We start from the raw sequence: 115,343 nt of genomic DNA, 5'->3' as shown, positions 1-115,343 counted from the left end.
CGCAAACAAAAATTCTTCAAGTGAAAAAGAAGGAAAAGAAGGCGGAACGCTAAACGTCGCGTCTCAAAGTGAGCCAGCAACGCTAGATGCTCAAATTACTGGGGACTCAGATGTGAAAGACGCAACGCGCAGTATCTGCGAAGGACTAATGATTTTAGACGATAAAGGAAATCCTAAGCCTGACTTAGCGTCTAAAGTAGATATTAGCGATGATAAAAAAACATACACGTTCCAATTAAGAAAAGGGGTTAAATTCCATAATGGTAAAGAAATGACTGCAGATGACGTTGTCGCTTCTATTAACCGCTGGATTAAGCTATCATCCCTTGGAAAAACAAACTTCTCTGGTGCTGAAATGACCAAAACCGGTGATTATACGGTAGAACTTCATTTACCATCACCAAATGTTAACACGCTTTCTTTATTAGCTGATCCAATCCCTGCAGCAGCTATTTTACCAAAAGAAGTCGTTGACAATGCATCTGATGAAGGGATCAAAGACTACATAGGAACAGGTCCATATAAAGTAAAAGAATGGAAGAAAAATCAATATCTTTTATTAGAGAAATTTAAAGATTATTCTTCGAAAGGCCGCGAAGTTAAGAAAACTCCTCACGTCGATGAAATTAAGATTAGTTTCGTAAGCGATGAGTCAACTAGGATTTCTGGTATTACAACCGGACAATTTGACGTTGCGCTATCTGTATCAAGTGATAATGCCAAACAAGTTGAAGGCAGCCAAAATGCAAAAGTAGAAACATCACCAGGCGGATTTATGGGACTTTTCTACAACGCAGATAAAGGCGTCTTTAAAGACATCAATGCACGAAAAGCAGTTAACGCAGCTCTTAACTCAAAGGATATCTTAGACAGTTCTTACGGAAGCTCAGATTATTACAAGCTTTCTTCATCCATTGTGAACAAAGAGTATCCAAATTACTACAGTACAGCTGGAAAAGAAGAATACAACCAGCATGATAAGAAAAAGGCAAAAGAATATTTAAAGAAATCTGGTTATAACGGAGAAGAAATTCGCTTAATGGCGTCTCGTGATTACCAAGATCAATACAATACAGCTGTTGTGGTTCAACAAGAATTAAAAGACATCGGTATGAATGTAAAACTCGAAGTATACGACTGGGCGACGTTCAGCGATAAAATGAGTGATACAAGCCAATGGGACATCTATCCTGTTGACTGGAACGCTCGTTCTACCATCTTCCAAGGATTCTGGACTACAAAAGGTACATCAGTTGAAAAATCAATGGACTACTTAAACAAAATTAAAGCTGCTCCTTCTGTTAAAGAAGCTCGCGGTGACATTGATGCGATTCAACAATACGTATGGGACGAGCTTCCGTTTACGCTTATTGGTCATAAAGTGAACATCAATGCCGTTTCTAACAACGCAAACGGCTATGAGTATAATTTAGGTCCAATTTTCTACAATATGAGTTTAACAAAATAATATCTTATTAACCTAATAAACAGAGAGCTTATGGCTCTCTGTTTTAGAAAGGAGTTTACGATGGGAGCTTATACACTTAAGAGACTTTTTGCACTAATTCCTGTTTTATTCATTGTATCTATTGTTGTCTTCTTAATTACGCGCTTAACGCCTGGGAGTCCCGCAGCAATCATTTTAGGACAAGGCGCAAGTCCGGAACAAATTGCAGCGCTGAGCAAAGAAATGGGATTGGATGAGCCTGTTATTAATCAATACTTTATCTGGCTATCTAACATTTTTCACGGAGATTTTGGCTATTCTTACTTTTTAAATAAACCTGTGCTCGGGGCAATTTGGGATAATGTAGGTCCTACGGTTTCTCTAGCTATACTCGCGCAAATTTTTGGTGTGGCATTTGCTTTACTATTTGGTATATATGCAGCTAAACATAAAGGAACGATTCGTGATGAAAGCATTATGGGAGCCAGCCTTTTAGGTATTTCCATTCCTAGCTTTCTTCTCGGTTCATTCCTTATTTTGCTTTTTGCGGTACAGCTTCGAATTTTTCCTGTTTCAGGATACGTTCCGTTAAACGCTGGATTATTTGAGTATTTAAAGTACTTAGTTTTACCAACGATTACGCTTGGAGCGATTCAAGCTGCATTAATTACGCGTATGACGCGTTCATCTTTACTCGATACCATTTCTGAGAACTTTGTTAAAACGGCAAAAGCAAAAGGATTAAATGAACGCACAATTATGCTCAAGCATACGCTGCGCGTGAGTTTTTTACCGATTTTAACAGTTATTGGAGAATCATTTGCGGGACTTGTGACCGGAGCGGCGGTAACAGAATCATTATTTAACATTCCAGGGCTAGGTCAGCTGATTGTTTCATCAATTGAACGCCGGGATTACGCGCTTATTCAAGGAGCCGTACTTTTAATTACGGTTGCTTATGTGGTCATCAATTTAGTTGTTGATTTGCTGTATGCCGTGATCGATCCGCGTGTACGCAATTCTTATCATGATTAAAGGAGGGTGATGAATGTGAACGCACAACAAAATACAGAGACCATTTCAGTAACTGCAAAGAAAAAAAGAAACCCAGCGGTAGCGCGCTTTTTCTCAAATCGTTTGCTAGTAAGAGGAGCGATACTTATTTTATTATCTATTTTGATTGCTGTTTTTGCTCCGCTCATTTCTCCTTTTGGCAGCTTACAAATCGATCCTGCAAATCGATTAGCACCGCCGTCAAGCACGCACTGGTTTGGAACGGATAACTTTGGACGAGATGTATTTAGCCGGACAATGTACGGCGTCAGAATATCATTAATGATTGGAGCCGCAGTAACGATTATTGCTACTGTACTTGGTTTAATCGTTGGACTTCTATCTTCTTATTATAAAATTCTTGATTATATTTTAATGAGAATTTGTGACGGCTTGTTTGCTTTTCCATCTATTTTGCTAGCAATTGCCATTATGTCTGCTTTAGGACCTAAAACAAGCAACGTTATTATCGCACTGAGCCTTGTATTTATCCCTTCGATTGCGAGAATTGTTCGTTCAGCTGCGCTTGTTGTAAAAGAAAAAACGTTTATTGAAGCGCTAAAAGCTCAAGGAGCAAGCTCACTTCGAATCATTTGTTTTCATATGGCGCCAAACGTCTTATCGCCTTTAATCGTACAAGTAACATACGTGTTTGCCGTAACGATTTTAACTGAGGCTTCGCTAAGCTTTTTAGGAGCAGGGATTCCTGCGCCGACACCGAGCTTAGGAAATATGCTGTATGACGGAAAGCTTGCGATTTACAACGCATGGTGGATGACCGTGTTTCCGGGTGTATTCATCATTTTAATTGTACTTGGCCTTAATTTATTTGGTGACGGTCTGCGCGATTGGTTAAATCCGAAAAACGTAATGCTGAAGAAAAGGAGGAAAAAACGTTGAGTAACGCCCTTTTAAAATTAGAAGACTTACAAGTAACTTTTACAACGTATAGCGGAGAAGTAACGGCTGTTGACAATGTATCTCTTCAATTAAATAAAGGAGAAGTATTAGGGATTGTCGGTGAATCAGGATCTGGAAAAAGCGTAACGTCCGAATCTATTCTTCAGCTATTAGATGAAGACCTAACAAGCTACGATGGCAAGATTTTGTTTGAAGGAAAAAACTTATTAGAGATGTCTTCAAAGCAAATTCAAAAGCTAAGAGGAAACGAAATCTCAATGATTTTCCAAGATCCAATGTCGTCATTAAATCCCGTTATGCCCATTGGAAAACAAATTGCTGAAGTGATTCGTCTGCATCAGAAAGTCTCCAAAAAAGAAGCGCAAAAGAAAGTCGTAGAGCTTTTGAGACTAACAGGCATTCCGTCTCCAGAACAGCGAGCAAAAGAGTATCCGCATGAAATTTCAGGTGGAATGAGGCAGCGCATTATGATTGCGATGGCTTTAGCCTGTGAGCCAAAGCTTCTTATTGCCGATGAGCCAACAACAGCTTTAGACGTAACCATTCAAGCGCAAATTCTTGACCTCATGATGGATTTAAAAGAAAAACTCAACATGGGAGTGCTTTTCATCACTCATGATTTAGGCGTTGTCGCTAATATTTGTACAAAAGTAGCCGTAATGTATTTAGGACAAGTGATGGAAGAAACGGACGTTAAAACGCTGTTTTCAAAGCCGCTTCATCCTTATACAATGGGCTTAATTAAGTCGGTTCCTCACTTAGATGGCGACAGAACACAAGAGCTTTCGTCCATTCCCGGAACGGTGCCGCCGCTTTCAAACGTGCCAGACGGCTGTCGTTTTGCACCAAGATGCCCGTTTGCAACGGAAATATGCCATAAAGAAGTACCTGTTTTAGAGCATGCCGATGATACACATCGCGTTCGATGCTGGCACTATGAAAAAATTCAAGAGGGAGAGGTTGCGTATGTCTAGTGAAGCAAAGCAGCAAAGTGTGAAGCCCTTGCTTGAAGTTCGCAACCTGCAAAAATATTATCCGGTTCGTTCTGCCTTAGGGAAAGCGAAAGGCCAAATCAAAGCAGTTCAAGATGTATCTTTTGATATTTATGAAGGCGAAACGTACGGATTAGTAGGCGAATCTGGCTGCGGGAAAAGTACAGCGGGGCGCACGCTTTTAAAATTAGTAGAACCAACGGGCGGAGAAGCACAGTTTAATGGAGAAAGTATTTTCGAATCTAAAGCATCACGCTTACGAACGATTCGTAAAGATTTACAAATGATTTTCCAAGATCCGCATACTTCCCTTAACCCAAGGAAAAAGATTGGAGCTTCCATTCAAGAAACATTAACAATTCATAATTTAGGCGCCAAAAGCGAACGAAAGCAGCTTGTCATTGAATTATTAAAAAAGCTTGGGTTTAACGAAGAAGATTACAACCGCTATCCGCACGAATTTTCAGGCGGCCAGCGTCAGCGCATAGGGATTGCGCGTTCGTTGATTTTAAACCCGAAGCTTATCATTTGTGATGAGCCGGTTTCAGCACTGGACGTATCTATTCAAGCACAAATCTTAAACTTGCTGCGCAGCTTGCAAAGAGAAATGAAGCTTTCATATCTCTTTATCTCCCACGATTTAAGCGTTGTAAGACATATTGCAGACCGCGTTGGCGTAATGTATTTAGGCAGATTAGTAGAAGAAGGGCCAACAGATGAGATTTTTTCAAATCCTCGTCATCCTTATACAAAACTTCTTTTATCCTCTGTTCCGGCGATTCATGAACATGAAAAACGCGAAAAAATTGAGGTTAAAGGTGAAATTCCTTCTCCTCTTAATCCACCTTCAGGCTGTGCGTTTCATAAAAGATGCCCATTCGCATTTGACCGCTGCATGAAAGAAACACCTGAAGATACAGTGATTGATAGCAAGCATAAAGTAAAATGTCATCTATATAGTTAAGGTGAAAATCTGTAGCGATAGAGAAAACAAACATATTGATGCAGTAGCATAATTGAATGAATAGAAATGAAAAAGTCACTAGTACATCTAGTGGCTTTTTTATTTGAAAACATCGGGTTCCAAGGGTAGTGAAAAGTCATTATTTAGCATATTAGATTCATTTTTATATAAAAAACGAATATTTTAATGATAATATAGTTCTATAAATATACATAAAAAGGGGTTTTTAGATGAAAAAGGGATCTTTTGTTTTAGGAATTTCACTACTGTTATGTGTAGGTAGCTTAACCGGGTGTAGTTTTTCAGATGAAAAGGAAGCCGCTACAAGCACTCAAGAAACCAAGGAGAACGCAACAAAGAAAAACGTAGAAGCAAAAGAAGAAAGTAACGAAGCAATCAAGAAAAAAGAGCCTCAAGACAATGCTACAGAAGAGTCGGATAAAAAAACAAATAAAGTCACAGAAAAAGAGAAAGACTCCTCAAAACCAGGGGATAAGCAGAAAGAAGATTCTACGCAAGCAGCAGATAAAACTGAATCAGCGCCTAGTCAAGTTGACTGGGGTAGCACGTGGAGCAGAAATATTGATACAGACCCTGCTGGAATAGATATTACTAATTTAAAAGGCGACACGTTTAAGTTCAAATTAAACGCAAATCATTTTGACAACCCAGAAGATGTTAGTACAGGAATTGTGAGTGCAGGGGATGTGGAAGGAACTGCAAAGATTAAAGGAAATGTCGCTACTCAAATAACGGATGATATAGACGGTGGTTGTATGATTACGATGACTAACTATACAAGTTATATAAAAGTTGATTATCAGCCAAGCTGTACCAGTTCTGGTGGAGGAATAGGCGTTTACTATGATGGAAAATATCAAAAAGGAAGTATGTCGGAAACACCTCAGATAAAAGCAAAAAGAACAGATGATGCTGAGGATTCACAAGAAAATCCACAAGGTAGCGAAAAATCTGCTGCTGAAGAAGCACCAGCCGAGGATACGCAAACATTACTGACTCACGAACAAGCGGAGGAGTTAGTTAGAAAACAACAAGGTTATTCTATTAATGATCCGGTACACATTGTTGTTTATGACCACGATGATGAGGATGGAAATTATGTTATCCACGATCTTGAAGATGTAAAAGACGACCCTAATACACCTTACAGCGAAGCACACGAAGCTACCTATGGATGGTACTCAGTAAATCCTAAGACAGGTGAAATTATTGATTTACTTAATGATGCATATTAAACAAGAAGTTTTGCCTATTGGCTTGTTTTTTGTGTTAAAGAAGGAAGGTCTATGTTGCCTCTAACTATTTAATTACGGCATTTATTCTACAAGTTATTCCTTAGATAAAGCCTTTGTTTTCTTTTAGAAAAGAAATTTTTGTGACATAGGGGCGGGTGATATTAAAAAAAGTTTAGTGCCTTACGACCAATGATTGTATCACGATAAGATAGATGATTGGCCCTTTTTAACCTACCTATCCTAATATATGGAGATATGAAAACAAAACGTGTTATGATGGTATCGGTGATAATTATGGGTAAAAAAGCAGACAAAACGAACGTAATGCGAATTTTAGATCAGAAAAAAATTGAGTACAATTATTATTCTTATGAAACTAAAAATCTGAGTGGGGTACAGGTAGCTACTTCGCTCGGAGAGGATCTTGCTAAAGTCTTCAAGACACTTGTGACCGTAGGGAAATCAAAAGAACATTATGTCTTCATGGTACCGGTTGAAAAGGAGCTTGATTTAAAGAAAGCGGCAAAAGCAGCTGGTGAAAAGTCCTTAGAAATGATTCCTCAAAAAGAGCTGTTACCTCTTACAGGATATGTTCACGGCGGGTGTTCTCCTATCGGAATGAAAAAGCAGTTCACAACCTTCATCGACTCTACGGCAGAAGACTGTGAAACGATTTACTTTTCAGGCGGGCGTGTAGGTCATCAGATACAGTTACCACTAAGTGACTTATCAAAAGTAATTCGTATACGTCCGGCAGACATCACAAAAGATAGTTGAAATGTAGTTCCCTTGAGCGAAACGCACTTAGACATAAGCGTTTCGCTTTTTTAGTTGCTTTAATTACTGTTGGAATAACGAAAAAAGTAAAAATATAGAAAAAATGATATTATATAGATAATGCATGGGGGTTTTATAAAAAAACTAGGAGGAAGACAGAAATGATTAAATCAATTATTGGTGGGTTCATTTTATCTTTTATTCTTTTAGTAGCATGTACAATAGCTAACGTAAATTCAGAAACAGTACTTTTCACCGCTTTCATTATATTAGTGGGGCTAGCTCTTATCATATCTGGAGCAGCTGTAAGCGGTGATCGAATGAGAGCTAACCTTTCCACAGAATCAAAAACAGACAAGAAGTGGAGAATTACAAACTCTATAAACCTTATGTTAGCTGCCGCTCCAGTTCTCGGGGTATTTCTTCTCATTCATTACTTTGTATAGTTTATTCTTCGACATGTAAGAGCAAGCCGCAAGGTCCTAAAAAACAAACTAATTATTCATAAGATAATAGCGAAAAGAGGTGCTAGGATGAAAGAAATCACTTTAACTATGGTGAACCCAACAATAAAAAAGCTGTTATCTTATGCAACTTTAGAAGAGAAGGTTGATGGAGAGTATAAAAAATACACTTGTTTGCCAAGTCGGAAATTATATAGTATTGAAGTAAATGGAGAAACAGTTAACTGTATAGGAGTTGAATTTCTTAACGCCAAGGAAGCTGTTGTAAAACATATAGCTGTTTTACCAAAAGAGAGAGGGAAAGGAATAGGAAGCAGCATGATTAGCTTTCTTTGTAAGAACTATGATATACATTCTATTTTTGCTGAGACAGATAAAGAGGCAGTAAACTTTTATTCTAATTTTGGCTTCCAAATAACAAGTTTAGGTGAAAAATATCTCGGAGTGGAACGCTTTTTGTGTGAATTTAAAATCAAATGAGCCAAATTAAGGTTGCCAATGTAACAAAATTATAGAACATCTATGGCTGTATATATATTAGAGGATAAGATTAAAATTCGATAATTATCTTAAATTTAGGTTAGAGCTTAGTACAAGTTATGTTTATTCTACATATTATGTAAATGTAAGCAGCTTACAATCTCAAGTTGAAAAGAGTATTTTCTTAACCATGTTCTTACTTAAAGAACGTGGTTTTTTTCTGTTTCACATATAAATTAGAAAACCAAACTTTGTAAAATTTTTGTATAAATAATTAGAAAATATTATATTTTCTAATAAATCAATAGTACAATATATAAATAGAAGGGAGGATTAACACTACATATGTAATAGACAGCAGCCGCTTTTAAAACCGCTTATTTTATTATCTATAGATGATATTGAAATGAATGATCCAACCTTTTTTAAGCGCTCTCATTATATAAGTAATGGGTTGAACAGGTTTTATAGAAAGCAATACAGTCTAGCTGTTAAAAAAATTTGCTGGTAAATTACTTGCTACTTCATGTTACAGGAGAACCAACATTAAACACTCAAAGAAAAGAGGGATCAATCATGGCTCATACCAGTGAAGCTGCAAACAACAGGCGTGTTACAAGTAATATTTTCAAAGGATCTGTTGGGAATTTAATTGAATGGTACGATTGGTACGTTTACTCTGCTTTTGCCGTCTATTTTTCATCGCAATTCTTCCCGGAAGGTGATTCAACAAGTCAGCTGCTTAACACAGCGGCAATCTTTGCTGTCGGTTTCTTAATGCGTCCAATCGGTAGTTTATTAATGGGACGCTATGCGGATCGATATGGTCGTCGGGCTGCGCTTACCTTATCTATTACTATTATGGCGAGCGGTTCCTTTATTATCGCCTGTACTCCTAACTATGGCACCATAGGATTATTATCTCCTATTATTCTAGTATTAGCGCGTTTGCTGCAAGGAATCTCCTTAGGAGGAGAATACGGAACGTCTGCAACTTACCTTTCTGAAATGGCAAGCAGCGGGCGAAGAGGATTTTATTCTAGCTTTCAGTATGTGACGCTTGTTACTGGCCAGCTGGTGGCATTAGGTGTTCAAATTATTCTGCAAAACGTTCTTAGTGAAGCAGATATGATTTCATGGGGCTGGCGTATTCCCTTTGTCATTGGAGCCATCGGAGCGCTAAGCGTTTTATGGCTGCGCCGTACAATGGATGAGTCAGAGCAATTTTCTAAAATGGACTCTGAAAGCCGTGAAAATGCCGGAACTATTAAAGCACTTATGAAGCATCCTAAAGCAGTGTTGACCGTTATTGGCTTAACATTAGGAGGAACGGTCGCTTTTTATACGTATACGACGTATTTGCAAAAATTTATGGTAAACAGTGTAGGGCTAGATAAAGGAGTCGTAAGCTGGATTAACTTCTGTGCGCTGCTTGTATTTGTTGTTATTCAGCCAATAGCAGGTATGCTATCGGATAAAATTGGACGCAGACCTCTGTTAATGAGCTTTGGTATTTTAGGAACATTGCTGACAGTACCGCTGTTTCTTTTTATGAAACAAGCTCACAGCCCAGTCATGGCTTTTTTATTAATGACAGTTGGACTTATCATTGTAACAGGTTATACATCGATTAACGCTATTGTAAAAGCTGAGCTTTTCCCAACAGAAATTCGAGCTCTTGGTGTAGGATTACCGTATGGACTTACAGTTGCCATATTTGGAGGCACAGCAGAATTTATCGCCCTATGGCTAAAAAGTATTGGCCATGAATCAATTTTCTTTTTCTATGTAGCAGGGTGTATTGCCATCAGCTTTCTTGTTTATTGGCGTATGGGAGAATCCTCTAAAGATTCATATATAGAATCTGAGCTCAAGAAAGAGGACAAAGGAGACAATGTACCGCCAAATAATATCAGTTTTTAATTTTGGTTAAATAAATAATCGTTTGATAACATAAAAAAGGACGGGCTTTTATAGCCAGTCCTTTTCTAGTATTCCGCGCGTATACATGTATTAAACGTACTAAGTGACTGTTCTTACTATAGAATTCTTTTTTCTATAGTTTTGCATTATGAATTTTGTACATTATTTGGTGATAATAAGTCCTCGTATAATCTCATTCCAGTAAGGTTTAAAACCAGGCTTTACTTTAGGCATTGTGAAAACTCCCTTTAAAATTTTCCTGATTGGATAGTTGTGATATTAAGTTTAATAAAACTAATTAAAGTTGTTATCCGACGTAGAGCGTAACTTACCTTATAAATTGGTACGACTAAAGAATGAAGAAAAAAAATTAGAGACATATAAAAGATCAGCGTCACAATAAAAGGATTATTTTGTGATATAACGAAATAAAGAGTATATACATCAGAAATAGAGAGAGGGTAAACTTCATGAATATTTTATATTCCTTTTTTACGAACCCAGTTTTAACTGCTTCTACGTTTTTAATAGAATTACAGAGCGTGTTCTTTCAACCTATTTGGAAAGAGTATAATTATGATGATTATTTTACCTACAAGGTGTATGTTCCAAGTACATATACTGGGTTAAGTAAAGTACCATTAATCGTTATGCTTCATGGATGCCAACAAGATGCAGATGATTTTGCGACAGGTACGGAGATGAATAAGCTAGCGGAAGAAAAAGGCTTTATTGTTCTCTATCCTCAAATGAATTACTTTGCTAATTCCAACGGGTGCTGGAATTGGTTTTATGAGTATAACCAGTTTCGCGGTAATGGAGAGCCAGACATAATAAAAGATATGATTGATCACATAACCGCTAAATATGCTGTTGATCCTGCTAATATTTACCTTGCTGGTATGTCAGCTGGAGGCTTTATGGCAAATGTGATGGCTATTGCTTATCCTGATGTATTCAAAGCAGTAGGCATTCATTCAGCAGGAAGTAATGCGTATGCCGTAGACCTCATCACAGCTGGAGAAGTCATGCTATACGGCTCTTTAAATCCTGAGCTTGACGGTGATGAAGCTTATAAAAAAATGGGACCTTATGCACGGCCTGTTCCCATCATTACGTTTCATGGTCAATCAGATACAACAGTCAATCCAATTAATGCGTCTACATTCATTCAGCAGTGGATTTATACATATAAGAATTTCGGTATCGACCTACATGAAAATGCAGCTTCTTATACTTCAAGGGAAAACGAAAATCATTATAGTTACATAACGTATGACTACGTAGATACAGAAAATAAAATCTGGATGAAAAAAATTATGGTAGAGGATATGGGGCATGCATGGTCAGGAGGAAATGACAATGGATCGGATACTGATTCAAAAGGTCCTAATGCTTCAAAAATGATGTGGGATTTTTTTGAAGCCCATAATGATTAAATAGAGGACGAAAGAGAGATCACAATATGCTACTAAATAACGTTAGCCTTTCATTTTTTTGAAACAAATAATCGTCTACCAACAGTAAAAAAGGATCTTATCGAAAGATCCTTTTTCTGTTATCCACCAGCATTTTTTAACAAGTAGCTTCAAACCGATTTAACAATACATCGAGATCCTGACTGATTTTAATCGTATTACTACTTGTAAACCCTTCTTCTAGGGCGATCATCATCATCATTTTTCGTATAAATTCTATCTTTATCAGCAGTAGTCTACATTTGAAACACATTAAGTTTCCTCCACTTGCCACGTCATTTTAAAGGCTTAAATTGTTGAATGATTTATGTAAAAATGGTTCCAATCTAAAAATAGAACCTAAAAAATATAGTAACAAATAGATAGTGTCGAAGTCTGTCGTATTTTGAATTCAGATATTTTCATTTAAAAAGAATTAGCTCTTAAACGTTTTGCTGGAAGCTATGCTTTGTCTTAATTGTGATTCTTCCACCGGGTGTAAATAACTCACAGAGCCACAGAGCTTATCCTGTTTTTATAGGCATAATCCGATTACATTTAGGCATGTTAACATAAGATTAGACTTATTTAAGTTAGTCAACTTTAAGCCAAAACATATCTTTTTTTCGTTTATTAGTTTCTGCTTAACTATTTATGGCTATCAGGCACTGACAAATAAAGATAAATGATAGGTGAGGGGCGTTTCTAACCGCTATAGACTTTGTAAAAAGCACAACAAAAAAGCGTCTATTAAGACGCTTTATATATAATACACATACTGCTCTTCTTTATTAACATTTGTTGTGTCATGGATGATTTCTTCCGGGATATTGGACGTCCGATTAGTAAAAAGCATAAACAAAGCAATAATTGATGCCGCAAAACCTAAAGTAACAATCACAATAAATCCCTCCCTTTAGAATATATATTCTACTTTTATCTTCATTTTCCTATATTTATTATATACCCTTATTTTATTTTCTCAACACATAGAACAAAAAGAGTAGGGCACATCTCCTCAATATCTCCCTCAAAATAAATATAATCAAGGGAGCTTAAAACTCCTATTTTCCCTAAAAAAGTAGGAAGCCATAAATTTTTTTCGTATGGAGGACATAAATCATTAACATTATTAATCGTTGAGATAACTTTTTTGTATTGTACGAATGAAAGAAATTTATATATATTAAAAATACAAAATATTCATTTAATTATATGATGCTTTGATTTTGAGTCGAAAAGAGAAAAGCTGCTGTTTTAAAGACAACAAGTTTAAGGAAGTTACAAGCGATATAAAAAGGTATAGAAATGGATGCACCTAGAATTCTTTTTGCTCAGATATTCACAGAGTTTTCATTGGTAAAAAAGACTGAAAATTTTGATAATAATTTTACTTTTATTAAGGGGGACTTTTTATGACAACAACGGTATTAAATGTATCAACTTATTCTTTTTATCTTAACGGTGAGTGGAAAGAAAGCAAATCGGGGCAGACAATTGACATTGTTTCTCCATACCGTCATGACGTGATTGGAAAAGTGCAGGCTATCACAAAAGAAGAGGTCGATGAAGCAGTACATGCCGCGCAAAAAGCTCAGAAAGGGTGGGCAGAAATTTCTCTCCAAGAACGTGCCAAGTATTTATACAACTGGGCGGATGAGCTGGTAAGAATGCAGAGTGAAATTGCCGAAATTATTATGAAGGAAGTTGGAAAAAGCTTAAAAGATGCAAGGAATGAAGTAGTGCGCACAGCAGATTTCATTCGCTATACAGTTGAAGAAGCCCTTCATATGAACGGAGAAAGCATGAAGGGAGATAGTTTTCCTGGCGGTTCTAAGTCTAAAGTTGCCATTGTTGAACGCGTGCCTTTAGGGGTGATCCTCGCAATTCCTCCTTTTAATTATCCGGTAAATTTAGCAGCTGCTAAACTGGCGCCTGCGCTTATTTCAGGAAATGCCGTTATCTTCAAACCCGCAACGCAAGGAGCGATCAGCGGTATTAAGATGATTGAAGCTCTTCATCAAGAAGGTATTCCACAAGGTCTTGTAAACGTCGTAACGGGCCGCGGATCTGTTATTGGGGATTATTTGGTTGAACATAAAGGCATTAACATGATTTCATTTACCGGGGGAACAAATACGGGTACTCAATTAGCTAAAAAGGCAGGCATGATTCCTCTTGTATTAGAACTTGGAGGAAAAGACCCGGGTATTGTATGTGAAGACGCAGATTTACAAGAAGCAGCAAAACATATTATAAGCGGAGCATTTTCTTATTCCGGTCAGCGCTGTACAGCTATTAAACGTGTACTTGTGCATGAAAAAGTGGCAAACGAGCTCGTAAATATTTTAAAAGAAGAAGTACATAAACTATCAGTCGGTTCTCCTGAAGATGGATGTACGATCGTTCCATTAATTGATAGCAAAGCAGCGGACTTTATTCAGATTTTAATTGCAGATGCACTAGGAAAAGGTGCAACAGTTGTGACTGGAAACAAGCGTGAAGGAAACCTTATCTATCCTACGCTTTTAGATGACGTGAATGATACTATGCGCGTGGCATGGGAAGAACCATTCGGTCCTGTGTTACCAATTATCCGCGTCGCTTCTGATCAAGAAGCCGTTGATATAGCAAACGAATCAGAATTTGGCTTACAAGCAAGCGTTTTTACAAAAGATATTAATAAAGCCTTCTCAATTGCAAATAAAATTGAAGTAGGATCCGTTCAAATCAACGGACGCACGGAACGCGGTCCTGATCATTTTCCTTTTATCGGCATAAAAGGATCCGGTATGGGTGCTCAAGGCATTCGTAAAAGTATTGAATCCATGACTCGTGAAAAAGTAACGGTATTAAATCTTCAATGATTTTGAATTCCAAGAGCTCTTCAAATCAAGCCAGTAGAGTGTAGAGAATCTCATGGGAAAAAGCCTGTGCTCCAAAAAACACAGGCTTTTAAACGTTTTATTTACCTATCACTCGATTCCATCTTTGTAGTTCTTATGCCAGTTTTTATCACCTTTATGTTCGATATCCTCAACGGTTTTTTCAAGCTCTGACATAATGAGTGTTTTCACTTGATAAATGGTATCAAAAAAAGCTTTCTCTTCATCCGGATTCGGCTTTATTTTGGCTGCTGCCGAAATATCAACATATCTGCGATGTTCAGTTGTTAATTTATCAAGCGCATCAAAAATATGAGAGGTCAGAACAGCAACCTCCTTATGATTATCAGGCAGCTTTTCTTTTAATGTTTCAATTCTCTTATCCATGTTAAAGTCCCCCTATAACGTGTTGTATTTATGTAACTTTCCCACTAATAAAAATGAATAACCTTAAATAGCAAAAAATCATGGGAATTAGCACGTGAAACAAAAGTATACTACAGGATATCATGTTAAAGTGAAAAAATGGTGAAACGAATGAGTATATTTTTCCAGAAAGGGTATGTAATAAAAGGCGTTTTTTTGGAAAAGGTAATTACCTTAAGAAACATTGAGGCACGCAATCAACATAAAAGTTCATCTATTTTTAAGGAACAATGACCTTTTTTGACTATTTTTTATGTTTTTATGACTTTTTTTGAATGAATTTGATTGTTTTTGATGTTTTTTCGAATAATCTGATATATAATGAAAGCGTAAACAGTAAAACATGTCGGTTGGTTAAGAAAAACATCCACAAAAATGGGATTCGTTATTACATAAAATCAGACCTCTGTTTTTATAAAAATAAATAGAATTTGAGAAAAGGAGAATGAGGATGGACATATTGGATGCAAAAGTAGTGAATACAAAGTACGGTTTAGAAACATATCTGGATGTATCAGAAAGCGTAGAAATAAAAGAAATTCATATGCCGAGTTCAGAGAACCAATCTCATAAAATTAAATTTGGAATCAAGTATTTTCTTTTAAGAGAAGGAAAGTATTACGATAGCCAAAAAGGTTATTTTTGGCTTTGTATGAATCACGATTTTAGCAGCCTTATGCTGAGTGAAACGGAAACAGAGAGTTTGTTTGCAGTTAAAAGTGAAGAAGAAAGAGAAGCAACAAAAACGCTATTAGCAGAATGGTTTATCCAAACGAATGCGTACAAAGAAGTCATCAACGAATGTATCCATCAGATTAAAACGGAGAATATTCGTACAGAGGAAGACATCGAAGACCGAGTAGACGCTATACAATTTTTAGAAAAATTAAAGGTATTAACTGCAAAAGAGATTGAAAACGCTTCTATAGAAAATCTATATGCCCTGCAGCAAATTGGCTAGGCTATAGTTCGCGCAAGTTGAAATGCAGATTGATGTATAACAATAAGGAGGAATAGTGAGATGAAATTTTTTATTGATACAGCAAACCTTGAGGATATTAAAAAAGCATACAAAGTAGGTGTTCTAGCTGGTGTGACAACCAATCCATCTTTAGTAGCAAAAGAAGGCGTAAGATTTGAAGACCGCATTGAAGAAATTCTTCAAATGGTACCGGAAGTTGAATCCGTTTCCGCTGAGGTAACGCCTGACGCACTTTCTGCTGAAGACATGATTGCTCAAGCTGAAGAACTGATTAAAATTAACGACGGAGATAAAAACATTACGATTAAGCTGCCTATGACATTAGCTGGCTTGGAAGCGACGCGCTACCTTGCTAAAAAAGGCGTAAAAACAAATGTAACCCTGATCTTTACAGTAAACCAAGCGCTTTTAGCAGCTCGTGCTGGAGCGACGTATGTTTCTCCATTTTTAGGACGTCTTGATGATATTTCAGAAGACGGAGTACAGCTGGTATCTAAAATTGCTGAGTTATTCCGCGTTCAAAACATCGACTCTCAAATTATTGCGGCATCTGTAAGACATCCGGATCATGTAACGCGTGTAGCACTTGCAGGAGCCCATATTGCCACAATTCCATACGCTGTTATTGAGCAATTAGCAAAACATCCGTTAACTGACCAAGGAATGGAAAAATTTGCAGCAGATTGGGAAAAAGCAGTTAAAGCTTAACAAAAAGTTATATCAATAAAAAAAGCTTGGGGTAAGCATAGCTTATTCCAAGCTTTTTATCGTTTAACTAGCTAGTTTCTTTTTACGTAAACGCTCTAAGCGTCGCTGCACGCTATTTCTCGAACGCCCGAGCAGCTGCCCAATTTCTCGCTGATTGCGCTTTTCCTGATAAAACATACGCCACAATCTCGCATCTTCTTCTGCTGTCCACTTTTTATGCTCGTATTTAGGGCGTTTTACATAGTCTAGTTTTCTTTGTTCATTCACCCACGCCGGTTCTGGAATAAGCGTATTTTTAGGTATTTTAAAAAAGTTAAGGCACGATTTATTTTGTTCAGCCCACTTCCAAAAAGATTGAATGTCAATTCCCATAAATTTTCTGGTCTTGGCGATGATCATTTTATACGGTAGTTTCTCTTTATGAATCCACTTATAAATTGTATGAACATCTACTTCAAGGCAGGCTGCTAGTTCACACGCTGTAATGTGTCCTACGTGTGCTTTCGCTCCATACACTTCTAAACGGTTCAACCTCGATTCTAACGCTTGCACACTTCGCTGTAATTTAGCTGATATGTGTGAAAGAGGTTTTATCCCGTAATACCTTAGCAAATATTCGTCTTCTTGTACTGTCCATCTTCGCATCGCCGTTTTTCGTGTTAGTCCCAAAACTTTTATGCGCGTAGCAATAGAAGAAGGACTTCTGCCTAAGGAGTGTGCCATTTCACGGTTATTCATGATATCGATGTTCTCCTGCAAAAAAGCATCTTGTTCAAGCGTCCATTTTTTACGCAAAGCTGTATCCGAAGCACGAAGATTTAATCGAGTAAGTCGTTTATTAACCGATTCCTTGCTTCTATATAAATACTTACCCATCTCTTGAAGCGTCATCACGCCGTAATGTTCGATGAGAAACCTATCTTCTTCTTTTGTCCATCGCTTTTGATTTTTACTCACTGTTGTCTCACTCCAATTCACACGGAAAGCTCAAGATGAAAAGTTGCTAGCAATCTATTTTACGAATGAGCAGTGCCTATTCAGACTGATACTCACTGCGTTTTAGCCTATATATATTTTATCATATTTCTAGAGAAAAACCAAACGTACGTTCTCTTTTTATTTTAGTCATCATAAAAGGAATTAGAAAAATAGTTGGCTCCTTTAATAGAAGCGAATTATGGTAAAATTGACTATAATCTCTAAAGGATTTACATAACTGACAGCTCAGCTTCATTAGGTCGAGAAAGGGGAATTGATATGAATTTTAATTTAAAAGAAGCGATTGAAATACTTGGGCATACACCACAAACGCTCGAAAAACTTTTGTCTGGTCTATCTGCAGGGTGGCTGCAATGCAATGAAGGAGAAGGAACGTGGAATACCTCCGAAGTCATAGAACATTTAATAGAAGCAGAAAAAAACAATTGGATACCAAGGCTAGAATTTATCCTTCAAAAAGGTAAAGAGGGAGCTTTTCCTCCGTTTGACCGCTATGCCCATTTAAACAAGGAATCTGCTAGTTCTATTGAAGAGAAGCTTCTTGAATTCAAAAAGGTAAGAATACAGAATTTACATCAACTAAAGCTCCTAGTTAAGCACGAAAAACATCTGGAAGTGAGAGGAGAACACCCGGAGTTTGGGGAAGTAAAAGTGAGAGAGCTGCTCTCGACTTGGGTTGCTCATGACTTAACGCATATTGCGCAAATTGTTAGAGTAATGGCAGAACGATATAGAGAAGATGTAGGACCTTGGGGAGAATACTTAGGAATACTGAAGAAATAGCAGTGACATACAGTGGCCAGCCTTTATCATTCAAGCTTGAATTAAGAAATGTACACGATTACAATAAAATGAGAATAATGAAGATTCAGGAAGGATTGCAGAGGGAACTATAACAACATATCCGATGTTTATAACATGTAGGGTCCGTTAAGCAATTTACGAATAAAAAGAGGATTGGACTGATTAAAAGTGAAAGTGAACTCAGAGAAATTTGGCGAACTAAACAATCAAGCTGTACATGCTTATACCTTATTAAATGATGAAGGGCTTAAAATCACCTGCCTTGACTATGGATGTGTAATATCAAATATTGAAATGCCGGATTCTGAAGGGAAGATTGAAAGTGTTGTATTGGGATTTGATTCAATAGAAGAATACCAAAAGTATTCTCCTTATTTCGGAGCTGTGGTCGGACGCGTAGCAGGGCGTATAGGTGGAGCAGCTTTTGAGCTTAATAATGAAACCTATCGTCTAGAGAAAAATGAAGGAAACAACCACTTGCATGGCGGATCAGAAGGATTTAGTCACAAAATATGGAATGCCAAAATAATTGAAGCAAGTGATCATGTAGGTGTTGAATTTACATATGTAAGTAAAGACGGAGAAGAAGGGTATCCCGGCAACCTTGAAGTGAAAGTTATGTATACATTAACGAATAAAAATGAGTTCCATATTTCTTATGAAGGAACAACAGATCAAGACACTCTTATCAATCTAACAAACCATACGTATTTCAATTTAAGCGGAAATCTAAAAGAAACGGTCTTGGATCATGTTTTGAAGTTGAAAAGTAACGAATTCTTAGAGTTGAATGATGATCTTTTACCTACTGGAGAAGTGTTAAACGTCACAGATACTCCATTTGATTTTAGAGAAGGACATAGTCTCAAGGAAGGTGTGGACTCTACACATCCGCAAAATATATTAGTGGGTAAAGGATTCGATCATCCATTTCTTTTAGAAGCAGAAGCTGAAAATCAGATGTCATTATTTGATCCTGCAAGCGGCCGCAAAATAGAAGTCAAAACGGATCAGCCTTCAGTTGTTCTCTATACTGGAAATCATCTAGACGAAGAATTTGAAATTAGAGGCGTTCACTCAGAGAAATACCTCGGTGTTTGCCTAGAAACACAAGGTTTACCAGACGCTATTCATCATCAGCATTTTCCTTCTTGTGTATTAAAGCCAGGTGAGAAGTATGAAGCGCATACTCACTATACATTTATAACTGATCGCAGCCTGTAACAAAACGGGATGACAAAGACAAAAAGGGTTACAAACGAGCCTCTGCCGATTGTAATCCTTTTTTTTAGTGTTACTTTTTCTGTTGGCTTTTTGCACGATTAGCGTCAAGCTCAGCCGCATATTCTTCTTGAGACTTTCCTTGCTTTTGACTCTCAGACTGAATCTTTTTAAATTTGTTATCGTTTAAATTTGGCATGTTAGCACCTCCTTGCAGACAGGGTTATTTTGTACAAGCATTAAGGGTTTATATGCTGAAAGGTTTTAATGAACTTGGTTAGAAATTTCGCTTAATGCTGCACCGGCCTCATCAACATATACGTTCACTGTCGCAAGGTCGCCGATTGCACAGATTCCAACCATATTATTATTCTCCACTACAATAATGCGGCGAATTTGATGGTCAGCCATCATACGTGCACACTCGTGAATATCCGTATCCGGAGAACACGTAATTACATCTTTAGTCATACAATCATGGCAATGCACAGTGCTGCAATCTTTTCCATCCGCCACGCAGTTTAATACGATATCACGGTCTGTGATCATTCCCATTACTCGATTTTCTTGACACACCGGCACAGAACCACAATTAATATCACGCATTAATTTTGCAGCTGCTGTTACTGGATCGTGCGGTGCACAAGCTTGCACATCTTTAGTCATAACTTCACGTACTGTAGTCATTTTTAATTCCTCCTTTTAAACATTCACCTCCGTATTTTCTCCATGCACATGCAGAATATGAGAATCAATAATTTCCTAAAAGCAAAAAAGTACAGGATTAAAATAAAGAAAGGAAAAAATCTTGTAATAAAAGGAGAATAAAAGAACTAAAGCAGTGTAACAAGCACATAAAAAAGAGCCTATTACACAAACTAAAGAGGAAATTATCTAGCTTACATTTTCATAACGGCAGGAGTTGGGTACATAATGAAAGGAAAGTTAACGCTTTTGGCAGTACTTTTATTGCCTTGGCTGTCTATAGTAAAAGTTGATAAATTTGTTTTTAAACGATACCTACCTGTTTTAACGTTTAGTTCATTGGTTATTGCTTTTATCAGTGAGTTATCTAAAAGCTTTACTTGGTGGAAAGTAAGAAAACCTCTTTTTCCTAAACTTGCAAGCGATATATCTTTTATCTTTGGACCATTTTTTGTAGCTAATTTTTGGGTGTTCAAGCTGACCTATGGAAGTTTCAAAAAATATTTGCTGATTAACGTTCTATTTGATTATCTATTTGCTTATCCTTTGACGAGTCTGGCAGAAAAACTAAAGGTATACAAAATGGTCAACATGACGCGTTTTCAACTTTTTGTCATCTCGATTGCGACTGCTCTTATTAATTATTTTTATCAGCATTTTATAGAAGATGTATTAAGGCAGAGAAGGCAATAGCTGATATTTCGTTAACCAGCTCATCGCCACTTAAATTTCGGCACTGTCTGCTTTAAATCATATTAACGGCCTCCTAAACTTGGTACATAAATAATTAAACGAGATAATAAAGGAAAAGAGAAACATGAGAGAAGATAGACTTCTTTCATGTTTCTCTACTTTGTCATGCACATAACCTTTATCTGTACACCGTCATCGGCAAATACGTTAAAGATTGACCGGTAGCTGAAGCTGTTAAATTCGATTCTAATTCAAAATCTTCAAATGGTTCGATATGAGAAAAGGCCTCTAAAAAGGCTTCTAATATGATTGTCATTTCAAGTCGAGCAAGAGGGGCGCCCAAGCAAAAATGAGGTCCGTTCCCAAACGTTAAGTGTTTTTTATTAGTTTGGCGATGAATGTCTACAGAAAAAGGGTTTTTAAACATATTCTCATCCATATTACATGCGCTCATCCACGCAATAACAACATCTCCTTTTTTTAGCTTAACGCCTAATAAATCGTTATCTTGTTTAACCGCCCGATCTCGTCTGGAGATGTGAAACCTATATCGAAGCATTTCTTCTACTGCTTTTGGAGCTAATTCTCTATTGTTTCTCAGCTCGCTGTATAACGACTCGTCGTCATATAAAAAAGAATAAAACATATTTGCAATGGCGTGACTTGTGGTTTCAACTCCTGCACCTAAAAGCAGCATGGTAGCGTGTACAATTTCTTCATCTGTGAATGTTTCACCATCAACTTCGGCTTGAATTAAGTCTGAGATAATATCATCAGAAAGGTTGGAGCGCTTTTCAATGACAATCGGGTAGAGGTATTGAAAATATTCAGCTCCTGCACGCTGCTTTTCTTGTTCAATCTCTTCTAATCTTTCTTGGTCATAAGGCTGAAACAGAATATCTACCCATTTTTTGAACTGATATCGGTCTTTTACCGGTACGCCGAATAGATCTGCTATAACTAAACTAGGAAAAGGAGAAGATAAATCGTCAACAATATTAATAGTTGAATTCTTTTGTATCGCTTCTACAAGGTCTGCTGCAATTTGTTTGATTCGCGGTTCCCAGTTCTTTAAACTGCGAGGAGTAAAGGCTGCAGCAAGCAAAGATCGCGCTTTCCGGTGGTCAGGAGGATCTAAGTTTGTAAGATTGGTAATTGGAGATGTGCTTTTTTTCTTACTATTATCTCCAACAAAAATAGTGGTTCTTTGCCCATCACTTGAAAAAAATTCGTAGTTGCTCAAGACTTGTTTAACATGGTCGTATTGGAATACATTCCATGTGTTTGTTTCTTCATGAAAATAAACAGGGTAGTTGTTCAGCATTTCTTTATACCAGTGGATAGGGAAAAACTCTTCTGCACGTGATTGGAATTTTGGGATTTCTGTAACGGGAATGACTTCTTTGTTCATATGATCTTATTCCTCCTTCAGAATAGGTATAAATTTGGAATCTACTAGCTACATAGCGCTTAGTAGTTGTTACTTGCTAGATATAAATAATTACTTTGTTGAATAAATGTATAAAAATGTACTAATAGTATATAATTATTTTTAGTTGTTTATCAAGGAAAAAGGATAAAATTCACGTAGGAAAAGGCAGATAAGTTATACTAAATAAAAAGTAAATTGTAAACAGAGGAGTAGCAGCAATGAATCAAAAACAGCTCGATATTTTAGGGCATACGCACCAGCTTTTTATGGAAAAAGGATACGTAGACACTTCGGTACAAGATATATTAGAAAGAAGCGGTATTTCAAAAGGAACATTTTATAAATATTTTTCATCTAAAAGCGAACTACTTCTCTCATTACTTTCGTCTTTGCAAGAATCACTTATTCTACAAAGAGAAAAAGTAGCTATTGAATATAAAGGAGATAACCAGAAGGTATTTGAAGAACAGATAATTTTTATGCTGAACTTTGCAGAACAAAACAAAATTCCTGAAATGATTGAAAGTACACTCGTTTTAAATGAAGTCAAAACATTTCAATATATAGAGGAGTTAAAAGCAGCAACATTCAACTGGATATATGAACGCTTTCAGGAGATTTTCCCGTCTAAGACTTCTCCTTATTTATTTGATGGAGCCGTGCTGTTAGAAGGAATGCTTAACAATATATTTAAAATGAATAAAGCACTAAACTATCCATTGCCTATCGAACAAATCGTCACTTATTGTATGAAGCGTACAGAGGAAATCGTAATCAAAGTAGCAGAACAAAAAGAACAGTTATTTAATCCTTCCGTTTACTCTGCGGTATTTAATGAGAAAACAGAAAGTCATTTTTCGACTGAGCTTACGCGCGTAACCGCGAAGTTAAAACGGGTGATTGAAAATAAACTAACAAATGAAGAGGAACAAAAGAAGAGTCTGGAATTTGTGACGTTTATATCTGATGAATTACTGCAAAATGATACGGAGCCTCGCACATTTATTATTCAGAGTTCTCTTTTATCGCTAGAGAAAATCAATACTCTCGCACAGACCAAAGAGTTACAGGAATATAAAGAAGTCATAACTACTCTGACAAGACATGCTTCATAATTTGAAAAGCAGGTAAATTAACCCAAAAGGCAAGACTCTCCGTAGTTTAGAAAAGAGCAGGTTGCCAATAACATATAAACAGCCAGTTGCCGTTATGATAGGTGACTGGCTGCATGGGATGGAAAAGGTGGCGGAGACAGACATAACACTCTTATTAGAAGAGGGTAATTCTTTCCCTTTTATAGAAAATCAATTAATCGAAAATAGCTGCTTCATTCTTAAGATCAAACGTGATATAGTTTGCTAACCTTTGCGTTCACTTAACTAACTTATAGGGGTAACACTTAAAAAAGAATCAATAACGATAGAAACCGCTCCTAAAGCAGGTGCATTTTTCCCTAACGAAGAAGGCAATAGTTCACATTTATTGTCTAAATGAGAATGGACTCTAGAAGAAACTTCGTTTTTAATCGTATTTAAAACAATGGGATGAGATTCAATTATATGATTTCTCAAGATAACAGCTTCTACATCAAATGTATTAAGAATATTGGTTAATCCAATTCCGATATAAAAGCCAAAGTTTTGAAGTGCATTTAACATTTCTACATCATTTTTATTTGCGCGTTCCACAATCTCTTTTCGAGAAATATTCTTTTCTTCTTTAGAGAGCGAAGCCAGTAACGCTTTTTCAGAAGCATATAATTCCCAACAGCCCCGATTTCCACAGCTACATTTGGGGCCATTAAAATCTATCGTCATATGACCCATTTCCCCAGAAAAACCCTGAACACCTTTATACAATTCGTTATTAATAACAAGTCCAGTTCCAATTCCGACATTAATACTGATGTAAACGATGTTTTCATAGTTTTTTGTCATACCAAATACTTTTTCACCGTATGCTCCTGCATTAGCTTCATTTTCAACAAAAACCGGAACATTAAACTCACTCTCAATTAAAAACTGCAAATCTTTGATATTCCAATTTAAGTTAGGCATAAAAATAATTTGCTGATGACGATCTACAAGACCTGGAACACAAATCCCTATTCCCACTAGACCATAAGGGGACTCAGGCATATGGGTTACAAAACCATGGATAAGTGCAAATAAAATCTCTTTTACTTCACTAGCAGAAGAACTAGACAAGTCAGAAGTCTTCTCAAGAATAATATTTCCTTCTAAGTCGGTTAGAATTCCGTTAAGATAGTCGACTCCTATATCGATACCGATCGAGTAGCCTGCATTCTTATTAAAAACAAGCATTACAGGTCTTCTGCCGCCTCTGGATTGCCCTGCCCCAATTTCAAAAATAAAATCTTTTTCAAGCAGTGTATTTACTTGAGAGGAGACAGTAGACTTGTTTAATCCTGTAATCTCAGAGAGAGTTGCCCTGGAGATAGGGGAGTTCTTTAAAATTTCATCTAATATTAATTTTTGATTCATTTTTTTTACTAAAGCTTGATCTGCAATTTGAATAATAACCACTCCTTTGTTTATCTATCGAACTAAGTTGGTGTTTTTTGAAGCTTGAATTAGATATTTAAAAGTATCATATCTAATATTATAACTAAATTTTCTAAAAAAAACATTGAAATAAACATTTATTTTGTATATGATGAAATAAAGTTAGTTTATTGGGTAAACAAACTAACCGAATTAAGATAGTGAATGGATAAGCTTGTTCACTTAAATCAAAGGGGGAAATGACAAATGGTCCAAACTAGTACTAATAAAATTAATTATTTTGAAAGCGCAAACAAAGTTTTATACGAAGGTAAAGATTCTAAAAATCCTTTAGCTTTTAAATACTATAATCCTGAAGAAGTAGTAGGCGGTAAAACAATGAAAGATCAGCTGCGTTTTTCTATTGCTTACTGGCACACGTTTACGGCAGATGGTACGGATCCTTTTGGCGCAGCTACTATGCAAAGATCTTGGGATAGATATGATGGAATGGATTTAGCAAAAGCTAGAGTTGAGGCAGCTTTTCAACTTTTTGAAACATTAAATGTTCCATTCTTTGCATTTCATGATCGAGACATTGCTCCTGAGGGCAGTACGTTGCAAGAAACAAATAAAAATCTTGATGTTATCGTCACTATGATCAAAGAATATATGCAAACAAGTAACGTAAAGCTATTATGGAACACAGCGAATATGTTTACAAATCCCCGGTTCGTTCATGGTGCAGCTACTTCTTGTAATGCAGATGTATTTGCTTATGCGGCGGCTCAAGTAAAAAAGGGGCTTGAAACAGCAAAAGAACTAGGCGCAGAAAATTATGTATTCTGGGGCGGCCGTGAGGGATATGAAACACTGCTTAACACAAATTTACAGTTAGAGTTAGATAACTTAGCTAGATTTATGCATATGGCTGTAGATTACGCAACCGAAATTGGATATACGGGGCAGTTTTTAATTGAACCTAAACCTAAAGAGCCTACGACACATCAGTATGATACCGATGCAGCAACAACTATTTCATTTTTAAGACAATACGGATTAGATAAATACTTCAAACTTAATCTAGAAGCTAACCACGCAACGTTAGCTGGGCATACATTTGAACACGAATTACGAGTAGCTAGAGTACAAGGCTTCTTAGGATCGGTGGATGCAAACCAAGGTGACCCTCTTTTAGGTTGGGATACAGATGAATTCCCAACGGATTTATATTCTACAACACTAGCAATGTATGAAATCCTGCAAAATGGAGGGCTGGGAAGCGGAGGATTAAACTTTGATGCCAAAGTACGCAGAGGTTCTTTTGAACAAGACGATTTACTCTATGCTCATGTAGCAGGAATGGATGCGTTTGCTCGAGGATTGAAAGTAGCACATAAATTAGTAGAAGATCGTGTTTTCGAAAACGTTATCAACGAGCGCTACAGCAGCTTTAAAGAGGGAATTGGGCTTGAGATTGTGGAAGGAAAAGCGAACTTCCATACACTGGAGCAGTACGCGTTTAAAAATCCGAATATTGTGAATAAATCAGGAAGACAAGAACGATTAAAGGCCATTTTAAATCAATATATTTTGGAAGTTTAAAGGACAAACGAGAGTAGAAACAATTCTACTCTCGTTTATAAACGCGGAGGTATCAAGATGAAATATGTAATTGGAATTGATCTAGGAACAAGTGCGGTAAAAACGGTTTTAGTTGATACAAAAGGCGAGATTTGCGCTGTGGTTTCTAAAAATTATCCTCTCCTTCATGAAAAAACAGGGTATAGCGAACAGAATCCTGAAGAATGGGTGCAGCAGACGGCTAGTGCTTTAAATGAATTAATTGCTAACGCCAATATAAAACCCGAAGATATAGAAGGAATTAGTTATTCTGGACAGATGCATGGCCTTGTGCTGCTGGATGAAAACTATAACCTATTACGTAACGCCATTTTGTGGAATGACACAAGAACAACAGAACAATGTCATCATCTCTATAAAGTGATTGGAGAAAAACGTCTTTTAGAAATAACAAAAAACCAGGCTTTAGAAGGATTTACTCTTCCTAAGTTATTGTGGGTAAAAGAGTATGAACCGGATATATTTGAAAAAACAGCTGTATTTATGCTGCCCAAAGACTATTTGCGTTTTAAGATGACCGGCTTTATTCATAGTGAATATTCAGATGCTGCCGGTACATTATTATTAAACATCAGCAAGAAAAAATGGGATAGTGAGCTTTGCCAATTAGTAGGAGTCAATATTAACCTTTGTCCGCCACTAGTCGAATCTAGTGAATGCATAGGCAATATTAGTGAATTATTCTCTCAAAAAACGGGGTTAGCTACTTCAACAAAAGTATTTGCAGGTGGAGCTGATAATGCTTGCGGAGCAATTGGCGCCGGCATTTTATCGCCAGGGGAAACACTATGTAGCATTGGGACATCGGGTGTTGTTCTTTCTTATGAGGAACGAAGCGATAGAGACTTTAATGGAAAAGTCCATTATTTTAATCATGGAAAAGAAAATGCCTTTTATACGATGGGTGTTACGCTATCTGCGGGTCACAGTTTAAGCTGGTTTAAGGAAAATTTCGCAGAAAACGACACGTTTGAAGAATTGTTGGCTGACCTAAAAAATGTACCAATCGGATCAAACGGCCTTTTATTTACCCCTTACTTAGTTGGGGAACGTACACCGCATGCAGATGCTACGATTCGGGGAAGTTTTATAGGAATGGACGCTTCTCATAAAAAGAGAGACTTTACGCGAGCAGTTATTGAAGGTATTACGTTTTCATTAAGTGAATCAATGGAAATCTTTCGAGAAAGCGGAAAGGAAATTACGTCTATTGTATCAATTGGGGGAGGAGCAAAAAATGATCATTGGCTTCAAATTCAAGCAGACGTTTTTAATGCAAAAATCGTAAAGTTGTCTACTGAACAAGGCCCAGCGTTAGGAGCAGCCATGCTAGCAGCTTATGGCTGTGGCTGGTATAACTCATTGGAAGAGTGTGCAAACGTATTTATCACCTCGTCGAAAACATATTATCCTAACGTAGAACATGTACAAGTCTATAAACAGCTTTATGAATTATATAAAGAAGTCTACCTTCAAACAAACGACTTAAGTAAAAAGCTAGGCGAATTTAAAAGGAAGTAATAAGTTGCAAAATATGCAACCTTACTTTAAAAAGGAGCTTCATATGAAAGTAGCTTGTATCAATTAATTATGGTTGTATATCGATATACCTGACACAAAAGGAAGTATAGAAAATGCTGTAGTAAGATTTGATTCACTAGAAAAATACGTACATTGGAGGGGAGGATAAGAGCAGTTAGTCGAATAGACGACGAAAATTTCTTTTGTGTTCCAAAAATTTGAAAACGCATTCAAATAAATGCGAACTCAGTTAGAAATAGAACTTCTACTGTTACTCTTAACTAACTGCTTTTAACAACGCATGAAACAAAATCGAAACTCATTATATATTTTTTCTATTACTTTAGTTGCCGCTATCGGAGGGTTACTGTTTGGATATGATACAGCTGTAATATCTGGAGCTGAAGAATCATTAAAGGTGTATCTTATTGACAGCTTAGGGTTAGGATCTTTAGCACACGGTGTTACTGTATCAAGTGCTTTAATAGGATGTATTATTGGAGGATTGGTATCTGGTTATTTTGCGACGAAACTAGGACGCAAACAATCACTTATACTAGCAGCTATTCTTTTTATAGTCTCAGCGTTGGGCGCTTCTTACCCTGAGTTTTTATTTTTCACAAAAGGGGAACCGACACTCTCTTTGTTACTAGCTTTTAACTTCTACCGCATTATAGGTGGGATTGGTGTTGGCTTAGCATCAGCCATTTGTCCCATCTATATAGGAGAAATTGCACCGGCAGATATTCGCGGCAGATTGGTATCATTCAATCAATTTATGATTATTTTTGGAATGTTAGTCGTTTACTTCGTGAATTGGGGTATTGCAAATGGGGAAACCTTAGAATGGATTAATGATGTAGGTTGGAGATACATGTTTGCTTCAGGAGCTATTCCAGCTTTACTCTTTGCATCACTCTTGTTTTTAGTTCCTGAAACGCCTCGCTACTTAGCTATACAGAATCAAGATCAAAAAGCTTTAGCCATACTAACTAAAATTAATGGATCTTCAGAAGCAAAATCAATTTTAGAAGATATTAAACAAACAATTTCTACCAATGTTTCGTCTGGAAAATTATTGGCATATGGAAAATTAGTTATCGTTGTAGGTATACTGCTTTCTGTATTTCAACAGTTTGTAGGAATCAATGTAGCTCTATATTATGCTCCGCGTATTTTTGAAAGCATGGGAGCAGCTAAAGGTTCTTCTATGCTGCAAACCATTATTATGGGATTAGTAAACGTTATTTTTACAGTAATTGCAATTTTGACGGTTGATCGTTTGGGAAGAAAACCTTTATTAATAACAGGATCTATCGGAATGGCCATTGGAATGTTCGGTGTAGCAAGCATGGCTTTTTCAAACATCATTGGTATAGGGACGCTTGTATTTATCATTATTTATACAGCTTCCTTTATGATGTCATGGGGACCAATTTGTTGGGTGCTCATTTCAGAGATTTTTCCTAATAAAATTAGAGGTCGTGCTGTAGCTATTGCCGTAGCTGCTCAGTGGGCGGCTAACTATTTTATTTCCTCTACATATCCCGTGATGATGGAATATAGCGGAGGATTAACATATGGTTTTTACGGTTTAATGAGTGTACTTTCTGCTTTATTTGTCTGGAAATTTGTTCCTGAAACGAAAGGTAGAACTCTCGAACAAATGGAAAATATGTGGAGAAAAAAACAAGGGGCTTCAAAGAGTAAGAAGGCCATATAACCATTGAGCTTTTACTTAGAGAAAAGATGAATATAAAACTTTCAAAAACACCTAAACTATCTTTAGGTGTTTTTAATATGTAATCTTTATGAAGAAAGTGGATAGCTTTTTTAAAAGATATTGCTATAGTGATAAGTCTCTTTGAAAATAGAAATATAGTTTTCTTTATGAGGAGTGTTTCATCGTAAATATAAATAACGGTGCAATGAATTTACAAAAAATCTGGGGGCATCCACTATATACGGAATATCCTAAAGAATTAAAGTAGATCACGCTTCATGGGTTCCCACGTATCAAAATCAGAAAATGATTGATTGGATGTTTCAGCAGGTCAAATAAGCAAATCAGTAAATGTTAAAGCTCAATACTTCATCTAATACTTACGAAAAGCTCTTTCGGTTAATAAGAACTGGAAGAGCTTTTTGCTTTTATCAGAATCTACGCGCTAAGAGCAAGGTATTTCACACCACATTTAACCAAATATGTGACGAAATTATGGTAAAGCCATTTAAACTAGATAAAAATCGCTTCAAGTGTGATAAATATCACACCCTTTAACAACGCAACATGATAATTTTTTAGGAGTAAGCAATATGTCATGACAAACTTCAATATGTTAGGAGGTTTTTAGCCTTTTGATCTGTTGAGATGCTTCTCTAATATGAACGTTTATATACCATTATTATGTACAGAGATTTAGAGGAAGGGAGCCTGAACTTAGGTGAGAAAGCAAAAATCAATGCATATTAGCAAGTTAATCATTCTCTCCGTATTCATCACAATTTTTTTAGCAGGCTGTGATAGTCGTTATTTGATTTTAAACCCGCAGGGGGCGGTGGCTCAAAAAGAATACCAGTTAATTATTTTTTCGATAATTTTATGCACAATTGTTGTTATTCCTGTTTTAGGTCTGCTTGTGTATATCGTTTTACGCTACCGTGATAAGCCTGGAAACAAGGCTCCGTATCGGCCAGACTGGGACGATAGCAAGCGTCTTGAATTTATTTGGTGGGGCATCCCCATTATTATTATTGGTATTTTAGGTTTCGCTACGGCCAGAACAACGTATGACTTAGTAGATCCGCCGCAAAAAGATGTAAAGCCGCTAACGATTGAAGTAACGTCTCTTGACTGGAAATGGTTATTTCAATATCCGGATCAAGATATTGCGACAGTGAACTATGTCAACATTCCAAAAGATGTGCCCGTTCAATTCGTGCTAACGTCAGATGCACCTATGAATTCTTTTTGGGTACCGGAGCTGGGAGGACAATTATATACCATGCCGGGAATGGCAATGGGGCTTTGGCTGCAAGCTGATCACAAGGGAGAATATTTTGGTTCGGGTGCGAATTTTACGGGTGAAGGATTCGCTCATATGAATTTTAAAGTTAAATCTACATCGACAAAAGAATTTAAGCAGTGGGTAAAGCAAGTGAAAGAAACATCACCAGCTTTAACAAAAGCTGATTATAACAGTCTTGCCAAACAAGGTCTTTCTCTAGAAAAATCGTATTCTACCATTCCTAAAGGCTTATTTCAAGAAATTGTAATTAAAAACGGTGGTCAATATTATAGTCAGCATCACCATATGAAAAATGAAGACATGAAGACTATGAATGTGGCTTCTGAAGAACAAGTACATGCACAGCACGAGCACCAGGAAGGAGGAAACTAAGTTGTTAGACAAATTAAAAGATTTTTCATCTCATTTTTTTGTGACAGGAGAACCGATGATTTATGGAGCAGATGTTGCCATTTTGTTAACACTAGCCGGTATTATTTTTGTTCTTACGTATCTTAAAAAGTGGAAGTGGCTATGGCATGAGTGGCTTACAACGGTCGATCATAAAAAAATTGGAATTATGTATATGCTTTCTTCATTATTAATGCTGTTTCGAGGCGGAGTAGATGCACTATTAATGCGTATTCAACTAGCATTCCCTCAGTGGCATTTTCTAGATTCTAATCATTACAACGAAATTTTTACTACGCACGGAACTATTATGATTCTATTTATGGCAATGCCGCTTATGTTTGCGTTCTTTAACATTGTTGTGCCGCTTCAAATTGGAGCAAGAGATGTCGCCTATCCTTTTTTAAACGCGGTAAGCTTTTGGCTATTTTTCTTTGGCGCCATGCTTTTTAATTTGTCGTTTGTAATCGGCGGCTCGCCAGATGCAGGATGGTTGAGTTATCCGCCGCTTTCTGGCATGCAGTTCAGTCCTGGACCAGGTCAAGATTTTTATATTTGGGGTATTCAAATATCAGGTATTGGCAGCTTGGCTTCTGGAATTAATTTTATTATGACTATTTTAAAAATGCGTGCACCGGGCATGAAACTTATGCATATGCCCCTATTCACGTGGTCCGTTCTAGCAAGCTGTATTATTATCATTTTCGCGTTTCCTGTATTAACCGTAACGCTTGCTTTATTGTTTATTGACCGCTTCTTTGACGGACACTTATTTACTATGACCGGCGGAGGAAATCCGATGATGTACATTAACTTAATTTGGATGTGGGGACATCCTGAAGTGTATATCGTTGTACTTCCTGCATTCGGCATTTTTTCTGAAATCGTTGCAACGTTTTCTCAAAAGAAGATATTTGGCTATAAGTCTATGGTTTTTTCAATGATGATTATTAGCGTTCTATCGTATTTCACATGGGTACATCATTTCTTTACGATGGGTGCAGGTGCTAATGTGAATGTGTTTTTTGCTATTACGACGATGGCTATCGGAATTCCAACGGGTGTTAAAGTGTTCAACTGGTTATTTACGATGTTCCGCGGCCGTATTCAAATGACGCAGCCAATGCTATGGACAATTGCTTTTATCCCGTGCTTTGTTGTGGGAGGAGCAACGGGTGTTATGCTTTCAGCAGCTCCTGCGGACTATCAGTATCATAATAGCTACTTTTTAGTTGCACACTTTCACCAAGTGTTAATCGGAGGCGTTGTATTCGGCTTTTTTGCAGGTTTGTACTATTGGTGGCCAAAAATGTTTGGCTTTAAATTAAATGACCGTCTTGGTAAATGGGCGTTTTGGACGTGGAATATTGGTTTTTATGTATGCTTCATGCCTCAATACGCATTAGGGTTTATGGGAATGACGCGCCGTATTTATACGTATGACTTTGACATGGGATGGGGACCGCTGAACGTTATCTCTACAGTCGGAGCTTTCTTTATGGGCATAGGGTTTATCTTTCAAGCATGGCAGATTCTTCATGGCATTAAGTACGGAGAACGAGATGTAACGGGGGATCCTTGGAATGGACGTACATTAGAATGGTCCATCCCTTCACCGCCGCCGCACTACAATTTTGCAGTGATTCCAACAGTAGCGGGGCAAGATGCGTGGTGGACAACAAAAGAAGAAAGAAAAAAGAAAAAAGCGAAGGAAACAGCTGCTTTCTCTCCGATTCATATGCCTAAGAATTCAGGTATTCCATTTATCATGTCGGTTTTCTGGTTCATTGCTGGTTTTGGCTTAACGTTCCACTGGGTGTGGGTGGCGATATTCGGTTTGACAGGAGTCGGAGCTTGTTTACTAGCTCGTTCTTTTCAATACAACTCGGACTATTATATTCCGGTGGATGAAATTCGGCATACAGAAGATTCAGTAGGGAGGGTTGGCTGACATGGCTTATGCGACAGCGCACCACGAAGAACATCATGATGAACATGATGAAGGAATCAAAGTTATGGGTTTTTGGCTTTTCCTCGTAACGGACTGCATCTTATTTGGAGCATTATTTGCTACGTATGCCGTTCTTGTTAATCATACTGCGGGAGGCCTTACAGGAAAGGAATTTTTTGAAGTTCCAGGATTTGTTTCTGAAACGTTTATCTTATTAACGAGCAGCTTTACAAGCGGATTAGCTGTGCTGAGCATGCACAAGGGAAAAATAAAGCCTTTAATTGGCTGGCTAATCGTAACTCTGCTTTTAGGTATGTGCTTTGTTGGCCTTGAAATTCATGAATTTCAAACAATGGTTCACGAAGGAGCCACCATTTCTACGAGCGCATTTTTTACAGCTTTCTATACGCTAGTTAGTACGCACGGGCTGCATGTTTCTGTCGGCATCATTTGGATGATTTCAATTACAATCCAATTAAAACGATACGGAATTACCTCTGTAACAAAGCGAAAAGTGACGATTATCAGCTTATACTGGCATTTTCTTGATGCTGTCTGGATCTTCCTTTACACGGTTGTGTATTTAATGGGGGTGATGTAGATGGAGAACCATGGGTCATTAAAAGCTTATACACTAGGATTTATTTTCTCAATTATTTTAACCGTTATTCCTTTGATGCTGGTATTAAACCATGTATTTTCTAAAAATATATTACTAGCTAGCATTCTAGGAATGGCCGTGCTTCAATTTTTCATTCAACTGTTTTTCTTCATGCATATTAAAGACGGAGAGAAGCCTCGTTATAATGTGATGGCTTTAATACTTGGAATCGTCTTTGTTATTACGATTGTAGCAGGATCGATTTGGATAATGACTTTTAACTCTCAAGTTCAATAAAAATGGAGCCGTGCACTCCACACGGCTCTATTTTTATTAATTTCTATATATTGTGATAAAAATCACATACTTTCGTTTGCGCAAGAAGTAAAATAAAAGTGTAGCAAGGAAAGTTCTTTATAAACGAAAGACAAAGGAGAGATTATGATGAATATGGCTTATCGTAACATCCTCGTAGCAGTAGACGGTTCTGTAGAAGCAGAGTGGGCATTCAAAAAAGCAGTTAACAGTGCGAAAAAAAATAACGCTCATTTAATAGTTTGTCACGTTATCGACATACAGGCGTTAAGTCCATCACCTTATGCATTCTATACGGATACACGCTTTCAAGATGCAGAGAAATTTGCTGAAGAACTTTTGAGCAATTATCGTAACCTAGCCATCAAAGCGGGAGTAACAAGAGTTGAGACACTAATTGAACACGGCTCTCCTAAAACAAAAATATCTAAAAAAATCGCACCAGACAAGCACGTTGATTTAATTGTATGCGGGGCAACCGGGTTAAACGCCGTAGAGCGCATCTTAATCGGAAGTGTATCTCAGCATATTTTACGCTATGCCAAATGTGATGTGTTAATCGTTCGCACTCCTAAAGAGGCTGAAGAAGAAACAAAGCCTTTACAAGTGGAACTAACAGAGTAGCGGGCACAGACGAGAAATAAAGCTTATTGTGCATAGCAAAATACAAAGCTCTCACCATTTACTTAAAGAGGAGGGATAAATGTATTTTAGTTGAAAGAAGATCCGAACGAGGAATCGAGATTCTTAATAAAGAATTCGACTCGTTCGGATTTTTTTATTGTGATGGTGAACGTAGATTTCATGTATGCAGCTGTTTCTAGCTGTTGATTGAAGGAGAAAGGCAATGAAAGAAAAGCGAGGCGCTAATGGAGCACATCAAACATGTTTATTAAAGAAGAAGACGGGAAGAACAAGTACATAGAAAACTTTTCCTTAGCTGGTTAAAGGTTCATTTATAAAGGAGTGACGAATATGTCAAAGCTAAATAATCCATTAACTCAATATTTTCATGAAGACTATCCAAAACAGTATCAAGAACCACCTGGTGTACAAAAAGAAATGAACGTCATCCCGGACTGCGGGGAAAACAGTTACATAGGTGCAGGTAAATTAAAAGGCAGAAAAGCTCTTGTGACGGGCGGAGATTCAGGTATTGGCCGGGCAGCAGCGATCGCTTACGCAAGAGAAGGTGCAGACGTTGCGCTTAATTACTTGCCACAAGAGCAAGCAGATGCAGAAGAAGTACAAAAGCTTATTGAAGCAGAAGGAAGAAAAGCCGTTCTCATACCTGGTGATGTAGGCGAAGAATCTTTTTGCAAAGAGCTAGTAGAAAAAGCTTATAAAGAATTAGATGGTCTAGATGTTCTAGCGCTCGTAGCTGGCAAACAGCAGGCAGTAGAAGATATTGCTGATTTAGAAACGGACCAACTGCGCAAAACCTTTGAAGTAAATGTATTCTCTTTATATTGGACCGTAAAAGCAGCGCTGCCTTACTTACCGGCAGGTGCTTCTATTATTACAACAAGTTCTGTACAAGGCTATAGCCCAAGTCCTAATTTATTAGACTATGCAGCTACAAAGTTTGCCATTAACGGATTCACTCGCGGACTAGCAAAGCAATTAGCTCCAAAAGGTATTCGCGTCAACTCCGTTGCTCCAGGACCTATCTGGACGCCGCTGCAAATTTCTGGAGGGCAGCCAAGCGACGCTATTCCAGGCTTTGGACAAGATACGCCTTTGCAGCGTGCTGGTCAGCCGGTAGAATTAGCAAATGTATACGTATTTTTAGCTTCAACGGATGCAAGCTACGTGACGGCTCAAGTTTACGGGATTACAGGCGGAATAGAACTAGCTTAACTTAAAAAAGCCACTTGCAGTTACAAACTGCAAGTGGCTTTTTTGTAGAGTTATTTCTGTTTTACCGTCTTTTACCTTTTAACGTCTGTACACAAATGTAGCTAAGCGTAGCGAATAACGCTGTAATAAACGCCGAGTGAGACAGTGTAGCAAAGACATTTAAACGAGACACGACAACAAAGATACCGCTGAATATTTGAGCAACGGTTAAAGCAACTGCAATGATGGACGCATAGTAAATATCACGGCGAGTTTCTTTATACTGTTTGATAGCAGATACCATAATCCAAATGATAAGAACAAACAGCACAAGAGCAGCAAATCGGTGAGCAAAGTGAATGCCTGTTGTTCCTGATAGCTTTGGAATAAGCGTATTGCCATAACAAGCAGGAAAGCTTGTACATGCTAAGCTTGCACCTTTGTGACGCACATATGCACCTAAATAAATATCGCAATAGGTAAATATAAGCGTAAACCATGCGAGCCATTTAAATTTGCCTGTAACGGCTCCTTTAATAAAATGATCCGAACGGTCCTTTTGAATAACAAATATTGAAAGTAAAAATACACCGGTAAACGCAATAAGCGAAAGACCGAAATGCAGGGCTAGCGCCTCAGCTGACTGAGGCCAGATAACGGCAGAAGCCCCGAGCAATGACTCGATAACGATAAATGCAATACTCATAATCGCTAAAATTTTCACTTCACGGTTTCTGCGATAACGAATCCAAGCCCAAATAGAAAATGCTAAAACAAGAAGACCTGCAAATGCGGTAATCAAACGATGCGTATATTCAATCATTGTTGCTACCGCGTATTCGGGTATTAACTGCCCGTTACACAATGGCCACTCGTTTCCGCATCCTAATCCAGATCCTGTGGTTGTGACCAGACTGCCGGCAATCATTAAAATAAACATAACAATCGTTGTAAATATAGCTGTTATTTTAAATAAATTTCTCATACGTTGACTCCCTTTGCTGAGTTACTAATTATGACTATAGATTTGATGAATACGATAGTCAAGTAGTAGAGCGTAATTAACAAATAACTGTCACAAACTCGCACATGTTTCCCTTAAAATTGATGTCAGAAAAGCTTTCTTCCTTAAACTTTGTAATGGTTTTTTCCTTTTAAACGATGTAAATAGGGTTCCCTACATAAGATATAAAAAAATTATATTAGTGATTTTATACAATTTGCCAAAAAAACTTTAGAGAGAATGGAGATACAATCATATTCCAAAAGTGATAATATAGATATAAATCAAATGATGTTATAAAACCTATCATTTTATGTAAGATATAAAATGATAGGTTTTATTGGAAAGAAACTTTGTTGAAAGGAGAGATAACGATGAGCTTAGAAGCTTTAAATAAAAGAGTAGAAACCGATCTGTCTTACCTTTCCTTCAGGAAACCAACAGAAGCACAGCCAATTACCCCTAAGAGCGGACACGTATACGATGTAATCATTATTGGAGGAGGTCAAAGCGGTTTAGGAACGGCCTTTGGCTTGCTGCGAGAACGCGTGTCGAATATTCTTGTTATTGATGAAAATCGTTCGGGTTTAGAAGGCCCGTGGGAAACGTACGCGCGAATGATTACGCTAAGAACGCCCAAAAACTTAACGTCTGTCGATTTAGGCATGCCTTCACTTACGTTTCAAGCGTGGTGGGAAGCACAATTCGGCTCAGAAGGCTGGGAAGCTCTTGACAAAATCCCAAGAGGAGACTGGATGAATTATTTGCGCTGGTACCGGAATATTCTTAACCTTCCTGTGGCAAATGAAATAAAATTAACGTTAATTGAGCCTGCAGAAACAGGTATCCATCGCTTGCATATTGAGGGGAATGGAGCCGTGTGCCCTACACTGATGGCACGTAAAGTTATACTAGCTACAGGAATTCAAGGAGGAGGAGAATGGCATGTTCCACCTATGATTTCTGAAAAATTGCCGCCTCATCTTTATTCTCACACTTCACAAACCATTGATTTCACTACGTTGAAGAACAAAAAAGTAGCTGTTTTAGGAGGAGGAGCATCCGCGTTTGATAACGCCAACTATGCGCTTTCCGAAGGGGTTGCTGAAGCTCATGTATTTGTTCGACGAAAAGAACTTCCCCGTATTAATCCAATCAGACAAATGGAAGCTTCAGGAATGATTGAACGTTTCCATGCTCTGTCAGATGCTGAAAAATATGAAGTGATGGCTCATTTTTTCGAATACAATCAGCCGCCTACGAATGATACATTTGGACGCGCTTCCTCATGGCCAGGTTTTCATTTGCACGTGCATGCCCCATGGCTCGACGTCGAGGAAAAACACGACAAAGCAGTTGTAACCACTCCTCAGGGAACGTTTACGTTTGACTATTTAATTATTAGCACCGGACTTCTAACAGATCCGGCTCTGCGTCCAGAATTGCAACTTGTTGAAAAACACATCGCCCGCTGGAACGATCATTACAAAGCACCGCATGAAATCGCCAACCCAGTATTGGATGCCCATCCTTACCTTAGTAACGGCTTTGCTTTTTTAAGTCGTAATAGGGAAGGTCAAAAAATGGTATATGGCCTTTTTGCTTTTAATTATTCCGCTTTAATTAGCTGTGGAATTTCTGCATCCGCTCTTTCAGGGCTAAAATATGCGATACCAAAGCTCGTCTCAGAAGTCGCCAATCAGCTTTTTATTGATAACCGCCATGAGAATTTAACCAATTTCTTTGACTATGATGAGCCTGAATTTGTCGGCAGCTGGTCAAAGGACAATAATCAAGTGAAAACAATATAATAAAACTACATTTTTAACAATGAAAAAGGTGAAGCATATGGAGCAGATCTCTAAAAAGAAGATAGCTACTTTGTATACTCAAATTAGCCAAGAAATTTTTAATGTAGGCGTGAATACTCAAAAAATAGATATTATTGATAATAAAATTCTTATACTAGCTCAACCAAAAAGAATGCCGGCATTAGAAGCACTTAGTGAAGAATATAGAGAATTAGTGATGTCTCTTGATGCCGCTTTATCGACTAAATATAAAAAAATGCTAAAGCAAAAAGTGGAGCTTTTATTTGATATCCAGGTCACTTCTTTATTTAGAGACTATGATCCTGTTACAGAGAATTCTTGTACGGTTATTTGCTTTAAATAACTTCGCTATATAAATGGCAAAACGTTCGATGAAATCGTTTGTTGTGCAAAACACTTAAAAAACGGATGCTTATCTTCTGTTTACAGAAGCAAAGAGCCGTGAAGATAGAAGGATTCCCTTCTGTTTTCACGGCTTTTTTTATAGATATTTTCATCAAAAAAGAGAGGGGAAATGGCTAAACACACACTGTTTTATAGAGGAACTGTAAAAGCGAGTTAAAAGAAGATGAATCGAAAATTAAAGGAGTGAAAAGCAAGTGGCGATGAATGAAAAAGTTGAAGCTCAGCATATGGAACTAACAAAAAAATCAGCACCTAAGCCTTCATGGTTGGATAAGCTGTTTCATTTAACCGAACGTAAAACAGATGTAAAAACAGAAATTCTTGCTGGAATTACTACTTTTGTGACGATGAGCTATATTATCTTTGTTAATCCGACGATTTTAGCAGATGCAGGCATTCCAAAAGAAGCGGCAATTGCGGCGACGATTTTTGCCACTGTCTTTGCTACTCTTTTGTTTGCATTATGGGCGAACATGCCTATTGCAGTAGCACCAGGAATGGGGCTGAACGCTTTTTTTACGTATACAGTGGTATTGGGTGAAGGGCTAACGTGGCAAACAGGTTTAGGAGCCGTATTTATTTCAGGCGTTGTATTTTTTATTTTAACCATAACGGGCTTACGCAAGAAGATTATTGAAGGGATACCCGCTATTTTAAAAAGTGCTATTTCTGTTGGAATCGGTCTATTTATTGCTTTTATCGGTTTTAAGCAAGCAGGCATTATTGTAAGCAACAAAGAAAATTTAGTAGCCCTTGGTCAGCTTACAAAACCGGGCCCATTACTTGCTTTATTAGGTTTTATCGCGGTAACTGTATTAACTGCTCGAAAAATTAAAGGAGCGGCCCTGATTAGCATTTTGCTAGTATCAATTGCCGGGATGGTGCTGGGCATAGTAGAAGCACCTAAAAGCATCAGCAGCGTGGTGTCGTTTTCAATGCCGAGCATGTCGGAAACTTTTTTACAAATGGATATTAAATCTGCTCTTCATTACGGTCTTTTCTCTATTATTTTTTCATTTACACTTGTGGAGCTATTTGATAATTTAGGATCGATGATTGGATTATCTAAAAAAGCTGGATTAATGGATGAAAAAGGGGAAATTAAAGGGTTAGATAAAGCGCTTATGGCAGATTCTCTTGCGACTGTAGCCAGTGCTGCTATGGGATCTACCGCAATGAACGCGTATGTAGAAAATGCTGCGGGAATTGCAGAAGGAGGCAAAACGGGCCTTAAAGCACTGGTCGTTGCCATGTTGTTTTTAGTGAGCATTTTATTTACGCCATTAATTAGCATTATTCCTGCTTTTGCTACAGCGCCTATTTTAATTATGGTTGGAGCTCTCATGTTAACGGAAATCAAAAACATTCCTTTAGACGAGATAACAGATGCTGTGCCTGCTTTTTGTACCATTATTTTGATGCCGTTAACGTTTAGTATCGGCGAAGGCTTAGCGCTAGGGTTTTTATCTTATACATTCGTTAAATTGTTAGCTGGCAGGGCAAAGGAAATTCACTGGATTATGTATATCATTAGCGCCGCTTTTATTATCAACTTCGTCTGTGCTGCTTGAGTGCATGTATTTACAGTAAAAAAAGACTCCTCAGCTGAGAAGTCTTTTTTACTGTTCGCGTAGATTTTAATTTTTCTTCTCTTACAGAAATAAAAGATAGCGAAGGAAGATATATAACGTTGAAATTAAAAGAGATACAAGCGTAATTGGAGCTCCAATTTTCAAAAAATCCATAAACGAAAATTTATGTCCTTTTTTTACAGCCATGCCAGCTACAATTACATTGGCAGACGCTCCAATTAGCGTACCGTTCCCTCCCAAACATGCTCCTAGAGCCAGTGACCACCATAGTACACTGATTTGAGCAGAATCAGGGCTCATTCCCATTCCATGAGCCATATCTTGAATAAGTGGAATCATTGTAGCAACGAAAGGAATGTTATCAATAACAGCTGAAGCAATTCCGCTAATCCACAAAATGAGATAAGCTGACAGTGCGATATTGCCGTCTGTAACGTTTAACGCGCCTGCAGCGAGCTTTTTAATGATGCCTACATCGATTAATCCCCCGACAAGAATAAACAAACCAGCAAAGAAAATAATGGTTGTCCATTCAACAGAATCAAACGCGCTTTCTACTTCATCATGAGTTCGTAATCCAATTACCAATAATACAGCTGCACCTGTAATAGCTACCATAGCGGCATCGATATGTAAAACGGAATGCAGAGTAAAACCTAGAATCGTTAAGACTAATACAGTTAACGATTTTTTCATTAAAGCGGAATCTTGAATATAATCTTTTTCGTTTAAACTCATTAGCTCTTGCTTTTTACTATCTTCTACTTTTAACTTTTTACGATAGATAAGAACAAGAATCCCCAGCGTAACAACACCGATAATCAGTACTGCAGGAGTTAAATTTAATAAAAAAGCATTAAAATCAAGGTGAGGGTTCGCTGCCCCAATCATAATATTAGGCGGGTCGCCTATTAAAGTTGCCGTTCCTCCAATATTTGAAAACAGCACTTCTGATATAAGAAATGGAAAAGGATTAATATTCAAAATAGTAGTGATGGAAAATGTAACGGGAACAATTAATAACACGGTTGTTACGTTGTCTAAAAATGCTGATCCGACGCCTGTTAAGATTGATAAAATAACTAGAATTCGAACAGGGTCACCTTTAGCGATTTTAGCAGACTTGATGGCTGCGTATTGAAACACGCCCGTTTTGTTTGTAATGCCGACTAAAATCATCATACCCATAAGAAGGACAATCGTTTCCCACTGAATGTGTTCCATAATGGCCTTATTAAAGTCAACAATACCTAACAAAATCATCAATATAGCGCCTAAAAGAGCTGCCGAAGCGCGATTGATCTTTTCGGTCATAATCAAAAAATATGTAATGATAAATATAATAATGGCTGCGTATACATGAAAACTTGTAATGTGTTGAATTGCATTGTGCATAACAGTAACCTGGCGATATGTCATCTAGACATCACGAAGTGTAGATGACAAAAACTTTGGATGTTTTCCAGGTTTTCACCTCATCTTTCATCGTTTAATTTACATCCAACTTTACGGTAAAACTTCTATAAAGCCCGTTTTGCTTTAACCAACCTCCTTTAGGAGCTTTAGTATTCTTCAAAATGAAGACGATTCCTTCAGCATTATATCATATTTATATAAAAGCTTTCTTGTTGATTATTCAATGTAATTTTCCTCCTGCATACTTATTATGCACCTTAAATTCAGTTTACATAATTGGTTTCCCTAAGATTGGACAAAGTTAGACAAAGTTGGAACAGTGTCCAACTTTGTCTAACTTTATGAGGCCAAATCCAACAATAGATTGCTAGTATAAAGCGATTTTACTATTGGCACGGTACTTGCAATAGTAGTTAAGTGAAGTTTGATAATCAAATGAGGAGGCTTACCATAATGAAAACTGCTCAAAACAAAACAGAAAAGCTTACGAAAGAAAAAGCCAGCTGGATGTATCAGAAAATGGTAGAAATTCGAAAGTTTGAAGATGAAGTACATCAAATTTTTGCAAAAGGTGTACTGCCTGGTTTTGTTCATCTGTATGCAGGTGAAGAAGCGGTAGCGGTTGGAATGTGCGCTCATCTTAATGACAGTGACAGTATTACGAGCACTCATCGCGGACACGGTCATTGTATTGCTAAAGGCGGCGATTTAGATGGAATGATGGCTGAGCTTTTTGGAAAGGTAACCGGGTTAGGCAAAGGAAAAGGCGGATCCATGCATATCGCGGATTTAGATAAAGGAATTTTAGGGGCAAATGGAATTGTAGGAGGAGGCTTTCCGCTTGCATGCGGTTCTGCTTTAACTGCTAAGTATAAAAAGACAAAAGATGTAAGCGTTTGCTTTTTTGGAGACGGAGCGGGTAATGAAGGGACGTTTCATGAAGGAATTAACTTAGCAGCGATTTGGAAACTGCCGGTTGTTTTTGTTGCTGAAAATAATGGCTACGGAGAGGCAACTCCATTTTCTTATGCTTCGAGCTGCAGCGCGATTGCAGATCGTGCCGCATCTTATAACATTCCAGGGGTACGAGTGGATGGAAAAGACGTGATGGCGGTTTATGAAGCAGCTGCAGAAGCTATTCAACGAGCCCGCAGAGGGGAAGGGCCAACATTAATTGAATGTGTAACGTATCGAAATTACGGACATTTTGAAGGCGACGCACAAACGTATAAATCAGGAAATGAAAAGAAAGAACATCTCCAGGAAAAAGATGCGATCGCTCTTTTTGAAAATTACTTGCTTTCAGAACAAGTAGTAACAGAAAAAGAGCTTAGAGATATTGATGGTGATGTAGAAAAAGCAGTAAAACGCGCAGTTGAGTTAGCAGAAACAAGCGATTACCCTGATGCTTCGGAACTATTAACGGATGTTTATGTATCTTATTAATTAAAGGGGGAAAAGAAAATGACTAGAAAATTAAGCATGTCTGAAGCTATTAATGAAGCTATGAAACTAGCGATGCGAAAAGATGAGAATGTGATTCTTTTGGGAGAAGATGTAGCTGGCGGAGCGGAAATTGACCACCTGCAAGATGATGAGGCTTGGGGCGGGGTCCTTGGAGTGACAAAGGGGCTTGTACAAGAATTTGGACGTGAACGAATTCTGGATACGCCTATTTCAGAAGCAGCTTATATAGGAGCGGCAATGGGAGCGGCAGCTACGGGGTTAAGACCGGTTGCAGAATTAATGTTTAATGACTTTATTGGCTGCTGTTTAGATCAAGTGCTGAATCAAGGGGCGAAATTTAGATACATGTTTGGAGGAAAAGCTGAAGTGCCCGTCACGATTCGGACGACTCATGGAGCTGGATTTAGGGCTGCAGCTCAGCATTCTCAGAGCTTGTACGCCTTGTTTACTAGCATTCCTGGCCTTAAAGTAGTCGTACCTTCTAACCCTTACGATGCAAAAGGGTTATTGTTAGCAGCTATTGAAGACAATGATCCCGTTATCTTTTTTGAAGACAAAACATTGTACAACATGAAAGGAGAGGTTCCTGAAGGCTACTATACAATTCCGCTAGGGAAAGCTGACGTGAAACGCGAAGGAACAGATTTAACCATTGTAGCGATTGGAAAACAAGTAAATACTGCACTTACAGCAGCAGATCAATTGTTTCACAAGGGAATTGATGTAGAAGTAGTCGATCCGCGAAGTCTATCACCTTTTGATGAAGAGACCATTCTTTCTTCTGTAGAAAAAACGAATCGATTAATTGTCATTGACGAAGCCAATCCAAGATGCAGCATCGCAACAGATATTGCTGCGCTAGTTGCTGATAAAGGATTTGACATGCTTGATGCACCTATTAAACGAATTACAGCACCACATACACCTGTGCCATTTTCACCTCCATTAGAAGATATTTATCTGCCAACACCACAAAAAGTGATTGAAGTTGTATCGGAGTTACTAGGAGATAAATCGCTTCTAAGTGTGTAATTAAAGAAAAGGAGGAGGAAGCAAATGGCTGCAGAGGTTGTAATGCCAAAACTAGGGATGGCAATGAAAGAAGGAACCGTTTCGACGTGGAACAAAAAAGTTGGAGACTCCGTTTCAAAAGGAGATATGATTGCAAGCATTAATTCTGAAAAAATCGAAATGGATATTGAAGCGCCGCAGGACGGTGTGATTCTTGATATTCTTGTACAAGAAGATGTAGGAGTGCCTCCTGGAACGATTATCTGTTATGTTGGAAAGCCAAACGAGCAGGTCACTGAGCAGAACCGTTCAGCAAATGAGCTGCAAGCGCCTAAAAGCGAGGTAGCGGCTGCTATCTCTTTAGAAGAGCCACCAGCAAACGCAGCTCCATCAAAAAAGAATAAAGAAACTGTGCGCATTTCCCCAATTGCACGGAAAATAGCAGAATCTGAAAACCTTAATGTTGAAACGATTCAAGGCACAGGACCAAAAGGAAGAATCACCAAAGCAGATGTAGAGAAAGCGCTGGCGGAAAGAGCTTCAGAAGCGAGTCCCCAAACGGTAGAAAGGGATAACCCCGCTATAAACAAAGAAACGCTTCCCGTAGCGGGCATAAGGAAAGTCATTGCAAGTCGAATGCATAATAGTTTATTAAACAGTGCCCAATTAACGATTAATATGAAAGCTGACGTGACGGATTTGCTGTCTCTTCAGAGAGAAATCAAAGATGTAATCCAACAACGCCATAAGGTGAAAATCTCTCTAACTGATTTTATTGCTCGCGCTGTTGTTCTTTCACTTCAAGAACACAAACAAATGAACAGTGCCTATATTGATAACGAAATTCAACTCTATAACCATGTTCATCTTGGAATGGCCGTAGCTTTAGAAAATGGGTTAGTTGTTCCAGTTATGCAGCATGCTGAAAAGATGCCGTTAGTGGAATTAGCTGCAGAGATCAAAACCCGAGCAGCAGATGCTCGGCAAGGTCAGCTGTGCACTGATAGAATGCAAGGTTCTACATTCACTATTACTAATCTCGGTGCTTACGGAGTAGAGTATTTTACACCTGTATTAAACCCGCCTGAAACAGGAATTCTTGGTGTTGGAGCTACTGAAGATGTACCGATGTATAAAGGAGACGAATTACAAAAAAGAAACTTGCTGCCTTTAAGCTTGACGTTTGATCATCGCGTACTGGACGGAGCACCTGCAGCTAATTTCCTTGGAACCATTAAACAATACTTAGAACAGCCTATTTTACTACTCTTATAGAAAGGGGTGCATTCCGTGAAACCTTTAGTTGTCATTGGCGGCGGTCCAGCAGGATATGTGGCGGCAATCACTGCCGCCCGGCAAGGAAAACAAGTTACGTTAATCGAACAAAAAGATTTAGGTGGAACCTGTTTAAATGAGGGCTGTATGCCAACAAAGTCGCTATTAGCAAGCGCGGAAGCCTATGAGAAAATTAAGAAAGCTGAGCAATTCGGCATCACTCTTCCTTTAGAACAAGTGAAAATTAACTGGGATGGCGTTCAGCATCATAAAACAGCCATTGTAAAAAACTTGGTCAGGGGAATTGGCTATTTGATGAAAAAGAACAGTATTAAAGTCATAAAAGGAGAAGCTTCTTTTTTGACAAATCATCGTCTATCCGTGCGAAACGAAAATCACGTAGAAGAGGTAGAGGCTGAACAGTTTATTATTGCTGCGGGTTCAGAACCTGCTAGCCTGCCATTTGCTTCTTTTGATGGAAAGTGGATCATTCACAGTAAACAAGCAATGTCGCTGCCTGCTGTCCCTTCATCTCTTTTGATAGTAGGAGGGGGTGTAATTGGATGTGAATTTGCAAGCATTTACAGCCAAATGGGAACAAAAGTAACAATTGTGGAAGCGGCAGACCAGCTGCTTCCTGGTGAAGATGCCGACATCGCATTTACGTTACAGGAAGAATTAGAGAAAAAAGGCGTAAGGATTTATACATCCGCTTCGCTAACAGAAATGCAGCCAAAAGATAAAACAGCTCTATTTAAACATAAAGAAGAGCTGCATGAACTGCAGGCTGAGTATGCATTAATTTCAATTGGAAGAAAACCTAGAGTGCTAGGTTTAGGTTTAGAACAGGTTGGCGTACATTTTTCAAAACAAGGAATTGATGTTAATGAGCATATGCAAACGAATATACCTAACATCTATGCTTGTGGAGATGTAGTTGGCGGAATTCAGCTTGCTCATGTCGCCTTTCATGAAGGCACAGTTGCCGCTTTACACGCATGCGGAAAAGACAAGAGCGTAAATTATCGAGCTGTGCCCCGCTGCATTTATACTCACCCTGAAATTGCAAGTGTCGGTATGACAGAAAAGCAGGCTCGAAGCGAATACGGCGATATTCGCGTCGGAGAATTCTCGTTTACGGCAAACGGCAAAGCGATGATTGCCAATGAGTCCGTTGGAAAAGTAAAAGTAATCGTAGAACCGCAGTTTAACGAAATTATTGGGCTTTCCATTGTAGGTTCACATGCTACAGAATTAATTGGACAAGGAACCATTATGATGCACGGAGAGTTGACTACAGATATAATGGAAGACTTTATCGCTGCCCATCCTACATTATCTGAAGCCATTCACGAAGCTCTTTTGCAGTCAGCGGGTCAGGCCATTCACTCTTAACTATACAAATGCCCTAAGTGATTAAGCCCTTTAAGAATGAAAAGTAAAAATGAAGGGCTTAAAAAGATAAACTAGAGGATGAAGGAATCATGCAAGAGCGATAGGAGTTTTCCTGCATCCTCGTCTAGTTTTTCTATACTTTTTACATAACGTAAGTTTAAGAATCTCTCTTTAGTAATGATAACGTTTTCTTTGTGATTTATAATAATAGTAACAAGCCTTGATTTACTATATTCAATTAAGTTTATAGGGGAGAGGTAAGAAATGGAATCCACACTTTCTTTAAACACATGGAAACGTTTTGTAAACGAAGGAGCACTTGAATCTTCAAGGTTAAACGACATCATTGTGAAATCGTGGCATCGCTGTAAAAGCGCAGATGTTAATCCTTACCTAGATAAAGGCAGATCGATTTTAAAAAACGAAGCTTTTCATTCTCGAAAACAAATGAACTCTTTATTTCTTGAGACAGCTTTGCCGCATTTAGAAAGAATCAGACAATCAGCGGCGGACTTAGGAATGGTTGCTTTATTAATTGACCCAGAAGGCTATATTTTATCTATTACAGGAAATAGACTTACACTGAATGAAGCAAGGAAAATTAATTTTGTGGAAGGTGCCTGTTGGACAGAAAAAGAAGTAGGCACAAATGCAATCGGTACGGCTCTGCAAACGGAAGAGCCCATTATGATAACGGGTACAGAACATTATTCAATTGCTTCGCATCAATGGAGCTGTTCGGCAGCGCCTGTTCGAAATGACGACGGAAATTTAATTGGGATTATTAATATTTCTTGTCCTGTAAACAGAGCTCACCCTTATACACTTGGAATGGTTACGTCCATTGCATATACAATTGAACGGGAGTTAAGCATTCGAATGCACAAAGACGAAATTGAGTTGGTTCATGCTTCTATGAATTTCGTCGATAGCAAGCAGCTCTTGTTGCTTTGCAATTACAAAGAAGTGATTGTGGGAGCAAGCAAAACCGGACGAGAATGTATACCAAAATGGTCAGGCCTGCAGTTAAATACGATTGTACAACAGGGATTTCGTATAGTGATGGAAGTGCCTGTAATTTCAAAAAGACACGGTCATTCTATTGGAAAGATTATTTATCTATCAGAAGAAGCGCACCATAACCAAACAGCTACACAGATCCCTGCTCAATCATTTTCTTTTAAAGGAGAAGCGGGCATAAGCCGCTCCTTTCAGCAAACACTAGAAGAAATAAAGCATGCGGCTCCTACGGATACAACGGTCTATATTTTAGGGGAAACAGGCACTGGAAAAGAAGTAGTGGCGAGAACGATTCATGAAAACAGCTCGCGTAAAAACGGGCCTTTTATTGCTCTTAATTGTGGTGCCATTCCGAAGGAACTTATGGAAAGTGAATTATTTGGCTATGCAGAAGGAGCATTTACAGGAGCACGGCGTCAAGGATATCAAGGAAAGTTTGAGCAGGCTAATCACGGTACGATTTTTCTTGATGAAATAGGTGAGCTTCCTCATTCTATGCAGGTTTCTTTACTAAGAGTATTGCAAGAGCGCAAGATAACGCCTGTTGGAAGCAATCAGGAAATTCCGGTAGACATCCGGATCATTACCGCTACTCATCGAGATCTTCGTCAGCTTGTCAGTGAAGGGAAGTTTCGAGAAGATTTATATTACCGGCTTCACGTGTATCCCGTGCATGTTCCGCCTTTACGGGAAAGAAAAGAAGATATTCCGCATCTGATGCGCTACTTTTGTCAAAAAAATAATTGGAATATGAATTTCCCTAAAGAATTAGTGGATAAATTAATAGATTACCAGTGGCCCGGCAATATTCGAGAATTATTTAATGTACTTGAACGCTTGAAAATCTCACTAAACACGGAAGTAGAAAAAGAGAAGGTTTTGAATTATTTAAGTTCTTTAAATCTTGGCAGTCAGAAGAGCATCTCCCACTTTGATACTTCACAAGAAATAGAAGAAAATGATTTTACGTCCTTACCCGCACTAACATTTCGTGAAAAAGTTCAAAAAGACTTAATGATGGATGCTTTACGTAAAACGCAGGGAAATGTGTCACTTGCCGCTAAGCTGTTAGATATACCAAGAAGTACATTTTACAATAGATTAAAAAAATTCAATTTGTAAGCTTAGAGTTTTTAGCTGTTTTAAATTTTTAAATAAGAATAGGAGCTGAGTAGAATGAAAGCATTAAGATGGCATGGCGTTAAAGATGTAAGGTTAGAACATATTGCAGAACCTACCGTCTCTCAAGGGAAAGTAAAAATTAAAGTAGAATGGTGTGGAATTTGCGGAAGTGATTTGCATGAGTACACGGCAGGACCCATTTTTATTCCTACAGAAGAACCTCATCCATTAAGCAAAGATAAAGCGCCGGTTGTGCTGGGGCATGAATTTTCTGGACAAGTTGTAGAAATCGGAGAAGGTATTACGAATATAGAAGTCGGAGACAGAGTAGTGGTAGAACCTATCTATGCATGCGGAAAGTGTGAAGGCTGTAAACAAGGAAAGTATAATCTTTGTAATAAAATGGGGTTTTATGGTCTTGCAGGAGGGGGCGGAGGTTTTTCTGAGTATGCCTCCATACCAGTAGAAATGATTCATAAAATACCAGAAGTGGTGTCTTACGAGCAAGGAGCTCTCGTAGAGCCTTCAGCTGTGGCTCTTCATGCTGTGCGCCAAAGCAAACTAAAGGTAGGAGATAAAGCCGCTGTATTTGGGACGGGGCCAATCGGTTTGTTAGTTATTGAAGCGTTGAAAGCATCGGGTGCATCTGAAATTTATGCGATTGAACTATCGGAACAGCGCAGACAGAAAGCTGAAGAACTTGGGGCGATTGCCATTAACCCGCAAGAATACGACCCCGTAGCAGAAGTACATAAGCGCACAGGCGGAGGTGTAGATGTTTCCTATGAAGTGACAAGTGTTCCCTTAGTTTTAACTCAAGCCATTAACTCTACTAAAAGTGGCGGAGAGACAATGATTGTTAGTATATTTGAAAAAGAAGCCTCCATTCATCCCCAAACAATCGTTTTACAAGAGCGTACAGTAACAGGTATTATTGGCTACCGCGATGTATTTCCAGCGGTTATTAGTTTAATGGCAAAAGGTTATTTTTCGGCTGATAAACTGGTGACAAAACGTATTAAACTAGAACATGTGATTGAAGAAGGTTTTGAGACATTGTTAAAAGAAAAAGAACAGGTGAAAATTTTAGTGAAAGCCGAATAAAAAAAGAGGCTGGGACAAAAGTATTCTAGACGAAGTAAAAAATGAACCATTGATCAAGATTTTTGATTAGTGGTTCGTTTTGTTTAAGTTCTTCTAGCCGTTTATTGGAGGGCAAGACGAAGACTCCTGCGGGAACAGCGGCCGCCTGCGGAAAGCGAACTCTTGCACGGAAATTAACTGCCGTGTCACAAGCGGTTCAGCTCTATCCTATTTGTTCGTCTTTAGATTCGATTCATTTTGTTATGTCTCAACCTCTTTAAATTGAATAAGGTAAGTATGGTTATTTTATTATCAGATTATTCTGTACTATATACAGTATATTGTATACAATATATAATCTAATCATTATCTAATTAATAAAATCAGAGGTGATGAGTGAATGACAGACAAACAGTTTAGAAATGTACAAGACGGAACAAAAGCGGTATGGGCAGGAGAAAAAGAATCGCTTGCTTACAATGCCACTCAAGTTCCTGTCGTCTTCAGCGTAGCTTACAATTATGATGATGTAGACGAATGGCAAGAAGTTGCGTTAGGAAACAAACCAGGCTATACGTATAATCGCATGAGTAATCCTACGGTTAAAGCTTTTGAAGAAAAAGTTAGGATACTTGAAGAAGCAGAAGAAGCGGTCGCATTTTCCTCTGGCATGGCGGCTATTAGCAGCACATTATACACGTTTTTAAAACCGGGAGACCGCGTCGTATCGGTAAAAGATACATATGGAGGAACAAATAAAATCTTCACCGAGTTCCTTCCTAACATCGGAGTTGATGTAACCTTATGCAATACGGGAAATCATGAAGAAATTGAAGCGGAAGTAAATAAAGGATGTAAAGTGCTATATTTAGAGTCACCTACAAATCCTACGATGAAAATTATTGATATTGAAAGAATAGCAAAAGCAGGAAAAGCAGTAGGGGCAGTCGTCATTATTGATAATACGTTTGCGACACCTATTAATCAAAACCCTCTTCAATTAGGGGTAGATCTTGTCATTCACAGCGCAACAAAATTTTTAAGCGGACATGCGGATGCCTTAGGAGGGGCAGTATGCGGCTCTAAAGAATTAATGCAGCAAGTGTATCACTACCGTGAGATCAATGGCGCGACCATGGATCCTATGTCAGCGTATCTTATTTTAAGAGGAATGAAAACGTTAAAATTACGTATACGTCAACAAGAGCGAAGCGCTTTGGAAATTGCTAAATTTCTTCAAAAGAAAGAAGCAGTTGAAGCCGTCTATTATCCTGGATTGGAAACACATCCTCATCATCATATTGCTAAAAAACAAATGAAAGGCTTTGGCGGAATATTAAGCTTTGTTTTAAAAGGAGAAATGGAAGCTATTAAAATTTTGCTGCCAAAGTTAACGTATGCAAATAAAGCCGGCAATTTAGGAGCGGTTGAAACAATTTATGGACCAGCAAGAACGACTAGTCACGTAGAATGTACGCTTGAAGAACGTAAAGCTCTTGGAATATCCGAAGGACTGGTTCGCATATCTGTAGGAATTGAAGATACGGAAGATTTAATTGCAGACTTAGAACAAGCATTTGCTCACTTAGAATCCGCATCATCTATTAGTAATTAAAAAGACGCTTATTACTTTTTTTAATAAAAATAAAGTAAGTACTTCTTTTTAGTTGGTAGACACTTCTTCAGAATTGTAGAAATTTTGTGGAATAAAGCTGGTAAATTAAACTGTACGTGTATTTTTTCGTCTGATTTTGTAGGTATACTGATAAATTAGATGAAATAAAAATATTTTTACGCGTTTTAAAAATAAACTAACTTACAACAGCCTACAAATAAGGAATGATAGTATGTCGAAACAAGAACAAGAAAGTGAATACACAATAAAAGATGCATCATTGTTTGGATTCAAATTAATGCAGGTAAGTAAAGCCATCTGGAGAGCTGCAGAAGATGACTGGGAGCAATGGGTGAAACCTTATGGTCTGAATGTAAATGAGCATCATATTTTATGTTTAGCTAGTAACACAGGAGAAATCTCTATGTCAGAGTTAGCTAATTTAGGAGCTATGCATATCTCTACAGCGTTTAATTTTTCGAAAAAATTAGAAAATCAAGGATATCTGTATTTGTCCAAAAGAGAAAATGATAAAAGAAACACCTACATCAAATTGACTGAAAGCGGAGAACAATTATTACTTGATACGCTCAAAGGGTATGAACCACATAACAGTAAGATATGTAAAGGCGCACTTCCTTTAAAAACGTTATACGGCAAATTCCCCGCTTTTCCAGAGCTAGTAACCGTTGTTCGCCATGTTTGCGGCGGCGAGCTTGTGACTGTTGCTGATCAACCTTTTGTGAATATAAAAGAAGCGGGAATAGAAGAAAATGAAGATAAGAAAGAAGTCCAGCTAACTAGTAATTGAACGCAGTGAATAACAGGCGGAGCTGTTTTATACGTGAGAAATACGACGTATAAAACAGCTCTTTTTTATTTTTGAAATAATGATTCTCCATTATATTATGAGAAATTTAGGATAAGCTACCAGTAGTAAATTTTCTGAAGAGAAGGAGTGATTACCATGAATAAGTCAGACTCAATTTCTGTTTTTCAATTGATCCTTCTTTCAATGACGTTTATTGGCTTAAAAACTCATGTGATGCTCATATCTCCATTAATTAAAACGGCAGGACGAGATGCTTGGATTACCGTTCTTCTTACTTGTCTTTTAACGCTCATATGGGTTCCTTTACTCGTATATGTAAATAAAAAAACAAAAGGCGAACATCTTTTTCAATGGATGAAAAAACATATGAATAAGTCATTCACCAATGTCGTTATTTTTCTTACAATCGCTTATTTGACCATTATGGAGGTCGTCACTTTACGAGAGACAATTACGTGGATTAATATTATTTTTCTTCAGCGAACACCTTTAATTATCCTCGTTTTACTATTTGGTTTTACCTGTTGCTTACTTGCCGCTACGAGTATTAGAACGATTAGCATTGTAAACGTATTTCTTTTATTTTTTATTGTAATATTAGGTTTCTTTGTTTCTTTTACAAACTTTCAATTTAAAGATTATTCTTTATTGCAGCCAGTTTTAGAAAATGGCTATTTTCCTGTTATTAAAAGTATTGTATTTCAAGGATCGGGGATGGTAGAGCTGCTGCTGCTGCTCTTTTTACAGCACAAAGTACCGCAGCCTATACGCTATAAGCATTTAGCAGTGGCTGCAATTCTCTTAACAGGCCTTACGATTGGGCCTCTCATTGGAGCAATTACTGAATTTGGCCCTGTAGAAGCCTCTAAGCAACGTTTCCCTCCCTATGAAGAATGGGGAATTGCATCGCTTGGAAAGTTTATAGAGCATATCGACTTTCTATCTATTTATCAGTGGTTGTCGGGTACCTTTATCCGCATTTCGACCTTTCTTTTTATTATGAAAGAATTAGTTCCGTTTCAAAAAGGCCAAAAAAGATTTCTTTTACTCGTTTTAGTGGTTATCACTGTATGTACGCTGGCTCCTATAACGGACTTTGCTTTTTCAAATCTTTTATTTTTTACAATCATACCGGCTACTTTCTGGTTATTTGTTGCTTTCTCTCTTTTCTTAGTAGTCATAGTCTTTCTATTTTCTCATAAAACAAGGAGGGATAAGAGTGGAATTTTTTAAGAAGAAAGAAGGCGACAGCTCTAAAAAACAAGAGACGGAAAATCTTTTAAAAGGAAGTTCTTCTCGTGCTCAGATAATCAATGAATGTACATTAAGAGATTTATTTGGAAAATGCAGCGATATTAACTTTGAGACCGTTTATTTTTATAACAAACGAGTGCTTATGATTTATTGTACCGGTCTAGTTAGTACGGAAATGCTCTATGAAATGATTCCTAAAAAATTAGAGGAATGCTGCGCTAAGTTAGAGGGTGAAGTAGAAGGAGACAAGATCATAAAATTATTAAATCTTCCCTCAGTTTCTATCGTTCAAGATGAAGAACAGGCAGTTTCAGAAATTTTTTCCGGGAAATTATTCATTGATTTTGGATCACCACAATCTATTGTGTCTATCGATATTTCGGACCGTCCTCAAAGAAGCCCAGAAGAAACGAAAAATGAAGTAACCATATTGGGTCCTAGAGATAATTTTATTGAAGACTTACCTGTCAATATTGCTTTAATTCGCAAGCGTCTTAAATCAGTTTCCTTGTTAACAAACTCTTTAGAGATTGGAAAACGAACAAAAACAAAAGTAAGCATTTTATACATGGAAGATGTAGCTGACAAGAAGATACTTGACGAAATTATGGAAAAGTTAGGGGATATCGATATCGACGGTATTTTCAGCGGAACACAGCTAGAAGAGCTCATTAATAAAAATCCGTATAGCTTTTTTCCTCGCCACGCTTATACAGGGAGACCTGATTTTGCGGTTCAATCTCTGTTAAATGGCCGGTTTATTATATTAATTGATGGAACTTCATATGCGTATGTTACACCTATTAACCTTTTTTACTTGTTAAAGGGATCTGAGGATAAAGAAAATACATATTTATACAGCTCCTTTGAGCGTATTCTTCGAATCTTCGGGCTTTCTATCGCTGCTTTTTTACCGGGTTTTTGGGTTGCAATGACGGCTTTTCATCAAAATCAGCTTCCGCTCAGCCTGTTAGCTACGATTGTGGAAGCAAGAAGAGGTGTCCCGTTTCCTACCTCTCTTGAGGCAATATTGATGCTTCTTTTATTTGAATTGTTTCGAGAGGCAGGGTTTAGACTGCCGACTTCTGTCGGGCAGACGCTCAGTGTAATCGGAGGGCTTATTATCGGTGATGCAGCCATTAGAGCCGGTTTAACCAGTCCCGCCATGCTTGTTGTTATTGCAGGTTCTACAATTGCTACGTTTACGCTAGCGAATCAGTCTCTTATAGGAACAATTTCACTAATCCGCTTTTTTTGTATTATCTGTGTCAGCATCCTAGGTTTTTTTGGATTTTTTATATCCATCTTTTTAGTCATGATCTATATTACAAACATTCGAACGTTTGGTGTGCCATATTTCGAGTTAGCAACCCGGTTAGACGCAAAAAATATTTTAAAATCTCTCTTCCGCCTTCCCGAAAGTAAAAAAGCAACAAGAGCTAGTATGCTTAACCCAAGCGATTCCACCCGCGAAAAAGGAGAAAGTTAGTGAAAAGGAATATAAGGAATTTACTTATACTTGTTATGAGCTCCTTTTTATTGTTTCTTTCGGGATGCTGGGATACGAATGAACCGGAACAAATGGTATATGCACAAGGAATGGGGGTAGACTTTAAAGATAACCGTTACGTTCTTTACCTGCAGACCATCAACTTAAGTTTATTAGCAAAATCCGAGGCAAGCGGTGCTGGCGCGGGTCAAGTCAAAGTAGAAGTTGGCTATGCAACAGGGAAAACCATCGATGAAGCTATTTTTAGATATTATCAAATTTCTCAGCGCAGAATCTTTTTTGGGCACTTAGCTTTCCTTGTTTTAACGGACGATGCGTTAAAGCATGGTGCTGTCAAATCGGCAGTAGATTTTTTAGATCGTTATCGGGAAACGAGATACAACATCTGGATGTATGCTACGAAAAGTCCTTTGAAAAAAACGTTGTTGGCTACGCCTATGTTCGAAGTATCGAACGCTCTTTCTCGCTTGAGCGATCCTAAAGTGATTTTTAAGCAAAACTCGTTTATTCCACCCATCGATTTAAGAGAGCTCATTATCCATCTTAATGAACCGAGTCACGAAGTAAATATTCCTCTCGTTCAGACTAAAGAACATTTAACAACGGATCAAAAAAGAGAAACAGCTATTCAAGTAAACGGAGCAGTGGCTATTACATCGTCTGAATTAAAAGGAGTTTTTTCAGAGAATAAAATCAAAGGGCTTAGATGGATAACGGATGAATTTGTACGAGCTGGTTTACGGGTAAGGCTGCCTGATCATTCCGATATTGATCTTGTGGTAGATAAGAAAAAAGTAAAAATTGAACCTGTTATAAAAGGCAGTAATTTAACATTTAATATAAAAGTTCGTGCAAAAGCAACGATTTTAGTTATGCCGCAGCACGAAAAACTATCGACTATAAAAAAAGAAGCTGAACAGAAAATTAAGAAACAAATCATTGAAACGTATGCGCAAGGTTTAAGTATAAACAGTGATGTTTACAGGCTTTCTCATGTTCTTTATAAAAAAGAACTGCGTAAATGGAAAGCTGTTCAAAACAACGGGGCAATTCCTTTAACCAAAGACTCAATAAACGTGAAGGTCAGCGTACAGGTTAAGCACGGAAACAAACAGCGAATAGGTCCGACTGTAAATTAAAATACTGAAAACCTGCATACCTCACCTGATAATGTTAAATCAAAAGTGGAAGAATAGATAAAATAGAAAAGACCAACCTAAGAACAAATCTAATTAGGAGATTATAGATGGAAACAATCAAACCAATTAAAATAGGTTCAAAAAAAACAAGCGTGAAAGAGAAATTAACAGCCCCTGAAATGGGTAAACTTTGGGCAACCTATATGGGCAACAGCATGTCTTCGTATATTTTAAGTTATTTTCTTCAACACGTTGAAGATCCTGATATAAAAAAGCTGTTACAGCATGCAAAAGGTTTAACAGAAGAATTTCAAAGTAACGTAAAAGACATTTTCACAAAAGAGAATGTGCCAATTCCGTATGGATTTACGCAAGAAGATGTGAATCTAGGTGCTCCAAAGCTGTTTGAAGATGAATTTTACGTGCATTATTTAAAATATGCTGCTAAAGCGGGATTAAGCATTTACAGTATCGCACTGCCCCTAATGTATAGAGAAGATGTAAAGACATTTTTAACATATTGTATGAAAGCAACAATGGAACTGATGGAGCAAATAAAGGCAATCTTAATGGATAAAGGATTTATTATTAAGCCGCCAATTATTCCCGCACCAGAAAAAGTGAACATCGCTACTACTCATTATCTAAGCGGGTTTATAGGAGATGTTCGACCTTTGCATGCATTAGAAATTGCTCATCTATATGATAACATCGAGAATAATGTGACAAGCAAAGCCTTAATTTTGGCATTTAGTCAAGTTGTTAAAAGTGAAAAAATCCGTGCGCTATTTGTAAAAGGTGAAGATCTGACCAATAAAGCGGTAGAACGCTATATTGAAAAACTTCATCGAGATAATTTACCAGCGCCATCCTTTCTTGATCATTTAATTACTACGTCGACTTTTTCACCGTTTTCGGATAAATTGATGCTGTTTCATAAAATGGATATGTTTTCAATGAAAATGAGGGCTTTTGGAAATTCAGTAGCCGTCAATGGAAGACATGATTTGGCGCTGTTATATGGAAAATCAATGACAAATATCTCGAGGTTTGTAAAAGATGCAGCGGATATTATGATGGAAAACGGCTGGATGGAAACACCACCGGCAGCGGTAGATAGAAATCATTTAAACTCCAACTAATTAAATAACTTGCTTTAAAATATGTAAAAGTTCTTAACCTATATAGCTCTAATGAATAAAAAACACACAAAATCTGGACATCTGTTTTGTGTGTTTTTCATTTGAAGAGAGGAAAAGAAGTTAATTCTGTTTTTATATTTGCTGTTCATTAAACTAAACCAATTTATGATTACAATTTGTATAGGAGCTTAATGTCTCCATGTATAAAAAAATGTTATTTATTTGCTGCTCATTATTTTATAGAAATTACTATACATTTATAAGAGATTAAAAAGAAATTAAAGAAATTATAAACATTGCTAAAACTTATATGGATAAAAGCCTTCTGCTGACTGAGGTTATAGGGAATGAAGCCATCAAAAAAACTGCCGCTTACTACAAGAATTTCCACGAAAAAATATAGGATTTTTTTATAACAGCTATATTTTCTACGCAGTAGTTCGGAAAATAACGTTTATTTATTGTATTTTTTGTTCATTTAGTTGATTTTTTTCATGAAAACGAAAATCATTATCATTTAAAGGTATTTATTATAGCTGAGAGACATTTATGTTTTAGCAAGTGAAAGAGAAAGAAAGAATGGAAGGAAAATAGAGTAGAAATGAGTAAAAAAAGGCATAACAAAAAAGAGTATTATAGAGTGTTAATTTTTGCCTGATAATACCCGTTGGCAATTTTGCGGATATACGTAAAGAAATTTGACTCCATTTCATGCACAAGAGGGCGAAATGCATCCATACTTTCTTCTATGTAAGTTTGTTGTAGGTAACGCTGAACGGACGTTAATGATTTTTCGATTATATCTAAACCAAACTCATGTACAATGGAATGAATATCTTCCTTTTTAATTGAATAATGACCAAAAGATTTAAAGAAATTCTTAAACTGAGCAAATGCATGCTCTCCACGGATTTTTTCAATTTCTTTTTGCTTTTTACTATCATGAGCACCAGTTAAATTAAAGCTTAAAATAAAACCATCCTTGATTTTTTCAATAATTGATTTTCTTGGCTGCTTTTGTTCTAATAATGTTTTGACACAATCATCTTTTTCTAGTATATCGATACGGAAAATTGTACTCAATTTACTAGCCATTTCTTTAATAGCAGCTTTATAGCCAATGTATTTTGGAAGAATGTGTTTTACCTCAGTGTAAGATAAAAGTGCTTCTGAATCTTTCTTTACGTTCACATCAGATTCGTATACGTACAACGCACGTAAAGCCAGACGCAGCATGTTGATATTTTTAATAGCCAGCAATTGATAAATCACTTCCATCGAAACAGAAGTATAACCACCTTTTGAAGTATATGTATTGTGATCTTCATCAAGCATTTCAGGATTATATGATATGTTTTGAACATCAGCAGCTTCTTTTATATGTAAATCTAAAAAATCCTCTAAATAGTTGTTTAAAGAAACTTGAATATAGTCTCCCCATAAACGATCCCAGCGAATGATGTCATAGTCTTCTAAAAGCTTATTATTATTTTGAACGGTCCGAACGGAACATTGGATTGTATTAGCCAGTTCTTGCTCAGAAATAATTGAAATATGACCCTGGCTGTTACATTTGGCTACGTAAGCTAAAATTTGCTTCATCAGAGAACCTGTCCACTTTATATCTACAAAGTTTTTTGCAAGACCAAATGAATGTTTTTCATAGTAATAGCTATTGTCTCGTTTCGTGTTTCTATTTAAGCCGCTCATGACAATCAGCAGCTTATTTGCTATAAGGGTGTGCCGTTTTAGTGCCAGCTTTTGTATACTCATGTAGTGACCTCCTTTCCAAAACTATATACATCGTCTTTTACAGTATAGACACAGTCATATAGGCTGTAAAATGACATATTTGCACGGGAAAATGGTGCATTTTTTAAGAAGACTAGTGATACCAAGGGATGAAACATCTATTTACAAGGTGACATATTTGCACGGAGATGTGGAGCAAAAATAGCTTTATATTTTATAAACGTTGATAAAACAGCATTCTTAAGCTAAATGTCGTATTGTGACGGATGAAATACACAAAATGCGACAAGTTCAAAAAAAATTTGATGTAAAAATGACATATTTGCACGGAGAATAGGAGCAAAAATAATAAAAGTAAAGATTCAGGTAAGAAAGTGACACATTTGCACGGAAAATAGGGACAAAAAAAAAGAAAAATGCCCTTTTTGAGACACAAAAAGTTCACATTTTCAGAGGGGATAAACAAACATTTGCAGAGAAAATAGTGTTTTTTTAAGAAAATGACATGTTTGCACGGAAATCTGGAGCAAAAAACACTTTTGCACGGAGATGTGGAGCAAAAATTGGAGAAAATGAAGAGGGAAAGTCGCTGCCACAAGAAAATTTATGTAAAAGTGGCATATTTGCACGGAAGATTGGAGCCAAACTTATAGTAAATGCAGTATAGAAAGAAAAACGACACATTTGCACGGAAATCTGGAGCAAAAAACAATTATAACGATTTTTTCAGACACAAAAAGTTCACAAAATGACGAGGAAGGTGAAGTTTAACTGCCATATTAGCAGGGGAAATAATATGTTTACATGGAGAATTGGAGCAAAAAAACACTTTTGCACGGAAATGTGGAGCAAAAAGTGCAGTAACTAATAGTAGATAGATAAAAAGAATGCCCTTATAAAGATTATAAGGGCATTCTTTTTTAGCCTATAGAACTTGTTACGTTTTGATAAATAGAAAGGGGAGCATATTCGTAATCACCGGCTAATAAGTCTTTTACTTCACTTTCTCCCACAGGAATAAAGGTAATCTGAAACACTTGGCCTACTCTTTTATAAGATTGAACAGCTAGTTTTTGTTCGACTAGCTCATCTAAGGCTGTTTCAATTTCGACAAGGTTTTCTTTTTTTCGTCTTTTTCGAAAGCGGACTCTTGTCGAAAAATATAAATAATCTCTTGTGACATTGTATGAAGATTTTGTTTCATAGCAAATGAGACGCTCTTTTTGCATAACGAATAGCAAATGATAAGCGGCGTCTAAACTTAATTTTTCTACTTTATTTTTATAAATACGCACCGTTTGGCGTTGAATATAGTCTCTATATATCACTTCGTTGACGTGAATTTCAGCAATTCGCGTTCCGTTCGGCATCGTAGTAATATCCACAAAGTCAAAAATACCGTAGGCAATTTTCTTATTATGCTGTACTTTTGTCATGCTGTAGTGCTTCATTTTTGTAATTCTTTCTTCTATCATTTGATAGTTGCGCTTACTGTCTGTTTTATAAAGTGCTTTCACAAGGTCACCAATTTTTACGTTAATGATTTTCTGTGTAGCAAACAACTCGTCGCGCTGGCTCATGATTTCTAAAAACACTTTATAATCAAACCGATCTAAATCACTAATCTTGTTTCCATTTTCTTCAGCGTATTCTTTTTCTATTAACAATTCGTAATCTGTCCCGTCTTCAGAGTTATAAGTACTTAAGAAATATTCTTTTCCTTCTTTCTCTAATAGGGGTTGTTCGACGAGAAGCTTTGCTCTTGAGTTAGAGAAAAAAGGGTTCTCTACAGTTGAAAAAGGGCTTTCAATAATACTATGATTTCCGTTTTGGAAGTTTGGGTCCAGTATAGTCAGCCCAATAATAATAGATATATCCGTATGGATTGCTTTTTCTCGCTGGGTCTTGGTTTTTTGATGAATATAAGGATAATCCGTTAAGAAGAAGCTATCTTCTTGACTCCATTCACGTAGAATTCCAATTCGTTTATCAATGACTTCTTCCGGAGATGATACGTTTTCAAACTGTTTGCAAAAGAGTTCTTTTCCGTTCGTTTTATAATAAGCTGTTAGCGCTTTGTATTCTCCAATCAGCTCTTTATTCTTCTTAGGCTTTTTTTGCTCATAATCGCGTATAGCAGCATCTAACCATCTGCGTTTCGTACGATTGAGAAAGTCTTTTTTTAAAATCCTCAACGCCTCGTTTACATCTTTATTTTCAAAGTGCTGCTGATAAAGAGGGAGGATGGTGCTTTCTAAATCACTTTTTATGCTTTCATTATAAACAGATAAGAGGCGTAATTTAGATACTCTATCAATGACTTCGCGTATGAGTAAAGATGAATAATCCATACACATCTAACCTCCTTAACCTTAAGTTAGTCATTTTAATTCTTAGTTGGATAGTGGTTTTAAATCTATTGTAATGCACGAAAGTTCGATGCTACAAACAAAAGACGGCTACTATCTATAGTCTATTTTTCATTATACACGTGCAAAGCAGGAGAAGGGGGAGATTTTCTCATTTTCTTTTTTAGTCATCTGCATTTTGTCATGAAGTATCTACATTTGTCCTGTAGCTTATGTACGGAGAATAGCCGTGTCCGCAAGACTGCTAATTCTGCTACCGAGTTTAATGAACTGATAGAAAGTATCTCAAAATAAAAGGTTATCAGCGACTAAAAGAGAATACTTTGTAAAACTACTAAATCCATACCGGAGGTCATAAATGAACCCTATATTAAATGAAGTAGGCACGGTTTTTATTCCTGTAAAGGACATAAAAAAAGCACGAGATTGGTATTGTGACATACTAGGTTTAATAGCAGATGGAGACATTTTATATGATCATTTATATGTGATACCTATGAATGGAACCGGAATTGTATTAGATAGCAAAACTTATTCAAAAAATACGCTTTTTAAAACGCCAGCATTTCATTTGAATACAAACGATATCAAAGAAGCTTATGAATATATGAAACAGAAAAAAGTAGAGCTAACGACAGGAATTCAACACAATCATTGGTTTACATTTAAAGATCCGGATGGAAATCATCTGATGGTGTGTCAGTGTTGAACCCATGGGAAGATAAAAGACATTAAGACATAACGAAATTACCTCAATCTAAAGACAAACAAATGGGATAAAGGAGTTGAACCGCTTGTGACACCGCTGTTGAGTTCCGTGCAAGAGTTCGCTTTTCGCTGGCAGGCGATGATCCTCCTCAATCCTTCCGCTTTTCACGAAGAAGTCTTCGCCTTGCTCTCCAATCAACAGCCAGAAGTAGCTGCACGAAACTTACGTCCAATATAACAACAAAAAATCCGAACTATTAATCTAATCTGATTAATAGTTCGGATTTAACTTCAACTAAAATAACTTTATACCAGCCTCTTTATTGGCTTGCTTTTGCGTTTTATAGCTTGACAGATTTGTTTCTGAATTGAATCATTCTTACAATATTTATCACAATTGTTTTTGTTACAGCATAAGCCGGAATCGCTAAGATCATTCCGAGTATTCCTGCAATATTACCAGCAACAAGCAATAAAATAATAATCGTTAAAGGATGAGTGTTTAATTTCTTTCCAATTACCAGCGGAGAAATAATGTTCCCATCTAGCTGTTGAACGATTACGACGACGATAATTACTAATATCGCTTTTGTAGGAGAGTATAATAAACCTACGATTAAAGCAGGTGCTACGCCAATAAAAGGGCCGACGTACGGGATAATATTAGTAAGGGCTCCTATTAGTGCGAGTATCAATGCATAAGGCAACCCGATGATGAGGTAACCAATGAATGTACTAATACCGACAAACAAACAAACGAGCATTTGGCCTTGAATATAAGTAGCTAGCGTATTTGTTGTTTCTTTCATTGTACGTAACGTTTCTTTTCGATAAGAAGCAGGAACCATACGCAGCGTATTTTTACGAAGTTTATGGCTGTCTTTGAGCATATAAAAAAGAATGAAAGGAACGGTTACAACCGTAAGTGTAATATTGGTTACGACGCTTAAAACAGATGAAATACTGTTTGTGAGATTCGTAGGTAAAGTAGACGCGTAGTTTAAAAGTGACTCTTCAATATGATCGAGCGACACATATTTTTGTTCAACCAGCCAGTTAAACCATCTTGAGTTAGATAAATCATTTATGTACTCTCTCGTTTCTACAATGTAAGACGGAATATTCTTAGCCAAATCAGTTAATTGTTTAGATAAGGTAGGTCCCACACCGCCCACAATAGAAGCAATTACGCCGATAAAAACAACGTATAATAGTAAAATGGCCAGTGTTTTTGGCACTTTTTTTCTTGTGAGAAATGACACAATTGGTTCGAATAAAAAGAAAAGAAAACCAGCTACAAGAATAGGGAAAAACAAAGTGGAGATAAACACACCGATTGGTAGAAAAACAAACGAAATATGTTTACAAATGTAAATCAGTAAAGCAATCATTAATAGTTCTAATGTCCAAAAATGCAGTTTCGATTTAAACAAAAAGTTACCCTCTTTCTTTACTATTTTTTACTATCATACATCAAAAAAGAAACCCACTGCACGTTAAAAGTGGGCTTTTTAGTCTGTATAACTTTCATTTAAATAAAAATTAGGCTTTTTCCTCTTTATCTTCAGTAGTATCCTCTGAAGTTTTTTTGTCGTCATCCTGTATAATTCCTTCTGCTGCATTTTTAAATTCTCGCAGGGAATGTCCAAATGCTCGTCCTATGTCCGGCAATTTACTTGGTCCAAATACAATTAAGGCAGTAATCCCGATTACGACCATGCTTGTGGCTCCTGGCATGATATCCTCTCCTTTAAAAGCAATGAATATATGAAAATTAAAAAGAGATAGTAAATAAAGTGCATGTTTATACTATTCACTTTTCTCTTTAAAATTCCTTTATTTTAAATGATACGAAAATAAGGTGCAGCGGCTATGTATGATTTAAATGCTAGTAGTGATCCATACGAAGTTAATTATAGCATTAAAGACAGCCTGTTCGCCTTATTAACCAAAAGTCTTCATAAGAATTTGCAAAGCAACGGAGGCAAATACGGCTTGTGGATTCGAGCCTATGAACGTTCTCCCGTCACAAACCTAACGATTCTTCATTCTAATTTCCAGCATGTTGTAACACCATTATTGATGGAAAATGTAAAGGATCCTGTGTTTGAAGAGCTTTGTATAAATGGAAGCTGCATGAACACAAACCGGTAAAAGGTGTGTTTATAATCAGCTGCAAGTAAAAGGCGGAACAAAAGTATCTTAGCCCAAGAAGTATCCGCACAATTAATCGAGAGTATTGATTAATTGTGCGGTCTTTTTTTGTTATGATGATGAACGTGGGTTTAATGTGTTAATAATGGTAAAAACCTGCTCTGTAATTTTTACTATTTTATAGATAAGTCAAATGACTCTTACTAATTGATAGATAACATGTATGAAAGAAATTACTTTTGACGATTGTTTTCTAAGCAATTTATTACCTAAATGTGGATATGGGAAGTGTGAGGGAAGATATATAAAAGAATTATAAAAACATTTGTCTTTGTAAGCGTTTTATTCTTTCTTTTAATAAAGAGCAAAAAAAGGATGTTTTTCTCTAAATTTTTACCATTGAATATTTTGAATAAAGTTCATAAAATAAACTTGTAAGCGTTTTAAAAGATTAGAAAGTATGTATCTTAAAAGTTGAATAGAGAATTATTTATGAAGATAGGAAATGTGATTTTTTTGCTTTTTATCACGGTTTTCGAGTAGACCTTAATAAGTAGCAGCAAATCGTTCATTTAATGAAATAAAGAAATAGATAGGAGTAGAGAAAAATGTACATCGGTGTCGATTATTACCCTGAACATTGGCCAGAGAATATGATAGAAGAAGATATCCAAGGCATTAAAGAGCTAGGATCAAACATGGTGAGAATAGGAGAGTTTGCTTGGCATCTAATGGAGCCTAAAGAAGGTGAATATGACTTTTCCTTTTTTGATAGCGTTATCAATAAGCTTAAAAAACAAAATATTGATGTTATGTTTGGTACGCCTACTGCCACTTTTCCGGCTTGGCTTGCGAAACAGCATCCTTCTATTTTATCAAAAGATGAGAACGGGGCGGTCAGAGCCTTTGGAGGAAGACGTCAATATTGTTTTAATTCGCCTCTTTACCGGAAGTATAGCGCTCAGATTACAGAACAATTAGTAAAACAATACAGCTCAGAAGACGCAATCGTAGCATGGCAAGTTGACAATGAATTTGGCCATGAAGGCAGTGACATGTGTTACTGCGAACAATGTCATAAAGAGTTTCAGCAGTTTTTAGAAAGAAAATACAAAGACATCAATGAGTTAAATGAGAAGTATGGCACTATTTTCTGGGGACAAACATATAACGAGTTTACTGAAGTGCCTATGCCTGTAAAAACAATTACGACCCACAGCCCTTCGTTAAAGCTTGACTGGGCGCGCTTTCGCTCTTTTTCGTTAAACAGATACGCTCACGAACAAACAGCGATTGTAAAGAAATATAAAGGTGATCACCAGCTGTTGACAACGAACGTATCAGGAGGCTTCTTTGATAAATGGTTTGATCATGAAGAAAATCTAGAAGTAATGGACTTTGTATCTTATGACAATTATCCGGTATGGGGCGGTCAAACAGAGCCAATTACCCCGGCTCATATTGCACTAGGGCATGATTTTAATAGAGGTTTGCTACATAAAAACTTCTGGATTGTAGAGGAATTAATGGGCGCTCAAGGTCATGATGTCATCGGTTATCTTCCGCGACCTAACCAGGCAAAGATGTGGTCTTATCAGGCTTTTGCTCATGGATGTACGAATATGCTGTATTTCCGTTGGCGCGGAATGACAAGAGGAGCCGAGCAGTACTGCTATGGAGTTGTAGGTCACGATAATCACTATGGAAGACGCTACAAAGAAGTTCAGTCGTTATTTAGTGAAATCGTTCATTATGAACATGTACTTGAGTCTGATATTAAATCCGACGTTGCCGTTTTGTATGACTATGAAAATATATGGTCATGGCGCTTTCAGCAGCAAAGTGAAGGATTTGACTTTACGCAAGAGCTGCTTCGAGGATATACACCGTTTTATAAGTTGAATACACCTATTGATGTTATTCCTGCTGCGAGAGATTTTTCAAGCTATAAAGTACTGGTTGTTCCAGCTTTGCAAATAATTGATGAAGAACTAGGTAAGAGATTTACTGAATTTACTGAAAACGGAGGCGTCATCGTTTTTACGTTTAGAACCGGCATTAAAGACAAACAAAATAATATTCACTTTAAACAGACGCTGCCTGGATATGTAAAAGAAATAACAGGCATCGAAATTCATGAAGTGGAAGCACTGTCTTCTACTCAAAAAGCAGCCATTAAAGGGGTAGGACCGTATGAAGGAGAGCAGTCAAGTGCGTCCGTGTGGAGAGACATTGTCACACCTGTAACAGCTGAAGTGCTGTATGAGTATGATGATCCATTCTATAATCAAGCCGCTGTAACAAAAAATCAGTTTGGTCGCGGGACGGTTTATTATGTAGGCTGTGGAATTGAAGGGCAAACGTTTGAAAAAATTGCGCTTGATATTGTAAAACAGCAGCAGATTGAGCATACGGAAAGTGAAGAGGGGATTGAAGTATATCCTCGCAAGCTTGGAGAGAAAAGTTATTACTTCCTTATGAACCATACGCCAGAACTAAAAGTATTTAAAGATATTGTTCTGCAGCCTTACGAAAGTCGAGTTGTAGAAAACATGTAGTAGCAACAGGAGACTAGAATCTCATAAAGCAATGAGATTCTAGTCACTCATAATATGATATGAAAGCGTTTTATAGGAGAAGGGAGTTAGGTTATATGAGCATGGGGGTACAGTCAAAAGTTTCTCTGAAAACCGTACTATCATACGGAATGGGAAGCTTTGGAAACAATATTATTTATGCATTAACAAGTACATATTTAATGATTTTTTATACGGACAGCGTAGGATTAAATGCCGCAGCTGTAGGAACTTTATTTCTTATTGCTAGGATATGGGATGGGATTGCAGACATTATTATCGGAATGATTGTTGATAATACAGAAACGAGATTTGGTAAGTTTAGGCCTTATCTTTTAATAGGCGGATTTTTTGCAGCTGTTGCTACAGTCGCGTGTTTTATTAGTCCTGATCTTTCTCATACAGGAAAATTAATTTACGCTTATATCACCTATATCGCATGGGGAACAAGCTTTGCTATTATGGATATTCCCTATTGGTCGCTTTCAGCAACGATTACACAAGATGTAAAAGAACGAAATAAAGTAGTGGCGTTTCCTAGAACCATTGCAGCAGTAGGGTCTTTATTTGCTAGTTTATTAACTCTTCCACTAGCTCATTATTTTGGAAACTGGTTTATGCTGAGTCTTATTTATGCGTGTATCTTAATGATTACAATGATTATTACATTTTCAGGAGTAAAAGAAAACTATACCGTAAAAAGACAGGAAAAGCAGACGCCAAAAGCAGTTTGGAACTTATTTATTCAAAATAAACCGTTGCGTTATCTAATTTTCTCGATGCTTTTAGTTGAAACGATTTTAACAATTCGAACTACGTTTTCTATTTACTATTTTAAATACAATTTAAATGCAGAGAATATCGCGTCTCTTTATTTAACCTTATTTTTCACAGCACAAATTGTAGGAGCGATCGCGTCTCCTTTCATTTCAAATAAATTTGGAAAGAAACGCGCAGCAATAGGAGGAATTGCCCTAAATGCTGTAGCTACTCTTACAATGTTTGCAACCGGTTTTCACGTTATGCCGGTGATGATTTTAAGCTTTTTAGCTTCTTTCGGCGGTGGAGTTAGCAACATTGCTCAAACATCTATGCTCGCTGACTGTGTAGAATACGGCGAGTGGAAAACGGGGAACCGAGCGGAAGGAATGGTGTTTTCTACGAATATTTTCAAAACAAAGGTTGCTTCAGCACTGGGTGGAGCAGTAGGAGGGTACATCCTTTCAGCGGTAGGGTACATGCCAAATCAAATTCAGTCACACAGCACGCTCATTTGGATTGCTTTAATCTTTACGATCATTCCAGGCATCCTTTGCTTGTTATCACTTATCCCACTCGTAAAATATGAGTTGACGGAAAAGAGATATTTAGAAATTTTACAGGATATGAAAAAGCGATCAGGCCGCATAAAAGAAAAACCGGCTATGAAAGTATCTAGCTAATTAAATTTAGCATAAACATTGTACACAAAAACAACAAGAAAAAAAGACTGCATTTTCTCAGCTCCTCTTGCTATGATGTCAGGTAGACAGATATCAATGTAAAGAGGAGTTTTGTTTATGTTTATTAATTTTTCAAAAGAAGATAAAGATAAAATGCTGAGTGAAATTCAAACGTTTTTTTATAACGAACGAGATGAAGAAATAAGTGAATTTGCAGCAGAAAGTGTATTAGAGTTTATTAAAGAACATATTGGTCCCCACTTTTATAACCAAGCCATTAAGGATGCAGAAGATATTATGAACCAAGTCATGCTTTCTGCAGAAGAAAATTTACATGCATTAAAAAAACCGATTGAAAAGTAGTTCAAAAAAGAAAATATGAAATAGGAAAAAAGCGTTTTATGTATAAAAACATAAAGCGCTTTTGTTTGTCTATGAAACAAATTATTTGTTCGACCAAGTGATATATGATACATTCGTTTTAAGATAAAACTAACGTTAACGTAAAGGTTATATATTTGAAGTGTTTTGATTTCACTCGATGAGGGCATAACTTCAGCAAGCAGGGACATAATGAGGTAATTATATGAGGAAAGAAGGGACTATGCGTGAGCAACATTATGAAAGATCAGCTAACAAAATCTATTGTGAAAGCAAATGAAAATCGTTTAACGGATAATAGTGATTTTGATATCTATCAAGAGCTGGAAAATGTGCTTCAAGGGGTCGGTTTATCAGCAAAAGACAGCGGAGGAAGCATTACGTTTTACGGAGAAGATCCGGTTGTTCCTAGTACGCTGCGCCTTGCCTCAGCAGCAGCTATTGCACTAGCTGCTAAATCAGTAGCTGTCTCAAACATTTGGAGAATACGCGGAGGAAAAGGTCAAGATATTCATATGGATTTACGAAAAGCGATCCGAAGATTATCACCTTTTTACGATAAAAAATGGGAAAAGCTTAATGGGTACGCACCAAGTAAAGCAAATGACCCATATAACCCATTAGGCTTTCGCTTTTATCAAACAAAAGATGATAAATGGGTGATGCCGCTGAATCCATATCCACGCTCTAAGCACGAAACGCTAAAGCTGTTAAATTGTATAGAAGATCCTGATGCAGTCGCAAAAGCCATTCGCGGTTGGAATGCAGAAGAATTAGAAAAAGCTGCAGCGGAGCGAGGAGTTATCATGCCTGTTGTGCGGACAATTGAAGAGTTTATGAAAGAAACCGTGTATGAAGAAATAGCGCAGCTTCCTTTAATTGAAATTGAAAAGATTGGAGAAAGTGAGCCGATTCCTTTTTCAAAGAATCCTAAAACGCCGCTAGATGGTATTCGAGCATTAGGGCTTGGTCATGTTATTGCAGGAGCAGGATTTGGTAGAGCTCTCGCTTTACACGGTGCGGACGTCTTAAATATTTGGAAGCCAACGGATTGGGAGCATGATACGATTTACGCTACGTCTAATGTCGGTATGCGCTCTTCAACGCTGGATATCGGTGAAAAAGAAGGAAAAGAAAAAATGGTTGAACTTCTACAAGGAGCAGATATCTTTTTTGCGAACCGTCGATACGGATTCCTAGAGAGATACGGTCTAACAGCTGAAGAGTGTGCAAAATTAAAACCTGGAATCATCCACTGCACCGTTAACCTGCATGGAACGCAAGGAGACTGGGCAAAAAGAAATGGATTTGACCAAACAGCGGGAAGCGTAACGGGAGTCATGGCGTTAGAAGGATCGCCAGAAAATCCTAAGCTGCCTCCTATTGTAGTGGTAAATGATTATGCGGTTTCTTGGCTGCTTGAAGTTGGTGCTTTAATGGCACTAGAAAGAAGAGCAAAAGAAGGAGGCAGCTACCGCGTGCGTGTATCATTAGATCGCGTATCTTTATGGATTTTATCAATGGGCATCTATGAGAAAGCGTACGCTCATCAAACAGCTGGTTCGTCAGAGAAGCATGAGTACATTGCACCGGATCTCTTTACGGCCCAAACACCTTTAGGATTGTACCAAGGGCTTACAGAACAAATCGAAATGTCGGAAACTCCAGGGGAATATAAAACGGTTCTGGTTCCTCGAGGTTCTTCACGCCCAGAGTGGTTGTGATAACAAGGGGCTGAGACAAAAGTATTTTAGTTAAAAAAAATCCGAACGATGAATCGAGATTCTTGATAAAGAATCCAACTCGTTCGGATTTTTTCATGGTGATGGTGAACGTGGATTTTGTATATTCTGTTGCTTCTAACTGTTGATTGGAGGGCAAGGCGAAGACTCCTGCGGGAAAAGCGGAACAGGTGAGACCCCTCAGGAGTATAAGCGACGAGGAGACTCACCGGCCGCCCGCGGAAAGCGAAGCCTTGAACAAAAATCAATTCAATCCAATTCGCTCGCCTTTGGATTAAAATGATTTGGGTATGTCCAAACCTCATTTTGAGAGGCACATTTAAAATGAAAAATAAGAAAAAATATTTGAATAATTATATGATTTCTTATATAATAGCGAAAAGGATGAGGAGTTGACTTGTAATGGAAAACTATACGTCCCGCAAAATGACACAAGAAGAAGTAAAAGTATCAGACGCGACAGCAGCTCAACTAGTGCTAAACAAATCTCTTCGTGACTTTAAAAAAGCACAGCTTTTACTGCAAATTGATCAGTCTTTAGAAAAAAGAGATAAAGAAACTTTTTTACGTTTAACTGAAGAGTTAAAAGAAGTTTGTTAAATAACCTACTAACATAAACAATCAGCCTTTGCTCACTAGAAGCAAAGGCTTTTTATATGGAAAAAAACGGATAAATGTTTTATTTTTTCTGAAAGCGGTAAAAGTATAGTATGGATGATAAAGCAAAAATCAAGAAGTCTCTTACTTTATTATTTTTTGCTTTATCATCTACAGCATCTAGATGGCAGCGCATCATGAAAGAACAAAAAGAGAGAGGGTTCTTTATATGTATAACAAAATCTTAGTCGCCTTTGACGGTTCGGCACCTTCTATTCGTGCTCTTCAACATGCAAGTAAACTAGCTAAAAGCGTAAATGCTAATAAGTTGACCATTTTACATATTAAGGAAAGAATTCACTTGCAGCAGCCCGTTTTTAGCGTTGACTTAGACGCACTGATAGAAGAAGAAAACCGCGATATTTTATCTGAAGCTCACAATCATTTAACTCAATCAGGTATTCCATATGAGGCATACGGTTTAGAGGGGACCGCTTCAAAGAAAATTATCGAATACGCACATGACAATCAACAAAACGTCATTGTAATAGGAAGTCGAGGAAAGGGCTTTGTGAAAGAGACATTTTTAGGAAGTGTAAGTCACGAAGTTGCTCAATCTGCAGAATGTCCTGTTATCATTGTTAAATAAAAAGAGGCTGGGACAAAAGTATTTTAGTTGAAGGAAAATCCGAACGATGAATCGAGATTCTTGATGGAGAATCCAACTCGTTCGGATTTTTTGTTGATTTTATTGATATAGTGAACGCAGGTTTCCTGTATATAGGTGCTTCTAGCTGTGGATTGGAGGGATTTTGTTATGTCTCCATCTTTTTTTGCTTTTGGATTATGTAGTGCTGCGTGCTTAGTGAGTTCGAAATTTACGTTATGATAAACGTATTTTATACGCTAAGCTGTCAGATACCTGTGGTAAACTGTCAGAGAATAATGGTTATTTAATCATGTATGCTTTATTCTGCACAGTTTCTTCAATTATTACTTCTATAATGAAAGCAAAGGATGTGAATAAATGAATCGAATTTCTATTAAGCTCGGACTCTTGTTTTTAATGTTCATTTTACTAATTGAAGCTGCGCTCTTTTTTTACTTGTATAGCGGTCTTGCCAACACACGAATTTCAGAGGAATTAGAAAGTTTGCGTTTAAGAGGAAACAGTCACCGGGAAGTATTAGAGAAGCATCATGATGCAGCTACGCTTAACCATGTTGCACTGATGGAATCTGAAGCAGAAACTGATGTTGTCATAACAGATAAAACAGGGAAAATTATCAGTTCGTCTAGGCCTTTAATTCAAGGTGCAAGAAAAGCAGTAGAGAAATGGAAAGGAAAGTCTCTTACATACAAAGGTGAAATTATGCAAGGCGACTGGAAAAGCAAACCTTATATCGCTACAGCATCACCTATTAAAAAAGGCCGTCAGCAGTTTGGGACGGTTTATATGTTCAAAAACACAAATGATATTCACGAAATGATTGCGAGACTGCAGCATCATTTTTACGTAGCGGGAGCTGTTTCCGTTTTATTTTCGATTGTGACTATTTTTGCTCTGTCTAAATTTATAACCGCTCCTTTAATCAAGATGAAAAAAGCAACAGAGAAGCTGAGTCAAGGGGATTTGTCTGTAAAGCTTGGTGCTCATTCAAGAGATGAACTTGGACAATTAGGAATGTCCATTCAGTCGCTAGCAAATGAGCTGCAGCGGTTACGAAAAGAGAGAAATGAATTTTTAAGCAGCATTTCACATGAACTTCAAACTCCTTTGATGTATTTAAAGGGCTATGCGGACGTAGCGAGAAGACCTTCTAATACACCGCAAGAACGTGATAAATATCTTGCCATTGTGGAAGAAGAAGCGGAAAGAATTTCACAGTTAGTCAAAGATTTGTTTCAGCTGGCGCAGCTGGATCAGCACACATTTTTTATTCAAAAACAAAAAGTAGAACTGGCTACGTATTTGCACACCATATGCGCACATTTTCATTTAGCTTTAAAAGAAAAAGAGATGGAGCTGGACATAAGCTGCCCTCAAGACCTTTACGTTTCACTAGATCCTGAAAGATTTCAGCAAGTGATTATCAATTTACTTGATAACGCAATGAAATATTCAAAAGAAGGGGCTAAAATTGATTTAATTGTAAAAAAATCAGCTGAATCATTGACAATAACTCTTAAAGATCAAGGAATAGGTATTCCAGAAAAAGATCTGCCTTATGTATTTGACAAGCTGTATCGAGTGGAAAAATCTCGCTCGAGAAAAAGCGGAGGTTACGGATTAGGCTTATCAATTGTAAAGGAGATTGTAGAAGCTCATGGAGGAGAAATAACAATCATAAGCGAGGTGGGAAAAGGAACGGCTGTAGAGATTGTATTAAGAGAGGATGGATAGGATGGCCACTATTTTATTAGTAGATGACGAAGCAAGGATGCTGGATTTACTAGAACTTTATCTGCTGCCAAACGGATTTACATGTATAAAATTTGAAAAAGGCACAGAAGCGCTGCGCTATCTTTATGAAGGTAACAAAGCAGATTTGATGTTATTAGATATTATGATGCCAAGCGAAGATGGATGGGAGATTTGCCAAAAAGTAAGAAAAATGTCTGATCTACCGGTCATTATGCTCACAGCCCGCAGCCAAACGTTAGATGTAGTAAAAGGATTAAATATAGGTGCAGACGACTATATTACTAAACCGTTTAGTGAAGAAGAATTGGTTGCACGTATCAGCGCGGTTCTTAGACGCTCCTCAAAAGAAAAGAATGAAATCACCTATAAAGGGTTAGTATGGAGCAAGGAAGACCACCTATTACAATATAAAAAGCAGCACATTCAAGTGACGCCTAAAGAGTTTGAATTAGTGGGGTTACTTCTTCAGCATTTAAATCGTGTGTTCAGCCGGGACGACTTGCTTGTGTTAGTGTGGGGATATGAGGCTGAGATTGGAGATCGTACTATTGACTCCCATGTGCGAAATGTTCGGGATAAGCTTAGAAAAGCGGGTTTTCCTGTAGACGAATACTTGCAAACCGTATGGGGAATAGGCTATAAGTGGGTTGATGTTAGTTGAAAATGATATGAGCATAGCTATCGAAATTGGTGGAAAGATAAAGTAAGCGACCTTTTCCCTTTACATAGGGTAGGGGGGTATAGTATGATGGAGTCATGAAGGGAGGATGTTAGATGGTCGAAGCGAATCACATGAACAGTGAAGAAAAATGTTGTACGATAAATAGTGAAAGAAAAAGTCACCATTCTCCAGAAGTGAAAAAAAATCTAACGAGCCGATTAAATCGAATTGAAGGACAAATTCGAGGAATTAAAGGATTAATTGAAAAAGATACGTATTGTGACGACGTGATTACTCAAATCGCAGCTGCGCAGTCTGCTTTAAATAGTGTAAGTAAAATTTTGCTTGAAGGTCACTTGAAGCATTGCATTGTAGAACGTGTGCAAGATGGTGATGAAGAAGTAGTAGATGAATTATTAACAACCATTAAACGATTAATGAAATAAAGGAGATGCTAGAAATGGAAAACGTAACATTATCAGTACAAGGAATGTCTTGCGGTCATTGCGTCAAAGCTGTTGAAGGCGGCGTAGGCGAACTTAATGGCGTTAAAAGCGTAGAAGTAAGCTTAGAAGATGCAAAAGTAACAGTTGCATTTGATCCAAGTCAAGTAACGGTTGAAGATATTAAAGAGGCTATTGATGACCAAGGTTATGACGTAGCATAAACATCATCGCGTGCGAATACCTTCGCACGCTTGATTTAAGAAATATATATACCCCTTATAGGTATATAACAGGAGGCGAAACGTGATGAGTGACAAACAAAAAGAAGCCACCTTGCAAATTACAGGTATGACATGTGCAGCGTGTTCTAACCGAATTGAAAAAGGATTAAAAAAAATAGAAGGTGTAAAAGAAGCAAATGTGAATTTGGCTTTAGAAAGATCTACCATCATATTTGATCCGTCTAAAACAAGTCCACAGGCCTTTGAAGAAAAAATCGAAAAGCTTGGGTACGGAGTTGTAAGTGAAAAAGCCGAATTTGCTATTACGGGCATGACGTGCGCTGCTTGTTCGACTCGTATTGAAAAAGGGTTAAACAAATTAGAAGGCGTGACAAAGGCAAGTGTTAACCTTGCTTTAGAAACGGCTTCTGTTGAATACAGCCCTTCTCAAATAGCTCCGCAAGATATAACGCAGCGAGTTGAAAAGCTTGGATACGGAGCAAAGCTAAAGTCGGAAGAAAAAGAAGAAGAGCAAAGCTACAGAGAAAAAGAACTGAGTAAACAAAAAGGAAAGTTCTGGTTTGCATTTATTTTAAGCGTACCTTTATTGTGGGCAATGGTTAGCCATTTTACGTTTACGTCGTTTATTCCTTTACCTCATATGCTAATGAATCCATGGGTTCAGCTCGCTTTAGCTACGCCTGTTCAATTCGTGGTAGGGAAGCAATTTTATGTAGGCGCATTTAAAGCTCTGCGTAACAAAAGCGCCAACATGGATGTTTTAGTAGCACTAGGTACAAGCGCAGCTTATTTCTATAGTCTATACTCTTCTCTTAAATCACTTGGGTCATCTGCTCATACGAATCAGCTTTACTATGAAACGAGTGCTATATTGATTACGCTGATTCTTTTAGGGAAATTATTTGAAGCAAATGCCAAAGGCCGTTCTTCAGAGGCAATTAAAAAGATGATGGGCTTACAGGCTAAAACGGCCGTTGTCATAAGAGACGGAGCAGAAGTTGAAATTCCAGTGGAAGAAGTCCAAAAAGGCGAAGTTGTTTTTATTAAGCCTGGTGAAAAAGTGCCTGTAGACGGAGAGATTATTGAAGGACAATCGGCCTTAGATGAGTCCATGCTGACAGGTGAAAGCGTACCGGTAGATAAAAACATTGGAGATAAAGTAATTGGAGCCACACTCAATAAAAACGGTTTTTTGAAAATAAAAGCTACAAACGTTGGCAGGGAGACGGCGCTTGCGCAAATTATTAAAGTAGTAGAAGAAGCGCAGGGTTCTAAAGCGCCTATTCAGCGACTAGCTGATTATATCTCAGGTATATTCGTGCCAATTGTAGTCGGAATTGCACTTCTTACTTTCTTTGTTTGGTATATTTGGATTGCGCCTGGCGAATTTGCACCGGCTTTAGAAAAGCTTATCGCCGTACTAGTGATTGCATGTCCATGCGCGTTAGGCTTAGCTACTCCAACTTCCATTATGGCGGGGTCAGGCCGCGCAGCAGAATATGGTATTTTGTTTAAAGGCGGAGAGCATTTAGAAGCAACGCATAAAATCGATACGATTCTTTTAGATAAAACGGGAACTGTGACAAATGGAACCCCCGAGTTAACCGATGTACGTATTGCACAAGGCTATGAAGAAAATGAGCTATTACAGTTAGTTGCATCGGCTGAGCGTTTGTCGGAGCACCCTCTCGCTCAAGCACTCGTAGCAGGTATAAAAAATAAAGGTATAGAGATTCAAGATCCGTTATCTTTTGAAGCTATTCCAGGGTATGGAGTAAAAGCAACTGTACAAAAGCGAGAGCTGTTAGTGGGAACAAGAAAGCTTATGAACCAACATAAGGTAAATATTGATACAGCCTTAGAAGAAATGACAAATTTAGAACGAGAAGGAAAAACGGCTATGCTCGTTGCTCTTGACGGAAAATATGCCGGCATGCTTGCTGTTGCAGATACCATTAAAGCGACTTCTAAAGAAGCAGTTTCCAGGTTAAAAGAAATGGGCTTAGAAGTGATGATGATTACAGGTGATAATCGTCAAACAGCTCAGGCTATTGCGATGCAAGCGGGTATTGAGCACGTTATAGCAGAAGTGTTGCCAGAAGGCAAGGCAGAAGAAGTGAAAAAGCTTCAGCAGCAAGGTAAAAAAGTCGCCATGGTAGGAGACGGTATTAATGATGCTCCTGCACTTGCGTTAGCTGATATTGGAATGGCCATCGGAACAGGAACGGATGTAGCGATGGAAGCCGCTGATATTACGCTGATGCGAGGAGACTTGATGAGCATTGCAGATGCGATTGAAATGAGTAGAAAAACAATTTCTAATATTAAGCAAAACTTATTCTGGGCAATGGGCTATAACACGCTTGGTATTCCAATTGCAGCAGTTGGGCTGTTAGCCCCTTGGGTCGCTGGAGCCGCGATGGCCTTTAGTTCTGTGTCGGTTGTATTAAATGCACTGCGATTGCAGAGAGTGAGGCTATAATATATGAAAAAGTGGATCGTCTCAGCAATTTTGTACGTGCTCGCAGTCATAGCAGTATATGCTATGTGGGCAATATAAACTAAAAAATATTAGATTCAACGAGTCATTCTCGGTAAAAGGGATCTAAAAACAAAGCTGCTAAAGAATATTCTTTAGCAGCTTTGTTAGGTGCAAGGAATTTTTTTGATTCAATTCATACCCTTTAAGATGAAGGTCTTCTGGATGCTTTTGCTGAGCAATTAACACATCACGTCCATCATCCATAATCCAAATGAAATAATGACGGCTAGAACCATCTTCATAGGTAATGGTCATTTTGCAATCGATGCTCCCAGCAGATTCTTCATCTAAGAGAAGTTTCATATGCTGAGCCTTTTTTATACTGTTGGTGAATGCATTCATATCTTGTTCATCGATAAATGTTTTGAGCGTTTTCATTTTAATGGACGTTACTTCTATTTTTTGTACGCTAGATGAGAGAGTGGAGTATGCGGAAGCAAAAGGGGCTCCCATCACCAAGCTAAACGCAAGTAAGAGTGAGGACAGAGCAAAGCGTATTTTTAGCATGTTTCTTTCCTCCTTTTATTTTTATACTTTTTCCTTGTGGTAAGTGATTCATACGAGGGCCTTTTTTAGGAACAGGAATTATTCGTGCCCAATTATCTTCATCTTCACAAAATCTGCACAAATTCTAGCTACAATAAGGAAAAGAAGAAGAGTAGGCAAAGGTAAGTTGTTTCTAATGATTAAATGATTTTTATTTTAAAGTTTATTATGTGGAAAAGAGGGCCTGTTATGAAAAAACAGCTATTTATTCTTGGGGCATCTGTCATTATTGGACTAAGCGGATGCAGAAACGATTCTAGTCATGAAAAGCCTTCAGCTGACAAAAACGAATCCATGCACGATCACTCAGAGATGAATCACTCTAGTTCAGGAGAGGTTCCAAAAGGGTTAAAAAAAGCAGAGAATCCAACATATAAAGTCGGAGATAAAGCCGTTATAAAAGCAGATCATATGAAAGGCATGAACGGGGCTGAAGCAACGATTGTTGGTGCTTACGACACTACGGCCTATACCGTTTCGTATACGCCAAAGACTGGCGGGAAAAAAGTGAAAAATCATAAGTGGGTTATTCAAGAAGAAATAAAAGACGCGGATAACGAGCAGTTAAAGCCAGGTAGCGAAGTAACGCTTGAAGCAGATCATATGAAAGGTATGAAAGGGACAAAAGCAACGATTGATTCAGCCGAAAAAACAACGGTATACATGGTAGACTACGCACCGACTACAGGCGGAGAGAAAGTAAAAAATCACAAGTGGGTAACCGAAAGTGAACTTTCAGCCAAATAGACTATTAGCGAAAAAAGAGGCTGGTACAAAAGTATTTTAGGTAAAAAAAGGTCCGAACGATGAATCGAGATTCTTGATTGAGAATCCAACTCGTTCGGATTTTTTCGTTGTTATGGTGAACGTAGGTTTCATGTAGGTGGTGGCTTCTAGCTGTAGTTTGGATTGATTTAGTTATGACTCAATCTCTTTTTGTTTTATGTTTTATCATGAGGAATTTCTTACATGGTGGATGAAGAAAACGCATGTTTCTTTCAAAAGAAGTTGTGGTATTGAGTAGAATGCTACGGTAATAAAACGAACAAACTACTGATGAAAGGAGCTAGCTATGAGTGAACATTCAGTAAAGCGAACAGGACGTACACGATGGTTTATTTCATCTTTGTTAAGCAGTATGATTATTTTAAATTATTTTGATCGTGTAGCGGTGTCAGTGGCCGCTCCTGCAATACAAGATGCATTTCACTTAACGGGAACAGAGCTCGGAATTGTCTTTTCTATTTATACGTATTCTTATACGATCATGCAAATACCTGCGGGAAGCTTGCTTGATCGGTTCGGAGTAGCATGGGTAACAAGAGTGGGTATGGTAATTTGGAGTTTATTAACGATGTCGATGGCATTTTTACAAGGAAAACTTCTTCTCTATATCGTCCGGTTTTTAATAGGAATAATGAGTGCTTCAGCTTTTCCAGCAGCATCAAAAGCTACATCTCTATGGTTTCCTCCAAACGAAAGAAGCTTGCCAAATTCTTTGTTTGATTCAGCGGCCAAATTTTCAAATGTACTTGGCGCACCTCTTGTAGCGTTTCTCATCACTAAATTTGATTGGCGCACAGCATTTTTATCCATTGGAATGATAAACGTGCTGTTTACGCTGCTGTTTTGGTTTTATTACGAAAAACCAGAAAAGCACAGACGCATATCAGATGATGAGTTGAAGTATATTCAAGAAAATAATTTAAATGCGAACGATGAACAAACATCAAAATTTTTACATACCTTAAAAGTATTATTTACGAATCGAAAAGTTTGGGGGCTAATGATTGGGTTTACAGGCTATGGATATACGTTTAATTTACTGTTAACGTGGCTGCCAACTTTTTTAAAAGAAAAATACGGTATGGATATCATGTCATCGGGTCTGCTTACGGCAGTACCTTGGCTAATTGCTACATTTGCTGGCATTTTAGTTGGCGGTTGGCTTGTTGATTACCTCATAAAAAAAGGATATAACAGTCAAAAAGTATATCGCACGATCATTGTTGTAGGATTATGCTTAGGGTTTGTTTTTTTAGGCTCTATTTTCACCAATAGTGTTGTAGTAGCGATGATTTGTATCTCGATTGGACTGGCAGGTATATCGGCAACGGCACCAATCGGCTGGTCAATTTCTGCTGAAATTGCGCCTGCAGGCTCTATTTCTCTTCTCAGTTCTATTGTTAATTTAGCTAATAATTTGTTTGGTGGAATTATAGCTACAGCTTTAACGGGATATCTATTGGATAAAACCGGTTCTTTTGATCTAAGCTTTATTGTAGCAGGAATTGTATTGTTGCTAGGCTTAATTTTTTATATTTATGTGCTGGGAGATATTAAACAAATTAAAATTCCAAAAAAACAAAGTACGAAGTAAAACCCCATGACTCGTTATGGGGTTTACTTTTGATTATAAATAAAGACCTTGCTTGTGCGTTTAGCGATGTGAGAAATGCTATTAAGAAGGGAAATAAGGTAAATTTGTTTGTTTAAAACATATGATAGAGACTTATTTTAAAACAGAATTGTTAGTATAGCATGTTCTTAAAAAGGTTAAGATGGTTTTTATGAAGAAATTCTGTGTCTATTTTTGTGATGTCAGCAGAAGTAGATATGAACCGCACTATAAAAAATAGAAAGGCAGAGGAACATGAATCATAAAGAAAGTGAAAACAATACTGAGTTAAATCAAAGTCATTTGTTAAAGGAGCCTCAACGTATAGAGTTATCTAAGTATCAAATTTTAAAAGCACTGATACCTGTTATTATACTTGGGATTGTCGTTTTAGTTGCCGTATTACAAAATGATGGTCTTCTTAATTGGATTTAGGCATGCAATAAAAAGAAACTGCATATAGTGTAATTCAAATTGCTTGTACACAGTAGTAGAGGGAAAGAGGGAGATACATGCCAAGAGTAACCGTTTTAGGATACGGAAGTTTTGAAGTGGCAAAAGGAAAAAAGCTTGTCTTGGCACTCGAAGACGACGGTATAAATATTCTTCATCGATGCGGCGGGAAAGCTAAATGCACGACTTGCAGGGTAGAAGTGCTTGAAGGTGAATATTGTGATTTAACACACGCAGAGAAAAATGCATACTCAGAAAGTTCAATTGAAGATCACCTGCGCTTATCATGTCAAATTCGTGTAAATGAAGATATCACCGTTCGCCCAATATTAACGGTAGAGAGCTCAGGACGAGAAGCAGGACCTCGACCCGCAGAGTAGTCCTGGAATCGCAAAAAGCAGCGTGTTGAATGTTCAGTCAGCATGCTGCTTTTTTCATTTTTATTAAAAAATAACAAGAACAGCTGCGGGGAGAAAAAGCTGTTCTTGTTAAAGTAAAGTACCTACGGAATGATTCCTTTAAATTTTAGCATTCTGTAAGGGAAATAGTAAATCACTCAAAAGAGTGATTATGAAGGCTTTTTTCGAACCGTTATTTGTAAATAGGTTTAATTGGATGCTTCAATCACATCTCCATTTTTGTAAATATGATACCACCCTATGGTGCCTGATCCGCCTTGATCCATCCAGTCTTTGTTTTTTGCTACGAATCTGTAGTAAGCTTTATCGTTGTTATCTTTCCGTAAGCGGTCGTCTGTACTGAAGACAATGTTGTCACCGAGTTCTTTTTTACCGAATGTAATAGCTGTGCTGACAGGAAATTGCTTTCTTTCTACCTTGTTCTCATCTAAAGCTGACCATGTTAAGGGGCCAACAATACCATCTGGAGACAAGCTGTGATCGGTTTGAAATTCTTTTACTACGTTTTGTGTTTGCGTACCGAAAATTCCATCAACTGATGTGTTATACTTCACATCTTTTAAGCTTTGCTGTAAGTCCTTTACGTAGCTAGCGTGAGAACCTTTACGAAGCGTAGGCCTTTTTTCTGCTTTAGTTTCAATTTTTTGTGAGTAGGTATCTTTAGCAGCTGCTTCAGTAGTTGGAGTGCTGAATGCTACGCATGTTGTTACAAGGGTGAGAGTAGAAAGCATGACAAGTGTTTTTTTCGTTAACATGAAATAACCTCCTTGTTTTTAGCAACTATTTGTCGCTTTTCATGAGTTTTATAACTAATCAGTAGCTATAAAGTCAATTTATTATAGCGCAAACAGTTTTCTATTTGCTTTTATATTCCTATGATTATATAAGATAGTCATAAAAAACTAGTGAAGTAGATAAATCGTTCTATGTTTTCACTATAATTTCACTTTTCTCTGATACAGTACGGAATGAAAAATAGCAGGTGGAGTGTCTTGCATGATCATAGTGTGTTTTGCTGTATAGCGCCCATAATAAATAAACGAATGAAAAGACTGCAAAGGGTCTTAGGTCTCTTTGTAGTCTCTTCATGTTCAAGAGCTCTGCGTTCAAATAATAACCAGAAAGGAATTACGTGATGTCACCTCTGTATTCCCAGCATATAAGGAATCTTTTTTCGAAGCAAAAGTTTAATAAATTATCGCGTAAACAAATCTTTCTCTATATACTAGGAATTTGCTGTTTGTGTATAGCGCTAATAGTAACAAACCACAATTATTCGCTTTATAAAAAACCGATAGCGGAGGTAGTGAAGACGAATGTTGTAGAACAAAATAAATCTGCTGATTTAAATCACAACAAAGATACCGTATATTCTCAAAAAATTGTTGCTAAAATCATGAACGGAAAATATAAAGGGAAGCTTATCCATTTAGAGAATACGTACTCATACTCAGGTGCTTATGATCAAAAGTACACTGTCGGAACAGATCTTTTTGTCTCCTTAGAAAAGAATTCACAGCATGCTTTAAGCGGCACGATTGAAGGAGTGAAGCGGGACACGCAGGTTACCGCTGTCGCGGGCTTATTTATACTGATTTTGCTGGCGATTGGAAAAAAACAAGGTTTTTATTCAATCATTAGCTTATTTATTAATATTGTACTTTTAATCGGGGCCTTAAATGTATATCTAGCACTAGGGAATGTGAGCTTGCTAGCTGTATGTATTGTAGCTGTCGTTCTTTTTACAGTTATTTCTTTGTTATTAGTAAGCGGTAATAAAGAAAAAACGCATGTAGCGATTATTTCAACTTTAATAGGTACATTTGTTTCTCTTTTAATCGCGTATGGTGTCATGCAACTGACAGATTCTAATGGCCTTCATTATGAAGGAATGGAGTTTGTGACGATTCCTCCTCAAAAAATATTTATGAGTGAGGTATTAATAGGATCTTTAGGAGCTGTTATGGATGTAGCGATTACGATTACTTCTTCTGTCTATGAACTATATGAAAAGAATAAAGAGATAGCGCACAAAGATTTACTGAAATCGGGTAAGGAAATTGGCGGAGACATTATGGGAGCTATGACGAATATTTTATTTTTTTCGTATATAAGCGGAACAATCCCAATGGTTCTTCTTTATTTAAAAAACGGCTCTCCTTTAGGATATACGTTTTCGATGAATTTCTCCTTGGAGTTAATCCGTGCTCTTACTGGCAGTATTGGCATTGTTTTAACGATTCCAATTACACTCTATCTTTCGATTCTTTTTATTTTTAGGAAGGGGAACAGAAAGTGAACGTTTTACTATTGCTAGCTCTTATTTTATTTATTCTGATGAGTATTGTGGGCGGAAAAAAAGGAATTAGATCTTTCCTTGCTTTGTTCTTGAATTTTGGCGTTATTTTTCTAACCATTCTCTTTATGCTGTCTATAAAAAATACGATTATTGTTACGGTGATCGCTTGTACAATCATTAGCTGCATTAATTTATTTTATATTAATAAATTCAATCATAAAACGCTTGCTGCGTTTGTTTCAACGATTATTACCTTAGCCGTTTTAGTACTCTTTATTTTTATCATTGAACATCATGCCATGATTCAAGGGTTTGGAGAAGAACAAGAAGAAGAAATTAACGCTTTTTCACTTTACGTTGGAATTGACTTTGCTAAAATAGCCATTTGTACAATTATTATGGGAGCCATAGGAGCGATCATTGATATTTCGCTATCTATTTCATCTTCTATGAATGAATTATTTATTCATGATCCGTCCGTAACTAAAAAAAATCTCTTCAATTCAGGACTAAAAATCGGAAGAGATATTTTAGGCACCACAACCAATACACTGTATTTTGCATTTGTAGGGGGATATTTGACTTTAATTATATGGTTTAAGAGATTGTCGTATTCGTTTGGGGATATTATCAATTCAAAAACCTTTTGTGCAGAAGTCATTTCTATCTTAAGCGGAGGCATTGGTGTAGCCATTATTATTCCAATTACTTCGTGGATTAGTGCCTCTATTTTTTTACAAAAAAGAGAAAAAGCGAACCATATGTACAAATAAAAAACAGAAAAATCATAAGAAAATGCCCATCCAACTGGTAGTCATTAATATTTGGATGGGCATTCACATTAGTTGTGGAATGTTGAAAAAACAACTGATGGAGGCTGTGAGTTATAGTTGAACGAAGGATTATTCTCTATTTTTCTCACTGATAGATAATACGAAAAGGCCAGGAAGCAGAATTTACAGGAGAAGCAGCTTTTACAAGGACGGTCTCACCGTTTGCTGGAAGCAGATTTTTAAACACATAAATTCTACGTTCACCTCTTGGAGATCCAGGTCCTCTGGAGGTTTTTTTGTGTATAATATTTCGCTCATTTTTTGGATCGAGTATCCAATGTGCGTACCAAATCTGCCGTAAAAATTGTCTATTTGTACTTTGCGGACGTTCATCAAATATACAGTGATTCACTTGGCCTGTCCAATATAGATATCGCCCATTTCCTATATGCTATTCATCTCCTATCTGATATCTGATTCCTACACATTCACCAGGATAGATAATATCACGGATATTATAATGATTCTCTCTTTGACAACTAGGATCACTATATTGCGTATAAGGCGTAATTTCAACTTTTTCTAACTGATTTTTTCTAAAATACAAATATTGCTGCGTGACTTGCCCTGTCGTTCGGTTTACGGCTCGGTGGCTAAGAAGAATACCATTATAAGTCTGTAACTTTGTGTTATCGATGCTTCTTGTAACCGTTAAGGTACCAGCATTTGAGCTTATGACGCCGCCTACTAATCTTCCATTATGAACACAGTACCCGTTTCTGCAAGAGGCACCGGCATTAGCTCGATATAGAACTCCTACGCATGTCCCACTATTAATTAAAGTCAATTATATTCACCTCGCATTCTAACTTGTTTTATAGAAACAGCTTTCGAAAGTGCTCTTCGGTTGAAATTCTTTCTATAGATCATCCGGGCCGTATCGATAGGAAGGCTGTGTTTGAATAAAGTAGCCATTTCGCACTTGAGCCACCCAGTTTTGAAATATTTCTCTCCATTCAACACGGTTAAAAAACTCATCAAGCGGTTTTGTAGAATCCCATTCAATAATAAAGAAAGGAACTACTGCTGGATTCCAAACGCCTATACTGTTGACACCTGATTCTTTGATAAGAAGTAGAGGCAGGCCTCGTTGGTAACCCATGCTTGGCTCTATTTGTAAAAACGGAGCACCTTCCCATGATGGTGGCGGAGGTGTACCGCCGGGAATATTCGTCATGGTATAATTGGCAAAGACTTGCTGCATATTCACCGCGATCAACCCATAGCTAGAAAGTATCATTCGGCGAACGCTTGTTATTGTTTTATTAGGATATTGCTCTGTATCAGGCAGTGTACGAGGGAAAAGAAGAGCACGTTCAATTTCATCAATTAAACGATTAAGAAATCTCGTTTGAGTAGTATTAAGCATAGAAGGGTGGCTGAGGAATACAGGGATTTTAAAAGCTCTGTCGGCTGTATTTTTCAAAGGGATTTTAGGAGAAGCAGAGGGGGATACTTTATTGTCTCTAAGAGAGTAAGGCTTGTCTACATAATATTTACCATCTTGCGGATTATAATAGGAATAATGTTTTTTAATCGTAATCATCCTTTCTTATTTTTCTCTATATTTTATTCAGATAGACAAAATAAGTATGTATGTTTGTCCAAGGACATTAGGAGCATTTTTACGAGAAAACGTACCTATATTATCGTATGCTAGATTTGACTTAAATTAGTAGGGAAATAATTCCTTAAATCCAATCCTTAAACAACTACTAAATCACTTTTAGTTCACTAAAAAATTGTAAATCAGTTAAAAATCAATTATAGTAATGAAGCATTAATACATAAGCCCATTTATACATCAGCTGAAAGGGAGTAGGAGGTGTTCATTAATGAGTACAAAATCTATAGATAGTATTGAAAAGGCAGCTCAAATCTTAAAATTATTGGGAGATAAAACAAGGCTTTCGATGGTGAAATTAATAGAGAACAATGAATGTTGTGTGTGTGAGTTCGTGGATATCTATCAAGCTAGCCAACCTTCAATTAGTCAGCATTTGCGAAAATTAAGAGATGCTGAGCTTGTGAAGGAAAGAAGAAAAGGGCAATGGGTTTTTTATTCTCTTAATAAAGAAAGCCAGTACTATGAGTTTGTTCTGGGCATACTTGAATCTGTACCAAGTCAGGACGAACGTTTAAAAGAGCTGGAAAAACAAGGACTGCGTATTAGTTGTTGTGAATAATTGGAGGTTTAAAAAGTGGCATCAGTTGTACTAGCATCATTGATTTTTTTAGTAACATTAATTTTTGTTATTTGGCAGCCGAAAAATTTATCAATCGGCTGGTCGGCTTGCGGGGGAGCTATGCTTGCTTTACTGGCAGGCGTTGTTGATTTTCAAGACGTTCTTGAGGTAACCAGCATTGTGTGGAATGCGACTCTTACGTTTATTGCTATTATTATTATTTCTTTAATTTTAGATGAAATTGGTTTCTTTGAATGGGCAGCGCTTCATATGGCTAGAGCTGCAGGCGGTAATGGCGTGCGTATGTTTGTTTACGTGTCTCTTCTTGGAGCCGTTGTAGCAGCGTTATTTGCTAATGACGGAGCAGCGCTGATTTTAACACCCATTGTACTAGCCATGGTTCGGGCATTAAAGTTCGACGATAAAATGGTTTTTCCGTTTATTATCGCAAGTGGATTTATTGCAGATACAACGTCGCTGCCCCTTGTTGTTAGTAACTTAGTAAATATCGTATCAGCCGACTTCTTTGGTATTAGCTTTTCTGAATTTGCATCACGCATGATTGTTCCAGATTTGGTTTCTCTGTTTGCAAGTATTATGGTCTTATATCTGTATTTCCGCAAAAGGATTCCTAAGAAATACAATGTAGCAGATTTGCAGAAGCCAGTGGATGCCATCAAAGATGAAAAGATGTTTAGGTTATCCGGAATTGTCTTAGTTTTGTTAGTGCTAGGCTATTTAATTGGAGAATTCTTTAGCGTCCCTGTTTCGATTATTGCAGGCACCATTGCTATTCTGTTTTTGATGATGGCCAAAAAAAGCCGAGCGGTTCATACAAAAAAAGTGTTACGGGGAGCTCCATGGGCGATTGTCTTTTTCTCTATCGGCATGTATGTTGTTGTATACGGCTTGCGTAATGCCGGTTTAACAGAAATTCTGGCTGATGTGATCCAAGCAACGGCTAGTCATGGACTGTTTGCAGCAACAATTGGTATGGGATTCACTGCCGCTATTCTTTCATCGATTATGAACAATATGCCAACCGTTATGATTGATGCACTAGCAATCAATGCAACACACGCAGCTGGAATAATCAAGGAAGCGCTGATTTATGCAAACGTTATTGGATCGGATTTAGGTCCGAAAATTACCCCGATTGGTTCTTTAGCGACGCTTTTATGGCTTCATGTTCTTTCAACAAAAGGCGTGAAGATTTCATGGGGAACGTATCTTAAAACGGGTATTATCTTAACGATTCCGACATTGTTTATTACGCTTGTTGGTTTGTATATTTGGTTATTGATTATTTCATAACACGTCCTAAAGGAGATTTGTTTTAGTCGATATGATAATGACTGTTTCCAGAAAAATTCAGATACGTATCAAAGCTGTAGAAAATGATCTACAGCTTTTTTATTGAAAAGCTATAACGGACAGCGACACGTTTTTAAAATGAGATAGGTATCTCTCATCTAAACTACTTTTCTCCTCATTCATACTCCAACAGCTCTTTCTATGATAAAATAATAAAACTGACTAAGTTTCACATGGAAATTTGAAATGTAAGGTGATTAAATACATGAAGTTAATTATTGCAGAAAAGCCGGATCAAGGATCGACTCTAGCTTCACAGTTTAAGCCGAAGCGTCACGACGGCTATTTAGAGATTCCACCGAATGAAGTATTTACAGACGGAGCGTATGTGACGTGGGCAGTGGGGCATTTATGTCAGCTTGTAAGTCCGGAAGATTATAAGCCGGAGTGGAAAAAGTGGTCAATTGACACGCTGCCGATGATTCCAGACCGCTTTCAATATGAAGTGACGCGCTCAAAAGCTAAGCAGTTTCAAGTGGTAAAAAAACTGCTTAAAAAGCCGACGGTCACAGAAATTATTCACGCGGGAGATGCGGGGCGTGAAGGAGAATTGATTGTTCGTAATATCATTCAGCTCTCAGGTGTGCATAAGCCGATGAAGCGATTGTGGATTTCTTCTTTAACGCCAAAGGCCATTTATGATGGGTTTCAACAGTTAAAAGACGAAAGCGATACGCGTAACCTTTATTATGAAGCATATACAAGAGCATGTGCGGATTGGGTCGTTGGGATGAATGCTTCACGGGTGTATAGCATTTTGTTAAAAAAGCACGGCATGTCAGATGTTTTTTCAGCGGGGCGCGTGCAGACGCCAACGCTTGCTTTGATCGTAAAGCGTGAAAAGGAAATTGATAACTTTAAATCAGAGCCTTTTTGGGAAGTGCTTGCTAAGTTTGATATTGAAGGAAAGAAGTATGAAGGCAAATGGCATCAAGACGGAGAGTCGCGTCTTAAAGAAAAAGAAATGGCGTATAAAATTGCTCAGTTTTGCGAAGGAAAAGACGCGGAAGTTCATGAACTCGTCACGGAGCGAAAAGAGTTCCAGCCGCCTTTATTATTTAACTTATCATCACTTCAAGCAACGGCGAATAAAGCGTTTAAGTTTTCTCCTAAAAAGACGCTTGATGTGCTGCAAGGGCTGTATCAGAAAGGGATTGTTTCTTATCCAAGATCAGACTCAAACTACGTAACAGAAGGAGAAGCCGAAACGTTTCCTGAGATTTTAGAAAAGCTGAGTGCTTTTTCTGAATACGAACATTTATTTCCGCTTCCTTACTCTTCAGTCCTGGGAAATAAACGCTATGTAAATGCAAAAAAAGTAAGCGATCACTACGCGATTATTCCAACGGAACAAGTGAAGGACCCTAGCAAACTGTCAGGAGACGAACAGAAAATTTACGACTTAGTCGTAAGACGTCTAATTGCGGCACACTATGAAAAAGCGATTTTCGACTATACAACGATTACGACACTCGTGGAAAAGCGGGCAGCTTTTATTTCAAAAGGAAAGCAGCAAATCCAAGAAGGCTGGCGTAAAGTAATTTTTCAAAACGAGAAAGACGACGACGTTATTCTTCCAAATGTTCAAGAAGGCGAAGAAGGAAAAGTTATTAAAGTAGACGTAAAAGAAGGTAAAACACAGCCTCCAAAACGCTACACAGAAGGTCAGTTGATTACACTGATGAAGACAGCTGGCAAGCATTTGGATAATGACGAGCTGGAGAAGATTTTAGCAAAATCAGAAGGGTTAGGGACTGAAGCTACGCGTGCGGGAATCATTACAATGCTTAAAGACCGTAAATATATTGATGTGAAAAAAAACCAAGTGTTTGCGACTGATAAAGGAAAGGTATTGATTGACGCGATTGGCGATAAAATTTTAGCTTCACCAGAAATGACGGCTAAGTGGGAGCAGCGTCTAGCTGAAATTGGAGAAGGAACAGCATCGGCCGCTGCTTTTATGGAACAAACAAAAAAGCTGTCAGCTAAAATTATCGAAGACGCTGTCGAAGCAGAAAGTAAGTGGAACTTCAGCGGATACGACACTGAATCCATTCAGCGAAAAGGCAAGGGCAAAGGTAAAAGCTTTTCTTCTAAATCGTTTGGTTCGTGTAGGCTTTGCGATGGAAAAGTAGTGGATAAAGGCTCATTTTACGGATGCTCAAACTATACAAAAACAAAATGCACGTTTACCGTATCGAAAAAGATTTTAGGTAAAACAGTTACGCAGGCTAATTTAAAAAAACTGTTGAGCGAAGGACAGACAGATTTGATTGAAGGTTTTAAAAAAGGCGATAAGACCTTTAACGCTAAGTTAGAATGGAAAGAAAACAAAGTGCAGTTTTTATTTGAAAAATAGAGGGATAAAAAGCGTTTGCTAAAGAGCAGGCGCTTTTTGCATGCAAAGAAACAGGATTTCTCCAGCTTTTCTAGAAGTTCTTACATAGCTTATTTATGCAAAGGATGAGATTGATGAAACGAACGAGTAAAGGGATGATTCCGTTTTGGGATTATATTGGCATTGAAGAAACGCTGCTTGATAAAGGATATGCGGAGTTAAAAATCACGATTCAGCCGCAGCTTCTGCAAGGAAGAGGAACGGTTCATGGAGGCGTTATTGCTACGCTTATCGACGCGGCGGTTGGTTCAGCTGTGCGGTCTTCTCTTTCTGAGGAGGAAAGTGCCAGTACAGTTGAATTAAAAGTAAATTACACAAGGCCGGGTATAGGCGATTATCTAGTTGCTAAATCCACACTGTCTCATCGTGGCAAAACGCTGGCTGTTGGAGAAGTGAAAATTGAAGACAGCAGCGGCAAGCTTGTTGCGCTTGGCAGTGCAACATATATGATTTTTTCAGCAGAAAAAGCTTAGGATTCTAAGCTTTTTCTGCTGAATGCAGGTGCTGACTAATACATGCAATGATTTTTTTATAGTAAGCTTCGGGATGGGGAGCCAATTCACTTTTATGTGCTGTACGGTGAATAGGCTCTTTTTTATTTGTTATCCCTTCAATGATCAGTTCTGTTTGATTTCCAAGCCACAGTTCGCAAAAGTGAGAAAAAGACGTTTTTACAAGTCCTGATACTTCTTCTTGCTGCAACGTAAACGCACTAAGAGGGTGAGAGCTGTAGTATAAAAATATATGTGAAAATTCTTTATCAACATAGTGCGGCTGAGATACTTCGTATTTAAAGACATCTAAAGGAAGCAATTCATCAAATGAAATGTTGACGCCGAGCTCTTCGTGAATTTCTCTTACACCGTCCTCAGCGGTTTCTGTATGAAGCAAATGTCCGGCAGCTGTGATGTCAAGTGCGCCGGGGTAATCTTGTTTTTGTTCGCTTCGAATTTGAAAATAAATATAGTCTGTATCATTTTCACGGCTGACAAACCAGCAGTGAAACGCTTCGTGCCAATAACCTTTTTCGTGAACTTCTTTGCGAGACGCTGTTCCTATGCGCTCCTGTTGGTCGTTAAATACGGTTAGCACTTCATCGTTCATCATAAAACCCCCATTTGTTTCCTACTTCTTTCTACTCTAACCTGCCATGAAAGGTATGTAAATAATGGAAGGTGAAAATCTGCTTTGATCCATATAAATGTGCACAAAATAAAGGATACATTAATTTTAGTAAAGAAGGTGCATGCGTTGAATCATTGGATGGAAGTGGTACTTCGTTCAGTGTTGATTTTACTTGGCTTGTTTTTTATTACAAAGCTGTTAGGGAAAAAACAGTTATCCAAACTTTCTTTTTTTGAATATATCGTTGGCATTACGATTGGAGATATTGCAGGAACAATTTCAATGGATGTAGATCTACAGGCAAGTCATGGTGTAGTAGCGATTTTAGTGTGGGCATCGTTTCTTATTTTTGTATCAAACGTATCGTTAAAAAGTATAAGCTTTCGAAAAGCGGTGGAAGGGACAACAACAATCCTCATTAAAGAAGGAAAAATTCTTGAGGGAAATGTAAAAAAAGAAAAATATACAGTAGATGAGCTCATGGAGCAGCTTCGCAAAAAAGACATCTTTTATGTGGAAGACGTCGCTTTTGCTATGCTCGAAACCAACGGGGAATTAAGCGTGCTGTTAAAAAAAGAAAAGCAAAACGTTACGAGAGAAGATTTATTAATAAAAGGAGAGGCGACACGATTACCTCAAACGATTATCATGGACGGAAATATAATGAAAGAAGCCGTTCATGAGCTAGGATATAGCGTAGCATGGGTTAAAGAGCAGCTCCAAAAGAAAGGTGCTGCAGCCGATAAGGTATTTTTAGGCCAAGCAGATTCAGCAGGTCATTTGTATCTTGATTATTATGAAGACTGAAGCTGAGAGAAAAGTATTTTAGCCCAAGTGAAAAACGAACCATTAATCAACATGTTTGATTAGTGGTTCGTTTTTTGTGATTGTGAACATAGTATTATCTGTTTCGTTCCTTCTAGCAGTTGATTGGAGGGCAAGGCGAAGACTCCTGCGGGGAAAGAAAACGGAACAGATGAGACCCGCAGGAGCGCAAGCGACGAGGAGGCTCAGCGACCGCCCGCGGAAAGCGAAGCCTTGCACGGAAATCAACTGCGGTGTAATAAGCAGTCTAGCTCATGTATCTCATTTGTTCGTCTTTAGGTTGGATTCATTTAGTTATGTTTCAACCTTAGCGTGGATCTACTTCTTGTCCGGATTTTATGTCCATTACTTTAAGGTTATTTTGAGGTGCTTTAATATCTTTACTTGCAGGTGCAGCTTTTTTATTTTCCACCCAGTCTACTAACAAATCAAAAGATTGATGGGCATATGGAAGCAGAGGCTGAAGCTCTTGATTTGGATCCGTTTGTTTATTCCATACTAAGCTGTCAACGTGATTTCCGTTTTTAACGGTATAGAGACGATGAAGATTTGCTTTGCCAGCTTTTTTAACAAGTTTTTCATAGCCTTCCGCGTGAATAGACGGGAAGATAAGTGAATCGAGAGAGCCGGCCATACTGATAAGAGGTACATCGATATCACCCGTATTTTCTACTTTTGCTACATTTTCTTTTACACTTTTTGGACGGGTTTGATAGCGATAATTTTCAAAGATATAATCCCATGAGCGATCACGTAGACCTGCTGAAGTAAAGTTTAAATAGTTGTGCCAGTTTGTTCTTCCTGGAGCAGTTGGATCAAAGTGATCACGGTAAATGTTTAATGTGACCGCCCAGTACACTTGATCATGATAATTCCACAATTTTTCTGATCCTTTCGGAAGACCTGCTTTGTACATTTGTTTCATGGCTTTTTTCTGTTCTTTGCCCGTTCCGTACAGCGCTTCTTCTGCGTTGTTGACAACAGGTGTTAGTGAGCTAATTAAATTTGGCGCTTTTGAACTCCATAATACGCCTTCCCAATCGACGCCTCCATCAAATAAACGAGGCTCTTTTGTTTGTTTTGGATCATCGTGTTCAAGTGCGTATCTGACAACGTATCCACCGTTTGAAATGCCAATTGCATAAGTTGGTACTTTATGATTGTTTCGAATCAAATCGCTTGCAGGGTTTTTTCGATTGGACGGGTTGATTAGCTTATCCGAATAATGAGTAGTTAAGTATTGCTGGGCAGCTTTTGTCAATTGACGATAGCGCATATTCCATTCTGCTACGCTGTCGTCGTCGTTAGCGAGTGCATTTTTTACTTTAGCAAAAGGATCGGTAGGGTCACTTTCTCCTTGCGTTCCTTTATCGGTGGCTGCAAATGCATAGCCTTTTTTAAGAACGTAATCGCTGAATAATAAATCGGTGGACGTTTCGTTGCGCGTGGCAGGAATGCCAGCTACCACAAGTTTTCCGTTCCAGTTATCAGGAACACGGATGACGAACTGAGCGTCTTCAAAAATGCCATTTACTTGCGTTCCTTTGACCTCAGCGGGCTGATTGATTCGATACCAGCCCGATCCATCTTCAGGTTTTCCCCAGTTATAAGGAGTAAGCCCAATATTGCCATAGAGCGTGGCCTGCTGATATTGAGCGGGGTTTTTAGTGGTGAGCCAATTCCCGTTCGCTCCGTCAAAATAGGTTTCTGCCGACTGATCAGCATTTGGGATTACATCTGTGTTGTTAGAAGCTTCAGCAAGAGATCCTGAAGCTGAAAAACAAAGAGTAGCAGAAAAAGTAAGCGCTATCATTTTTCGTTTCACATTTCTTCCTCCTCATAAAAATACTCATACCTTTTAAGTGAATTCCATAAAAAAGAAAAATGTCCTGTTTTAAAATCAGTTTGGAGGAAAGTTTTTTCATTTGTTTCTAAGCTGTTCTTGTCTAACAAACAGGTAAACTGCATCCAATTCTCTAGTTTCTTTTTAAGCTGCTTATATTATAATGAAAAAAGGATTAAAAAAGACAGGGTAAAACAATCGATTAAATAAGTATAAAAGATATGAAGAACGTTTCTATAAAACGTTTATCTTAGAGGGCAAGGGAGTAGGTCTATGAGCAGCTTTAACAGTCAGTTTTTGTATTCCGTTACAATCATTCTATTAGGATACATACTAAAACGAACAAACCTCCTTCAGCAAAAAGACGGGGAAGCTTTAGCCAGAATTATTTTTAATATTACAATGCCTTGCTTAATTATTGTCACATTCAGCAGTATTAAAATTGATGGATCGCTTATCTTACTATTAGTTATTGGGATTGTCTATGGCTTATTGTTAGCTGCGGTAGGGATTTTTGTTTTTCGAAAAGATGAAAGAAAAGTGAAAGGCATGCTGACGATGATGATTCCAGGATTTAATATTGGAATGTTTGCTTATCCACTAGTAGAAGGCATCTGGGGAAAAGAAGGGCTTAAATATTTTGGTATGTTTGATGTCGGAAATGCCTTTGTTATTTTTGTTTTATGCTATGTGATTGGCAGCTACTACTCTGGGGATGATATCGACATTGAATTTAAAAAGATTTTATATAAAGTATTAAAATCAATGCCGCTTCTTACCTATGTAATCATTTGTCTTCTTGCGATTATAGGCATTCATTTACCATCATACGTATTAGACGTTTCAGGCATTATCTCGAAAGCGAATATGCCGCTTTCTCTTTTGCTTTTAGGCGTATACTTAAATTTTTCATTCCAAAAAAGCTATTTGAAAAAAATTATCATGTTTTTAAGCATCCGCTACGTGATTGGACTTGGCGTAGGGATTGCGCTGTTTTTCCTGCTTCCGTTTGAAGATATGTTTCGGTATACAATCTTAGTTTGCTTCATTCTACCGGTAGCGGGCTCAGTTTTACCTTACGCAGTAGAATTCAAATACGATCAAAAATTTGTCGGCACCGTGTCAAATATGACCATTTTGCTAAGTTTTTTGCTGCTGTGGGGAATGACAAACATTTTAATGTAAATAACTGAGGACGCTCGCACTTGTGAGCGTCCTTTTTGATGAAAAAAGGATATTCCCAAATAAACAGAGGTAAGCTAGGAGAAGAGAAAATCCATCATACATACAACCTGACGGGAGGAAAAAAAGTGGAGTCCTTAACTTTTGTTTTATTTGGCGCAACGGGTGATTTAGCAAAAAGAAAAATCTTTCCTGCTCTTTATAATTTATTTACAGACAAAAAGCTCCCTGATGCTATTTCTATTATTGGATCGGGGTACGAGCAGATGTCTCATGAGGATTTTAAAGAGCGTGTAAAGCAATCTGTAAACGATTTTTCGAGACGGAAAATGGAAAGTAATGAGGAAGATTTTTTGTCTCTGTTTCATTATCAAGCAGTAGATGCAAGCAAAACAGAAGATTACAAACAGCTATTAAAGGTTGTGAATGAGCAAGAAACAACTCATGGAAGTAAAGGAAATCGTTTGTTTTATTTGTCCGTAGCACCCGAATATTTCGATGTAATTGCTTTGCATATAAAAAAAAGCGGCTTAGATCAAACCAGCGGCTGGAAGCGTCTAATGATTGAAAAGCCGTTTGGACATGATCTTGTTTCAGCAAGAGAGCTTAATGAGAAGCTAAGCAGTACGTTTAAAGAAGAAGAAATTTATCGAATTGATCATTATTTAGGTAAACCGATGGTGCAAAATTTAGAAGCGCTTGAATTTACGAACCCTGTGCTGCAATCATTGTGGAATAACAAACACATTGCGAACGTACAAATTACGGCAAGTGAAACAGTCGGTGTTGAAAATCGTGCAGGGTATTATGATCATACGGGGGCCATACGCGACATGATTCAAAATCATATGCTGCAGGTTCTCATGATGACAGCTATGCATCTTCCGAAACGAATTTGCTCAGAAAACATTTTAGAAGAAAAGCAAAAAGTAATGCAGTCACTGAGGAAAATTCAAGCGGAAGAAGTAGCTCGCGATGTTGTACGAGGGCAATACGGAAGCGGAGAAATCGATCACAAATCTGTTAGAGGATACAAAGAAGAGCCTGGCGTAGAAGCAGACTCTAAAAATGATACGTTTATGGCAGCACGTTTATGGATCGATAATCCATTTTGGAAAGGCGTTCCTTTTTATATTCGAACGGGCAAACGAATGAAAGAAAAATCAACTCGTATCGTCGTAGAGTTTAAAGATTCTTTAAAAGGTCTGTATGAAACTCCTTATGACAAAGTAGCACCAAACTTATTTATTATTGAAATTAGTCCAAGTGAAAACGTCGCTTTGCAGCTTAACAGCAAAAATCCATTAAAAAATGGTGTTATTGAGCCGGTTCGTATTACGTTTTCACGAGAAGAAGAAAGTGTGCCAGAAGCATATGAACGAATTATTTACGACGCATTAATTGGCGACTCCACATTTTTTGCCCATTGGAAAGAAGTAGAGCTGTCTTGGCAATGGGTGCAGCCTGTATTAGATGCATTTGAAGCTGACATGCTGCCTCTTTATGAATATCCATCCGGCTCACAAGGTCCTGAAGAAGCGCAAAAATTAGTTGCACAAGAAGGCTTTAAATGGTGGCTCGATGACGATGAACATGGAGAAGCACCTGGAGTGTTTTTACCGATTTAATAAAGACATCTCTTTCAGGGGTGTCTTTTTCATACTTTGTATATTCTGAATTTTCTTGAGGCTCTTATGTTCCCTGCGTATAATCAAAAGAGTAGATGCATGAAGTATTGTGTAGAGATTAATATAAAAAGACGCAGGGGGATTTTTGATGAAAACGTTAAAAATAGCGAACATACCAGGAGATGGAGTAGGAAAAGAAGTTGTGCCGGAGGCGGTTAGAGTCCTTCGTACGATTGCAGATCTTCACGGGGGATTAAAATTTGAATTTACAGAATTTCCTTGGAGCTGTGATTATTATTTGAAGTACGGACATATGATGCCGGAAGATGGGCTAAAGCAGCTTCAAGACTTTGACGGAATTTTTTTAGGAGCCGTAGGAAATTTAAATCTTGTGCCAGATCACGTTTCGCTATGGGGTCTGCTCATTAAGATTCGTCGAGAATTTCAGCAGGTAATTAATATTCGTCCAGCCAAGAGGTTAAAAGGCATCGCATCTCCACTAACGAACCCAAAAGATTTTGATTTAATTGTTGTTCGTGAAAATAGTGAAGGAGAATACAGTGAAGTAGGAGGCCGGATTTATCAAGGAGAAGATCAAATTTCTATTCAAAATGCGGTTTTTTCTCGAAAAGGAACAGAACGAGCGATGCGCTACGCATTTGAATTAGCTTCTAAAAGAAAAGCGAAAGTTACAAGCGCAACGAAGTCAAATGGAATTGTTCATTCCATGCCGTTTTGGGACGAAGTGTTTCAAGATGTTGCAAAGAGTTATCCTCATATTGAAACAGACTCACAGCACATCGATGCGCTGGCTGCTTTTTTCGTTACAAATCCAAGTCGTTTTGATGTAATTGTGGCAAGTAATTTATTTGGAGATATTTTAACAGATATCGGAGCTGCTATTATGGGGAGTATTGGCGTTGCTCCTGCTGCAAATATTAATGTGAACGGAAAATATCCTTCGATGTTTGAACCGGTGCACGGGTCTGCTCCTGATATTGTCGGAAAAGGCATTGCAAACCCAATCGGACAGATTTGGACGGCTAAAATGATGTTGGATCATTTCGGTGAACAAGAATTAGGCAGTCATTTGTTAGAGGTTATTGAACAAGTGACGGAATCGGGCATCATTACACCAGATGTGGGAGGCAGCGCAACTACTAGTGAAGTAACGGATCAAATTATTTCTCATTTAAAGAAGTGAAGGTTCTAAAAGAGGCTAGGACAAAAGAATATTAGACGAAGTGAAAAACGAACCATTGATCAAAGTGTTTGATTCATGGTTTGTTTTTTTTGTGGTAAACGCAGGTTTCGTGTGTGTAGGGCTTTCTAGCAGTTGATCGAAGGGCAAGACGAAGACTCCTGCGCGAAAAGCGAATTCTTGCATGGAAATCAAAATCGATAAATACATGTTGACACTTACATATATGACCCCTATAATAGTTTGAGTTGAGATAATTCGTATACATATTATTTCTAGACTATGATTTAGTTTGTTTTAATAAATAGATACGAATAAACAAATAAAAGGAGGAAAATCATGCAGAAATCGAAATTATGGACAAAAGATTTTTTAGCGGTCTCATTGACCAGCTTTTTTGTTTTTGTCATTTTTTATATGTTAACTGTCACATTGCCGCTGTTTGCAACAGATGAACTTCATGCAAGTAAACAAAGCCTAGGGTTAATTGTGACAATTTTTTTAGTGTCCGGTATTGTGTTCAGACCGCTAGCCGGTAAGTGGATGACAACATTAGGACAAAAGAAAGTGCTATTGATAGGTGTCTTTATCTTTTTAATTGGTTCTATTTTATATATGAATATTCACTCATTATCTGCGCTGCTGCTGCTGCGTGTGCTTCATGGTATTGGTTTTGGAATGAGCACAACTGCTACAGGAGCAATCGTTGCAAATGTAATCCCAGAACAGAGAAAAGGCGAAGGGATGGGGTACTATGCGACGTTCATGAACTTAGCGATGGTAGTAGGTCCGTTTGTAGGCTTAACGTTAACAAATACTTTGAGTCATACAGCGGTTTTTACCGTTGCGGTTGTATCTTCTGTTTTAGCAGTATTATGCAGTCTAGTACTTCGTGTACCTGAGGTGCAAGCTTCTTCTGCAACAAATGAAATACAGCCAGCTAAAGGTCTTGCGGCGTTTTTTGAATACCGTTCGCTGCCTATTTCTGTTGCTGGCCTTGTGGTAGCTTTTTCATATGCAAGTGTTATTTCGTTTGTGTCTATTTATGCAAAAGAAATGGGCTTTACGCAAGCTTCAAGCTTTTTCTTTGTTGTATACGCGGTGTGCTTATTAGCTTCTAGACCTTTTACTGGAAAATGGTTTGATCAATACGGAGAAAACAGCGTGGTATATCCGTCCATTTTATCTTTAGCCATCGGTATCTTTTTACTTAGCCAAGCGACGACAAGCTGGTTGTTTTTATTAGCTGGAGCATTGATTGGATTAGGCTTTGGAACGATTACATCAAGTTTTCAATCCATTGCTGTAAAAAAAGCTTCTCCTCATCGCCGAGGTGTCGCCACAGCTACGTTTTTTGTGTTTTTTGACTCTGGAATGGGTTTAGGGTCCTTTTTATTAGGCATTTTATCCACAACAGCCGGGTATAAAGGAATGTATGTATTCTGTTCTGTTGTTGCTCTTTTAGCTATAGCAGTATACCTTGTATTGCACGGCCGAAAAAGCCAGAAACAGCGCATTATTTCTCAAAATGAATCATTAGGAAAATAACATAAATAAAAAAAGGCGTGCTCAAGGGGAGCATGCCTTTTTTATTTATAGAGCTCTAAAGAAAACGGCTGTGAGCATATCGATATAGAAGCCCTTCTGATTTCTTTAGAGATTTCTTTTATTCCACTTCTTCTTTTGTAATCCACTCACTGGACCATGTCTGAATTTCCTGAATTACCGGCGCTAGTGCTAATCCTTTGTTGGATAATGAATACTCGATTCGAACTGGAGTTTCCGGAATAACCGTACGAATGACGATTCCTTCATGCTCTAGTTCTTTTAAGCGCTCGGATAAGAGCCTTCCGCTTACTGGAAGTGCTTCTTGCATTTGAGAAAACCGCTGTGATCCGGAAAGCAGCTGAAAAATGATCAAACTCGTCCAACGTTTCGTTAGTATAGTAACAGCCTTTTCAAAACGCGGGCAGAGTGCTAAACCGTCCATGTTATTACCTCCATTCTCTTCCTATATTATAAAACAAAGTCAGCATTTTATCTAGTGTTGTGTAATTTAATTACTTAAAGAATATAAATTACTTTACGTTTTTACGTTTTGATTATATAATTTATATAATTAAGGAAGTTAATTACTAAAAGTAACAAATAGAGCATAAAAGCTTTACAAGATAAATTTATCGTCATATAATACTTTAAGCAAGTAAAGTTACTTACTTTTAGTAAGCTGATACATCAATTAAAAAAGATAAATGTAGTGAAGTGCTAGAAAAAATAGTTGTTCATGTGAGAGATTGAGCAAAATGTGAAAATAGTAGATAAGTGAAAGACACATCAGAGGAGGAAATGACTGTGATTAACGAAAAAGTTGTTTCAATTTTAAAAGATAAAATTAACGTAGTAAAAAATGATGATCATTTTATTTATATAGTAGGACCTATCACGCTTCCTGTGAATCTAGATGGTGAGACACAAGTATTTAGTTGGTATTCATGGCTGCGTTCTGATAATGTAAAAGAAGGATCTTTAAGTACGGAAGAGCTTATTGAAAAAATGCAAGGAGCTAATTTAGCTGACATGCAGCAATCGAGTGTTCTTGTGTACGGAGATTTTCAAGAATCGCATGAGGCACTCATTCGTATGCACAGTATCTGCCATACGGGAGATATATTCGGAAGCAAACGCTGCGACTGCGGTTTTCAATTAAAACAATCGATGAAAATGATCGTCGAAAATGGAAGCGGAGCGCTATTTTATTTAGCAAATCATGAAGGACGCGGTATTGGCCTATTCAGCAAAGCAATGGCATACGTTCTTCAAGAAAACGGATTTGATACGGTAGAAGCGAATGAAGGGTTAGGATTTGAAGATGATACTCGCAGCTATAGTGATGCCATCAGCGTGTTAAAAGTGCTGCGCCAAAAACCGGTTACGCTGATTACCAATAATCCGAAAAAGCTAATCGCGCTTGAGAAAAACGGCGCACTTTTATCAGGGCGCGTTCCACTTTGGGGAGATGTATCTCAGTTTAATGAAAAGTATTTAGATACTAAAGTTAAACGTTCAGGACACTTAAAAGAGGAGGTTCTTCTTTGATCAATCACGAATTTTATATGAATATAGCTTTACAAAACGCAAAAGCAACAAAAGGACAAACAGAGCCAAATCCGCTTGTAGGATCGGTCATTGTAAACGATAATCGAATCGTTGGAATTGGGACGCATTTAAAAGCTGGCGAACCGCACGCTGAAATTCACGCGCTGCGAATGGCTGGCGAACAAGCAAAAGGGGCAACTGCTTACGTAACGCTAGAGCCTTGTTCACACCACGGACGTACAGGCCCTTGTGCTGAAGCGCTAGTTGAAGCCGGTGTAAAAAAAGTGATCATAGCAACTTTAGACCCCAATCCTTTAGTAGCAGGTAATGGAGTTAAAATTTTAGAAAACGCAGGCATTGAGGTCATAACAGGTGTATGTGAAGAAGAGTCACGTCAAATGAATGAGGTCTTCAATAAGTATATTGTAACGAAGAAGCCGTTTGTTTCATTAAAGTCAGCGATTACGTTAGACGGTAAAATAGCAACTGCTTCTTCTCACAGCAAGTGGATTACGTCTGAGGAAGCTCGTTTGGATGTACATCAGCTGCGTCATGAAACAGCGGGTATCTTAGTAGGGGTGAATACGGTCATTAAGGACAACCCAGAGCTGACAACTCGCATTGAAGGCGGCCGCAGTCCAATTCGTATTGTGATGGATTCAAAGCTGCGCATGCCGCTTGAATCTAAGCTAGCAACGGATTCTTTAGCTCCAACGTGGGTATTTGCAAGTCAGGGCTATTCAAAAGAAAAAAAAGAACAGCTCGAAAAGCAAGGCGTCGAAGTATTTGTTACAAGCGGTGAGGATAAAGTAAATCTTGAAGACATGCTTTCTATACTAGGTGAGAAATTTGTGTCGTCTCTTTTAATTGAAGGAGGGGGCGAAGTGAATGCCGCATTCGTGGAAAATCGTTTAATTGATAAATTGGTGCTGTATATGGCTCCAAAGCTTTCAGGAGGAAAAGAAGCTCCTACTTTCCTAGAAGGAAAAGGCGTAGAGAAAATGTGGGACGCAGTGGACGTGGAGCGTCTTTCTGTGACGTCAATCGGCAAAGACTTTAAATTTGTTGGATATCCTGTTTATAAATAAAAATGTGAATGAGAATGGAACAAAAATATGTTAGTTGAAGGAAGATCCGAACGATTTATCGTTCGGATTTTTTGCTGTTATGGTGAACAGAGGTTTCATGGATGCAGATGCTTTTAGCGGTTGATTGGAGGGCGAAGCGAAGTCTTGCACGAAAATCAACGGCGGTGTGACAAGTAGTCCAGATTATTTATCCTATTTGTTCGTCTTTAGATTGGATTGATGTAGTTATGTCTCAATCACGTTTTTTTTATGGGATTTTTTAGAGAAGAGGAATCATACACTATTTTACTCTTATAGATTAATTTGCTATTATAGGGAATGGTCAATTTCGAAACATCGTATAAATTTTTAACGTGTTTACAGTTGACTATCTAAATAAAAGCACTATATGTTTATAGAGAGAATATATTATGTGAAAGTAAGGGTGAGAAAAGAGATGAGAGAGTATAGAATTGGGAGTGTTATGAGAGACCTTCGCAAAATGGCAGGGTTGACACAACAAGAATTATCAAGAGACATTTGTACACAAGCGCAAATCAGCAAAATTGAAAACGGTGAAGAATATCCATCAAGCATTACCCTCTATAAAATTTCTAAGCGCCTTGGCGTAGATGTTAACTACTTTTTTGATAGTGTAGAATCACCTCGACTTGATTACGTAGATGCGGTTCAATCGTTAATTCGTCAATATATTCGTCAGAGAGATTATGATGCTATTCATAATATCATTGTAAAAGAAAAAGAAAGTCCTCTGTTTCAAAACCCGCTGAACAAGCAATTTTTAATGTGGCACGAAGGGATTTGCGTGTATTACATTCATCACAACAAAGAAGATGCGCTGTCTAAAATGTACCAAGCGATCGAGCTTACTAAGCAATCGGCAACGTTTTATAAAGAAAGAGAAATTGAAATTTTAAATAGCATTGGGATTATTCTTTATGAAGAGAAAGAGTATGAACAGGCTCTAGATACATATCAAACAGCACTCAAAAGCTTAAATGAGCTGCCCCAAACAAAAGACGAAAATATAAAAATTAGAATTTTAAATGCACTTGCCAAAACGCTTGGAGATATGAGTAACTATGATGAATCATTAATATATAGCAATCGAGGAATCGATTTGTGCATTAGTAACGAATCAATGTATTTATTTGGAGAACTTCATTACCAAGCAGGAGAGAGCTTAATTAAATTAGGTAAAATTGAACAAGGTAAAGAATATATGGAAAAGTCTATGACCATTTTCACCCTGCAACGAAATGAGCGATTCGTCAAGCTAGTAGAAAAAGAACTTGAAGCTCTATTTGTTTAAAATATTCCTATCATTATAATTTTTGAGAAATTTCTATCAAAATGGAGAAAATCCATGGTTTTAAGGCGATAAATGCTGATAGAAAGGAATTCATCTACTTTTATCCTGTGATACACTAGAGTCAAATCAAAGAAAGAGGAGGAAATAATTATGAAAAAAGTATTAGTCGGTATGGCATTAGCATTTACATTAGTAGCAGGTGTTGCTTCAGTTGGAACAAGCGTAGCAACAGGAGATTTTTCAACATTAGGTCTTCCTAGCCAACATTAATAAGAAAAAGCCGTGCTAAGAAGCACGGCTTTTTCTTATTGTGTTTTACTTGACTGATCTTTGTTGCGTTTGTTTCCTTTTGAATTATCCCCGCTTGAAATTTCTTCACCCATTTCAACAAGATGGTGCTGCGTTTTTGGGTTACTTTGATTAGCGCTTCCTTTGTTATTCTTTTTAGTCATCTTCATTCTCCTTTAAAACGATGGCAATGCATCGAGATTATTTGTTTTGTCATGGTCAGGAATGCTGCGAATATACGTACCGCCGTCTTTCCCTACAAAGGTACTCACATGCTCAACGTCCCCGGCTTCTACTTTCTTTAACGCTTCTTCATAGGTTAAAACGTCTCCTGAAGCCGTTTGGAATTCTAAGAGGTCGCCGTCTGCATTTTTACGTACTGCAACGAAACGTTCTTTCATACAAATAAACACCTTCCTTTACATCTATATGGTTGCTGAAATAGTCGTTTTTATTCATTATAAAAAGTGATAAGGTAAAGAAAAGAGTGCAAAGGGGATAAAAAATGACAACATTTAATTGGCATGATCAAGCTCAAGACGAATGGAATCAAAAAGTCTCATTTTGGAATAGCCGAAGTGAAGAGATGTGGAAAAACGGAAGTCGGAAAACAGTGATTCCATTTATTCAAAAACATCTTAAATCAGGTGGTATAGTGGCAGACGTGGGCTGCGGTGATGGGTTTGGAACGTCTCTTCTAGCTGCTTCTGGATATAAAGCAGTCGGTCTTGATTTATCGGAAGAAATGATTCAAAAAGCATCCCAGCTGCATAAAAGTGAAAATTTGTCGTTCGCTCAAGCTGATATTATGCAGCTTCCGCTGTCTTCTGAATCAGTAGAAGGGGTTATGGTAATCAACGCCCTAGAATGGACGGAGCACCCGCGATTAGCTTTGAAGGAATTGCACCGAGTTGTAAAAACAGGAGGATATGCATGTGTAGGTATTCTTGGACCAACTGCTCAGCCTCGTACCAATAGTTTTCAAAGACTATATGGTGAAGACGTTATTTGCAATACGATGATGCCGTGGGAGTTTGAACAGCTTGCAAAAGAAAATGGATGGGAAGTAATCGATGGCGAAGGTGTATATAAGCGAAATGTTCCAGATAAGCTGATTGGACAGCTCCCAAATGAATTAAAGCAAGCCTTAACGTTTCTATGGCTATTTATGCTTAAGAAACAATAAAATCAGCACACCTCTCCTTATATGTAGCTGTACAAAGGGTACACTACAAACTGGAGGTGAGTGACATGAGTAAAATTAAAAAAGACCGCTCAAAATCAGAGCTGGGTTCACCAAATGTAGAAGGACAAGGGACGACCACTTCTGAACAAGGTGTTCAAAGCAGTTCAGCTAACAAAAAGCAGAAGCGTTCATAACAAAAATAAAACGAACTTGCAGGGAGAACAACGAGCTCTCTGCAAGTTCGTTTTATTTTTGGTGTCAGCTTTATAAATAAGAAGGTGTTGTGTGCAAGAATATAGATAGCTTATAATAAAATTTGAGCCAATAATTGTAATTTTCTACAAGCTTGGTTTACAGTCGATGTAAAGTGGAGGTGTAATAAATGGTAAATAAAAGATGTTTACCGGATACTGCAGCGTCTCATGCAAAGCCTGATATTAGAAAGGCGATACTTTGCATGGGGTGGACGGTTTAGTAATAGAACATCGCCTAACCGCGCATATCTCATTTCTAATATATACGGCTTTGCCCCTTATTGTATAAGCAAAACCACATAAGGAGCTGGCAGAAATGACGTATGTAAAAGCAACAAATATTTTACCTGAAGAGCTGATTAGTGAAATTCAAAAATACATTCAAGGAGAAACCATTTATATTCCAAAGCCGCAGAAGGCAAAAAGAAAATGGGGAACTTGCTCTGGTGGAAGAAAGTTGATTGACGAGCGAAACGAACGGATTAGGAATTTGTTTGAAAAAGGAACTTCAATTGAGGAACTAGCCCGTGAATACTTTTTATCAACCGAAACCATCAAAAAAATTGTATATAAAAAGCAACGGTAGAAATCAAGCGCTGGCAACTGAATGCCCGCGCTTTTTTAGGTATAGTTTATTTCTGATTTATTTTTTACATTTCGTAAAAGGAATCCGTACTGTAAAGTAAAAAGTAGCTGATTAAATGAAGAAGGAGTGAAGAACGTGGAAGCGTTTATAAGAAATGATCAATATAATTTTATCAAAAGCCAAACGCAAATCCTTATCAATGGGCATAGAACAGTAAACAATTCCGATGTGCTGCAGGCTTTAAAAGCTCTTGCAAAAGAAAAAGTATTAAATGTGTTTGATGTGCTTAGCGAGGAACAAGAAGAAGTGCTGCTGTCAGTTGCTGAAGTTAGAAATAAAGAGCAAGCAGAGGTGTTTTTAGAAACGATAAAGCCTTACGTGATTCCATTTAAATCTTTTACGGAAGCTGGCGTGAAAAAGTTATTTCCAAAAGTGAAAAAGTTAAAAGTTCCGTCTGCTGACAGCATTGATCTAACGAGCATTTCCTATGTCAGCTGGATCGATAAAGGCTCAAACAGAAAGTTTATCGTAGCGCAGGATCCGGATACCCAGAAGTTAAAAGGTATTCAAGGAACGTTTAAACCTATCAATCAGAAGGGAATATGCACGCTTTGCCACAGCTACGAGGAAGTCGGTATGTTCACTGCTGAAATCAAAGGAACTGTTCAAGGGACATTTACACAACGAGGAAATTATATTTGTCAAGATAGCGAAGCATGCAATCAAAATTTGCTTACCTTAGAGCGGCTTCATGATTTTATGTTAAGGCTTAGTAAATAACATGCGCCTAATAAGAAGAATACAAAAAGAGAAGGTTCAGCCTCTATACTTTTGGTGAGACTGAGCCTTCTTTGTCTATCTGTTTTTCTCGATTGGATTGTCACGATAGCTAATCCAATCGCTCCAGCTGCCGGCATATAATTTTACATTTGGAAAACCTGCTGATTTTAAAGCTAAAACGTTAGGGCAAGCAGATACACCCGATCCGCAGTATACAATGATTTCAGCGTGAGAATCAATAGCTGAAAACATTTCCTTCCACTCTTTATCTGTTTTCCATAAACCTTCTAAAGTTAACACATCTTGCCAGAAAGAATGAATGGCGCCTGGGATATGTCCTGCTACAGGATCAATGGGTTCCTCTAATCCGAGATATCTCTTTTTTTCACGAGAGTCGATAAGAACAACATTAGGGTTATGAAGATTCTCTTTTACATATTCAACTCCTGCAAGTCCCCAATCTTGTTGCACGAAAGGTACAAACGTTTGAGGAGAACCTTCTGGTACGTTCTTCGTTGTTTCATATCCCGATTGCTTCCAGTTATTAAAACCTCCATTTAAAATTTGTACGTCTTCAATTCCTATATATCGCAGTAGCCACCATGCTCTTGAAGCCATCATTCCGTTTTGTTCATCATAAACGACGACTTTTGAATCAGCATTAATTCCTAAATTGCCCAGCTTCTGAGCTAGCTTTTGAACGTCAGGCAGCGGGTGTCTTCCTCCGTGCAAAGTAGCCACAGAAGACAGATCTTTTTCTAAATCCAAATAATGAGCATCCGGGAGGTGCTCATTTTGATAAGCGCTTGCGCCTGCCTCAGAATTCCCAAGGGTAAATCGGCAGTCAAGCAACACAATGGAGTGTTGGGGTTGCTGTAATGCAGTATGTAAGTCAGCTGGTGAAATAATAGTATTCATAACATTCACATCCTTTTACCAAAATTCTAGTTGAAATAACTAAAAATGAAAAGCGTTATATATAAATTACGGCAAAGCCATTTTGTTTTCCTTCAATTATTCCCCATAGAATAATTGACCATTTTAACGCTTATCTGATGCAGAGCGAAATGCTCCTGTGCTACAGTTATAATAAGAGTTACATAGTGTAAGTCAAATGCTCAGCGTAATGTCATACCTACTATTGATGAGAAGGAGAGAGAAAGATGCAAACAAATGAAAAAAAAGAATTTAAACTGATCGCACTAGATATGGATGGAACGCTACTGAACAATCAGCAAGAAATTTCTACAGAAAATCGTCAGGCCATTGCTAAAGCCCAAGAACAAGGTGTTCATGTGGTGCTCAGCACGGGGCGATCTCTTTTAACATGCCGTGAATATGCGCAGTCTCTACAGCTATCTTCTTACCTTATTACAGTGAACGGAAGTGAAATTTGGGATGAATCTGGAGAGCTTGTAGAACGAAAGTTAATTGATGCTTCTTCTATCGAGAAGATGTGGAATTTAACGCAAGAGCATAAGCTTAACTTTTGGGCTGTGACTACGGATAAAGTGTGGAGAGACGAATTTCCAGAAGATATTTCCTCACAGGAATGGCTGAAGTTTGGCTACGATATTCCAGATGATGCTTTACGAGAAGAAGTGCTGAAACAAATAGCAGGCATTTCAGATTTTGAAATTAGCAACTCTAGTTTAACGAATCTAGAAATTAATGCACTTGGTATCAATAAAGCAAAAGGGATTATGACCGTATGTGAACGTTTGGGCATTTCAATGGATGAAGTCATTGCTATGGGAGACAGCTTAAACGATATGGCTATGATTGAAGCGGCAGGATGTGGAATTGCCATGGGAAATGCTCAGGAAGCTGTAAAAGAAGCAGCGGACTGGGTGACAGATACAAATGTCAATAACGGAGTAGCGAAGGCTATCAGCCACTGGGTGCTGAAATAACAGCAGCTCTACATGTTGCACCACTTAACTGCTTCCCGCATAAACTGATACTGGATGCCTCCCTTAGAGTTCGTCTTATACGTATATATAAGGAGAAGCCATCTAGTTAAGGAGTGGGGAGTATGAGTGATTTATCATTAGACAAGCTGTTACAAAAAGCAGAAAATAAGTTGCAAGATGTACATGAAATAGTGCAAGAAAAAGCGTACGATCTCATTGGGCAAGCATATAAAGAAAGCATATTTGTTAGTATCACTGAAGGATTTAGATCGATAGAGCATCAGCACAGACTATATTCACAAGGCCGAACAACACCAGGAAGTATTGTGACTAATGCCAAAGGCGGCTATTCTTATCATAACTATGGACTAGCTTTTGACATTGCGCTGCTTGATAACGACGGAAAAGTTGACTGGACCATTGATCGAAGATGGAACAAAGCGGGAGAGATAGGAAAAAGGATTGGGTTGGAATGGGGAGGAGATTGGACAAGCTTAAAAGATTACCCTCATTTTCAATATACATTCGGTTTATCTTTGTCGGAGCTTCGAAGTGGAAAAGTACCTAAAACACAGACGCCAAAGGCTTCAAGCATGTTAATTAAATACGGAGATCGAGGAAATCACGTACAGTTAATTCAGCGTATGCTTATTCACTTAGGTTATTCTCTTTTTGGAGGCGCAGACGGTATATTCGGGTCTTCCACTTTCAAAGCGGTAAAAGATTTTCAACAAGCACTTTATCTGCAGGTAGATGGAATAGTTGGACCGAAGACACTCGAAAGACTCTACAATAATTTTAATAAAACTATGTTCTAAATAACCACAAAAAACCGATAACGAGAAAAGGAAGAAAAGAGATGGATGGAAATCGTCTCCTTTCTTCCTTTTCTGTAGTTATAGTAGAAAAACTGAAATTTATAAAGAAATAAAAAAGATTTTCTAAGCGTAAGAAACGTTCACGTGATCTAACTGGATAACATTGCTCAACAACACGATATCTTTATATATTTCACTTTTTACAGAGGCGTTTGAACAGTTTTGATAGTCTTTCAACAAGCGGCCAAGTTCTTTAATAAATAACAACGTCTCTTGTTCATTAATCATAGTCAAAACTCCTTGTTTAGAAATGAATCCAGGTCATTATATAGGAATTCTATCATATCTATACGCACCTGTTGACAAAAAAAGTTCGTCAATTTTTTTGTGTGAAGAAGAAATTTAGGGATATGTGGAATACGTTCAACTCTCTCATTTTATCTATATGCAGCTTGTCTAAAAATATGAGAGTAGTTATAGTAATATTTACTCCTAATCATGCAACTTAAAACCTATTTTAGAGGTTATCCGTAAATTCCCTCTATTGTAGAGCGATGGAACAAAAAAAGAATGCCTCTTTTTGTATCTTTAGTATGATAACGTTTTGAAGAAATAAGACATATTTTTGAGTTTTAAGATGGATTTGGATTAGATCTTTTGACACGCTCTTTTTGTAGGAGAGGCATATTCACTTTCTATCAAGGGAAATCGTAAAGCGCCAAAGAGTTTCTAAATCAGAAACTCTTTGGCGCTTAATTTTTTGGATAGGGGATGTGCAAAAGTTCTGGGACGGTCACAAAATGATATCCTTCTTGCTTAAGTCTAGGAATGATGGTATCCAGTGACTTTGCGGTGTTGGAAAGGTCCATGGTCCAATGGCCGCCGTCGTGCATCAAAACAATTGTTCCGGCGTGCATGTTCTTAAATACATTATTGGTAATTTCCGTTTCCGGGATTTGCTTCCAGTCCAATGAGTCAGAAGACCAGTTAATCGCATAGACATTTTCATTTGGCAGCTCGTTGATCATTTCTTGTGTTAAATTTCCATACGGAGGACGAAACAGCTGCGTTTCAAAACCGGTAATGTTTTTAATAATAGCCTGAGTTTTGGCAATTTCCCAGTGAAACTTTTCAGTAGATTCTTTTAGTAAATTGGGGTGCCAATAGGTATGAATCCCAACGGCATGACCTTCAGCTACCATTCTTTTCACCAGCTCAGGATGTTCGTGAGCTTTTGCCCCGATAAGAAAAAAGGTTGCTTTAATACCATGCTTTTTCAACTGATCCAATACATGTGGAGTAAAGCGAGGATCCGGTCCATCATCAAATGTTAGGGCGGTTTGCTTTAGTTGGTTATTACCTTGATAAAGCAAACGGTCACGCACTTCTACATTTTTTACTTGTTCCGCTTTACATAGTGCAGCAAGGGCTCCATTAAATAAGAAGCACAGTGTGAAAAGCAGTATGCTAATTCTTCGTATCATGTACATGCACGCTCCTTTCTAGGGCAAAGTATAACGTTATGATACCCGATTAAAAATTTTGTATGAAGCTGAATTTCCCTTTTGTGTCAAAACGTATGATATGCATGAAACAGCGCACTATAATAAACAGTTACTATTAGGTGAAGAAAGGAAAAAGCAGATGAAAAAAATAATGATTGCCGTAGCATTGATTTTTTCGCTAAGTTTATCTCCCTTAGCTGAATATATTTCCTATCACGATGACTATAACGTAAGTGCAAGGTCGTACCGGTCAGGGAAGCGGTCGTTTAATAGACAGCCAAGTGTTAGGCAAAATGAGCCGAGGTCTAATTTTTCAAACCGCAGAAATGGAACTGTAAATCGAGGGGTTACCCGTTCAAAACGAGGAGGGTTCGCTCGTGGACTGCTTTATGGCGGTCTGGCAGGGATGTTATTTGGCGGTTTGCTTGGTCATATGGGTGCACTGGGCGGGATTTTTGGGTTGTTAATTAACATTTTAGCTATTGTGCTTATAATTAATTTAATTCTGCGTTTATTCCGCCCTTCTCGTCGCGACAATAATTGGAGGTAGACCGTAATTGCTGTCATAAACTAATAAGAAAGCTCCATATAAATAAGAAAACGCTTTCTATAGTTAATCGAAAGGATGAAACGTATGTCAGCAAACAGACAGCGCAGCAAATACCTGGCGTTTTGCACAGAATGCGGTCTCCCAAACAGGTTAACATTGTTTCTTCTAAGACAGTACGTTGCGACAGACGAATATAGCGGATTTTACTGTGGGAATTGCGGAATTCGAAACGAATTTCCAGATTCGGTGATTGAATATATTAAAGAACTTTAAAAAAACTGAGACAAAAAAATCCGAACGCGTTTGATTCTTGATGGAGAATCAAACGCGTTCGGATTTTTTCATTGGTAGGGTGAAGACTTCTGGGGGAAAAGCGGAAGAGGTGAGACCCTGCAGGAGCAGCAGCGGCGAGGAGGCTCATCGGCCGCCCGCGGAAAGCAACGTCTTGTACGGAAATCAACAGTGGTGAAACAAGCGATCCATACTAGACCATTTATCTCGTTTGTTTGTCTGTAGATCGATTTTGTTATGTCTAAATCCCTTTATTTATTTGATAAAACTATGTTCTAAATGCAAATTAAAAAGAAAAACATAGCTGTGCACAAAGATAACTAAATACTTTTTTTCTTAAGGATAATCAATAAATTCCTCCCTTCAGGCTTGCTGATTAAGGGCAGTGTAAAACGATTTGTAAGAAGAGTAGGTATAATGAATAATTGTAAGACCTAACTAACATTTTTGATTGCAGAAAATCGATTGAACCATACTTTAGAAGGAAGCATATACTACATTAAAATTTTAGAAAACGGAGGAATTGACTAATGCCTGTTTCCGTCATTTTCAACCAAATAAATGTGGTAAGTATGGTTTCCAATTCAGTAATTGCTTCGGGTCAAAATAGCCAGCCAGATTGGAATTCCCAAGGTAAATTTAACTTAGGAAACGGATTTTCTGTAAATTCAGCTATACTGGGCAGTACGAATATCATTAATGATCAAGATGTTTGTGACATTCCAATTACCCAGCCGGAAAATATTAATCCTCAGCCAGTTTCTCAATTCTAGGGAAAAAGAAGATGAAAGAAGTTGAAAAAGTTGATTATAAAATTTACTAATCTTAATGTTACGTATATTTCTACTAATTCTGGTATTTTCACAGGGGAAAATACTCAATCAGATTGGCAAGTAAATTGGAAAAGTAATACAGGTTTTGGTGAAATAATCGGCTATAATAACTTTGCCTCTCAAATTGTAAATATCATTAACGATAATGACGTCGTTGATTCCTATTTTTCTGAAAATATAGATGTCAACAACGCCCCTGTTACACAAAGTTAAATGAGGAAAAACGGGTTCTGCAAATACCCGGTTAAGCACTCTATTAATTATTCTGTCAGAGTGGCGAGAATAGATTAGTAATAGAGTTAAACCATCTTTTATACAGATGGTTTTTTGCTAGCTTATTTTAGGATGTAATCGCAGCTATTAACATAGACTAAAAGGTAATGACAGGAATACTTTTATCGTAAATGGAGTAAGTATCATAGAAAAGACGTAAAAGCTCAAATGATTAAAGAGACGTTCAATTTGAGGTAAACAGATAAGAGTTTAGACATAAGATAATGTATTTTCAGTTTTATATTGAATGTGATGAAGCAAACTTCTGTCTGTGAGGTGTTGTCTATGGCTAATATTCACTATCATTCGATTAAAGTAAATAAAATTCAAAATAGTTCAGGCCTATTTTACGGCGTTAATATTCAATATAAGTGGAATCATAAAAGTCGAATTTCTAATGGTTTCGGAAAAGTAGTTGGTGATTCTAATAAAATTTTAAATAATACCACCATTGCAAAAATCCCTAAAAAGAATGATGAATAAAAACGTAGAGTCAATCCTCCTTTCTGACCTGTTCAAAAGAATCATTTATATCATCTTCACCAAGAACAAGATGTGTGTTATAGGATAGCTGATTATCATCTCCCAAAATTGTTCCAAAACCTGAATTACTGCTGCTGATCGTAGTTTCCCAATTTTGTTGCACATTCTTCCCTATAAAAACTCCTGCGTTGTTTTTAACCGCATTTACGGTGAGATCATCAAAAACGATCTGAGGAGAACGAAGATGTATTTTCATAATTCCTCCCGATACATATGAGACATTAATAGAAGTCATCTAATACACTATTATATGTTGTAGATGGGCTAAAAGTGTTAAATCAAATAAGGGGTCAAACTCTATGGATGAAAAGGTGCTGAATATACTCCAAAACATTGAAAAAAGGCTTACAGATTTAGAAAAAAACATGAATGAACTTTCAAAAAAAACGGTCCATTCTTTTCATTTAGATATAAAGAACGTTCAAACACTAAACTTGGACGAACTGTCTTATTATTTAGAGCACATTGATGTAAAAGAACTTAGTGGAACGTTGAATATTGGTAATACTTTTCCTTCGCAAACGAATCAATATCAAGCGCCAGGAAAGAAAGGTAAAAAAATAACAAATGACTCTGATGTCAATCGAAAATCGGATAGTCAGAATAATAAAGCAAAAAATAAAGAAAAGGGTCCTTCTGAAATATCAGTTAAAATTAATGAAAGAAGTGTCCCTTATACACTAACCCATATGGAAGAAATGAGGGAACCTGATCAAGCTCTAGAATCAACTTTTAGCATAGGTGACATCCACATTGGCACAATTGAAGATGCTTCAGCTGTGAA

At 37.6% G+C, this 115,343-nt stretch carries 114 protein-coding genes (1 of these 114 cut by a window edge); 87 read left to right on the top strand and 27 right to left on the bottom strand.

Annotated elements, in window-relative coordinates:
* The 11 genes from AC3WJG_RS20160 to AC3WJG_RS20110 form a co-directional block, all read left to right on the top strand.
* Positions 1–1,468, top strand: the 3' portion of a protein-coding gene (locus AC3WJG_RS20160; protein WP_492588531.1) for an ABC transporter substrate-binding protein. Its footprint begins 71 nt before the window's first position; the window shows 1,468 of its 1,539 coding nt (coding positions 72–1,539); its start codon lies beyond the left edge, outside the window; its stop codon occupies positions 1,466–1,468.
* Between the two features lie 60 nt (positions 1,469–1,528).
* Positions 1,529–2,482 carry an ABC transporter permease gene (locus tag AC3WJG_RS20155; protein ID WP_050691645.1) on the top strand — a complete coding sequence of 318 codons (954 nt, stop codon included), beginning with the start codon at positions 1,529–1,531 and terminating at the stop codon, positions 2,480–2,482.
* 9 nt (positions 2,483–2,491) lie between these two features.
* Positions 2,492–3,400 (top strand): ABC transporter permease, encoded by a 909-nt coding sequence (locus AC3WJG_RS20150; RefSeq protein ID WP_025749012.1) that lies wholly within the window; start codon positions 2,492–2,494, stop codon positions 3,398–3,400.
* Entirely contained in the window at positions 3,397–4,395 is a 999-nt protein-coding gene (locus tag AC3WJG_RS20145) for an ABC transporter ATP-binding protein (RefSeq protein WP_098331562.1), read from the top strand. The genes AC3WJG_RS20150 and AC3WJG_RS20145 overlap by 4 nt, the downstream gene beginning before the upstream one ends.
* Positions 4,388–5,377: an ABC transporter ATP-binding protein gene (locus AC3WJG_RS20140; RefSeq protein WP_492588529.1), complete on the top strand. Its 990-nt coding sequence runs from the start codon at positions 4,388–4,390 to the stop codon at positions 5,375–5,377. Before AC3WJG_RS20145 ends, AC3WJG_RS20140 begins: the two co-directional genes overlap by 8 nt.
* A gap of 230 nt (positions 5,378–5,607) precedes the next feature.
* The gene (locus AC3WJG_RS20135) at positions 5,608–6,633 is read left to right on the top strand and encodes a hypothetical protein (protein ID WP_337134085.1); all 1,026 of its coding nucleotides are present in this window, start codon (positions 5,608–5,610) and stop codon (positions 6,631–6,633) included.
* Positions 6,634–6,927: 294 nt separating this feature from the next.
* The gene (gene ybaK / locus AC3WJG_RS20130) at positions 6,928–7,410 is read left to right on the top strand and encodes a Cys-tRNA(Pro) deacylase (RefSeq protein WP_034264724.1); all 483 of its coding nucleotides are present in this window, start codon (positions 6,928–6,930) and stop codon (positions 7,408–7,410) included.
* A 161-nt stretch (positions 7,411–7,571) separates the two neighbouring features.
* On the top strand, positions 7,572–7,856 hold the full coding sequence (locus AC3WJG_RS20125; protein ID WP_048021410.1) for a DUF5316 family protein: 285 nt from the start codon (positions 7,572–7,574) through the stop codon (positions 7,854–7,856).
* Positions 7,857–7,943: 87 nt separating this feature from the next.
* Positions 7,944–8,354 (top strand): GNAT family N-acetyltransferase, encoded by a 411-nt coding sequence (locus AC3WJG_RS20120; protein ID WP_337134084.1) that lies wholly within the window; start codon positions 7,944–7,946, stop codon positions 8,352–8,354.
* Positions 8,355–8,930: 576 nt separating this feature from the next.
* Entirely contained in the window at positions 8,931–10,277 is a 1,347-nt protein-coding gene (locus tag AC3WJG_RS20115) for an MFS transporter (protein ID WP_492588527.1), read from the top strand.
* A gap of 470 nt (positions 10,278–10,747) precedes the next feature.
* Positions 10,748–11,716: an extracellular catalytic domain type 1 short-chain-length polyhydroxyalkanoate depolymerase gene (locus AC3WJG_RS20110; protein ID WP_337134083.1), complete on the top strand. Its 969-nt coding sequence runs from the start codon at positions 10,748–10,750 to the stop codon at positions 11,714–11,716.
* Positions 11,717–11,852: 136 nt separating this feature from the next.
* Here AC3WJG_RS20110 and AC3WJG_RS20105 read toward each other — a convergent pair whose 3' ends face one another.
* Together AC3WJG_RS20105 and AC3WJG_RS20100 are read right to left on the bottom strand one after the other, a co-directional pair.
* The gene (locus AC3WJG_RS20105; RefSeq protein ID WP_016763750.1) at positions 11,853–12,008 is read right to left on the bottom strand and encodes an aspartyl-phosphate phosphatase Spo0E family protein; all 156 of its coding nucleotides are present in this window, start codon (positions 12,006–12,008) and stop codon (positions 11,853–11,855) included.
* Positions 12,009–12,494: 486 nt separating this feature from the next.
* Positions 12,495–12,635, bottom strand: a complete 141-nt coding sequence (locus AC3WJG_RS20100) for a hypothetical protein (RefSeq protein WP_337134082.1) — start codon at positions 12,633–12,635, stop codon at positions 12,495–12,497.
* A gap of 514 nt (positions 12,636–13,149) precedes the next feature.
* On the opposite strand from AC3WJG_RS20100, the gene AC3WJG_RS20095 reads away from it, so the two are divergent.
* Positions 13,150–14,601: an NADP-dependent glyceraldehyde-3-phosphate dehydrogenase gene (locus AC3WJG_RS20095; RefSeq protein ID WP_337134081.1), complete on the top strand. Its 1,452-nt coding sequence runs from the start codon at positions 13,150–13,152 to the stop codon at positions 14,599–14,601.
* Between the two features lie 108 nt (positions 14,602–14,709).
* Here AC3WJG_RS20095 and AC3WJG_RS20090 read toward each other — a convergent pair whose 3' ends face one another.
* Positions 14,710–15,006 carry a hypothetical protein gene (locus tag AC3WJG_RS20090; RefSeq protein ID WP_013082749.1) on the bottom strand — a complete coding sequence of 99 codons (297 nt, stop codon included), beginning with the start codon at positions 15,004–15,006 and terminating at the stop codon, positions 14,710–14,712.
* A gap of 490 nt (positions 15,007–15,496) precedes the next feature.
* Here AC3WJG_RS20090 and AC3WJG_RS20085 point away from each other — a divergent pair, with 490 nt between their 5' ends.
* Positions 15,497–16,006 (top strand): hypothetical protein, encoded by a 510-nt coding sequence (locus AC3WJG_RS20085; RefSeq protein ID WP_025749002.1) that lies wholly within the window; start codon positions 15,497–15,499, stop codon positions 16,004–16,006.
* A gap of 60 nt (positions 16,007–16,066) precedes the next feature.
* Positions 16,067–16,735: a fructose-6-phosphate aldolase gene (gene fsa, locus AC3WJG_RS20080; RefSeq protein ID WP_013082751.1), complete on the top strand. Its 669-nt coding sequence runs from the start codon at positions 16,067–16,069 to the stop codon at positions 16,733–16,735.
* A gap of 63 nt (positions 16,736–16,798) precedes the next feature.
* On the opposite strand, the gene AC3WJG_RS20075 is transcribed toward fsa, so the two are convergent.
* A complete protein-coding gene (locus AC3WJG_RS20075) occupies positions 16,799–17,692 on the bottom strand; it encodes a hypothetical protein (RefSeq protein ID WP_028408901.1) in 894 nt (297 codons plus the stop codon).
* A 300-nt stretch (positions 17,693–17,992) separates the two neighbouring features.
* On the opposite strand from AC3WJG_RS20075, the gene AC3WJG_RS20070 reads away from it, so the two are divergent.
* Both AC3WJG_RS20070 and AC3WJG_RS20065 read left to right on the top strand, forming a co-directional pair.
* Entirely contained in the window at positions 17,993–18,517 is a 525-nt protein-coding gene (locus tag AC3WJG_RS20070; protein ID WP_060747482.1) for a DinB family protein, read from the top strand.
* A 189-nt stretch (positions 18,518–18,706) separates the two neighbouring features.
* Positions 18,707–19,762, top strand: a complete 1,056-nt coding sequence (locus AC3WJG_RS20065) for an aldose epimerase family protein (RefSeq protein WP_337134080.1) — start codon at positions 18,707–18,709, stop codon at positions 19,760–19,762.
* Between the two features lie 70 nt (positions 19,763–19,832).
* Here the strand turns inward: AC3WJG_RS20065 and AC3WJG_RS20060 are convergent, their stop codons facing one another.
* Positions 19,833–19,958 (bottom strand): hypothetical protein, encoded by a 126-nt coding sequence (locus tag AC3WJG_RS20060; RefSeq protein WP_255266906.1) that lies wholly within the window; start codon positions 19,956–19,958, stop codon positions 19,833–19,835.
* A 65-nt stretch (positions 19,959–20,023) separates the two neighbouring features.
* Complete coding sequence (locus tag AC3WJG_RS20055) at positions 20,024–20,446, bottom strand: CBS domain-containing protein (protein WP_337134079.1); 423 nt, start codon at positions 20,444–20,446, stop codon at positions 20,024–20,026.
* A 246-nt stretch (positions 20,447–20,692) separates the two neighbouring features.
* On the opposite strand from AC3WJG_RS20055, the gene AC3WJG_RS20050 reads away from it, so the two are divergent.
* Positions 20,693–21,157: a hypothetical protein gene (locus tag AC3WJG_RS20050; protein WP_060747479.1), complete on the top strand. Its 465-nt coding sequence runs from the start codon at positions 20,693–20,695 to the stop codon at positions 21,155–21,157.
* A gap of 178 nt (positions 21,158–21,335) precedes the next feature.
* On the opposite strand, the gene AC3WJG_RS20045 is transcribed toward AC3WJG_RS20050, so the two are convergent.
* A complete protein-coding gene (locus tag AC3WJG_RS20045; protein WP_337134078.1) occupies positions 21,336–22,568 on the bottom strand; it encodes a cytochrome P450 in 1,233 nt (410 codons plus the stop codon).
* Between the two features lie 239 nt (positions 22,569–22,807).
* Here AC3WJG_RS20045 and AC3WJG_RS20040 point away from each other — a divergent pair, with 239 nt between their 5' ends.
* Positions 22,808–23,704, top strand: coding sequence for a TetR/AcrR family transcriptional regulator (locus tag AC3WJG_RS20040; protein WP_060747477.1), 897 nt, complete (start codon positions 22,808–22,810; stop codon positions 23,702–23,704).
* A gap of 264 nt (positions 23,705–23,968) precedes the next feature.
* Here the strand turns inward: AC3WJG_RS20040 and xylR are convergent, their stop codons facing one another.
* Positions 23,969–25,126, bottom strand: a complete 1,158-nt coding sequence (gene xylR / locus AC3WJG_RS20035) for a transcriptional repressor XylR (protein WP_028408895.1) — start codon at positions 25,124–25,126, stop codon at positions 23,969–23,971.
* 234 nt (positions 25,127–25,360) lie between these two features.
* Between xylR and xylA the strand changes: the two genes are divergently transcribed.
* From xylA to AC3WJG_RS19990, 9 genes are all read left to right on the top strand, one after another.
* Complete coding sequence (gene xylA, locus AC3WJG_RS20030) at positions 25,361–26,698, top strand: xylose isomerase (RefSeq protein WP_028408894.1); 1,338 nt, start codon at positions 25,361–25,363, stop codon at positions 26,696–26,698.
* A 57-nt stretch (positions 26,699–26,755) separates the two neighbouring features.
* Entirely contained in the window at positions 26,756–28,258 is a 1,503-nt protein-coding gene (gene xylB, locus AC3WJG_RS20025; protein ID WP_337134077.1) for a xylulokinase, read from the top strand.
* A 301-nt stretch (positions 28,259–28,559) separates the two neighbouring features.
* Positions 28,560–29,981, top strand: a complete 1,422-nt coding sequence (gene xylE / locus AC3WJG_RS20020) for a D-xylose transporter XylE (protein ID WP_337134076.1) — start codon at positions 28,560–28,562, stop codon at positions 29,979–29,981.
* 739 nt (positions 29,982–30,720) lie between these two features.
* Positions 30,721–31,659: a ubiquinol oxidase subunit II gene (locus tag AC3WJG_RS20015; RefSeq protein WP_377585107.1), complete on the top strand. Its 939-nt coding sequence runs from the start codon at positions 30,721–30,723 to the stop codon at positions 31,657–31,659.
* Position 31,660: 1 nt separating this feature from the next.
* Positions 31,661–33,628, top strand: a complete 1,968-nt coding sequence (gene qoxB / locus AC3WJG_RS20010; protein WP_492588523.1) for a cytochrome aa3 quinol oxidase subunit I — start codon at positions 31,661–31,663, stop codon at positions 33,626–33,628.
* Position 33,629: 1 nt separating this feature from the next.
* Entirely contained in the window at positions 33,630–34,229 is a 600-nt protein-coding gene (gene cyoC / locus AC3WJG_RS20005) for a cytochrome o ubiquinol oxidase subunit III (protein WP_043981922.1), read from the top strand.
* A complete protein-coding gene (cyoD, locus tag AC3WJG_RS20000; protein ID WP_060747472.1) occupies positions 34,230–34,526 on the top strand; it encodes a cytochrome o ubiquinol oxidase subunit IV in 297 nt (98 codons plus the stop codon).
* Positions 34,527–34,673: 147 nt separating this feature from the next.
* A complete protein-coding gene (locus AC3WJG_RS19995; protein WP_028408882.1) occupies positions 34,674–35,168 on the top strand; it encodes a universal stress protein in 495 nt (164 codons plus the stop codon).
* 351 nt (positions 35,169–35,519) lie between these two features.
* On the top strand, positions 35,520–36,404 hold the full coding sequence (locus AC3WJG_RS19990; RefSeq protein ID WP_013056577.1) for an SDR family oxidoreductase: 885 nt from the start codon (positions 35,520–35,522) through the stop codon (positions 36,402–36,404).
* Between the two features lie 61 nt (positions 36,405–36,465).
* Here AC3WJG_RS19990 and AC3WJG_RS19985 read toward each other — a convergent pair whose 3' ends face one another.
* Positions 36,466–37,368 (bottom strand): COX15/CtaA family protein, encoded by a 903-nt coding sequence (locus AC3WJG_RS19985; protein ID WP_028408880.1) that lies wholly within the window; start codon positions 37,366–37,368, stop codon positions 36,466–36,468.
* A gap of 392 nt (positions 37,369–37,760) precedes the next feature.
* Here AC3WJG_RS19985 and AC3WJG_RS19980 point away from each other — a divergent pair, with 392 nt between their 5' ends.
* The 3 genes from AC3WJG_RS19980 to AC3WJG_RS19970 all read left to right on the top strand — a co-directional run bounded on the left by AC3WJG_RS19980 (position 37,761) and on the right by AC3WJG_RS19970 (position 41,194).
* Positions 37,761–39,197: an NAD(P)-binding domain-containing protein gene (locus AC3WJG_RS19980; RefSeq protein ID WP_217599446.1), complete on the top strand. Its 1,437-nt coding sequence runs from the start codon at positions 37,761–37,763 to the stop codon at positions 39,195–39,197.
* Positions 39,198–39,234: 37 nt separating this feature from the next.
* Positions 39,235–39,561: a Na-translocating system protein MpsC family protein gene (locus AC3WJG_RS19975; RefSeq protein ID WP_492588521.1), complete on the top strand. Its 327-nt coding sequence runs from the start codon at positions 39,235–39,237 to the stop codon at positions 39,559–39,561.
* 256 nt (positions 39,562–39,817) lie between these two features.
* On the top strand, positions 39,818–41,194 hold the full coding sequence (locus AC3WJG_RS19970) for an NCS2 family permease (protein WP_337134072.1): 1,377 nt from the start codon (positions 39,818–39,820) through the stop codon (positions 41,192–41,194).
* Between the two features lie 81 nt (positions 41,195–41,275).
* On the opposite strand, the gene AC3WJG_RS19965 is transcribed toward AC3WJG_RS19970, so the two are convergent.
* Positions 41,276–42,610, bottom strand: a complete 1,335-nt coding sequence (locus tag AC3WJG_RS19965) for an SLC13 family permease (RefSeq protein ID WP_028408876.1) — start codon at positions 42,608–42,610, stop codon at positions 41,276–41,278.
* Positions 42,611–43,084: 474 nt separating this feature from the next.
* On the opposite strand from AC3WJG_RS19965, the gene AC3WJG_RS19960 reads away from it, so the two are divergent.
* From AC3WJG_RS19960 to AC3WJG_RS19905, 12 genes are all read left to right on the top strand, one after another.
* On the top strand, positions 43,085–44,077 hold the full coding sequence (locus tag AC3WJG_RS19960) for a thiamine pyrophosphate-dependent dehydrogenase E1 component subunit alpha (RefSeq protein ID WP_136789441.1): 993 nt from the start codon (positions 43,085–43,087) through the stop codon (positions 44,075–44,077).
* A gap of 18 nt (positions 44,078–44,095) precedes the next feature.
* Entirely contained in the window at positions 44,096–45,130 is a 1,035-nt protein-coding gene (locus tag AC3WJG_RS19955; RefSeq protein ID WP_098249939.1) for an alpha-ketoacid dehydrogenase subunit beta, read from the top strand.
* A gap of 24 nt (positions 45,131–45,154) precedes the next feature.
* Positions 45,155–46,384, top strand: a complete 1,230-nt coding sequence (locus AC3WJG_RS19950) for a dihydrolipoamide acetyltransferase family protein (protein WP_102813361.1) — start codon at positions 45,155–45,157, stop codon at positions 46,382–46,384.
* Positions 46,385–46,399: 15 nt separating this feature from the next.
* Positions 46,400–47,779: a dihydrolipoyl dehydrogenase gene (lpdA, locus tag AC3WJG_RS19945; RefSeq protein ID WP_028408872.1), complete on the top strand. Its 1,380-nt coding sequence runs from the start codon at positions 46,400–46,402 to the stop codon at positions 47,777–47,779.
* Between the two features lie 264 nt (positions 47,780–48,043).
* Complete coding sequence (locus tag AC3WJG_RS19940) at positions 48,044–49,921, top strand: sigma-54-dependent Fis family transcriptional regulator (protein WP_098249937.1); 1,878 nt, start codon at positions 48,044–48,046, stop codon at positions 49,919–49,921.
* 54 nt (positions 49,922–49,975) lie between these two features.
* Positions 49,976–51,025 carry a 2,3-butanediol dehydrogenase gene (locus tag AC3WJG_RS19935; RefSeq protein WP_060747463.1) on the top strand — a complete coding sequence of 350 codons (1,050 nt, stop codon included), beginning with the start codon at positions 49,976–49,978 and terminating at the stop codon, positions 51,023–51,025.
* A 379-nt stretch (positions 51,026–51,404) separates the two neighbouring features.
* A complete protein-coding gene (locus AC3WJG_RS19930) occupies positions 51,405–52,619 on the top strand; it encodes a cystathionine gamma-synthase family protein (RefSeq protein ID WP_028408869.1) in 1,215 nt (404 codons plus the stop codon).
* Between the two features lie 232 nt (positions 52,620–52,851).
* Positions 52,852–53,430, top strand: a complete 579-nt coding sequence (locus tag AC3WJG_RS19925) for an HTH-type transcriptional regulator Hpr (protein ID WP_098249936.1) — start codon at positions 52,852–52,854, stop codon at positions 53,428–53,430.
* Positions 53,431–53,586: 156 nt separating this feature from the next.
* Positions 53,587–54,684: an endospore germination permease gene (locus AC3WJG_RS19920; RefSeq protein ID WP_255256634.1), complete on the top strand. Its 1,098-nt coding sequence runs from the start codon at positions 53,587–53,589 to the stop codon at positions 54,682–54,684.
* Positions 54,671–56,194: a spore germination protein gene (locus AC3WJG_RS19915; RefSeq protein ID WP_098249934.1), complete on the top strand. Its 1,524-nt coding sequence runs from the start codon at positions 54,671–54,673 to the stop codon at positions 56,192–56,194. The genes AC3WJG_RS19920 and AC3WJG_RS19915 overlap by 14 nt, the downstream gene beginning before the upstream one ends.
* On the top strand, positions 56,194–57,354 hold the full coding sequence (locus AC3WJG_RS19910) for a Ger(x)C family spore germination protein (protein WP_225049694.1): 1,161 nt from the start codon (positions 56,194–56,196) through the stop codon (positions 57,352–57,354). Before AC3WJG_RS19915 ends, AC3WJG_RS19910 begins: the two co-directional genes overlap by 1 nt.
* Before the next feature lie 107 nt (positions 57,355–57,461).
* A complete protein-coding gene (locus tag AC3WJG_RS19905; RefSeq protein ID WP_337134070.1) occupies positions 57,462–58,496 on the top strand; it encodes a DUF3231 family protein in 1,035 nt (344 codons plus the stop codon).
* A 633-nt stretch (positions 58,497–59,129) separates the two neighbouring features.
* Here the strand turns inward: AC3WJG_RS19905 and AC3WJG_RS19900 are convergent.
* Both AC3WJG_RS19900 and AC3WJG_RS19895 read right to left on the bottom strand, forming a co-directional pair.
* Positions 59,130–60,269: a hypothetical protein gene (locus tag AC3WJG_RS19900; RefSeq protein ID WP_337134069.1), complete on the bottom strand. Its 1,140-nt coding sequence runs from the start codon at positions 60,267–60,269 to the stop codon at positions 59,130–59,132.
* Positions 60,270–61,168: 899 nt separating this feature from the next.
* Positions 61,169–62,599, bottom strand: a complete 1,431-nt coding sequence (locus AC3WJG_RS19895; protein WP_098333327.1) for a hypothetical protein — start codon at positions 62,597–62,599, stop codon at positions 61,169–61,171.
* Between the two features lie 376 nt (positions 62,600–62,975).
* On the opposite strand from AC3WJG_RS19895, the gene AC3WJG_RS19890 reads away from it, so the two are divergent.
* On the top strand, positions 62,976–63,326 hold the full coding sequence (locus AC3WJG_RS19890; protein WP_013056601.1) for a VOC family protein: 351 nt from the start codon (positions 62,976–62,978) through the stop codon (positions 63,324–63,326).
* Positions 63,327–63,413: 87 nt separating this feature from the next.
* Entirely contained in the window at positions 63,414–63,563 is a 150-nt protein-coding gene (locus AC3WJG_RS19885) for a hypothetical protein (protein ID WP_221840403.1), read from the top strand.
* A 103-nt stretch (positions 63,564–63,666) separates the two neighbouring features.
* Here the strand turns inward: AC3WJG_RS19885 and AC3WJG_RS19880 are convergent, their stop codons facing one another.
* Positions 63,667–64,758 carry an AI-2E family transporter gene (locus AC3WJG_RS19880; protein WP_016763781.1) on the bottom strand — a complete coding sequence of 364 codons (1,092 nt, stop codon included), beginning with the start codon at positions 64,756–64,758 and terminating at the stop codon, positions 63,667–63,669.
* A 109-nt stretch (positions 64,759–64,867) separates the two neighbouring features.
* Positions 64,868–65,062 carry a twin-arginine translocase TatA/TatE family subunit gene (locus AC3WJG_RS19875; RefSeq protein WP_098333326.1) on the bottom strand — a complete coding sequence of 65 codons (195 nt, stop codon included), beginning with the start codon at positions 65,060–65,062 and terminating at the stop codon, positions 64,868–64,870.
* Positions 65,063–65,197: 135 nt separating this feature from the next.
* Here AC3WJG_RS19875 and AC3WJG_RS19870 point away from each other — a divergent pair, with 135 nt between their 5' ends.
* The 13 genes from AC3WJG_RS19870 (at position 65,198) to AC3WJG_RS19810 (ending at position 78,473) form a co-directional block, all read left to right on the top strand.
* A complete protein-coding gene (locus AC3WJG_RS19870) occupies positions 65,198–65,479 on the top strand; it encodes a hypothetical protein (RefSeq protein WP_176526102.1) in 282 nt (93 codons plus the stop codon).
* A gap of 608 nt (positions 65,480–66,087) precedes the next feature.
* Complete coding sequence (locus AC3WJG_RS19865) at positions 66,088–68,037, top strand: beta-galactosidase (RefSeq protein ID WP_253352697.1); 1,950 nt, start codon at positions 66,088–66,090, stop codon at positions 68,035–68,037.
* Positions 68,038–68,132: 95 nt separating this feature from the next.
* The gene (locus AC3WJG_RS19860) at positions 68,133–69,497 is read left to right on the top strand and encodes a glycoside-pentoside-hexuronide (GPH):cation symporter (RefSeq protein WP_060747453.1); all 1,365 of its coding nucleotides are present in this window, start codon (positions 68,133–68,135) and stop codon (positions 69,495–69,497) included.
* A gap of 117 nt (positions 69,498–69,614) precedes the next feature.
* Positions 69,615–69,860, top strand: a complete 246-nt coding sequence (locus AC3WJG_RS19855) for a DUF2164 domain-containing protein (RefSeq protein WP_264388015.1) — start codon at positions 69,615–69,617, stop codon at positions 69,858–69,860.
* 245 nt (positions 69,861–70,105) lie between these two features.
* Positions 70,106–71,602: a CoA transferase gene (locus AC3WJG_RS19850; protein WP_337134068.1), complete on the top strand. Its 1,497-nt coding sequence runs from the start codon at positions 70,106–70,108 to the stop codon at positions 71,600–71,602.
* Positions 71,603–71,744: 142 nt separating this feature from the next.
* Positions 71,745–71,903: a hypothetical protein gene (locus AC3WJG_RS19845; protein ID WP_176526438.1), complete on the top strand. Its 159-nt coding sequence runs from the start codon at positions 71,745–71,747 to the stop codon at positions 71,901–71,903.
* Positions 71,904–72,022: 119 nt separating this feature from the next.
* Complete coding sequence (locus tag AC3WJG_RS19840) at positions 72,023–72,220, top strand: IDEAL domain-containing protein (RefSeq protein WP_013056608.1); 198 nt, start codon at positions 72,023–72,025, stop codon at positions 72,218–72,220.
* A gap of 226 nt (positions 72,221–72,446) precedes the next feature.
* Positions 72,447–72,866 carry a universal stress protein gene (locus AC3WJG_RS19835; RefSeq protein ID WP_337134067.1) on the top strand — a complete coding sequence of 140 codons (420 nt, stop codon included), beginning with the start codon at positions 72,447–72,449 and terminating at the stop codon, positions 72,864–72,866.
* Between the two features lie 378 nt (positions 72,867–73,244).
* Entirely contained in the window at positions 73,245–74,621 is a 1,377-nt protein-coding gene (locus AC3WJG_RS19830) for a sensor histidine kinase (protein ID WP_337134066.1), read from the top strand.
* A 1-nt stretch (position 74,622) separates the two neighbouring features.
* Entirely contained in the window at positions 74,623–75,303 is a 681-nt protein-coding gene (locus AC3WJG_RS19825; RefSeq protein ID WP_028408851.1) for a response regulator transcription factor, read from the top strand.
* Positions 75,304–75,416: 113 nt separating this feature from the next.
* Entirely contained in the window at positions 75,417–75,749 is a 333-nt protein-coding gene (locus AC3WJG_RS19820) for a metal-sensitive transcriptional regulator (protein WP_013056612.1), read from the top strand.
* A 14-nt stretch (positions 75,750–75,763) separates the two neighbouring features.
* The gene (gene copZ, locus AC3WJG_RS19815) at positions 75,764–75,970 is read left to right on the top strand and encodes a copper chaperone CopZ (RefSeq protein WP_013082796.1); all 207 of its coding nucleotides are present in this window, start codon (positions 75,764–75,766) and stop codon (positions 75,968–75,970) included.
* 85 nt (positions 75,971–76,055) lie between these two features.
* Complete coding sequence (locus tag AC3WJG_RS19810; protein ID WP_098658484.1) at positions 76,056–78,473, top strand: heavy metal translocating P-type ATPase; 2,418 nt, start codon at positions 76,056–76,058, stop codon at positions 78,471–78,473.
* Between the two features lie 138 nt (positions 78,474–78,611).
* Here the strand turns inward: AC3WJG_RS19810 and AC3WJG_RS19805 are convergent, their stop codons facing one another.
* On the bottom strand, positions 78,612–79,040 hold the full coding sequence (locus AC3WJG_RS19805; protein WP_028408848.1) for a hypothetical protein: 429 nt from the start codon (positions 79,038–79,040) through the stop codon (positions 78,612–78,614).
* Between the two features lie 228 nt (positions 79,041–79,268).
* Here AC3WJG_RS19805 and AC3WJG_RS19800 point away from each other — a divergent pair, with 228 nt between their 5' ends.
* The 4 genes from AC3WJG_RS19800 (at position 79,269) to AC3WJG_RS19785 (ending at position 82,310) form a co-directional block, all read left to right on the top strand.
* The gene (locus tag AC3WJG_RS19800; protein ID WP_337134065.1) at positions 79,269–79,826 is read left to right on the top strand and encodes a YdhK family protein; all 558 of its coding nucleotides are present in this window, start codon (positions 79,269–79,271) and stop codon (positions 79,824–79,826) included.
* A gap of 325 nt (positions 79,827–80,151) precedes the next feature.
* Positions 80,152–81,459 carry an MFS transporter gene (locus tag AC3WJG_RS19795; protein ID WP_102813109.1) on the top strand — a complete coding sequence of 436 codons (1,308 nt, stop codon included), beginning with the start codon at positions 80,152–80,154 and terminating at the stop codon, positions 81,457–81,459.
* A 273-nt stretch (positions 81,460–81,732) separates the two neighbouring features.
* Positions 81,733–81,912 (top strand): hypothetical protein, encoded by a 180-nt coding sequence (locus AC3WJG_RS19790; protein ID WP_013082801.1) that lies wholly within the window; start codon positions 81,733–81,735, stop codon positions 81,910–81,912.
* Positions 81,913–81,989: 77 nt separating this feature from the next.
* Complete coding sequence (locus tag AC3WJG_RS19785) at positions 81,990–82,310, top strand: 2Fe-2S iron-sulfur cluster-binding protein (protein ID WP_337134064.1); 321 nt, start codon at positions 81,990–81,992, stop codon at positions 82,308–82,310.
* A gap of 227 nt (positions 82,311–82,537) precedes the next feature.
* Here AC3WJG_RS19785 and AC3WJG_RS19780 read toward each other — a convergent pair whose 3' ends face one another.
* On the bottom strand, positions 82,538–83,104 hold the full coding sequence (locus AC3WJG_RS19780) for a peptidoglycan-binding domain-containing protein (protein WP_098331586.1): 567 nt from the start codon (positions 83,102–83,104) through the stop codon (positions 82,538–82,540).
* A gap of 380 nt (positions 83,105–83,484) precedes the next feature.
* On the opposite strand from AC3WJG_RS19780, the gene AC3WJG_RS19775 reads away from it, so the two are divergent.
* A complete protein-coding gene (locus AC3WJG_RS19775) occupies positions 83,485–84,648 on the top strand; it encodes a YibE/F family protein (RefSeq protein ID WP_285850146.1) in 1,164 nt (387 codons plus the stop codon).
* Positions 84,645–85,421: a YibE/F family protein gene (locus AC3WJG_RS19770; protein ID WP_102813112.1), complete on the top strand. Its 777-nt coding sequence runs from the start codon at positions 84,645–84,647 to the stop codon at positions 85,419–85,421. Before AC3WJG_RS19775 ends, AC3WJG_RS19770 begins: the two co-directional genes overlap by 4 nt.
* 451 nt (positions 85,422–85,872) lie before the next feature.
* Here AC3WJG_RS19770 and AC3WJG_RS19765 read toward each other — a convergent pair whose 3' ends face one another.
* The gene (locus AC3WJG_RS19765; protein ID WP_492588500.1) at positions 85,873–86,268 is read right to left on the bottom strand and encodes a hypothetical protein; all 396 of its coding nucleotides are present in this window, start codon (positions 86,266–86,268) and stop codon (positions 85,873–85,875) included.
* A gap of 72 nt (positions 86,269–86,340) precedes the next feature.
* The gene (locus AC3WJG_RS19760) at positions 86,341–87,027 is read right to left on the bottom strand and encodes a hypothetical protein (protein WP_337134062.1); all 687 of its coding nucleotides are present in this window, start codon (positions 87,025–87,027) and stop codon (positions 86,341–86,343) included.
* A gap of 289 nt (positions 87,028–87,316) precedes the next feature.
* Between AC3WJG_RS19760 and AC3WJG_RS19755 the strand changes: the two genes are divergently transcribed.
* From AC3WJG_RS19755 to AC3WJG_RS19740, 4 genes are all read left to right on the top strand, one after another.
* Complete coding sequence (locus AC3WJG_RS19755) at positions 87,317–87,667, top strand: ArsR/SmtB family transcription factor (protein WP_013056623.1); 351 nt, start codon at positions 87,317–87,319, stop codon at positions 87,665–87,667.
* Between the two features lie 15 nt (positions 87,668–87,682).
* Positions 87,683–88,981 carry an arsenic transporter gene (locus AC3WJG_RS19750; RefSeq protein ID WP_337134061.1) on the top strand — a complete coding sequence of 433 codons (1,299 nt, stop codon included), beginning with the start codon at positions 87,683–87,685 and terminating at the stop codon, positions 88,979–88,981.
* A 265-nt stretch (positions 88,982–89,246) separates the two neighbouring features.
* A complete protein-coding gene (locus AC3WJG_RS19745; RefSeq protein WP_221840408.1) occupies positions 89,247–91,400 on the top strand; it encodes a DNA topoisomerase III in 2,154 nt (717 codons plus the stop codon).
* A 113-nt stretch (positions 91,401–91,513) separates the two neighbouring features.
* Positions 91,514–91,912, top strand: coding sequence for a PaaI family thioesterase (locus AC3WJG_RS19740; RefSeq protein WP_272801475.1), 399 nt, complete (start codon positions 91,514–91,516; stop codon positions 91,910–91,912).
* 4 nt (positions 91,913–91,916) lie between these two features.
* Here AC3WJG_RS19740 and AC3WJG_RS19735 read toward each other — a convergent pair whose 3' ends face one another.
* A complete protein-coding gene (locus AC3WJG_RS19735; RefSeq protein WP_102813117.1) occupies positions 91,917–92,546 on the bottom strand; it encodes an NUDIX hydrolase in 630 nt (209 codons plus the stop codon).
* A gap of 135 nt (positions 92,547–92,681) precedes the next feature.
* On the opposite strand from AC3WJG_RS19735, the gene AC3WJG_RS19730 reads away from it, so the two are divergent.
* The gene (locus AC3WJG_RS19730) at positions 92,682–93,371 is read left to right on the top strand and encodes a DUF421 domain-containing protein (RefSeq protein ID WP_225049775.1); all 690 of its coding nucleotides are present in this window, start codon (positions 92,682–92,684) and stop codon (positions 93,369–93,371) included.
* Positions 93,372–93,696: 325 nt separating this feature from the next.
* Here the strand turns inward: AC3WJG_RS19730 and AC3WJG_RS19725 are convergent, their stop codons facing one another.
* Entirely contained in the window at positions 93,697–95,214 is a 1,518-nt protein-coding gene (locus AC3WJG_RS19725; RefSeq protein WP_337134060.1) for an alpha/beta hydrolase, read from the bottom strand.
* Positions 95,215–95,505: 291 nt separating this feature from the next.
* On the opposite strand from AC3WJG_RS19725, the gene AC3WJG_RS19720 reads away from it, so the two are divergent.
* The 4 genes from AC3WJG_RS19720 to AC3WJG_RS19705 all read left to right on the top strand — a co-directional run bounded on the left by AC3WJG_RS19720 (position 95,506) and on the right by AC3WJG_RS19705 (position 100,791).
* Positions 95,506–96,417, top strand: a complete 912-nt coding sequence (locus tag AC3WJG_RS19720) for an AEC family transporter (RefSeq protein WP_025752008.1) — start codon at positions 95,506–95,508, stop codon at positions 96,415–96,417.
* Positions 96,418–96,542: 125 nt separating this feature from the next.
* Positions 96,543–98,042, top strand: coding sequence for a glucose-6-phosphate dehydrogenase (gene zwf, locus AC3WJG_RS19715; RefSeq protein WP_180976329.1), 1,500 nt, complete (start codon positions 96,543–96,545; stop codon positions 98,040–98,042).
* Between the two features lie 148 nt (positions 98,043–98,190).
* Positions 98,191–99,246, top strand: a complete 1,056-nt coding sequence (locus AC3WJG_RS19710) for a tartrate dehydrogenase (protein ID WP_102813122.1) — start codon at positions 98,191–98,193, stop codon at positions 99,244–99,246.
* Positions 99,247–99,582: 336 nt separating this feature from the next.
* Positions 99,583–100,791 carry an MFS transporter gene (locus AC3WJG_RS19705; RefSeq protein ID WP_102813123.1) on the top strand — a complete coding sequence of 403 codons (1,209 nt, stop codon included), beginning with the start codon at positions 99,583–99,585 and terminating at the stop codon, positions 100,789–100,791.
* 118 nt (positions 100,792–100,909) lie between these two features.
* Here AC3WJG_RS19705 and AC3WJG_RS19700 read toward each other — a convergent pair whose 3' ends face one another.
* Positions 100,910–101,233, bottom strand: coding sequence for a winged helix-turn-helix transcriptional regulator (locus AC3WJG_RS19700; RefSeq protein ID WP_028408823.1), 324 nt, complete (start codon positions 101,231–101,233; stop codon positions 100,910–100,912).
* A 356-nt stretch (positions 101,234–101,589) separates the two neighbouring features.
* Here AC3WJG_RS19700 and AC3WJG_RS19695 point away from each other — a divergent pair, with 356 nt between their 5' ends.
* From AC3WJG_RS19695 to AC3WJG_RS19685, 3 genes are all read left to right on the top strand, one after another.
* Positions 101,590–102,339 (top strand): GTP cyclohydrolase II, encoded by a 750-nt coding sequence (locus AC3WJG_RS19695; RefSeq protein WP_028408822.1) that lies wholly within the window; start codon positions 101,590–101,592, stop codon positions 102,337–102,339.
* Positions 102,336–103,427 carry a bifunctional diaminohydroxyphosphoribosylaminopyrimidine deaminase/5-amino-6-(5-phosphoribosylamino)uracil reductase RibD gene (gene ribD / locus AC3WJG_RS19690; RefSeq protein ID WP_060747433.1) on the top strand — a complete coding sequence of 364 codons (1,092 nt, stop codon included), beginning with the start codon at positions 102,336–102,338 and terminating at the stop codon, positions 103,425–103,427. The genes AC3WJG_RS19695 and ribD overlap by 4 nt, the downstream gene beginning before the upstream one ends.
* A 436-nt stretch (positions 103,428–103,863) precedes the next feature.
* Positions 103,864–104,739: a helix-turn-helix domain-containing protein gene (locus AC3WJG_RS19685; RefSeq protein ID WP_014460489.1), complete on the top strand. Its 876-nt coding sequence runs from the start codon at positions 103,864–103,866 to the stop codon at positions 104,737–104,739.
* A gap of 305 nt (positions 104,740–105,044) precedes the next feature.
* On the opposite strand, the gene AC3WJG_RS19680 is transcribed toward AC3WJG_RS19685, so the two are convergent.
* Entirely contained in the window at positions 105,045–105,191 is a 147-nt protein-coding gene (locus AC3WJG_RS19680) for a hypothetical protein (protein WP_013056671.1), read from the bottom strand.
* Between the two features lie 12 nt (positions 105,192–105,203).
* The gene (locus tag AC3WJG_RS19675; protein ID WP_013056672.1) at positions 105,204–105,428 is read right to left on the bottom strand and encodes a DUF3892 domain-containing protein; all 225 of its coding nucleotides are present in this window, start codon (positions 105,426–105,428) and stop codon (positions 105,204–105,206) included.
* 104 nt (positions 105,429–105,532) lie between these two features.
* Here AC3WJG_RS19675 and AC3WJG_RS19670 point away from each other — a divergent pair, with 104 nt between their 5' ends.
* The 4 genes from AC3WJG_RS19670 to AC3WJG_RS19655 all read left to right on the top strand — a co-directional run bounded on the left by AC3WJG_RS19670 (position 105,533) and on the right by AC3WJG_RS19655 (position 107,833).
* Complete coding sequence (locus AC3WJG_RS19670; protein ID WP_028408820.1) at positions 105,533–106,213, top strand: class I SAM-dependent methyltransferase; 681 nt, start codon at positions 105,533–105,535, stop codon at positions 106,211–106,213.
* Between the two features lie 65 nt (positions 106,214–106,278).
* Entirely contained in the window at positions 106,279–106,407 is a 129-nt protein-coding gene (locus AC3WJG_RS19665) for a YuzL family protein (RefSeq protein WP_013056674.1), read from the top strand.
* Between the two features lie 376 nt (positions 106,408–106,783).
* Positions 106,784–107,053: a CD3324 family protein gene (locus tag AC3WJG_RS19660; protein WP_028408819.1), complete on the top strand. Its 270-nt coding sequence runs from the start codon at positions 106,784–106,786 to the stop codon at positions 107,051–107,053.
* 135 nt (positions 107,054–107,188) lie between these two features.
* The gene (locus tag AC3WJG_RS19655) at positions 107,189–107,833 is read left to right on the top strand and encodes a FusB/FusC family EF-G-binding protein (RefSeq protein ID WP_337134059.1); all 645 of its coding nucleotides are present in this window, start codon (positions 107,189–107,191) and stop codon (positions 107,831–107,833) included.
* A gap of 75 nt (positions 107,834–107,908) precedes the next feature.
* Here the strand turns inward: AC3WJG_RS19655 and AC3WJG_RS19650 are convergent, their stop codons facing one another.
* Positions 107,909–108,751 carry a sulfurtransferase gene (locus AC3WJG_RS19650; RefSeq protein ID WP_492588496.1) on the bottom strand — a complete coding sequence of 281 codons (843 nt, stop codon included), beginning with the start codon at positions 108,749–108,751 and terminating at the stop codon, positions 107,909–107,911.
* 245 nt (positions 108,752–108,996) lie between these two features.
* On the opposite strand from AC3WJG_RS19650, the gene AC3WJG_RS19645 reads away from it, so the two are divergent.
* Entirely contained in the window at positions 108,997–109,746 is a 750-nt protein-coding gene (locus tag AC3WJG_RS19645) for a Cof-type HAD-IIB family hydrolase (protein WP_102813125.1), read from the top strand.
* Between the two features lie 122 nt (positions 109,747–109,868).
* Complete coding sequence (locus AC3WJG_RS19640; RefSeq protein ID WP_098333311.1) at positions 109,869–110,564, top strand: peptidoglycan-binding protein; 696 nt, start codon at positions 109,869–109,871, stop codon at positions 110,562–110,564.
* A 123-nt stretch (positions 110,565–110,687) separates the two neighbouring features.
* Here AC3WJG_RS19640 and AC3WJG_RS19635 read toward each other — a convergent pair whose 3' ends face one another.
* Positions 110,688–110,852, bottom strand: a complete 165-nt coding sequence (locus tag AC3WJG_RS19635) for a hypothetical protein (RefSeq protein ID WP_013056680.1) — start codon at positions 110,850–110,852, stop codon at positions 110,688–110,690.
* A gap of 464 nt (positions 110,853–111,316) precedes the next feature.
* Positions 111,317–112,048: a polysaccharide deacetylase family protein gene (locus AC3WJG_RS19630; protein WP_098249908.1), complete on the bottom strand. Its 732-nt coding sequence runs from the start codon at positions 112,046–112,048 to the stop codon at positions 111,317–111,319.
* 160 nt (positions 112,049–112,208) lie between these two features.
* On the opposite strand from AC3WJG_RS19630, the gene AC3WJG_RS19625 reads away from it, so the two are divergent.
* The 5 genes from AC3WJG_RS19625 (at position 112,209) to AC3WJG_RS19605 (ending at position 114,499) form a co-directional block, all read left to right on the top strand.
* Positions 112,209–112,619, top strand: a complete 411-nt coding sequence (locus tag AC3WJG_RS19625; protein ID WP_028408813.1) for a hypothetical protein — start codon at positions 112,209–112,211, stop codon at positions 112,617–112,619.
* Positions 112,620–112,703: 84 nt separating this feature from the next.
* Entirely contained in the window at positions 112,704–112,892 is a 189-nt protein-coding gene (locus AC3WJG_RS19620) for a hypothetical protein (RefSeq protein WP_014460480.1), read from the top strand.
* 590 nt (positions 112,893–113,482) lie between these two features.
* Complete coding sequence (locus tag AC3WJG_RS19615; protein ID WP_225049698.1) at positions 113,483–113,683, top strand: hypothetical protein; 201 nt, start codon at positions 113,483–113,485, stop codon at positions 113,681–113,683.
* A gap of 21 nt (positions 113,684–113,704) precedes the next feature.
* On the top strand, positions 113,705–113,956 hold the full coding sequence (locus tag AC3WJG_RS19610; protein ID WP_034275938.1) for a hypothetical protein: 252 nt from the start codon (positions 113,705–113,707) through the stop codon (positions 113,954–113,956).
* A gap of 345 nt (positions 113,957–114,301) precedes the next feature.
* Positions 114,302–114,499 carry a hypothetical protein gene (locus AC3WJG_RS19605; protein WP_102813126.1) on the top strand — a complete coding sequence of 66 codons (198 nt, stop codon included), beginning with the start codon at positions 114,302–114,304 and terminating at the stop codon, positions 114,497–114,499.
* A 10-nt stretch (positions 114,500–114,509) separates the two neighbouring features.
* Here the strand turns inward: AC3WJG_RS19605 and AC3WJG_RS19600 are convergent, their stop codons facing one another.
* On the bottom strand, positions 114,510–114,755 hold the full coding sequence (locus AC3WJG_RS19600) for a hypothetical protein (RefSeq protein ID WP_028408810.1): 246 nt from the start codon (positions 114,753–114,755) through the stop codon (positions 114,510–114,512).
* A 103-nt stretch (positions 114,756–114,858) separates the two neighbouring features.
* Here AC3WJG_RS19600 and AC3WJG_RS19595 point away from each other — a divergent pair.
* On the top strand, positions 114,859–115,343 hold a 485-nt coding region (locus AC3WJG_RS19595), incomplete at its 3' end, for a hypothetical protein (protein ID WP_492588494.1).

This window comes from Priestia sp. FW507-14D1A (genome assembly GCF_058781295.1).
Note: the sequence above shows the minus strand (reverse complement) of the source record. Positions and strands in the feature narration are given on the sequence as shown.

What these genes read in the sequence shown, in the direction of transcription:
- AC3WJG_RS20155 (WP_050691645.1), top strand. Translation starts at nt 1,529, where the DNA reads ATGGGAGCTTATACACTTAAGAGACTTTTTGCACTAATTCCTGTTTTA.
- AC3WJG_RS20150 (WP_025749012.1), top strand. Translation starts at nt 2,492, where the DNA reads ATGAATGTGAACGCACAACAAAATACAGAGACCATTTCAGTAACTGCA.
- AC3WJG_RS20140 (WP_492588529.1), top strand. Translation starts at nt 4,388, where the DNA reads ATGTCTAGTGAAGCAAAGCAGCAAAGTGTGAAGCCCTTGCTTGAAGTT.
- AC3WJG_RS20135 (WP_337134085.1), top strand. Translation starts at nt 5,608, where the DNA reads ATGAAAAAGGGATCTTTTGTTTTAGGAATTTCACTACTGTTATGTGTA.
- ybaK (WP_034264724.1), top strand. Translation starts at nt 6,928, where the DNA reads ATGGGTAAAAAAGCAGACAAAACGAACGTAATGCGAATTTTAGATCAG.
- AC3WJG_RS20125 (WP_048021410.1), top strand. Translation starts at nt 7,572, where the DNA reads ATGATTAAATCAATTATTGGTGGGTTCATTTTATCTTTTATTCTTTTA.
- AC3WJG_RS20120 (WP_337134084.1), top strand. Translation starts at nt 7,944, where the DNA reads ATGAAAGAAATCACTTTAACTATGGTGAACCCAACAATAAAAAAGCTG.
- AC3WJG_RS20115 (WP_492588527.1), top strand. Translation starts at nt 8,931, where the DNA reads ATGGCTCATACCAGTGAAGCTGCAAACAACAGGCGTGTTACAAGTAAT.
- AC3WJG_RS20110 (WP_337134083.1), top strand. Translation starts at nt 10,748, where the DNA reads ATGAATATTTTATATTCCTTTTTTACGAACCCAGTTTTAACTGCTTCT.
- AC3WJG_RS20105 (WP_016763750.1), bottom strand. Translation starts at nt 12,008, where the DNA reads ATGTGTTTCAAATGTAGACTACTGCTGATAAAGATAGAATTTATACGA.
- AC3WJG_RS20095 (WP_337134081.1), top strand. Translation starts at nt 13,150, where the DNA reads ATGACAACAACGGTATTAAATGTATCAACTTATTCTTTTTATCTTAAC.
- AC3WJG_RS20090 (WP_013082749.1), bottom strand. Translation starts at nt 15,006, where the DNA reads ATGGATAAGAGAATTGAAACATTAAAAGAAAAGCTGCCTGATAATCAT.
- AC3WJG_RS20085 (WP_025749002.1), top strand. Translation starts at nt 15,497, where the DNA reads ATGGACATATTGGATGCAAAAGTAGTGAATACAAAGTACGGTTTAGAA.
- fsa (WP_013082751.1), top strand. Translation starts at nt 16,067, where the DNA reads ATGAAATTTTTTATTGATACAGCAAACCTTGAGGATATTAAAAAAGCA.
- AC3WJG_RS20070 (WP_060747482.1), top strand. Translation starts at nt 17,993, where the DNA reads ATGAATTTTAATTTAAAAGAAGCGATTGAAATACTTGGGCATACACCA.
- AC3WJG_RS20060 (WP_255266906.1), bottom strand. Translation starts at nt 19,958, where the DNA reads ATGCCAAATTTAAACGATAACAAATTTAAAAAGATTCAGTCTGAGAGT.
- AC3WJG_RS20055 (WP_337134079.1), bottom strand. Translation starts at nt 20,446, where the DNA reads ATGACTACAGTACGTGAAGTTATGACTAAAGATGTGCAAGCTTGTGCA.
- AC3WJG_RS20050 (WP_060747479.1), top strand. Translation starts at nt 20,693, where the DNA reads ATGAAAGGAAAGTTAACGCTTTTGGCAGTACTTTTATTGCCTTGGCTG.
- AC3WJG_RS20045 (WP_337134078.1), bottom strand. Translation starts at nt 22,568, where the DNA reads ATGAACAAAGAAGTCATTCCCGTTACAGAAATCCCAAAATTCCAATCA.
- AC3WJG_RS20040 (WP_060747477.1), top strand. Translation starts at nt 22,808, where the DNA reads ATGAATCAAAAACAGCTCGATATTTTAGGGCATACGCACCAGCTTTTT.
- xylA (WP_028408894.1), top strand. Translation starts at nt 25,361, where the DNA reads ATGGTCCAAACTAGTACTAATAAAATTAATTATTTTGAAAGCGCAAAC.
- xylB (WP_337134077.1), top strand. Translation starts at nt 26,756, where the DNA reads ATGAAATATGTAATTGGAATTGATCTAGGAACAAGTGCGGTAAAAACG.
- xylE (WP_337134076.1), top strand. Translation starts at nt 28,560, where the DNA reads ATGAAACAAAATCGAAACTCATTATATATTTTTTCTATTACTTTAGTT.
- AC3WJG_RS20015 (WP_377585107.1), top strand. Translation starts at nt 30,721, where the DNA reads ATGCATATTAGCAAGTTAATCATTCTCTCCGTATTCATCACAATTTTT.
- cyoC (WP_043981922.1), top strand. Translation starts at nt 33,630, where the DNA reads ATGGCTTATGCGACAGCGCACCACGAAGAACATCATGATGAACATGAT.
- cyoD (WP_060747472.1), top strand. Translation starts at nt 34,230, where the DNA reads ATGGAGAACCATGGGTCATTAAAAGCTTATACACTAGGATTTATTTTC.
- AC3WJG_RS19995 (WP_028408882.1), top strand. Translation starts at nt 34,674, where the DNA reads ATGAATATGGCTTATCGTAACATCCTCGTAGCAGTAGACGGTTCTGTA.
- AC3WJG_RS19990 (WP_013056577.1), top strand. Translation starts at nt 35,520, where the DNA reads ATGTCAAAGCTAAATAATCCATTAACTCAATATTTTCATGAAGACTAT.
- AC3WJG_RS19985 (WP_028408880.1), bottom strand. Translation starts at nt 37,368, where the DNA reads ATGAGAAATTTATTTAAAATAACAGCTATATTTACAACGATTGTTATG.
- AC3WJG_RS19980 (WP_217599446.1), top strand. Translation starts at nt 37,761, where the DNA reads ATGAGCTTAGAAGCTTTAAATAAAAGAGTAGAAACCGATCTGTCTTAC.
- AC3WJG_RS19975 (WP_492588521.1), top strand. Translation starts at nt 39,235, where the DNA reads ATGGAGCAGATCTCTAAAAAGAAGATAGCTACTTTGTATACTCAAATT.
- AC3WJG_RS19965 (WP_028408876.1), bottom strand. Translation starts at nt 42,610, where the DNA reads ATGCACAATGCAATTCAACACATTACAAGTTTTCATGTATACGCAGCC.
- AC3WJG_RS19960 (WP_136789441.1), top strand. Translation starts at nt 43,085, where the DNA reads ATGAAAACTGCTCAAAACAAAACAGAAAAGCTTACGAAAGAAAAAGCC.
- AC3WJG_RS19955 (WP_098249939.1), top strand. Translation starts at nt 44,096, where the DNA reads ATGACTAGAAAATTAAGCATGTCTGAAGCTATTAATGAAGCTATGAAA.
- AC3WJG_RS19950 (WP_102813361.1), top strand. Translation starts at nt 45,155, where the DNA reads ATGGCTGCAGAGGTTGTAATGCCAAAACTAGGGATGGCAATGAAAGAA.
- AC3WJG_RS19940 (WP_098249937.1), top strand. Translation starts at nt 48,044, where the DNA reads ATGGAATCCACACTTTCTTTAAACACATGGAAACGTTTTGTAAACGAA.
- AC3WJG_RS19935 (WP_060747463.1), top strand. Translation starts at nt 49,976, where the DNA reads ATGAAAGCATTAAGATGGCATGGCGTTAAAGATGTAAGGTTAGAACAT.
- AC3WJG_RS19930 (WP_028408869.1), top strand. Translation starts at nt 51,405, where the DNA reads ATGACAGACAAACAGTTTAGAAATGTACAAGACGGAACAAAAGCGGTA.
- AC3WJG_RS19925 (WP_098249936.1), top strand. Translation starts at nt 52,852, where the DNA reads ATGTCGAAACAAGAACAAGAAAGTGAATACACAATAAAAGATGCATCA.
- AC3WJG_RS19920 (WP_255256634.1), top strand. Translation starts at nt 53,587, where the DNA reads ATGAATAAGTCAGACTCAATTTCTGTTTTTCAATTGATCCTTCTTTCA.
- AC3WJG_RS19905 (WP_337134070.1), top strand. Translation starts at nt 57,462, where the DNA reads ATGGAAACAATCAAACCAATTAAAATAGGTTCAAAAAAAACAAGCGTG.
- AC3WJG_RS19900 (WP_337134069.1), bottom strand. Translation starts at nt 60,269, where the DNA reads ATGAGTATACAAAAGCTGGCACTAAAACGGCACACCCTTATAGCAAAT.
- AC3WJG_RS19895 (WP_098333327.1), bottom strand. Translation starts at nt 62,599, where the DNA reads ATGGATTATTCATCTTTACTCATACGCGAAGTCATTGATAGAGTATCT.
- AC3WJG_RS19890 (WP_013056601.1), top strand. Translation starts at nt 62,976, where the DNA reads ATGAACCCTATATTAAATGAAGTAGGCACGGTTTTTATTCCTGTAAAG.
- AC3WJG_RS19875 (WP_098333326.1), bottom strand. Translation starts at nt 65,062, where the DNA reads ATGCCAGGAGCCACAAGCATGGTCGTAATCGGGATTACTGCCTTAATT.
- AC3WJG_RS19870 (WP_176526102.1), top strand. Translation starts at nt 65,198, where the DNA reads ATGTATGATTTAAATGCTAGTAGTGATCCATACGAAGTTAATTATAGC.
- AC3WJG_RS19865 (WP_253352697.1), top strand. Translation starts at nt 66,088, where the DNA reads ATGTACATCGGTGTCGATTATTACCCTGAACATTGGCCAGAGAATATG.
- AC3WJG_RS19860 (WP_060747453.1), top strand. Translation starts at nt 68,133, where the DNA reads ATGAGCATGGGGGTACAGTCAAAAGTTTCTCTGAAAACCGTACTATCA.
- AC3WJG_RS19855 (WP_264388015.1), top strand. Translation starts at nt 69,615, where the DNA reads ATGTTTATTAATTTTTCAAAAGAAGATAAAGATAAAATGCTGAGTGAA.
- AC3WJG_RS19840 (WP_013056608.1), top strand. Translation starts at nt 72,023, where the DNA reads ATGGAAAACTATACGTCCCGCAAAATGACACAAGAAGAAGTAAAAGTA.
- AC3WJG_RS19835 (WP_337134067.1), top strand. Translation starts at nt 72,447, where the DNA reads ATGTATAACAAAATCTTAGTCGCCTTTGACGGTTCGGCACCTTCTATT.
- AC3WJG_RS19830 (WP_337134066.1), top strand. Translation starts at nt 73,245, where the DNA reads ATGAATCGAATTTCTATTAAGCTCGGACTCTTGTTTTTAATGTTCATT.
- AC3WJG_RS19825 (WP_028408851.1), top strand. Translation starts at nt 74,623, where the DNA reads ATGGCCACTATTTTATTAGTAGATGACGAAGCAAGGATGCTGGATTTA.
- AC3WJG_RS19820 (WP_013056612.1), top strand. Translation starts at nt 75,417, where the DNA reads ATGGTCGAAGCGAATCACATGAACAGTGAAGAAAAATGTTGTACGATA.
- copZ (WP_013082796.1), top strand. Translation starts at nt 75,764, where the DNA reads ATGGAAAACGTAACATTATCAGTACAAGGAATGTCTTGCGGTCATTGC.
- AC3WJG_RS19810 (WP_098658484.1), top strand. Translation starts at nt 76,056, where the DNA reads ATGAGTGACAAACAAAAAGAAGCCACCTTGCAAATTACAGGTATGACA.
- AC3WJG_RS19805 (WP_028408848.1), bottom strand. Translation starts at nt 79,040, where the DNA reads ATGCTAAAAATACGCTTTGCTCTGTCCTCACTCTTACTTGCGTTTAGC.
- AC3WJG_RS19800 (WP_337134065.1), top strand. Translation starts at nt 79,269, where the DNA reads ATGAAAAAACAGCTATTTATTCTTGGGGCATCTGTCATTATTGGACTA.
- AC3WJG_RS19795 (WP_102813109.1), top strand. Translation starts at nt 80,152, where the DNA reads ATGAGTGAACATTCAGTAAAGCGAACAGGACGTACACGATGGTTTATT.
- AC3WJG_RS19790 (WP_013082801.1), top strand. Translation starts at nt 81,733, where the DNA reads ATGAATCATAAAGAAAGTGAAAACAATACTGAGTTAAATCAAAGTCAT.
- AC3WJG_RS19785 (WP_337134064.1), top strand. Translation starts at nt 81,990, where the DNA reads ATGCCAAGAGTAACCGTTTTAGGATACGGAAGTTTTGAAGTGGCAAAA.
- AC3WJG_RS19780 (WP_098331586.1), bottom strand. Translation starts at nt 83,104, where the DNA reads ATGTTAACGAAAAAAACACTTGTCATGCTTTCTACTCTCACCCTTGTA.
- AC3WJG_RS19775 (WP_285850146.1), top strand. Translation starts at nt 83,485, where the DNA reads ATGTCACCTCTGTATTCCCAGCATATAAGGAATCTTTTTTCGAAGCAA.
- AC3WJG_RS19760 (WP_337134062.1), bottom strand. Translation starts at nt 87,027, where the DNA reads ATGATTACGATTAAAAAACATTATTCCTATTATAATCCGCAAGATGGT.
- AC3WJG_RS19755 (WP_013056623.1), top strand. Translation starts at nt 87,317, where the DNA reads ATGAGTACAAAATCTATAGATAGTATTGAAAAGGCAGCTCAAATCTTA.
- AC3WJG_RS19745 (WP_221840408.1), top strand. Translation starts at nt 89,247, where the DNA reads ATGAAGTTAATTATTGCAGAAAAGCCGGATCAAGGATCGACTCTAGCT.
- AC3WJG_RS19740 (WP_272801475.1), top strand. Translation starts at nt 91,514, where the DNA reads ATGAAACGAACGAGTAAAGGGATGATTCCGTTTTGGGATTATATTGGC.
- AC3WJG_RS19735 (WP_102813117.1), bottom strand. Translation starts at nt 92,546, where the DNA reads ATGATGAACGATGAAGTGCTAACCGTATTTAACGACCAACAGGAGCGC.
- AC3WJG_RS19720 (WP_025752008.1), top strand. Translation starts at nt 95,506, where the DNA reads ATGAGCAGCTTTAACAGTCAGTTTTTGTATTCCGTTACAATCATTCTA.
- AC3WJG_RS19710 (WP_102813122.1), top strand. Translation starts at nt 98,191, where the DNA reads ATGAAAACGTTAAAAATAGCGAACATACCAGGAGATGGAGTAGGAAAA.
- AC3WJG_RS19705 (WP_102813123.1), top strand. Translation starts at nt 99,583, where the DNA reads ATGCAGAAATCGAAATTATGGACAAAAGATTTTTTAGCGGTCTCATTG.
- AC3WJG_RS19700 (WP_028408823.1), bottom strand. Translation starts at nt 101,233, where the DNA reads ATGGACGGTTTAGCACTCTGCCCGCGTTTTGAAAAGGCTGTTACTATA.
- AC3WJG_RS19695 (WP_028408822.1), top strand. Translation starts at nt 101,590, where the DNA reads ATGACTGTGATTAACGAAAAAGTTGTTTCAATTTTAAAAGATAAAATT.
- AC3WJG_RS19685 (WP_014460489.1), top strand. Translation starts at nt 103,864, where the DNA reads ATGAGAGAGTATAGAATTGGGAGTGTTATGAGAGACCTTCGCAAAATG.
- AC3WJG_RS19680 (WP_013056671.1), bottom strand. Translation starts at nt 105,191, where the DNA reads ATGACTAAAAAGAATAACAAAGGAAGCGCTAATCAAAGTAACCCAAAA.
- AC3WJG_RS19675 (WP_013056672.1), bottom strand. Translation starts at nt 105,428, where the DNA reads ATGAAAGAACGTTTCGTTGCAGTACGTAAAAATGCAGACGGCGACCTC.
- AC3WJG_RS19670 (WP_028408820.1), top strand. Translation starts at nt 105,533, where the DNA reads ATGACAACATTTAATTGGCATGATCAAGCTCAAGACGAATGGAATCAA.
- AC3WJG_RS19665 (WP_013056674.1), top strand. Translation starts at nt 106,279, where the DNA reads ATGAGTAAAATTAAAAAAGACCGCTCAAAATCAGAGCTGGGTTCACCA.
- AC3WJG_RS19660 (WP_028408819.1), top strand. Translation starts at nt 106,784, where the DNA reads ATGACGTATGTAAAAGCAACAAATATTTTACCTGAAGAGCTGATTAGT.
- AC3WJG_RS19650 (WP_492588496.1), bottom strand. Translation starts at nt 108,751, where the DNA reads ATGAATACTATTATTTCACCAGCTGACTTACATACTGCATTACAGCAA.
- AC3WJG_RS19645 (WP_102813125.1), top strand. Translation starts at nt 108,997, where the DNA reads ATGCAAACAAATGAAAAAAAAGAATTTAAACTGATCGCACTAGATATG.
- AC3WJG_RS19640 (WP_098333311.1), top strand. Translation starts at nt 109,869, where the DNA reads ATGAGTGATTTATCATTAGACAAGCTGTTACAAAAAGCAGAAAATAAG.
- AC3WJG_RS19635 (WP_013056680.1), bottom strand. Translation starts at nt 110,852, where the DNA reads ATGATTAATGAACAAGAGACGTTGTTATTTATTAAAGAACTTGGCCGC.
- AC3WJG_RS19630 (WP_098249908.1), bottom strand. Translation starts at nt 112,048, where the DNA reads ATGATACGAAGAATTAGCATACTGCTTTTCACACTGTGCTTCTTATTT.
- AC3WJG_RS19625 (WP_028408813.1), top strand. Translation starts at nt 112,209, where the DNA reads ATGAAAAAAATAATGATTGCCGTAGCATTGATTTTTTCGCTAAGTTTA.
- AC3WJG_RS19620 (WP_014460480.1), top strand. Translation starts at nt 112,704, where the DNA reads ATGTCAGCAAACAGACAGCGCAGCAAATACCTGGCGTTTTGCACAGAA.
- AC3WJG_RS19615 (WP_225049698.1), top strand. Translation starts at nt 113,483, where the DNA reads ATGGTTTCCAATTCAGTAATTGCTTCGGGTCAAAATAGCCAGCCAGAT.
- AC3WJG_RS19605 (WP_102813126.1), top strand. Translation starts at nt 114,302, where the DNA reads ATGGCTAATATTCACTATCATTCGATTAAAGTAAATAAAATTCAAAAT.
- AC3WJG_RS19600 (WP_028408810.1), bottom strand. Translation starts at nt 114,755, where the DNA reads ATGAAAATACATCTTCGTTCTCCTCAGATCGTTTTTGATGATCTCACC.